Origin of the sequence: Nocardioides sp. (genome assembly GCF_030019515.1) — a bacterium.
GTDB lineage: Bacteria > Actinomycetota > Actinomycetes > Propionibacteriales > Nocardioidaceae > Nocardioides.
In genome coordinates this window covers 115344-206056 of sequence record NZ_JASEEQ010000009.1, presented here as the reverse complement: position 1 = coordinate 206056, position 90713 = coordinate 115344, and the positions used below count along the sequence as shown (strand labels likewise).

Here is a 90713-nt window from a genome sequence, read left to right as displayed (position 1 = left end):
CGCCGCGCGGGCCGCGCGGGAGACCGCGCACGCCGCGCACGCCGTCACCGCGATCCGGGCCGGGGACCGCGCCGAGTCGAGCCGGCCGGGCACGCCGGCGCCGGTGCTCACCCCGAGCGGCTCGATGGCCGCGCTGCGGGAGGCGGCCGAGGCGGGTGACACCGTGCTGATCGGCTACCTGGACAACCAGGGCACCCGCTCGGAGCGCCTGGTCGACCCGGCCCGGGTCGAGGGCGGGTCGCTGACGGCGTACGACCACCGCTCCGACGACGTGCGAACCTTTGCCGTGCATCGGATCACGACGGTCCGTCCGGTGACCCCCGATCCGTAGACTCGAGGCATGGACTTCATCCGGTACGCCGAGGCCTCCGCGGCCCTCCTGAACGCCGACATGGCCGATGTCGACGACCTGGCGGCGTACCTCGCGGGCCGGGACCGGCTGCCCGAGAGCGCCACCGACCGCGACTGCATGCTGCTGCGCAAGTTCCAGCGCGAGCTGCGGCCGGTCTTCGAGGCCGGCTCGGCCGAGGACACCGACGGCGTCGTCGAGCGGCTCAACGACCTGATGGGACGCCACCCGATCACCCCGCGGATCTCCGGCCACGACGACCGCGACCTCCACCTCCACGTCGCCACCGCGAACGCCAGCGTCGCCGAGCTCCTGGTCGGCGAGTCGCTCCTGGGCCTCGCCACGCTCGTGTGCGACCTCGGCCCGGACCGGCTGGGCGTGTGCGCGGCGCCGCCGTGCACGGACGTCTTCGTCGACACCTCGCCGAACCGGTCCCGGCGCTACTGCTCCGAGCGGTGCTCCTCGCGCGCCAACGTCGCCGCCTTCCGGGCGCGGCAGAAGGCCGTCGCGACTGCATGAACGACGGCCCGCTGATCGTCCAGTCGGACAAGACCCTGCTGCTCGAGGTCGACCACGAGCGCGCCACCGACTGCCGCAAGGCGATCGCGCCGTTCGCCGAGCTGGAGCGCTCGCCCGAGCACGTGCACACCTACCGGCTCACCCCGCTCGGCCTGTGGAACGCGCGGGCCGCGGGGCATGACGCCGAGCAGGTCGTCGACACGCTGCTGGAGTACAGCCGCTACGCCGTTCCGCACGCGCTGCTGGTCGACGTGGCGGAGACGATGGCCCGCTACGGCCGGCTGCGGCTCGAGAAGCACCCGGTGCACGGGCTGGTGCTGGTCAGCACCGACCGGCCGGTGCTCGAGGAGGTGCTGCGCGCGAAGAAGATCGCGGGGATGCTCGGCGCCCGCATCGACGAGGACACCGTGGTCGTGCACGCCTCCGAGCGGGGCAACCTCAAGCAGGCGCTGCTCAAGCTCGGCTGGCCGGCGGAGGACTACGCGGGGTACGTCGACGGCGAGGCGCACCCGATCGCCCTGGACGAGACCGCGTGGCACCTGCGCGCCTACCAGCGCGAGGCGGCCGAGTCGTTCTGGCACGGCGGGTCGGGCGTCGTCGTACTCCCCTGCGGGGCCGGCAAGACCCTGGTCGGCGCCGCCGCGATGGCCGAGGCGCAGGCGACCACGCTGATCCTGGTCACCAACACCGTGTCGGCGCGGCAGTGGAAGAACGAGCTGATCCGCCGTACCTCGCTGACGGCTGACGAGATCGGCGAGTACAGCGGGTCGGTCAAGGAGATCCGGCCGGTCACCATCGCGACGTACCAGGTGATGACGACGAAGCGGAAGGGCGTCTACTCCCACCTCGAGCTGCTCGACGCCCGGGACTGGGGCCTGATCGTCTACGACGAGGTGCACCTGCTGCCGGCCCCGATCTTCCGGATGACCGCGAACCTGCAGGCCCGCCGGCGGCTCGGGCTGACCGCGACCCTGGTGCGCGAGGACGGCCGTGAGGGCGACGTGTTCTCGCTGATCGGGCCCAAGCGGTACGACGCGCCCTGGAAGGACATCGAGGCGCAGGGCTGGATCGCCCCGGCCGACTGCGTCGAGGTGCGGGTGACACTGCCCGCGGCCGAGCGGCTGGCCTACGCGACCGCGGAGCCCGAGGAGCGCTACCGGCTCGCGTCCTGCACCCACCACAAGATCGACGTCGTGGAGTCGCTGGTCGCCGCCCACCCCGGCCAGCCGACGCTGGTCATCGGCCAGTACATCGAGCAGCTCGACGAGCTCGCCGCCGCCCTGGACGCCCCGGTGGTCAAGGGCGAGACGAGGGTCGCCGAGCGACAGCGGCTCTTCGAAGCCTTCCGGCACGGCGAGATCGGGCTGCTCGTCGTCTCCAAGGTCGCGAACTTCTCCATCGACCTGCCCTCCGCCGAGGTCGCGATCCAGGTGTCCGGCGCATTCGGCTCCCGCCAGGAGGAGGCCCAGCGCCTGGGCCGGCTGCTGCGCCCCAAGACCGAGGGCCGCACGGCGCACTTCTACACGATCGTGTCCCGCGACACCGTCGACGCCGAGTTCGCCCAGAACCGGCAGCGCTTCCTCGCCGAGCAGGGCTACGCCTACCGGATCGTGGACGCGGAGGACCTGCCGGCGTAGGGCCCTCCGCCCTCGGCGGCCCCGGCGTCGGTTTCCCCGGGTACCCGGGGAAACCTGCACATGTCGGCCGAAACTTCGGCCGATAAGTGCAGGCTTTGCCCCACCAGTCGGGCGGTCGACGGCCGATCCCGCCGCCTGCCGGAGCGCCGGCACGGGCCGGTCCCTCAGCATCGGGCGCCGCCTGCCGATGGGAGCGGAGCAAGGCCCCGTCCGTCTCGAGGTAGTCCGTGCCCGACCCCGCCCGACCGGTGTTCACGTGCCGACCGTGACGAGTCGTCTCCACGCCTGGGCTGGAGTGGGCTCATTCCTCGTCGCGGCAGCCCTCACCGGGTACGCCGGGATCACGGTCGCCCAGGCCGTGTCGCTGGCCACCGCGGACGACGTCGCGGTGACGGCGGTCGCGGATCCGCCGGTCGTGGCGGCACCGACCCGGACGGCGTCGGCCGCCGACCCGGGTGGGCCGTACCCGGCGGTGGCCGCCGAAACCACGCAACCGGCCCGGTCGACGGGACAGCCGGCCGGACAGCCGACCGGACAGCCGACCGGACAGCCGACCGGGCAGTCGACCATCCCGTCAGGCGCTCCCGCCAAGGACGCCGACCGCGGCCCCAGCCGCGCGTCCGCGACCGCCCGCAAGGCCGCGCCACCCGCCGCCGAGCCGTCGACCCGGCCGACGCGCAGGGAGCGGCTGGAGGTCAAGCACGCGCTGTGGGCCGACCGCCAGCTCGCGGCGATGCTGCGCAGCACCTCGCAGACCATGCAGTGGTTCGGCGGCGCACCCTGGACGACCCCCGTCGCCGACTACCACCTGACCGCCCGCTTCGGGGCGGCCGGCCGGCTATGGTCCTCGACCCACACCGGCCTCGACTTCGCCGCGCCGACCGGCACCCCGGTGCGGGCCGCGACCGCGGGCACGGTCACGTCCGTCGCCTGGGCGGGCGCCTACGGCAACAAGGTCGAGATCACCCACCCGGACGGCACCGAGACCTGGTACGCCCACCTGTCGCGCACCGACGTCCGGGTCGGGGCCCAGGTCCGCACCGGCGCCGTGATCGGCGCCGTCGGCGCCACCGGCAACGTCACCGGGCCACACCTGCACTTCGAGGTGCGCCCCGGCGGCGGCAGCCCCGTCGACCCGGAGCGCGCCCTCGAGGAGCACGGCGTCCATCCCTGACCGGCGCTCACCCGGGTCCCGCGAGCCGATCCTCCAGGTCGGCGCCGACCCCGAGGATGTCGTTCTCCAGCCAGGGGCTGCCCGGGTCGCCTCCGACGGGCAGGCAGCGCACCACCACCCCGGTGGCGACGTCGAGGGCGACGTCGTAGTGGTCGGGGTAGTCGTAGCCGGGCGGGTGGTACGCATCGGCCGGATCGGACACCTCACACACCCGGCCAGCCTCGCTCCAGAGCAGCTCACAGCAGTTGCCGCCACAGCGCGGGTCGTAGCCCGGCAGTGCCCGCAGGTCCGCCCGCCATGCCTGCCGACCGAAGACCTCGTCGGCCCGTAGCCGGGCCACGGCCACGTGGTGGCTGAGCTCGACGGGGTTCAACGCGGCCACCCAGCGGTAGTTGACCCACATCGGGTCATCCTCGCCGTACGCCGAGACGTCGGCCCCGGGTGGCGGAGCCGGCTGCACGCCGGGGACCGCAGCGGGGTCAGGGCCGCCGGACGTGACCGCCAGCCCGATCGCCCGGCCGCCGCCCGCGCGCTCCACGACGCGGTGCTCCTGGCCATCGGGCGTCCGCACGAGCAGCCGGCCCGGCCGTCGCAGCCAGGCCTCGACGCCGTCCTCGACCAGCGTCGCCCGGTGCCGAAAGTGCAGCGTCGTCCAGCGCGAGCACGAGCTGCGCGCCAGGGCCCGGAAGGCATCGACGGTCGGGACGGTCGGGGTCACATCCGCCAGTGACGCACGCGGCGATCCGAGTGTGCAACGCCTTTCCGGGCACCTAGCCTGCAGCGGCAGCAGCGGCAGCAGCAGCGGCAGACCGGCCGGCGCCGACGCAGGGGAAGGACCAGGGAGCAGATCAGCCAGAAGCTCATCAGCTGGGCTCCGATCCTCGAGCAGGGCACCCGCGAGCAGGCGATGGCCACGGCGACGATGCCGTACATCCACCCGCACCTCGCGCTGATGCCCGACGCCCGTTCGTCGACGACTTCCCGGCGGCGTACGAGGACATCGACCGGGCGCTGGCCGACGCTGCCGACCTGGTCGAGGTGCGGCACACGCTGCGTCCGATCCTCGACGTGAAGGGCGACTGACCAACCGTCCGCGGGCCCGGTGTGGCCCGCGTCTCGGCCGCCGGAGAGCACCGGCGGGCGGGGTGCGGGATCGCTACGCTGCCGCCATGAGCGACGACCAGGTCATGTTCACACTGGACGAGTCCGAGCAGGTCACCCACTGGTACAACATCGTGGCCGACCTGCCGACGCCGCCCCCGCCGCCGCTCCACCCCGGCACCCACGAGCCGGTCGGGCCCGACGACCTGGCGCCGCTGTTCCCGATGGAGCTGATCCTGCAGGAGGTCAGCGGCGAGCGGTACGTCGAGATCCCCGGCCCGGTGCGCGACGTCTACCGCCAGTACCGGCCCAGCCCGCTCTACCGGGCGCGCCGCTGGGAGCAGAAGCTCGGGACGTCGGCCCGGATCTACTACAAGTACGAGGGGGTCTCGCCGGCCGGCTCGCACAAGACCAACACCTCGGTGCCGCAGGTCTACTACAACTCCCTGCACGGGGTGCGCCGGCTGACCACCGAGACCGGGGCCGGCCAGTGGGGCACCGCGCTGGCCTACGCCTGCTCACTGTTCGGCCTCGAGTGCGAGGTCTGGCAGGTCGGGGCGTCGTACGACTCCAAGCCGCAGCGGCGCACCCTGATCGAGGTCTTCGGCGGCACCGTGCACCGCTCGCCGAGCCGGCTCACGGAGTCCGGCAAGGCGTTCGCCGAGGGTCACCCGGGGTCGCTGGGGATCGCGATCTCCGAGGCGGTCGAGGTCGCCGCGCAGGACGAGACGACCAAGTACTCCCTCGGCTCGGTGCTCAACCACGTGCTGCTGCACCAGACCGTGATCGGCGAGGAGACGCTGCGCCAGCTGGCGAAGGCCGGCGAGTCCGGCGCCGACCTCGTCGTCGGCTGCGCCGGCGGCGGGTCGAACTTCGCGGGCCTCGCCTTCCCGTTCCTGCGGGAGAAGCTGGCCGGCACCCAGAGCCCGCGGATCCTGGCGGTCGAGCCCACGTCGTGCCCCACGCTCACCCGGGGCGAGTACCGCTACGACTTCGGCGACACCGCGGGGCTCACGCCGCTGATGAAGATGTACACGCTCGGCCACGACTTCGTGCCGTCCCCGATCCACGCGGGCGGGCTGCGCTACCACGGCATGGCGCCGCTGGTCTCGCACGCGGTGCACGAGGGCCTGATCGAGGCCACCGCGCTGCACCAGAGCGAGTGCTTCGAGGCCGGCCTGGAGTTCGCCCGCACCCAGGGCATCGTCGCCGCACCGGAGTCCTCGCACGCCCTGGCCCAGGCCCGCCGCGAGGCCCTCGCCGCGGCCGAGTCCGGGGCGGAGCCGGTGATCGTCGTCGGGCTCTCCGGGCACGGCCTGCTCGAGCTGGGCGCCTACGAGACCTTCCTCGCGGGCCGTCTCGAGGACGACCCGCTGTCCGACGCGGACCTCACCGCGGCGCTCGCCGGCATCCCGCAGGTCTAGCCGCGCCTCGCCGGATCGACTTCGGCGCCGCGCGGGGTCGCCGGATCGCTCTTGGGTCGGTCGCCACACGGGGTGGTTGCGGTCGGCGTGTCAGTCACCGGACACCGACGAGCCGGACCTGTCAGCCAAAGCCTGCACTTGTCGGGTGAAGTTTCGGCTGACAAGTGCCGGTTTCCCCGGCCGGCCGGGGAAACCGCCACCCCGACCCCTCAGGACGAGGGCCGCACCCACACGGTCCTGGTGTACCCCCGCCTGCCGACGCGGACCTTGAGCGTGAGCGACTCGCGGGACTCGGCGACGCCGTCGCGGCGCACCGGGATCGCCACCTCGATGCCGCGGACCCCGGCCCGCAGCCGCTCGAAGACCATCGGCCGGAAGGTCCACAGCGCCCGGTCCGGATCGGCGGCGGGGCCGAGGTGCTGCTCGACCCAGCGGGTGCCGACGTCGCCGACGCTCACCTGCGGCCGCGGCCCGCGCACCACCTGGCCGCTGACGAACAGCTCGTAGTCGACGCCCGTCTCCATGGAGATCCGCCACCGTGCCGACTCGCCCTCGCTGACGCTGCGGGTGACCGGCTGCACGGTCGTCCGGGGCGTCGGGTCGTCGTCGAGGACGGTCAGCCGGCCGACGTACCCGTCGGTCATCACGTTGCGCGTCGCCCACACCACGACGGTGGTGATCGCGGCCCGGTAGTCGTCGGCCCGGTCGGGCTGGTAGATGACGGGGATCTGCGCGGAGGTCTGGCCCGGCGCGAGGTCGAGCGCGAAGCGCTGGACCGAGCCGCGCGCCTGGCCGGCCGTCATGACCACGAGCCGCGCCGGCCGGGTGAGCTCACCCACCACGGCGACGGGGAGGTACGCCGTCACCGGGGCCCGGCCGTCGCCCTCGGCGATCCGCAGGCTGCCGACGTCGACGGTCGGCAGCCGCAGGTCGGGCACCGCCGCCAGCGTCGCCGGCGCGGCGGCCAGGTCGGCGACCCAGACCCGGCCCCGGTCGCTGGCGCTGACCAGGTCGACCCGCACGATCCGGGTGAGGTCGACGCCGGTGGCGCCGGAGGGGTCGACGGAGAGCGTCTGCGCCCAGTACTTCTCGATCTCGGTGCCGCCGTCGATCGCCGGCAGGGCGCCGTCGGCCGGGGCGAGCAGGGCGCTGGCGCCGTCGGCGTCGGTGATCCGCACCTGCAGGTCGGCCGGGCCGGCCTCGGGGTCGACGATGGTCCGCAGCTCCAGGCGTCCGGCGCCGAGGTCGAGCGGCTGGTCGAGCAGCAGCCCGCCGGTCTGGCCGGGCGCGGTCCACGACATCTCGAAGAACGTGCGGGTGGGGACCCGCTCGTACGCCTCGGGCCAGTGCGGCCGGATCCCGGCGTACCCGTTGCCGCTGGCGCACGAGGAGACCCGCCCGAAGGAGCTGACGCCCTGGCACAGCCGGGTGCTCGCGCCCTCGGGCAGGGCCCGGTCCACGCCGAGGCCGGGGGCGCGCTCGTCGCGGCCGCCGCCGATGGCGTGGCTGAGGACCTGGGCGTCGCCGGTCGAGGCGACCCGGGCCCGCGACCCGTCGAAGAGCGGCAGCAGGTCCTGCTCGTCGTCGGCGAACAGGTGCACCGCGCCGGCCACGTACGCCGTGCCGACCGCCTGCTGCTCCGCCGGCGAGAGCCGGTCCGGGTCGCGCCTGCCGCAGGTGCCCCTCGGGTCGCCGCCCCAGTCGTCCCACGCGGGTGCCTGCGCGAGGCCGGGCGTCCACTCGGTGTTGAAGAAGTTGTGGTTGGCGCCCATCACCAGCACCGAGCTCTTGAGCGAGGTGTCGCCCGCGACCAGGTCGCGGGCCGTGTCGGTGAACTTCTGACCCTGGAGGTCGCTCACGTCGCCGTCGCAGGAGGGCAGCAGGGTGACGGTCGGGACGTACGCCGCGGTCTGCGCGCCGAAGTCCGTCGGCGCGATCAGCACCTGGCCGACGATCCGGTACGGCGCGGTCAGCGGGATCTGGATCGAGGCGCGGTCGACGCCCTCGCCGCCGCGGCTGTGCCCGACGAGCACGACCCGGCCGAGGTCGACCTGGTGGTCGGCGGCGACGGTGGCCCAGTGGTCGAGGTGGCGCTCGACGATGTCGGCGCGGGCGTCGGCGCCGCCGTCGGCGAGCCGCCAGTCCTGGCCGTTGATCCCGTTGACCCGCACCGAGACGGTGGCGAAGCCCTGGGAGGCGAGCACCTGCTGGATGTAGTCGTAGCCCAGCTGGCTCGGGATCTCCTGGAACGGCGGCCGGCAGGGCCAGTCACCGAACGCGTTGTCGTCGGCCGGGTCGTAGCAGACGCTGTGCCGCCCGTGCAGGAACAGCACCAGCGGGCGCGGGCCCGTGGCGGCGTCGGCCGCGGGCTCCACCACGTGGCCGACCATCTCGACCGGCACCGGCATCCCGGCCAGCTTCACGGGATCGAGCTCGTAGTCGCTGGACACCACGTCGTACGGCCCCGGCGTCGCGGGGTCGACCGGCAGGGTCACCGTGCCGGGCAGGTCCAGCCCCCTGGCCGGGGTGACGGCGGCGCGGTAGCGGTCGTCGCCGCGGGCGTCGAGCCGGTCCCCGGAGAGCAGTACGTCGAAGTCGGCGGGGTCGGGCCGGGTCGGGGAGGTCACCACCGCCCGCACCGTGCGCCCGTCGGCCGCGAGCTCCGGCGTGCCGACGACCGCGTCGGCCGGGCCGGCGACGGTCGGCCGGTCGGCGCCGAGCGGGAACGCGGACGGCGAGCGCCAGGAGACGACGTACCGCCCGCGGCCGAGGTCCGCCACCCGCCAGGAGCCGACGTGGGACCCGCCCGCCCGGGCGCCGTCGGCGTCACCGGCAGCTGCGCTGCCCGGCGCGGCAGCGAGGCCCGGGGTGCTGAGCGTGGCGGTGGTGACGGCGGTGGCGGCGAGCGCCGCGAGTGCTGCGGCGGCGATCCGCCGGCGTGGTCCCATGCCGGGCAACTATGCCGGGGCCGCAGGTCGACCGTGGCGAAACGACCCGCGTCGGCTCGAGGTGTGATCGGGATGTCACCTCCCGGTGCCTGCGAGACGTCGCGGCGTCCCACCCTGCGGAGCCGGTTCGGGATCGGTCGGTCGCCGACCTAGGCTGGTGAGTCGTGAAGGTGCTGCTGCTCGAGAACATCCATCCGGCCGCCGTCGAGATCCTCGAGGGCCACGGCTTCGACGTCGAGCTGCGGACGCGCTCCCTCTCCGAGGCCGAGCTGATCAAAGAGCTGCCGGGGGTGTCGCTGCTGGGCATCCGCTCGAACACCCACCTCACTGCGCCCGCGCTCGAGGCCGCCACCGACCTGATGGCGGTCGGCTGCTTCTGCATCGGCATCAACCAGGTCGACCTGTCGGCGGCCGGCCGGCGCGGCGTCGCGGTGTTCAACGCGCCGTACTCCAACACCCGCAGCGTCGTGGAGCTCGTGATCGGCGAGATCATCGCGCTCGGCCGCCGGCTCCCGGAGAAGACCCAGCGCATGCACGAGGGCGTGTGGGACAAGTCCGCGAAGGGCAGCCACGAGGTGCGTGGGCGGACCCTGGGCATCGTCGGCTACGGCAACATCGGCACCCAGCTGTCGAACGTCGCCGAGGCGCTCGGCCTGCGGGTGATCTTCTTCGACACCGCCGACCGGCTCGCGCACGGCAACGCCCAGCGGATGCGCAGCCTCGACGAGCTGCTCGCCGAGGCGGACGTCGTCAGCATCCACGTCGACGGCCGGCCCGGCAACGCCGGACTGTTCGGCGCCGAGGAGTTCGCGAAGATGAAGCCGCGCAGCCTGTTCATCAACGCCTCGCGCGGCATGGTGGTCGACGACGTCGCGCTGCGCGAGCAGGTCCTCTCGGGGCACATCGCGGGCGCGGCCATCGACGTGTTCCCGATCGAGCCGAAGGCCCAGGGCGACCCGTTCGAGTCGGTGCTGCGGGGCCTGGACAACGTGATCCTCACCCCGCACGTCGGCGGCTCGACCCAGGAGGCGCAGGAGGAGATCGGCCACTTCGTCTCCGGCAAGCTCGCCGCCTTCACCCGACAGGGGCGCACCGAGCTGGCCGTGAACCTGCCGACGGTCCAGGCCCCCGAGCTGGAGGTCGGCCATCGGATCGGCTTCCTCCACGACAACGTCCCCGGCGTGCTCGCGAGCGTCAACGACCTGCTGGCCGACGCGAACGCCAACATCACCGGGCAGTACCTCTCGACCCGGGGCCAGCAGGGGTACGTCGTCACCGACACCCTCGACCCGCTGCCCGAGGACGCCCTGGCCAAGCTCGCCGAGGCCGACCACACGATCTGGCTGCGGACCTGGTCGGCTGCTCGTTAGCCGGGCCACCCGACACCACCGCACAGACCCGCCCGAGCACGCACCATCATCGCCGGCAGGACCGGGGGGCGACCTAGGCTCGACACATGTCGGGGATCCGTGAGCGGTTGGGCCGCGAGCTGTTCCTGCGGGTGGCGGGGCCGGACGGCGCCCGGCACGCCGAGCGCATCCACGGGCGACCGGGGCCGCGGTGGTTCGAGCCGGACAGCCCGATCGCCCGGGTGCACGGTGACGCCTCGATGTTCGTCGGCGGCATCCGTGCCCTGCTGCTCCAGACCCTGCACCCGGCGGCGATGCGCGGGGTGGCGGAGCACTCCGGCTACCGCGGCGACATGTGGGGCCGGCTGGCTCGCACCAGCCGGTTCCTGGCCGTGACCACCTTCGGCCACGCCGAGGACGCCCAGCGCGCGGTCGACACGGTCCGGGCGATCCACGAGCGCGTGGTCGGCACCCTGCCGGACGGGACGCCGTACGCCGCCTCCGACCCGCACCTGCTCGGCTGGGTCCACGTGGCGGAGGTCGACAGCTTCCTGCGGGCGCACACCGTCTACGGCAAGGAGCCGCTCGTCGGCGCCGACCGGGACCGCTACGTCGCGCAGACCGCCGAGGTCGCCCGGCGGCTCGGCGTCGTCGACCCGCCCACCACGGAGGCCGGGCTGGCGGCGGCGCTGGCGGCGTACCGCCCCGAGCTGCGTGCGACGCGCGAGGCCCGGGAGGCCGTGTCCTACGTGCTGCTGCGCCCGCCGCTGCCGCTGGCCGCGCGGGCACCGTACGGCGTGCTGGTGGCCGCCGCGGTCGCGCTGATGCCGCGCTGGACCCGGCGACCGCTGCGGCTGCCGTGGCTGCCGGTCTCCGAGCGCACCGTGGTGCGGGCGCTCGGCACGATCGCGACCGGCACCATCCGGTGGGCGATGGCACCCGGGCGCGAGCAGCGCACCCGCCGTACCGCATCTTGAGCAAACGCTGATCCTGGCTTGAGCGCTCCCGAAGCCGGCGCACCTACGATTGACGCCATGCTCGCCTCCGTCCGCAGGGCGCGTCCCGTGCTGCTGCTCGTGGTCGCGCTGCTCGCCGCGCTCGCGGTCGTGGGCACCGGCCCGGCCGCGCAGGCCAGGACCGACCAGGGCCTCGCGAACGGGAGCATCACCTGCCCGAAGCTGGGGAAGTGCCCGGCCCTCAAGCTGCTGTGGTTCGACGCCGGCTGGAACTACGTCGGCCAGCGCAAGCTGGGCAGCGCGCGCAGCTACTCGCTCACGCTCGACCCGGGGACCTACTACCTCCAGTTCGTCGACCAGCGGCCGGCGTACGACGTCACCAAGTACGCCCCCACCGACGTCCAGGTCACCGTGCGGGCGAACGATCTCTCCACGCGCAACGTCACGATGAGGGCCGGCGCGGCCATCACCGGCAAGGCCGTCAACGGCATGGGCCGACCGCTGACGGGCGCGACCATCGTGGCCGCGAACCGCGGGCAGCAGTCCTTCTCGACGATCGCGGACGACCGCGGCCAGTTCGCGGTCGGCGGACTGCCGCAGAGCCAGTACTCCGTGTTCACCTTCGACCGGGCCCGGACCTGGGTCGGCAAGAGCACCTGGGCGGGCACGGTGAAGTCCGGCCGGATCAAGAACCTCCCGGTCCGGCTCGCGACCCGCGCCGGGGAGCTGACGGTCTACCTCTTCACGCCGAACGGGCTGCTGGCCCGCAAGGCCACCCTGACCGTGATGAGCAAGCAGACCGGCCAGTGGTGGACCGACACCTCCAGCAACGGCACGTTCGTCTTCAAGGGCCTCTACCCGGGCGGCTACACCGCGAAGTTCGACGGCGCCGGGGTCTGGTTCGCCGCCGAGGGAGCGGTCAAGGACGCCACGGTGCGCTCGAGCCGGCCGACCTTCGGCAAGTTCCGGGTCACCAAGCGCGGTGGCTGGGTCACCGGCACGCTCGTCGACGGCGGCGACCCGACCTTCACCCTGGCGCCGCCGTACGAGGGCGCCAAGGGCGCCGAGGTGACCCTCTACGACGCGGACGGCGACCCGATCGCCACGGCGTTCAGCGACGCGAACGGCGACTTCAAGCTCGAGGGCCAGCTCGCGACCCAGTCCGGCCTGGTGATCGACGTGCAGCCCACCGAGCAGAGCGGGGGCTACATGATCGGCGAGCGGTGGTGCCACTTCGAGCAGGCGTCGTTCCCGGCCGAGGGCTCCTACGACCTCACCTCCGGCCAGGAGACCTTCGTCGGCGAGCTCGCGCTCCCCCGCACGAGCGAGAACTGCTAGCCGACCGTCAGGTCGTCCTCGCCCCAGTAGGCGCGCATGCTGGTGATCCGGCCGCCGTCGTCGAAGGCCATCACGTCGACCGGCGCGAGCGTGTACGTCGCGCCGTCGGCCCGCGTCACGACCTCGAAGTGGAAGGCCGCCTCGCCGCCGGCGATCCGCACGGCCAGCAGCCGGGTCCGCTGGTCCAGGCCGTCCAGGGTCGAGTAGAACTCGCGGATCGCGGCGTGCCCCACCCGGGGCTCCGACCCGACGGGATCCTCGACGACCGCGTCCTCGGCGTACAGCGCGACGATGTCCTCCGACGGGCCGGTGGCCACCAGCTCGACGTACCGGTCCACGACCTCGCGGACCCGCTCCCTGCTCGCGGCCATCGGCCCTCCAGCTCTAGAACACGTTCTCGTTGCCGGACCACCGTAGCGGGTGCCGGCGTCCACGGTCTTGAATGAGCCCCGTGGACCTGCTGCTCGCCTGGCCACTGGCCGGCGCCCGTGAGCTCGCCGCGCGACTGGTGGCGGCCTACGCCCACCCCGAGCGGCACTACCACGACACCCAGCACCTCGCCGAGGTGCTCGAGCGGGTCCACGAGCTCTCGGCGCGGGGCGAGGCCTTCGACCGGATGGCCGTGCTGCTCGCCGCCTGGTTCCACGACGGCGTGTACGACGGGCGGCCCGAGGCGGAGCGCCGCTCCGCGGCCTGGGCCGCCGAGGCCCTCCCCACCCTGGTCGCGCCGGACCTGGTCGACGAGGTGGTGCGGCTGGTGCTGCTCACCGAGCGGCACCGGCCCGCGCGCGGCGACCGCAACGGCGCCGCGCTCTGCGACGCCGACCTCGCCATCCTCGCGGCACCCGCCGAGCGGTACGCGGCGTACGTCGCCGCGGTCCGCCAGGAGTACGCCGACGTGCCCGACGACCTGTTCGCCCAGGGCCGGGCCGCCGTGCTCGGCGACCTGCTCGCCAAGCCCCACCTGTTCCACACCGCGCATGCCCGGGCGGTCTGGGAGGACGCCGCCCTCGACAACGTCGAGCGCGAGCTCGCCTCCCTCGGGCGCCTGACCGGCAGTCCCTGACGTTCCCGGGGTCGTCGCCCCGGGAGGGGCCCCGCGATCGTCAGGGGCCACCACCCTTGCGGCGGCGCAGACCGGTCGCGACCAGCCGGTGCACGAGCTCGCGGGAGGAGACCGGGGTGGCGCCGGCGGCGACCACGTCGGCGTAGCGCTCGGCCGGCACGTCGTAGTGGTCGCGGTCGAAGCCGCGCGCCGGGATGCCGAGGACGGCGGCGAAGGCGTGCAGCTCGTCGTAGGACGCGTCGCTGGCCAGGTGCGACCACAGCCGACCGTGTCCGGCCGCGTTCGGCGGGTCGATGAGGATCATCCGGCCGGGCGCGCCGCTCGCTCGTGCTCGCGGCGCGCGGTCTCGCCGGCCACGTTGTGCACCACGTCGTCGAGGAGCAGCCGCCAGGAGCGCACGTGCCCGGCCTCGACGAACGCCTTGTACGACGCCCCCGGGCGCACCTGCGCCCCGAGGTGGAACTGGCGCACCCCCGCGCGCACGAACCACGGGACGTGCTCGGCCAGCAGCCCGCCGCCCGGCATCAGCAGCCGCGCCACCGCCGGATCGCCGGAGGCCAGCGCCAACAGCTCGTCGTACCCGGCCCCGAGACCGCGCGGCGAGCCCGCCGACCGGACCCCGACCAGGCCGGGGAGCTCGAGGAGCCGGCGCCAGGAGCGGCGCAGGTCCAAGGTGTCGTCGACCGCCCGCCCGAAGGTCCACGGCACGTTCGGCAGCGCGCCCGCGAGGTGCGCGCACACCTCCCGGTCGACCTCGAGGTCGGCGTCGAGGAACCCGAACGCCACGCCGGTCGCACCGCAGCCGAGATAGTCCTCGGCGAGCCCGACCAGCCGGGTCAGCTCGCCGCCGGTCGTCGTCCAGCTCTGGTTGAGCCGCAGCAGCACGAAGACCGGCAGGTCGCTCTCGCGGCACACCGCGGAGACCAGCGCGGGCTCGGGCGAGGTGGCCACCGCGGCGTCGCGGGCGACCACGTGGAGACGGTCCGCGCCACCCTCCACCGCTCCCGGCACGTCGCGCGGGTCGAGGGTCGTGACCTCGAGGAGCGCCTGGCTCATGGGGAGATGGTAGGCCGCGGGAGCGCCCCGATCGGGACGCCGCGCGCTACCGACCGCGGGGCATGATGGGGGCCATGGACAACGCCCTGCTGTTCGACGCGCGTGCCCGGGTGCTCGCCGACCTGCAGGCTCGACACCACGCGACAGCAGCGGCGGTCTCGGCCCTCGAGGATGCCGTCGCCCAGCGCAAGTGGTGGGCGGAGCAGTGGCCGGAGGGCGAGCAGTACGTCGCCGGGCTGGTCGCCCAGGACGTGCAGGACGCGCTGTTCGAGAGCGTCGGCCGGTGGCCGGTGTGCCTGGACTGCGGCGCGGGCGCACCCGTGCACGCGCTCTACATCCAGCCCGACCTCGGCGGCCCCGACCCGGTGTGGGTCTGCGAGGAGAGCGGCGACGTCGTCGCGCCGCTGGGCGGACTGTGACTGCTGCGCGACCGGGTCTCGACACGTCGGTCGCGGCCGGGTTGCCCGCGTGTCGGTTTCCCCGGTTGACCGGGGAAACCGGTACTTATCGGCTGAAGTTTCGGCCAACAAGTGACAGTTTCCCCGGCTGGCCGGGGAAACCTGCACGGCGGCGCTATGACTCCGAGCCCACCTGGATCCACATCGTGAACCGGTCGGCCCGATAGACGGTGCGCGAGACCTCGACGACCTTCTCCCCGCACAGCGCGCGACGCGAGTGCCGCAGCACCGGGGTGCCGGCGGTGATGTCCAGCAGACCGGCCTCCTCCTCGGTGGCCACGTCGGAGTTGATCGAGTCCTCGGCCCAGTTCGGCCGCAGGGCGCGCGACTCGAGCGCGTCGTACAGGCTCGTGGGCATGCCGGTCTGCAGGAAGCCGGGGAGCAGCACCTCGTTGAGGTAGGCGTCCTCCAGGCACATCGGCGCGCCGTCGGCCCGGCGGAGCCGCCGCCAGTGGATGACCGCGTCCCCCTCGGTCACGTTCAGCGCCCGCGCCACCCCCGGCCCGGCCTGCTCGCGGCGCGCGAGGAGCGTCTGCGACTCGGCCAGCAGGCCACGCCGCGCCATCTCCTCGGTGTAGCTCGTCAGTCGGCTCACGGCCCGCCGCGGGCGGGCCACGAAGGTGCCCCGCCCGGGAATCCGCTCGAGAAGGCCCTCGACCACGAGGGCATCCATGGCTTGTCTCACCGTCATGCGGGCGACCCCGAACCGATGCACCAGCTCACGCTCAGATGGTGCAGGTGAACCGGGTGCCGCCCCCGTGACGAGAGTGCGCACGTATTCGCGCACCTGAACGTGCTTGAGTGCACGCCCCTCAGTCACCAGCAACTCGTCCACAGAGGGAACTTTAGGCAGACAACGACCTCCGCGTCCCCAGATCGGCGGGAACGGCGTGGACTTGAGGGATCAAAACCGAGAGATCCGTCGTGGTGTCAGGGCTCACTCTGCCGCAATGGCACGCAGTACGTCGAGACGCGCGGCCCGGCGTGCGGGGAACACCGCGGCCAGGAAGCCGATGACGATCGAGAGCACCAGGAACACCACTAGCTGGACACCGGGGACGCTGATCACCTCGAGCCCCTCGTCGCGCAGGGCGTACATCAGCACCACGCCGAAGCACAGGCCGAGCAGCAGCCCGAGCACCGCCCCGAGCACCGCGATCACGACCGACTCGAGGCCGATCATCCGGCGCAGCTGACGGCGGCTGATGCCGATCGCGCGGAGCAGCCCGAGCTCGCGGGTGCGCTCGATGACCGACAGCGCGAGCGTGTTCACGATGCCGAGCACCGCGATCACCAGCGCCAGCCCGAGCAGCGCGTAGATCATCAGCACCAGCTGGTCGATCGGCTCCCGCTGCTCCGAGGCGAACTCGGCCTGGTCCTTGACCGACACGACCGGCAGGTCCGCGACCACCGCGTCGAGCCGCTCGTGGACGCCCGGGGACCCGTCGGTGTCGATGATCAGCTGGTTGTCGCTCTCGGGGTAGCCGGCCGCGGCCAGGGTCGGCAGCGTGGTCACGACGCCGGCGCCGATCAGCGGGTTCTCCTCGTACTCGCCCACGACGGGGTAGCGGTCGGTGCCCGCGGGCGTGTCCATCTCGAGCTCGTCGCCCACGGTCACGCCGTGGTCGGCGGCGTACTCCTCGGACACGAGCACGGCGCCGTCGACCAGATCGTCGCGGCTGCCCTCGGCCATCGTCAGGTCGAGCAGGCCCGCGAGGTCGCGCCGGTCGACGGCGGCCACGTAGGTGTCGTCGCCCTCGACCTCCACCGGCGCGTAGCGCTGCCGCACCACCGTCTGGACACCGTCGACCTGGGCCATCTGGTCGCCGATCGCGGGCGAGAACCCCTGGCCGACGACGTTGCCCACGACGTAGTCGCCGACGAAGTTGTCCTCGATGATCCGGTCGACGCTGGCCTTCGCCGACGAGCCCAGGATCGCCATCGTGGTGGCGAGCGCGAGGCCGATCATCAGCGCCGACGCGGTCGCGGTGGTACGCCGGGGGTTCCGGCGCGCGTTCTGTCCCGCCAGGTTGCCGACCGGCCCGAACACCCGGCTGTACAGCACGCCGAACAGGTGCAGGACCGGGCGCGCGAGCACCGGGCTGGCCGCGGTCACCCCGAGGAAGATCATCAGCACGCCGCCGCCGACGAGCCACCCGGCCCGCGGGACGTCCAGGAACAGCCCCGCGGTGAGCGCGGCCGCACCCACGACCAGCAGCACGATGCCGGCGACCAGGCGGCGGTGGATCGAGGACTCCGGGAGCGCCACGTCGTCGCGGAGCGCCTGCACGGGGGCGATCCGCGCCGTACGGCGGGCCGGCAGCCAGGCAGCCGCCATCGTGATCAGCACGCCCACGGTGTAGCCGGCGATCACCGTGCGCGGGGCGAAGATGATCCCCTGGCCGGAGAGGTCCAGGCCGACCTGCGCGAACATCGCCCGGATCGCCAGCGCGAGCAGGATGCCGAGCCCCAGGCCGAGCGTGGACCCGAGCGCGCCGACGACGGCCGCCTCCGCCAGCACCGAGCGGGTGACCTGCCGCTGGGAGGCGCCCAGGGCGCGCAGCAGCGCCAGCTCGCGGCTGCGCTGCGCGACCAGGATCGAGAACGTGTTGGCGATGAGGAACGCACCGACCACCAGCGCGATGCCGGCGAAGATCAGCAGGAACGTGGTGATGAACGAGACCGCCTCGAGCAGCATGTTGCCGCTCTCGTCGGCGGCGTCGTCGCCGGTGATCGCCTCCAGGTCGCCCGGCAGCTCCTCGCGGACCCGGTCGCGCAGCTCGGCCTGGGAGGTGCCGCCCTCGGCGGTGACCCACACGTCGGTGTATGCGTCCTGGCCGCCGAGGAAGATCCGCTGCGCCGAGTCGGTGTCGAAGACCGTGAGGGTCGCCCCGTTGAGCGAGCCGCCGTCGGCGAAGTCGACCAGACCGACCAGCTCCGGCTGGAGCACCGGCGTGTCGGTCGAGGTGATCACGCGGATCGTGTCGCCGACGTCGTACCCGGCCTTCTCCGCGGCCGAGACGTCCAGGGCGACCTCGCCGTCGCCCTCGGGCGCCCGGCCCTCGACGACGGAGAGTCCCTCGAGGCCGTGGCCGGCCGGCGCGTCGCTCCAGCTCACCGCGATGCCGGGGGCGCCGTTGCCGCCGATCAGCTTGTTCTCGCGGCTGACGACGAAGACGCCGACCGCGCTGACGTTGCCGTCGACCCGGGCGGCGCCCGGGACCGACTCGAGCCGCGGGATCAGGTCGGAGGGGACCGTGAGCGTCGACGGGGTGCCGTCGACGGACGCGCCCCCCTCGGGTCGCACGATCACGTCGCCCACGCTCGAGGCGAAGATCGCGGTGAAGCTGCGGTTGAGCATGTCGGAGAAGATCAGCGAGCCGGCGACGAACGCGACGCCGAGCACGATCGCGAACGTGCTCATCAGCAGGCGCATCTTGCGCCCGAGCAGGCTCCTGAGGGCGGCCTTGATCATGCGGGGCCCCCGCCGTCCCGGGCGGTGCTCATGCGTGCTTCTCGGCCAGTCGGTTCATCACCTCGAGCACCCGCTCCCGCGTGGGCTCGCGCAGCTCGTCGACGACCCGGCCGTCACCGAGGAACACGACCCGGTCGGTGTACGCCGCGGCCACCGGGTCGTGGGTCACCATCACGACCGTCTGGCCGTGGTCGTCGACGCTGCGGCGCAGCAGCTCGAGGACCTCGGCGCCCGAGCGGGAGTCGAGGTTGCCGGTGGGCTCGTCGGCGAAGACGATCCGGGGCCGGCTGACCAGGGCGCGGGCGACCGCGACCCGCTGCTGCTGTCCACCGGACAGCTCGTTGGGCTTGTGGTCGAGCCGGTCCGCCAGGCTCACCGTGTCGATGACCACGTCGTACCAGTCGCGGTCGGGCTTGCGGCCCGCGATCGCCATCGGCAGGGCGATGTTCTCGGCCGCGGAGAGGGTCGGCACCAGGTTGAAGGACTGGAAGACGAAGCCGATCTCGTCGCGGCGCAGCCTGGTGAGGGCCTTGTCCTTGAGCGAGGTGAGGTCCTGGTCGCCGATGAACACCGAGCCGGAGTCCGCGGTGTCGAGCGCCGCGCAGCAGTGCATCAGCGTCGACTTCCCGGACCCGCTGGGGCCCATCACCGCGGTGAACTCACCGGCCGCGAGGTCGAGGCTGACGTCGTCGAGCGCGACGACCATCGCCGGCCCGGAGCCGTAGGTCTTGGTCAGGTTGCGCACGCGCGCTGCCGCAGGGACGGGGGTCGCCTGGAGGGTGGCCTCGGTCATGGGGTCAGCCTCTCGCGCGGGAGGGCGGCGCCGCCACGGGAATTGGTCCCCTCCGACCCTGGGCTCCCCCTGAGAAATCGGGGCCTGAGGAATCGGGGCCTGAGACATTTGACTCGAACAGACGTTCGATCTCGGCGTATGCTCGGGTGATGGACTTCCAGGGAACGCTGTTCGGACCCGCACCGACGACCGCCCCGGCCTTCGAGGGGCTCGAGCGCCGGGTCCTCACCCGCGGTGCGTGGGTGGACGTGTGCCGGACCTGGCTGCCCGAGGCCGACGAGGTCTTCGAGACACTGCTCCTCGACGTCCCGTGGCGGGCCGAGCGTCGCCAGATGTACGACCGGGAGGTCGACGTACCCCGCCTCCTGCACACCTACGGCGTCGGCGAGCCGCTCCCCCACCCGGCCCTGGGCCGGGCCCGCGGCGCGCTCTCGGCCCACTACCGGCCCGAGCTCGGCGAGCCGTTCGTCACCGCCGGCTGCTGCTACTACCGCGACGGCCGCGACAGCGTCGCCTGGCACGGCGACACGATCGGGCGGGGGCGGACGCAGGACACCATGGTCGCGATCGTCTCGCTCGGCGACCCGCGGCGGCTGATGCTCCGTCCGCGCCTCGGCGGTGCCGCCATCCCGCTCGAGATGGGCCACGGGGACCTGCTGGTGATGGGCGGCTCGTGCCAGCGCACCTGGGAGCACGCCGTCCCCAAGGTCGCCCACGCCGGGCCCCGGATCTCGGTCCAGTTCCGCCCGATCCACGTCGGGTGAGCAGGCGTGACGGCCCGCCGCAGCGGGTACCACCGCGCCATGACCACGATCAGCCACGCTCCGGAGACGATGGGGTTCGGCCCGCTCCGGATCACCTTCGACGGCCGGGTGCTGCGCCCCCGGCCCTGGACCGCGGCCCAGTCGGAGTGGGCCGCCGAGATCCTCGCGGACGCGCCGGCCGGCCCGGTCCTTGAGCTGTGCGCAGGCGCCGGCCAGATCGGCCTGCTGGCCGTGGCCGGTACCGACCGAGGGCTGGTGTGCGTGGACGTGAACCCGGTGGCGTGCGAGTACGCCCGGGCCAACGCCCGGGCCGCCGGCCTGGCCGACCGGGTCGAGGTCCGTGAGGGCCCGATGGACGAGGTGCTCGACGACAGCGAGCGGTTCGCCCTGGTCATCGCGGACCCGCCGTGGGTACGCCGAGCCGAGATCGACCGGTTCCCCGAGGACCCGGTGCTCGCGATCGACGGCGGGGCCGACGGCATGGCGCTGGCCCGGCTCTGCATCGACACCGCCCGCCCGCACCTGCTGCGCGGCGCCGTCGTCCTGCTCCAGCTGGGCACCGTCGAGCAGGTCGACCTGCTGCGTGATCGGCTCCGGGAGACCGACGACGAGCTGGCCATCAGCGAGGTCCGCTGGTGCGACCGCGGGGTGCTGGTCCGGCTCGACGCGGGCTGATCCTCGCCGGGCCGCGCTCAGGTCGGCCGCAGGCGCTCGGGGAGCAGCTTGTGCGTGCCGTCGCACCACGGGAGCGACGACGACTTGTGGCACCGGCAGACGGCGGTGACCGGCCGGGTGGTCTCGTGCGCCACCCCGGCCGGGTCCTCGACCGTGTGCTGACCGCGCAGCAGCATCGGCCCGCCGGGACAGAGCACCACGTCCGGGTGCTCGAAGGATCCGCTCACGCCACCTCCTCCTTCCGGTCCTCGCCGACCCCCCACCGCTGGAGGATGGTGCGGGCGAACCGGTCCTCCAGGTCCAGGCAGGTGAACGCGCCGAACCACAGGTCCTCCTCGAGCCCGGGCTCCTCGGCGAGCAGGCCGCCGCAGATGGTGCGCACGGCCAGCTGCTCGTGGACCGCGTCGGCCTCCACGTGCTCGGCGTAGTAGGCCACCATCTCGTCCGGGAAGCCGAGCCGCTCGAGGCCCTGCACCATCCGCCGCGACGGCATCGAGCTGGTCGCCTCGAACGCCGCGAGGTGGCCCAGGGCCGCGCCGCGCAGGCGGCGGTGCAGGCCGAAGTGCGACATCGCGTTGTTCTGCTCGAGCACCTCCAGCGGCACCTCGTCGATGTGGGCGCCGTACGACGCCGCCAGGCCGCTGGCCCGCAGGCCCTGCGCGAACAGGTGGTGGTGCAGCCGGTTCGGGTCGCCCCCGCCGTACTCGTCGTACAGGAGCTCCATCAGCGCGGCCTTGGCCCGGACGCCCAGGCGAGGGACGACCCACGCGGTCGGGTCGGACTCCTTGAGGTGGTAGATGGAGCGCGACCGGAGCAGCTCGAGCACCTGCTCGCGGTCGGCGTCGCGCTGCACGTGCGCGGCGACCGAGGCGCCGTCCTGCTCGGCGACCCAGTCGAAGAAGTCCTCGACGAAGGAGAGGCCGACGGGCGGCGTGAAGCGCTCGCGCAGCCGCTGCTCGAGGTCGCGCTCGAGCGCTCCGCGCAGCCGCACCAGCTGCGGGTCCCACTCCAGGTCGTCACGCACCTCGTCGAACCCGCGGTAGTGCAGCTCGTGGAGCACCCACAGCGCCAGCGCGGCGTCCTCGCCGTCGGTGGCGCCGGCGGCGAGGACGGGGTAGAAGTCGTCGGACCCCGCCCGGAGCGTGCCGAAGAGCTCGTCCGTGAGCGGGCCACGGGGCTGAGGGATCTGCATGCGGGGTGAGTACCCGCCCGGATTTGCCCGCATGCCCCCCGACCGGGCGAGCCTCGCGACCTCCGTCGTGGCCCTAGAAGCTCACCTGCGGCGCCTGCTCCTGGCCGTCCGGGGCGTCGTAGAACTCGCGCTTGTGGACGTTCGCCACGCCGGTGAAGAACATCCACGGGATGGTCTGGGTCAGCTTGTTCAGGGTCGCGACCGCGTCGTTGTAGAACTGCCGGGCGAACGAGATCTGGTTCTCGGTCTCGGCGAGCTGGCGCTGCAGGTCGAGGAAGTTCTGGTTGGCCTTGAGGTCGGGGTAGGCCTCGGCCACGGCGTTCAGGTTGACCAGGGCGCCCTGGAGCCGGGCGTCCGCGGCGGCCTTCGCGGCGACGTCGTCGCCCTTGGCCGCGGCCTGCACGCCCGCCCGGGCCGCGGTCACCTCCTCGAACACGCCCTTCTCGTGCGCGGCGTACCCCTTGACGGTCTCGACCAGGTTCGGGATCAGGTCGGCGCGCCGGGTGAGCTGGACGTCGATGCCGCCGAGCGCCTCCTGGGCTCCGATGTCGGTGGTGCGGAGCTTGTTGAAGCCGATGATGCCGAAGGCCACCAGGGCGACGAGCACCACGACGATGACGATGATGGCGATGAGCATGAGATCTCCTCAGAACACGGGTGGATGGGGGATGGTCAGTCGGTCACCAGGAGCCGCCACCACCGCCGCCGCCCCCGCCGCCGCCCGAGAACCCGCCGCCGCCACCCGAGGACGACGACTTCTGGGTGGCCTCGTAGGAGGAGATCGCGGAGCTGACGGTGGAGTGGAAGTCGTCGACCATCGACGAGACCACCGAGCCGGTGTAGGCGCCCACGTAAGCGGGGCCGAGGTACGACGGGACCGGCGGCTCGGCGCCCATCTCGGTGCGGTACTTGCCCGCCCACTCCTCGGCGCACCCGAACGCGACCGCCCACGGCACGTAGGCGGTGTAGAGCTCCTCGCGCCCGGAGAAGTCGAACCGGTCCTTCGCCGACGGCGTCGCGAGGATCCGGCGGAACCCGCCGGCCCGCGACCACAGGTCACGGCCGGCCTTGGTGCGCCGGGTGCCGGCGGCGGGGACCGCGAGGTAGGCGCCGAAGATCCCGAACGCACCCGGGATCAGCCCGACGACCGACATGTTGAGCGGGTTCCAGATCGCGATGGCGACGACGGCGACCAGGCACAGGCCGATGACCACGCTGCCGCTGCCGCCCAGACCGCTCTTGACCATCAGGCCGGAGGTCGAGGCCCAGGTCCGGGTGCTCTCCTCGAACGACTCGATCTCGGTCTTGAGCCGCTGGCCGGCGGCGACGTCCTTGGGCGAGGCGACGAACGAGGTGCCGGGGCCGCCGAGCAGGTGCGCGACCCCCGTGGTCACGGGGTCGAGGCCGGCCCAGCCCGAGGCGCCGTTCTTGTCCGCGATCGTCCACGCGGCATCGGTGCGGTCGAGGGCGATGGCACCCTTCTCCGCGGCGTACATGAGGGTGGCGACGTACTGCTCGTCGTCCACCTTCTCGGTGACCAGGTACGCCGCCTGGGCGGGGCCGATGCCGTCCGGCGGCGCGTACATGACCGGGAACTGCGGGTCCCGCTCGGCCGCGCGCCGGGCCAGGTGGAAGCCGTAGCCGCCGGCGGCGACGGCCAGGGCCAGCACGAGGGCCAGCAGCGCCAGGTCGGGCCCGAGCACGGCGTCGAGCGCGGGCCCCCAGGGTCGCTCGTCGCCGGGCGGCGGCGTCGCCACGTCGAGGCCCGTCTTGAGCGTCACGGGCGTCCGCGGGTCGAGCGACTCCGCCCGGATCCGCAGGACGGGGGTGCCCTCGCCCTGGAGCCGGCAGCCCGTCTCGTCCGGGCCGACCGCGCACTGGACCCGCTCCGCGTCGGCGGGCAGGTGGACCGTGAGGTCCGCCGAGTCGATGCGCTGCGCCCAGCCGCCGGGGATCAGGTTCCAGTAGAGCTGGGTGCGGGAGCCGTTGGTGCCGGGCTCCAGGATGCCGTCGACGTCGTAGCGGATCTCGTACACGTGCTCGCCGGGCGCGACGGTCGAGTCGGGGTCGCCGATCCGGGCGACCTTGAACTGGCCACCGCCGTCGCTGGACATCTCGACCGGGACGTCGGCGCCGTCCATGGTGACCTCGATGTCACGAGGGATCCGGCGGACGGTGTCCGGGGCCGTCTGGTCGTGGGTGTCCCAGAACCGGAAGATCCCGTGCTTGCCGGGGAACGGGAAGTCCACGGTGAGGGTCTCGACGGCCGTCAGGTCGCCCTGGTCGTCCACGTCGAAGTCGGCGACGTACGACGTGATCGTCGTCTCGTCGGTCTCGGCGGGACCCTCGTCGCCGCTCACTCCGTAGAGGGCGGCGGGAATCATCAGCACCAGCAGCACGACCGCCAGGCCGATCACGGTCCCCACCAGACGCTTCATGCCCCGGAGCCTAGGGGTCGGCGGACGACTGCGTCGGAAAATCGCGTGCCGGGTGTCGGCGGCCGCTGGGAGACTTCTCGGCGATGAGCTCGCCGACCCACCCCGACCCCGCCCGCCCGACCCTCGCCTCGTTCTGGCACGACCTGCCCCGCGAGGGCCGGCTGCTGCTCTCGGTGGTGGTCTTCGAGTTCATCGGCACCGGCCTCGTGCTGCCCTTCCACGTCGTCTACCTCCACGAGGTGCGTGGCTTCGCGCTCAGCGACGTCGGGCTGCTGCTGGCGCTCCCGCCGCTGATCGGCTTCCTCGTCGTCGGGCCCGGGGGCTCGGCGATCGACCGGCTCGGCGCGCGCCGGATCCTGGTCGGTGCACTGGTCCTCCAGACCGCCTCGAACGCCGCGCTCGCGTTCTCACCGGCGGAGTGGATGGCGGCCGGGGCGCTGATGCTCTCCGGCGCCGCGTTCGGGGTCTCCTGGCCGGGGTTCCAGGCCTTCATCGCCGCCGTGGTCCCGGTCGAGCTGCGGCAGCGCTACTTCGGCGTGAACTTCACGCTGCTCAACCTCGGCATCGGGATCGGCGGCATCATCGGCGGCGCGTTCGTCGACGTGGACCGGCTGGTCACCTTCCAGGTCATCTACCTCGGCGACGCGGTCAGCTACCTGCCGGCCCTGGTCCTGCTGCTGGGTCCGCTGCGGCTGGTCGCCGGCCGCCCGGTCCACGCGGGCGGCGCTCCGCCGGCGACGCTGAGCTACCGCGAGGTGATGCGCCGGCCCGCGGTCGCCTCGCTGATGCTGCTCAGCTTCGTGTCGTCGTACGTCGGCTACTCCCAGCTCAACGCCGGGATGCCGGCGTTCGCGCGGGCCGTGGGCGAGGTGTCCACGCAGGGCCTCGGGCTGGCGTTCGCCGCGAACACGGTGGTGATCGTGGTGCTCCAGCTGGTCGTGCTCCAGCGGATCGAGGGCCGGCGCCGGACCCGGGTGATCGCGGTGATGTCGCTGGTGTGGGCGTGCTCCTGGGTGCTGCTCGGCGCCACCGGGCTGGTCTCCGGCACCTGGGGCGCGACGCTCCTGGTCGCCGGCTGCGCGTCGGTGTTCGCGTTCGGCGAGACGCTGCTGCAGCCGACCGTCCCCGCCCTGGTCAACGAGCTCGCGCCCGACCACCTGCGGGGGCGCTACAACGCGCTCAGCTCGGGGTCCTTCCAGCTCGCCGCGATCATCGCGCCCCCGGTCGCCGGCTACCTCGTCGGCCACGGCCTCGGCGGCGTCTACATCGGCTCGCTGGTCGTCGGCTGCCTGCTCTGCGGCGCGGTCGCGGTGGTCCGGGTCGAGCCGCAGCTCTCGCCCGAGGTCAACGGGGTGCGGGCCGCGTCAGCGGACCGCACGATGGTGGTCGAGCAAGCGCCCGGGGCCGCGCCGGCGGACCCGGCGGCGCGTGTCGAGACACAGCGCGCCGCGTCAGCGGACCGCACGATGGTGGTCGAGCAAGCGCCCGGGGCCGCGCCGGCGGACCCGACGGCGCGTGTCGAGACGCAGCGCGCCGCGTCAGCAGGCGTGGAGCGCGTGGACGTGGTGCTCCCCGTGCCGACGGTCAAGACGCAGGCCAGCGCGCTCGAGTAGCCGCCGCTGGAGCGCCGCCCGGGTCGTGTGCCGTGGTCAGCGGCGCCGGCCGAGCCACCGCCAGAGCACGAGCAGCACCACGAGCGCGCCGACCGCCTGCCGCCAGTAGGTCCGCGCCAGCACCGGCAGCACCGTCGCCCCCAGGTCCAGGTGGTCCTCCCCCGCCGCCGCGGCGTGCCGAGGCCCGGCCGCATCGGGTCGACGTACCTGACGCTCCTGCTCGGCCGCGGGCGATTCCGCGACAGATGGGTCAGGTGCGGCGGAGGGCGCGGAGGGCTCGGACGGCGTGGCGGACGGCTCCGGCGCGCCCATCCGCTGCTCGAGGCAGTCGACGAACTGGCCGAGCAGCTTGTCCGAGACGTCCTGCATGACGCCCCGGCCGAACTGCGCAGGCTTGCCGGTGATGGCCAGGTCGGTGACGACCTCGACGTCGGTGCTGCCGGCCTTGGCCTGCGCCATGGTCAGCGTGACGGTCGCGCCGGCCGTGCCGTTGCCGCGCTTGTCCTTGCCGTTGGCCTCGACCACGAACCGGTGCGCGCCCTCGTCCTTCTCCACGAACGTGCCCGAGCCGTTGTACACGAGCGCGATCGGACCGAGCTTGACCTTCACCGAGCCGTGGAAGGTCTCCTGCTCGACCGAGGTGACCGCCGCGCCGGGGAAGCACTCGGCGACGGAGGCGATGTCGTTGAAGTGCGCCCACGCCTCCTCGATGCCGGTGGGGACGGTGAACCGGTGGGTGAGGTCCATGGGCCTCAGCCCCCCGCGGCGGCAAGCACCGCCCGCCGGGTGATCACCGTGGCCAGGTGCCGCCGGTAGTCGGCGTCGCCGTTGAGGTCCGAGGGCGGGTTGGTGCCCTCGGTCGCGCGCGCGGCCGCCGCGCGTACGGCGTCCTCGGTCGCGGGCTGTCCGGCCAGCGCCTCCTCGACGCCGCGGGCCCGCAGCGGCGTCGAACCCATGTTGGTGAGCCCGATCCGCGCCTCGGCGATCGTGCCACCGTCGACCCGCACGGTCGCGGCGACCGCGACGATCGGCCACTGGTGGGCGACCCGGACGAACTTCTCGTAGTGCGCGCCCCAGCCGGTGTGCTTGGGGATCCGCACCTCGGTGAGGATCTCGTCCTCACCGATCGCGGTCTCGAACAGGTCGACGAAGAAGTCGTCGGCCGCGACCCGGCGGGTGCCACCCGGTCCCTGGATGACGAACTCGGCCCCCAGCGCCAGTGCCGGCGCCCCGAGATCGCCGGCGGGGTCGGCGTGCGCGAGCGCGCCGCCGAAGGTCCCGCGGTGCCGGATCTGCGCGTCCGCGAGGTGCTCCACGGCCCTGCTGATCACCGCGGCGTGCTCGGCGACCAGCGGGTCCGCGCCCACCACGGCGTGCGGGGTCATCGCGCCGATCACGATCGCGTCGCCATCGTCACGGACCCCGCGCAGGGACTCGATCCGGCCGAGGTCGATGACCATCTCCGGCGCGTTGAGCCGCATCCGGAGCACCGGCAGCAGGCTCTGCCCGCCCGCGATGATCTTCGCGTCGTCGCCGTGCTCGGCCAAGGCCGCGAGCGCGTCCTCGACCGACGTCGGCGCCAGGTAGTCGAACTGTGCGGGGATCATGCGTCCGTCCCTCCGGTCGTGCGGTCCACGGTGCCTTCCATGCCGGTCGAGGCGTCGAAGTGCGGCATCGCCGCGCCCTCGGTGGGTCCGCCGCCGGCGCCGGTGATCGCCTTCCACACCCGCTCGGGGGTGCACGGCATCTGGATGTCGTTGATGCCCAGGTGGCGTACGGCGTCCACCACCGCGTTCACCACGGCCGGGGTCGAGGCGATCGTGCCGGCCTCGCCGACGCCCTTGGTGCCGAGCGTGTTCGTGGTGCTGGGCGTGGTGGTGTGGTCGATCTCGAAGCTGATCGTGTCGGCCGCGGTCGGCAGCAGGTAGTCGACGAAGGACCCGGACACCAGCGTCCCGGACTCGTCGTACACCGCCTCCTCCCACAGCGCCTGCGCGATCCCCTGGACCAGCCCGCCGTGCACCTGCCCGGCGACGATCAGCGGGTTGATGATGTTGCCGATGTCGTCGCAGCACACGTACTTGCGCAGCTTCAGCGCGCCGGTCTCGGTGTCCACCTCGACCGCGCACAGGTGGGTGCCGTGCGGGTAGTTGAAGTTCACCGGGTCGTACGTCGCGTCCGAGTCGAGCGAGGCCTCCACGCCGTCGGGCAGGTTGTGGGCCGCGAAGGTCGCCAGCGCGATCTCCCCGATCGCCATCCCCTGGTCGGTGCCGCGCACCGAGAACCGGCCCCCGGAGAACTCCACGTCGTCGACCGAGGCCTCCAGCAGGTGCGCCGCGATCGGCTTGGCCTTCTCGATCACCTTGTCGGCGGCCCGGACCAGCGCCTCCCCACCGACCACCAGGGACCGCGACCCGTAGGTGTCCAGGCCCTTCGGGGCGACCTGGGTGTCGCCGTGGAGCACCTCGACGTCCTCGAAGGCCACCCCGAGCCGGTCGGCGACGATCTGGCTGAACGCCGTCTCGTGGCCCTGGCCGTGCGCGGAGGTGCCGGTGACGGCCTCGACCTTGCCGGTGGCCAGCATCCGCACGCTCGCGTGCTCCCAGCCGCCGGCCCCGTAGTCCAGCGAGCCGAGCACCCGCGAGGGCGCCAGGCCGCACATCTCGGTGAACGTGGAGACGCCGATGCCGAGCTGCACCGGGTCGCCGGACTCGCGGCGGCGGCGCTGCTCGGCCCGCAGCTCGTCGTACCCGAGCATCTCCTTGGCCCGCGCGGTCGCGGCCTCGTAGTTGCCGGAGTCGTACTCGAGGCCCGCGACCGTGGTGAACGGGAACTCCTCGTGCTTGATCCAGTTCTTCTCGCGGATCTCGAGGGGATCGGCGCCGACCTCGGCGGCCAGCTCGTCCATCATCCGCTCGATCGCGAAGGTCGCCTCCGGCCGGCCCGCGCCGCGGTAGGCGTCGGTCCAGGTCTTGTTGGTCAGCACGGTCTGCACCGCGAACCGGTAGGCCGGGAACTTGTAGATCGAGTTGTACATGAACGCCCCGAGCACCGGGATGCCGCCGCCGACCAGCGACACGTACGCGCCCAGGTCGGCGAGCAGGTCGACCTTGAAGCCGGTGACCGTGCCGTCCTTCTCCGCCGCGAGGGTGAGCCGCTGCCACTGGTCGCGGCCGTGGTGGCCCGCCATCAGGCTCTCGGAGCGGGTCTCGGTGTACTTGGCCGGCTTGCCGAGCCGGCGGGCCACCGCCCAGGTGATCCACTCCTCCGGCGTCGTCTGCAGCTTGCCACCGAAGCCGCCGCCCACGTCCGGGGCGATCACCCGGATCTTGGACTCCGGCACCCCGGTGGTCGCAGCGAGCGCGAACCGCAGGATGTGCGGGATCTGGGTCGCCGACCACATCGTCAGCTGCTCGCCGGTCGGGTCGACGACGGTCGACCGCGGCTCCATGAACGCCGGGATCAGCCGCTGCTGGCGGTACTCCCGCTCGATCACGATGCCGTCGGTGCGGGCCTTCGCGATGGCGTCCTCCACCGAGCCGCCGGTCCCGGCCTCGCCGGAGTCGAAGACCCAGTACGCCGACTTGTTGGTGCCCAGGTCGGGGTGGGCCAGCGCGCCCTGGTCGCCGGTCGCGGCGGCCGCCTCCTTGAGGTCGAGCGCGGCGGGGAGCACGTCGTACTCCACGTCGACCAGCTCGGCGGCGTCGCGGGCCTCGGCAGGGCTGCGCGCGATGACCACCGCGACGATCTCGCCGGCGAACGCGACCCGGTCGCTCGGCATCGGCGAGTGCGTCGGCGTGACCTGGCCGGGGGTGATCGGCCAGGCGTTGATGTTCACGCCGAGCGACTCGCCGAGGTCGGCGCCGGTGAGCACGTCGACGACGTTCGGCGACTCCTTCGCGGCGGCGGTGTCGATCGAGGTGATCCGCGCGTGGGCGAACGGGCTGCGCACCATCGCGAGGTGCACCATGCCCGGCAGCGTGATGTTGTCGGTCCAGCGGGTGCGACCGGTGATCAGCCGCTGGTCCTCCTTGCGGCGCCGATCGCGGCCGATCTCGCGCTCGACGGCGTCGGCGGGGCGCTCCTGGGTGGTGCTCATGCCGGCGCCCCCTGCCCGCTCGCCTGCTGCACGGCCCGCACGATGTTGTGGTAGCCGGTGCACCGGCACAGGTTGCCCTCGAGGCCGAGGCGGATCTCCTCCTCGGTGGGCTTCGGGTTGTTGTTGAGCAGGTCGACGCTCTGCATGATCATCCCGGGCGTGCAGAAGCCGCACTGCAGGCCGTGGCACTCCCGGAACGCCTCCTGCACCGGGTGCAGCTGCCCGTTCGTCGCGAGGCCCTCGATCGTGGTGACCTCCGCGCCGTCGGCCTGGACGGCGAGCACGTTGCAGGACTTCACGCTGGTGCCGTTGAGGTGCACCGTGCACGCGCCGCAGTTGCTGGTGTCGCAGCCGATGACGGTGCCGGTCTTGCCGAGGCGCTCGCGCAGGTACTGCACGAGCAGCAGACGGGGTTCGACGTCGTCGGAGACCCGCGCTCCGTCGACGGTGAGGCTGATCCGGGTCATGACGCTCCTGGGGGACGTGGCCGGCGGTGTGGTGCAGGTCACGCTAGGGACGTCGGGTTGGTCGAGGGTTGGTCGAGTCGGCGCAACATGCCCACGAGAACGGCTCGAGTCGGCGCGTCTTGCTCGTGCGCGCGGGCAAGACGCGCCGACTCGGCGTGGTACAGCGGGCAAGACGCGCCGACTCGGTCAGCGGGAGGCGGCGGCCAGCCGGGCCTTGAGCAGCGGGAGCGCGGGGTGCGGCCGACCGGCCAGGGTGGCCAGGCACACCTCGACCACTTCGGTGTCGTACGGCGCGAGCTCGCCGTACCGGACCACCGCGTCGGGCAGCGGGTCGGCGAGCAGGGCCTCGCGGACCGCGACCGCGACGTACTCCGCGAGCTCGGTGAGGGCCGGCGAGTTGGTGCCGGGCAGCAGGTCGCCGCCGTACGCGTCGACCGCCGCGGCGACCCGGCCCCGGCGGAGCAGGCCGAGGACCAGGTCGACGTCGGTCGTGATCGGCATCGGCAGCCGGTACGGCCGCGAGGAGAGCTGGCCGCCGAGCGCGGAGCGCAGGTGGGAGACCTCCGCCTTGAGCGTGGACAGGGTGACCGCCTGGTCGCCGTACACGAGCGCGTGCAGGTGCTCGAGCGAGAGCCCCTCGGGGTGCATGGCGAGCAGCGCGAGGACCTCGGTCTGGCGGCGGTTGAGCAGCAGCCGCTGGCCGTCGAGCCAGGTCTCGGCGGTGCCGAGCAGCCGCATCACCAGGCCCGGCTCCGCGCTCTCGTCGGCGGCCAGCGTCGGGTGGTGCGCGGAGACCGGCATCGCGGTCTCGATCAGCCGGGCCAGGACCCGCGCGGTCGCGAGCCCGATCGGATGGGTGCGGTCCCAGGTGGTGGAGAGGTCGATCACGCCGAGCTGCGCGCCGGTGGCCGGGTCGTGCACCGGAGCGGCCCAGCACACCCAGTTGTGCACGATCGGCGCGTAGTGCTCGGCGCTGAAGACCATCGCCGGGGCGGCGAGCCGGTTGGCGAGGTCGAGGGCGTTGGTGCCCACGCTCTGGTCGTCCCAGCGCCCACCGACCACGAAGTTCACGGTCTCGGCCTTGCGGCGCATCACCCGGCCGCCGTACGTCCACAGGATCCGCGTCTGGGCGTCGGTGATCGCGACGACCAGGTCGCCGTCCTCGGCGGTGCGCCGCAGCTCGGCCTCGACCCGCTCGACGGCGGCCTGGAGCGGCGAGCCGCGCCAGCGGGCCGCGGTGTCGGCCTCGTCGGCGAGCGGCGCCTCCGTGACGTCGGTGCGTACGGCGGCCTCGGAGCGGGTCCAGCTGCTGAGGATCTCGGGACGCACCAGCCGGGCCGCGTCGTCGCCGCGCTCGACGAACGAGGTCCACGCGCGCACGGCGTCGAGGCGTCGCGCCTGGAGATCCGCGTCAACCGTCATGTGTGGTCCTCGTCACTCTCGATCCGGCCACGGTAACGCGGCGCCGGTCGCCGGGGAAGCGCCGTGGGCCGGTCACCCGACCGGTCAGCCGACCTGGCACGTTCGGGCTATCGACGCCCTGGGGGGCCGGGCCTACTGTCCAGGCATCGATCCCCGGCTGGGAGGGCGGTGCCTCGTGGGCACAGCTGTCGGCTCCGTCGCCTCATCCTCGCCGCGCCGTCGCCCGGCCGTGCGGCTCGTGGCCGTCACGGTCCTGATCCTCGGCAGCCTGCTCGTGCCGGGACGCGCGTCCGCGCAGCTGGCGGTCAGCCTCAGCGCCGACCGGCAGGTGGCCGCGCCGGGCGAGACGGTCACGTTCACGGTCTCCAGCGAGGCCGGCGGGAGCCCCACGTTCGTGTGGAACGTCGACGGGCTGGACGTCCAGTCCGACAGCTCGTCACTCCAGTGGGCGTTCCAGGCCGAGGGCCAGCACACCGTCACGGTCACCGTCGACGACGGGTTCGACTCCGGCACGGCGTCGACGTCGATCGAGGTCCGGACGCCCCAGCCCAACCACCCACCGTCGGTCACCCTCGACGCCGACCACCAGCAGGCCGCCCCCGGCGAGCCGGTCACCTTCACCGCCGGCATCGACGACCCCGACCCCGGCGACTCCGTCGCGCTCGCCTGGTACGTCGACGGCGAGCCGGCACCCGAGAACGGCCGCACCCTCACCCGCTCCTTCGCCCAGGCCGGGACCCACGGGGTCCGGGTCGTCGCGACCGATCTCTCCGGGGCGTCGAGCGAGGCCTCGATCCAGGTGAACGTGGTGGGCACGGCGCCCGACGCCGCGATCGTCGTCCGCACTCCGTCGCCGAGGACCCGCAAGGTGACGGTCCTCGACGCGTCGGGCTCGGTCCCGGCGTCACCGTCGGGCTCGATCGTCTCCTACCACTGGGACCTCAACGGCAACGGCACCTTCGAGACGAGCTGCGCCGGACCGGTCGTCGGCGTGACCAGTGCCGCGGCGGGCGACCACCCGGTCTCGGTCCAGGTGACCGACGACAGCGGCGGGACGTCGACGCCGGTCACGACCGTGCTCTCCCTCACCACCTCGCGGCTCGACCAGGAGTACGCCCCCGGCTCCCTCGCCGTCACCGCCGGCGGGTGCGCGGGGCCGGCGCACGACGGTGTCGTGCCGGAGGGGTACCCCGCCGACGACCTCACCTGCTACACGACGGTCCGCACGGGCATCGCCGAGGCGATGTCGCCCTGCTTCCGCCGGCGTACGGCGCCCATCGGTGACCGACTGCTCGTCAAGGAGCTCTACGCCAGCACCAAGACCGTCCGGCTCAACGGCATCGACGTCCGGCCCAACTCCGGCGTGGCCATCGAGATCGACACCTGGACCGCCCAGGTGCGCTCGATCGGCGGCAAGGCCAAGGCGTCGGTCGACGCCGGCAGCACCCTGGGCCGGCTGTCCTTCTTCTATGGTGCGATCGACTGGGACCTCCCGGGCGGCAAGGCGTCCCGCTTCAACCTCGGCAGCCTCTCGATCACCGACGGCGCCGAGCTCCTCGGGCTCTCGGTCGAGGGCGACGCCCGGCTCGACCTGGTCTACCGCGGCGCCGAGCTGCCGGTGACCATCCACCTGCCCTCGCCCCTGGACGTGTCCGCGACCGTCACCCTCAAGACCGACAACCTCAAGGGCCTGCGCCTTGAGGAGGTCCACCTGCGGGTCAGGAACGCCACGTTCGGTGCGTTCCAGGTCAACGACCTCGACCTGCTCTACAACGCGGCCTCGTTCCAGTTCGACGGGTTCGCCGACCTGTCCCTGACCTCGGTGGGCAACCTGCAGGTCAGCATCCAGGTGGTCGGCAGGACCGTCACCATGTTCGCGGCGAACTTCACGCCGGTGCCCCCGCTCGCGCTCGGGTCGGGCGTGTTCCTGCAGCACATCGACTTCGGGTACGACGCCGGCCCGCCGCTGACCCTGAACGGCGGCGTGAAGCTCACCGCCGGCCCGCCGGTCAACGGCACCGCGGCCGCCGCCATCGAGGGGACCCTGAAGTTCGTGGCGTCCGACCCGTGGCTGCTGCGCGCCGACGGCAACGCCTCGATCGCCGGCTTCGGCGTGGCCAGCGCCTACCTGCAGTACCAGTCGAACGGGATGATCAGGCTCGGCGGAAGGATCGACGCCCGGCTCTACGACGTCGTCAGCGCCAGAGCCAACATCGACATGTGGCTCTACGCGCCCACGATGAGGTTCAACGCCCAGGCCCGCGGCGACGTCTGCGTCTGGAAGGGCTGCGGGGGTGGCGCGCTGGTCGTCTCCAGTACCGGTGTCGGCGGCTGCGTCTACACTTTCTTCGCAGACTTCGGCCTCGGGTACCGCTGGGACGGGGAGTTCAAGTACTACCTGACCGGCTGCGACATCAACCACTGGGCGTCGGCGTGGGACGGCGGCGCCCGCAGCCGGCTGGCGCCGTACGCCGCGACGGCTGCGGTCGCCTCCGAGGACATGGTCGTCGCCCGTGGCGAGCGGGCCGTGTACTTCCGGTTCGCGTCGGTCGACGACCCGCCGCAGGTCACCGTGACCGGGCCCGACGGCACCGAGATCGCGGTGCCCGCCGGCACCGAGGCCTTCGAGGCGACCGACGACCACATCGTCTTGCAGGTGCCCCCCGAGCACGCGACGTACGTGATCGTCCGCGACCCGGCACCGGGGCGCTGGCAGGTGCACACTGCGGACGGGACGCCGGACCTGGTGGCGGTCGGGCAGGCCTCGGCACTGCCGAGCCCGCGGGTCCGCGCGACCGTCGGCGGCCGTGGTCACGCCCGGACCCTGGACTACCGGGTGAACGCGGTCGAGGGACAGACCGTGCAGTTCTTCGAGCGCGCCGGGCGCACCACCCAGCGGCTGGCCACCGTCTCCGACGCCTCGGGCCGGATCCGCTTCAGCCCGGCGCCGGGCCCGGCAGGCAAGCGGTCGATCATCGCGGTCGTCCAGCACGACGGCGCGCCGCGCGAGCAGGTCACCGTCGCGAGCTACCGGGCTCCCGGGCCGCTGCGGCCGGCCGCGACCGGTCGGATCACCGTCAAGCGGACGGCAGCACGGGCCGTCGTCACCTGGGCGGACGCGCGTCGCGCGGCGAGCTGGCGGGTGGTCGCCACCGCGGACGACGGGCGCCGGTGGTCGGTGCAGCTCGACCGTCGCCTGCTGGTCCTGCCCAGCGTGTTCCGGGGCAGGACCGTGAAGGTGACGGTGCGCGGGGTCAGCGCGGACCAGGCCGCCGGGCCGGCGAAGCGGCAGGTCTCACGAGGCAGGTGAGGGCACGGGCTCCCCGTGGATCCGGCCGCGGGTGGCGGCGAGCGGCTCGCCGGAGCCGCCCCAGCGCCCGGCGATGATCTCGGCGGCGATGCTGATCGCGGTCTCCTCGGGGGTCCGGGCACCCAGGTCCAGGCCGATCGGGCTGGACAGCCGGTCGAGCTCGTCGCCGGTCAGGCCGGCCTCGCGCAGCCGGGCGAGCCGGTCGTCGTGAGTGCGTCGCGAGCCCATGGCGCCGACGTACGCGACCTCGGGCAGCCGCAGCGCGACCTCGAGGAGGGGTACGTCGAACTTCGGGTCGTGGGTCAGCACCGTGACGACGGTCCGCGCGTCGATCCGGCCGGCGTCGGCCTCCGCGGCCAGGTAGCGGTGCGGCCAGTCCACGATCACCTCGTCGGCCTCCGGGAACCGGCTGTGGGTTGCGAACACCGGGCGGGCGTCGCACACCGTCACGTGGTAGCCGAGGAAGCTGCCCACCCGGGCGACCGCCGCCGCGAAGTCGATCGCCCCGAACACCAGCATCCGCGGCTTGGGGGCGAACGCCCACACGAACACCCGCATCCCCTCGCCGCGCCGCTCGCCGTCCGGGCCGTAGGTCAGCGTCGCGTTGTGCCCGGCCGCCAGCAGCCCCAGTGCGTCGTCGTGCACGGCGGCGTCGGCGCGGGGGGAGCCCAACGTCGCGGTGGTCCCGGACGTTCGCGGGGTCGCTGCCGGCGTCTCGCCCCCGGAGTCGTCAGGGACCGTCGCGTCGGGCGGACGGACCACCAGGCGGCGGCCCAGCCAGGTCGGGTCGGGGTGCTCGATCACGGTGGCCAGCGCGACCGGGCGGCCGGCCTCGACGTCCGCGGCGATGTCGCCCAGCTCGGGGAACCGCCCCTGGTCGACCTTCTCGACCCAGACGTCCATGATCCCGCCGCAGGTCAGGCCGACCGCGAACGCGTCGTCGTCGGAGACGCCGTACCGCTGGAGGACGGGTACGCCGGACTCCACGACCGACTCGGCCAGGTCGTAGACGGCGCCCTCGACGCAGCCCCCGGACACCGACCCGACCGCGGTGCCGTCCGGGCCCACGAGCATCGAGGCGCCCGGCGGTCGCGGCGCGGACCGGAACGTCGCCACCACCGTGCCGACCCCGACCGTCGCACCCGACCGCCACCACCCCATCAGCTCCGGCAGCACATCACGCACGGGACACCACCTCCGCCAGTTCCGCGAACGTCGCCAGGGAGTGCCCGGCGACGAAGTCGTCGCAGTGCGGCAGGGCGGCGACCACACCCTGCTGCACGGGCTCGTAGCCGTCCTTGCCGCGGTGCGGGTTGACCCACACGACACGGTGGGCGACCCGGCGCAGCCGGGCCATCTGCTCGCCGAGCAGGGTCGGGTCGCCGCGCTCCCAGCCGTCGCTGAACACGACGACGACCGCGCCCCGCGCCAGGCCCCGCTGCCCCCACCGGTCCAGGAAGATGCGCAGCGTCTCGCCGAGCCGGGTGCCGCCCGACCAGTCCGGGACGGTCTCGCCGGCCGCGACCAGGGCGCGCTCCGGGTCGCGGACCCGCATCGCCCGGGTCAGGTGGGTCAGCCGGGTGCCGACGGTGAACGTCTCGACGACGCCGCCGCTCTCGCGCCCGACCTGGGTGAACCGGTGCGCGAGGCGCAGCAGCGCGTCGGCGTACCCGCTCATCGAGCCCGACACGTCGACGAGCAGCACCACGCGGCGCGGCCGCACGCCCCGGCGCCGCCACGCGATCTCGGCCGGCTCGCCCATCCGGCGCAGCGACGCGCGCAGGGTGCGGGAGGCGTCGACCTCGCCGCGGCGCCACGCGTGGTGCCGGGCGGTACGGCGCACCGGTGGTCGCGGTCTCAGGGTCGCGAACATGCCGGCGAGCCGGTGCTTCTCGGCCGCGCTGAGCGAGGCGACGTCGCGCTGGCGCAGCACCTCGGTCTCGCTCGCCAGCGCCCGCAGGACCTCCTCGTCCTGGCTCTCCCCGGTGCCGGTGGTCTCCTCCAGCGGCAGCCCGGCGAACGGCGCCGCGGGATGGGCCGGGCGCGAGCGCGGCAGCCCGTCGCGGGCGTTGAAGAACGCGTGGAACACCTGGTCGTAGCGCTCCAGGTCGTCGGGGCCGGCGCACAGGGTCGCGCGGCCGGCGAGGTACGTCGCGCGCTGGTCGCCCACGCCGAGCACGGCGGCCGCGGCCAGGAACCCCTGGGCGCGGTCGTGGGTCACGGGCACGCCGGCGGCCCGCAGCGCCCGCGCGAACGCGAGCAGGATCTCGTCCGCATGCCGCTCGCTCACCGGATCACCGCCCGGCCGGACGGCCAGACGTCGTTCATGCCCGCAACACCTGGTCGAGCGCGTGCCGGACCCGGTCGGCGTCCTCGCGGTACTTCACCAGCGCTCCGAGGGTGACCGACGCGGTGGCAAGGTCGATGTCGGCGGTGCCGAGGTGGTGCAGGGCCCGCGCCCAGTCGAGGGTCTCGGCGACGCCGGGCGGCTTCTGGAGGTCGTCGCGGCCGCGCAGCAGCTGGACCAGCTCGACGACCTGGCGGCGCAGGGTCTCGGAGACCTCGGGCGCGCGCGAGCGCAGGATCTCCACCTCGCGCTCGAGCCCGGGGTGGTCGATCCAGTGGTAGAGGCAGCGCCGCTTCAACGCGTCGTGCAGCTCGCGGGTGCGGTTGGACGTGAGCACCACGATCGGCGGCGTCGACGCGCGGACGGTGCCGAGTTCGGGGATGGAGACCTGGTAGGTCGAGAGCACCTCGAGCAGAAACGCCTCGAACTCGTCGTCGGCCCGGTCGACCTCGTCGACCAGCAGCACCGCCGGGCTCTCCTGCAGCGCTCGCAGCACCGGCCGGGCGAGCAGGAAGCGGGCGTCGTACAGGCTCTTCTCGGCCTCCTCGACGCCCTGTCCGTCCTGACCGCCGCCGGCCGCCTCGAGCGCGCGCAGGTGCAGGATCTGCCGCGGGAAGTCCCAGTCGTAGAGCGCCTGCGTCGCGTCGATGCCCTCGTAGCACTGGAGTCGCACCAGCGGCAGCTCCAGGCTCTCGGCGATCGCCTCGGCCAGCGCGGTCTTGCCGGTCCCGGGCTCGCCCTCGAGCAGCAGCGGGCGCTGCATGCGCAGCGCCAGGTAGGTCACGGTCGCGAGCGCGTCGTCGCTGAGGTAGCCCGTCGCACCTAGGCGCGCGGCGACATCGGCGGGGGACGAGAGCAGCATGTGAGCAAGGTTACGGCGCCGGGTGTTGGTCCCCGGTTGGCGATCGGCTCAGCCCGGTGGCCGGTCCAGGTCCGCGCCGGTGGCCAGGTCGCCGCACTCGACGAGCTCGACGACGTGGCGGGCGAGGTAGTCGCGGGCGCCGCGGTCCCCGGTCGCGAGGCCGCCCGCGCCGTCCCAGTGGTCCCGGCCCAGCACGACCGGGTGGCCGGCCCGGCCGGCATACGCGGCTCGCCGCAGCGTCGCCGGGGCGGGCGGCGGGTCGAGGAGCCGGCGTACGACGTCCGCGCCGACGTCGGGCAGGTCGACGAGCGTGACCACCACGGCGTCGGCGTCGGTGGCGAGGGCCGCGGCGAGGCCGGCGTGCAACGACGCGGACATCCCGTCCTCCCAGTCCGCGGCAACGACGGCAGTCGCACCGGTCCCCTCGAGCAGCGGCAGCGCCTCCTCGGCGGACGCGCCGAGGACGACGCTGACCTGGGTGCAGCCGCCGTCGGTCAGCGCCCGCACGCCGCGGACCAGCCAGGGCTCACCGTCCGGGGCGCGCACCAGCGCCTTGGGCATCCCCATCCGGGTGCCGGCACCGGCGGCCAGCAGCAGTCCGTGCACCGGCCCAGGATGGCAGGTCAGCCGCCGAACGCCTGCCCGTAGAGCGCGGCGAGGTCCGCGGACCACGGCGCGCTCAGGCCGCAGACGGTCACTCGGCCGTCGGTCGCGGACACCAGGTACCGCTCGCCCGGCTCGAAGCTCACCGCGCCGATCAGCTGCTGGAGGTCGGCGGGCGGGGCCTGCACGCGCACCAGATCGGTCGGGTCGCCGGCGTACCAGTGGGCGACGACGAGGGTGACCATGCCGTCGGCGATGGTGGAGACGCTGCCCTCGAAGGCCACGGTCTGCTGCCGGAGTAGGTCCGCGTTGGGCACCATGCACCTCGCGGCGTACGCCGCGGCGCTCGGCGCGGTCAGCTCGGTGACCGTCTTGTCGTCGGCTGCGGTGGGCGGTGCGGCGGGGTCGGTGTCGTGGTTGAGCACCCCGAACAGGCCGACGCCCGCGATGATCAGCACGGCCGCGGCGGCTACGAGCCAGGTGAGCGGCCCGCGGTCGCGGGTGCCGGTCTCACGGTTCTCCGTGGTGAGCTCGGTGCTCATGACGTCCTCCAGGAGTCGGGTCACCCCGTCGGGGTCGGCCGGCGGCAGGGAGGCGGCCGGGTCCGCGGCCCGCAGGCGGGCCCGCAGCTCGTCGGTCATGAACGTCTCCCCTCTCTCGACTCCTCATGTCCGGCAGCGGCCCTGGTCTTTCGCAGCCGGTCGGACAGCTTCTGCTTGGCCCGGGTGAGCCGGATGCTCACCGCGTTCGGGGTGATGCCGAGGACCACGGCGATCTCGGCCGGCGTCAGCTGCTCCCACGCCCACAGCCGGAGCAGCTCGGCCTCCTCGGGACGCAGCCGGGCGAGGGCCTCGTGCAGCGCCAGGTCCTCGTCCGGTGGCGGCGTCGGCTGCAGGGCCGACTGCAGGCTCGGCTGGGCGGGCGGCGGCTCGGCGGCCAGGCGCCCCGCGACCCGCTGCTGCCGGCGGGCGGCCCGCTCGGCGTTGCGCAGGCAGTTGCGGGCCACGCCGTACGCCCACGGCAGCGCGGGCTCGGGCAGGTCCTCGGCACGGCGCCAGCACACCAGCAGCGTCTCGGCGAGCACGTCCTCGGCGGTGGCCGGATCGGTGCGGCGGGCCAGGAACCGCCGCAGCGGCTCGATCAGGCCGGGCGCGACCTCCCCGAAGCGATCCCGTCGACTGTCCACGTCTCCACCCTCACACACCTGCGCGACCGGCCGGGGAGGCCGTACCCTGCCCGGGTGCCCGCCACGCCGAGCCCCACCCCCAGCCCCGCGCACGACCCTGCGCACCGCCCCGCCCACGGCCACGGCCACGGGCCGGCCACCGGCCCGGTTCGGGCGCCCGGCGCCACGCTCGGCGAGCGGATCCGCATCGGCGTCGAGGGGCTGGCGCCCGGCTACTTCGCGCTGGTCATGGCCAGCGGGATCCTCTCGGTCGGCATGGAGCTCCAGGGCTACCGCGTGCTCTCGGAGGTGCTGCTGGCCATCTGCGCGGGCGCCTTCGTGCTGCTGCTGTCACTGACGGCCTGGCGGTTCGTCGCCTACCGCACCGCGACGTCCGAGGACTTCATGGACCCGCGTCGCGGGTTCGGCTTCTTCACCTTCGTCGCCGGCACCAACGTGCTCGGCGTCCGCCTCGGCCTGGACGGCCACTACACCGCGACCGCGGTCCTGTTCGCGCTGTCCGGCACCGCCTGGCTGGTGCTGGGGTACGTCGTGCCGTGGACCGCGGTGCTCGGCCCGCAGCCGCGGCCGGTGATCGCCGCCGCCAACGGCACCTGGTTCATCTGGACGGTCGCGAGCCAGTCGGTCGCGACCGCGGCCGCCACCCTCGAGCCGCGGGCCGAGACCGGCCGGATCGCCCTGGCGCTGATCGCGGTGGTGGCCTGGTCGGTCGGGGTCTTCCTGTACGCCGCGACCGGCGTGATCGTCTCGCTGCGGCTGATGCTCTACGACTTCGGGCCCGAGGACCTCAACCCGCCGTACTGGGTGAGCATGGGCGCGCTGGCCATCACCGTCCTGGCCGGGGCCCGGATCGTCGAGATGGCCGACGCCCCGATGGTGACGGCGACCCGCGAGCTGATCGCCGGGCTGGCGGTGGTCTTCTGGGCCTTCGCCACCTGGCTGATCCCGCCCCTGGTGGCCGCCGGCTGGTGGCGCCACGGGATCCGGAAGATCCCGCTGCGCTACGACCCCACGATGTGGAGCATGATCTTCCCGCTCGGCATGTACGCCGCCGCCGGGATCTACCTCGGCCGCGCCGACGACCTGCCGCTGGTCCACCGGATCGCGAGCATCGAGCTGTGGGTCGCGTTCGCGGCCGCGGTCACGGTCTTCGTCGCGATGATCGTGCACCTGGACCGGACCATCCGGCGCAGCCCCGCCGCTCGGGGCTGACCCGTCCGGAACCGCACGTCGACCCGCCCGAGACGGTCGGGCGGGTCGACGCGGGTCGCTCGAGAGGGCTCAGCCTCAGCGCGGCGAGCGGAGGATCTGGAGGCGCCAGGCCTCGGGACCGCGCTCGAGGTACTCGACGCTGAGCACGCCCGGGTCGCGCTGCTCGAGCTGCGCGAGCAGCGGCAGCGGGTCGTGCGGGGCGACCAGCACCAGACCACTGCCGGGGCGGACACCGTCGACGGCGCCGAACACCGTGGCGTGCCGGATGGCGTGCGGGATGGTGCGCACGTCGAGCTCGGGGAGGCCGGCCGGGTCGGTCTCGCCGCAGGTGCAGCCGCCGTGCCCGTGGTCGTGCCCGTGGTCGTGCCCGTGGTCATGGCCGTGGTCATGCCCGTGGTCGTGCCCGTGGTCATGGCCGTGGTCGTGGCCCTGGTGCTCCTCGAGCGCCTCGTGCATGCCGTCGAGGAGCGCGGCGAGCGAGACCGTCCCGGCGGTCGCGAGCAGCGGCACGATCAGCTCGTTCTCCTTGGCCAGGTGGGTCTCGAAGACGGTGCGCAGCGAGCCGGCGGTGATCGCGGCGGAGACGACGTCCTGCGCCTTGCCGAGCTGGTCGACCAGCCCGAGGAGGAGCTGGTGCTCGGAGAGCATCGCGGTGACGAGCAGCGACGCCGTGGGCTGATCCCCGGCGGCCGGGTAGAGGGCGGCCTCCTCGGCGAGGGCGTGCGGCACCAGGTCGGTGCGGCACCAGGCGAGCAGCTCGGCCCGGACGCGCTCGGCCTCGGCGGCGTTGCCCGAGCGGGCGGCCGACGCGAGCTGGGTCACGTGGGTGGTCAGCGTCCCCGCCATCGCCGCGTGGTGGGCGACCATCGCCTCGGCTGCGCGCGCGTCCGCCTCGGACGAGGCGACCAACAGGTCGTTCATTCGGTGTGCTCCTCAGGGGTGTGGGTGGGCTCGGGTGCGGTCGCGCCGGGTTCGGGCCGCGTCGGGGCCGACCCGGGGGGTGACCGTGCGAGACATGTTTACTACAGTATGGACCGTGAAAAACAATCAGCTGGGTCCCCGTCCCGGCCGGCGGCCGCGACCGTTGACCCCGGGCCGGGCCGCGGTCCTCCAGCTGCTGCTCGACCAGCCGGAGGCGCCCCGGCTCGCGGCACTGGCCCAGGCCAGCGGACTGCACCCCAACACCGTGCGCGAGCATCTCGAGGCGCTGGTCGCCGACGGCTGGGTACGCCGGATCCGCAGCGAGCCGCAGGGCCGCGGCCGGCCCGCCTGGCGCTACGAGTCCGTCGAGGAGCGCGGCCGCGACGAGTACGCCGGCCTGGCCACCGCACTGGCAGCCTCGATCGCCGGCACCAGCCCCGCGCCGACCGAGACCGCACGGTTCGCCGGCGAGCACTGGGGCAGCTCCCTGGCCGGCGAGCGCGACCGCCGGCCGGAGACCGCCGAGGACGCCCGGGCGGAGGTCGTCACGATGCTCGACGAGCTCGGCTTCGAACCCGAGGTGGACGCCGCGCGCGACGACCTGGTGCGGCTGACCCGGTGCCCCCTGCTCGAGGCCGCGCACCGCTACCCCGAGGTCGTGTGCGAGGTCCACCGCGGCCTGGTCAGCGGCGCGCTCGCGGCGTACGGCGCAGACCCGGCGGGCACCGACCTGGTCCCGTTCGCCGAGCCGGGCGCCTGCCTGCTCGTGGTCCCGCCGTCCGGCGGCTGACGGGTCGTGTGCCTGAGGACGCGCCATGGCGCGTCGTGGGGCACACGACCCGACGCCGGCGGGAACGACGACCCGAAATGACACCGACCCGCCGGAGGCTTGCTCCGGCGGGTCGGTGTCGTGGTGCTGGTGTCTCTGCTGAGGGACTGGGTTCGAGACGCGTCGCCGTTCCTCGCTTAGCTCGGTCCGGCCGACGCTCCTCGACCTGGCACCTGGCCTGATCCGCGCTAGCGAGCCAGCGCGGATCAGGGGTGCTCAGAAGTCCATGCCGCCCATGCCGCCGGACGGGTCGCCCATCGGGGCGGCCTTCTCCGGCTTGTCGGCCACGACGGCCTCGGTGGTGAGGAAGAGCGCCGCGATGGAGGCGGCGTTCTGCAGCGCGCTGCGGGTCACCTTGGCGGGGTCGATGATGCCCGAGGCGATCATGTCGACGTACTCGCCGGTGGCCGCGTTGAGACCGTGACCGGCCGTGAGGCCGCGCACCTTCTCCGCCACGACGCCGCCCTCGAGGCCGGCGTTGATCGCGATCTGCTTGAGCGGGGCATCGGTCGCGAAGCGCACGATCTGCGCACCCACGGCCTCGTCACCGGTGAGGTCGAGCTTGTCGAACGCGGCGTTGGCAGCCTGGACGAGCGCCACGCCACCGCCGGCGACGATGCCCTCCTCGACGGCCGCCTTCGCGTTGCGGACGGCGTCCTCGATGCGGTGCTTGCGCTCCTTGAGCTCGACCTCGGTGGCCGCGCCGACCTTGATGACGGCCACGCCGCCGGCCAGCTTGGCGAGGCGCTCCTGGAGCTTCTCGCGGTCGTAGTCGGAGTCCGACTTCTCGATCTCGGCACGGATCTGGTTGACCCGGCCGGCGATCTGGTCGGCGTCGCCGGCACCCTCGACGATCGTGGTCTCGTCCTTGGTGATGACGACCTTGCGGGCCTGGCCGAGCAGCTCGATGCCGGTCGACTCCAGCTTGAGGCCGACCTCCTCGCTGATGACCTGGCCGCCGGTGAGGATCGCGATGTCCTGGAGCATGGCCTTGCGGCGGTCACCGAAGCCGGGGGCCTTGACGGCCACGGACTTGAAGGTGCCGCGGATCTTGTTCACGACCAGCGTGGACAGCGCCTCGCCGTCGACGTCCTCGGCCAGGATCAGCAGGGGCTTGCCCGACTGCATGACCTTCTCCAGCAGCGGGAGCAGGTCCTTGACCGACGAGACCTTCTGGTTCGCGATCAGGACGTAGGGGTCCTCGAGGACCGTCTCCATCCGCTCGGGGTCGGTGACGAAGTACGCCGAGATGTAGCCCTTGTCGAAGCGCATGCCCTCGGTGAGCTCGAGGTCGAGCCCGAAGGTGTTCGACTCCTCGACGGTGATGACGCCTTCCTTGCCGACCTTGTCCATCGCCTCGGCGATGATCTCGCCGACGGTGGTGTCAGCGGCGGAGATGCTCGCGGTGGACGCGATCTGCTCCTTGGTCTCGACGTCCTTGGCCATGCTCAGGAGCTGGGCGGACACGGCCTCGACGGCCGCCTCGATGCCGCGCTTGAGGCCCATCGGGTTCGCACCCGCGGCCACGTTGCGCAGGCCCTCGCGGACCATCGCCTGAGCGAGGACGGTGGCGGTGGTGGTGCCGTCGCCGGCGACGTCGTCAGTCTTCTTGGCGACCTCCTTGACGAGCTCGGCACCGATCTTCTCGTAGGGGTCCTCGAGCTCGATCTCCTTGGCGATGGACACACCATCATTGGTGATCGTGGGGGCGCCCCACTTCTTCTCGAGGACGACGTTGCGACCCTTGGGCCCGAGCGTGACCTTGACAGCGTCCGCGAGCGTGTTCATGCCACGCTCGAGACCGCGCCGGGCCTCCTCGTTGAAAGCAATCAGCTTCGGCATAACTCCTGCGATCCTTCGCAATGAAGAGAGTTCATGGATCCGGGTCGACGGGTTGCCCGCGACGGACGGCCACCCTGGCTCCGGCGAACCCTTTCTCGCCGGTCAGGAGGACCTCAACGTCGCCGATCCGGTGTTGTCACTCTCCTAGGGAGAGTGCCAGCGTCATGTTTAGCACTCGACCCCTGAGAGTGCAAGGCGCCCGGGTCCCGGGAGGGAGGGACGGGCACCCTGACGGGCGGGTCGGGCGAGCGCACGCCCGAGCTCGCGTGGGGGGCCGCGCGTCGAGACGACGTACGCCGTACCCGGATGCCGGTCACCAGGTCCGCGGCAGCGCCCGGGCGGCGATGGCCTCGGCGAGCGGCAGCGCGTTGAGCGGGAGCACGTCGAGGTAGAGCCCCGGCTCGGTCAGCTCGATCTCGCTGACGACCAGCCGGCCCTCGTGGCGCATCATGTCGACCCGGCCGTAGACGACCTCGTCGCCGAGCAGGTCCACGACCGTGGCGACCGCCTGGGCGGCCAGCAGCGCGGCCTCCCGGGTGAGCTCGACCGACCGCATGGTCCCGCCGAACTGCTCGTGCACCCGGATGTCGGTGGTGCTGGGCAGCTTCTGCACCTGGCTGACCGGGTGCCCGGCGATCATGAACACCGAGGTCTCCCCGTCGTGGTGGATCGACTCGACCAGCGGCTGGACCACCCACGGTCCGGGGTGGCCGTCCGGGCTCGGCAGCCAGACCCGGCCGTCGGAGACGACCTCGAGGCCGCGGCCGCCCGCGCCGACCCGGGGCTTGACGACCGCGACGCCGTACCGGTCGGCGGCGGCGCGCACGTCGAAGACCGTGTCCGCGGCGAGCGTGGGCACCATCGGCAGGCCGGAGCCCTGGAGGTCGACCAGATAGTGCTTGTCGGTGTTCCACCGGAACACGTCGACGCCGTTGAGCAGCGCGGGCCCGACCCCGGACGCCCAGCCGAGGAACTCGCCGAGCCGGTGGTCGTAGTCCCAGGTGGAGCGCACCGCGACCACGTCGGCCGCGCCCCAGTCGACGCCGAGGTCGTCCCACTGCACCCAGCGGGCGGTCAGGCCCTGCGCCTCGAGCGCGACGTCGAGGGCGCCGTGCCCGGGCTCGCCCTCGGGCCACTCGGCACAGGTCACGAGCAGCACCAGCGGGGTCGTCGGGGGCTGGTCCACGGAGGAACACTAGGACAAGCCGGGCCCCCGCGTGGGGCGGGTGCAGACCGGCTGCCGAGGAGGGTCAGCTGCTCTGCCGCACCACGAGCCGGGTCGGCAGCATCCGGCCGGGCGGGGTGGGGTCGGAACCGGCCATCGTCTCGAGCAGCAGGGCGACCATCTCGCCGCCCATCGCCCACGGCGACTGGTGCACCGTCGTCAGCGGCGGCACCGTCGACCGGGCGATCGGCGCGTCCTCGAAGCCCACGACCGACACGTCGTCGGGGACCCGGCGGCCGTGCTCGCGCAGCGCCTGAAGTGCGCCGACCGCCATCAGGTCGTTGGCGCAGAAGACCCCGTCCACGGCCGGCTCCCGGTCCAGCAGCGCCCGCATCCCGCGCGCGCCGCTCTCCTGGCTGAAGTCACCGCGCGCCACGAGGCGCTCGTCGATGGGCCGGTCGGCCGCGGTCAGGCCCGCGACGTACCCCTCGAAGCGGGAGCTGCCGGCGACCATGTCCGCCGGCCCGGCGATCGTGGCGATCCGGGTGCGGCCGCGGTCGACCAGGTGGGCGACCGCCAGCCCGGCCCCCTGCACGTTGTCGACGTCGACGAAGCCGGTCTGGACGTCGGGCCGCGGTCGACCGCCGACGACCACCGGCAGCCCGTGGCCGCGGATCCGGTCGGGCAGCGTGTCGTCGCCGTGCAGCGAGAGCAGCAGCACCCCGTCCACGTGCTGCCGGGTGAGGTAGTGCTCGAGGCTGCCGCGGCGGCGGGCGTCCGCCAGGATCAGCACCAGCTGGCGTTCGGCGGTCGCCAGCGCCGCCCCGATGCCGCGCACGATGCCGGCGAAGAACGGCTCGCCGAAGACCCGCTCCTCGGACTCGGCGATGACCAGCGCGACCGCATCCGTGCGGCGCGTGACCAGGGCGCGGGCGGCGGCGTTCGGCACGTAGCCGAGCTCGGCGATCGCGTTCTCGACCGCCTGGCGCGCGCGGTCGGAGACCTTCGCGCCGCCGTTGATCACGCGCGAGGCGGTGCCGCGGCCGACGCCCGCGAGCGCAGCGACCTCCTCCAGGGTGGGACGGGTGCGGGGGCGTCGGGCCATGGCGTCAGTATGACGGCGCGACGGCGCGGCAGAGGGCGGCTGCGCGACCACGCTCACCGGCAGCGCGAACGGCGGGGCGGACGGCAGCGCGGACGGCGGGGCGCGCCGGCAGCGCGGACGGCGGGGCGAACGGCGGGCCCGGGACGTCGAGGTCTCCCGGGCCCGCCGCACGGTGGGGTCGCCTGCCGACCGCCGTCGGCCGCGAGCGCTCCCGTCCGCCCGGGCCGGGCCACAGCCGGTCCACCCCAGACCCGGGACACCAGAATTGGGAGCGTTCCCACGCCTAATGTGGCCCGCCCGGGGCCCGGTGTCAAGCAGTCGACCCGGGTGCGGCGCGCCGACCCGCCCCGCCGCTTGTAACGCGGCGTTACGGGATCTGGTGACCCTGTTGCACGGGGGTGCCCAGATCCTCCGACCCCGCGCTACAAGCGAGGCGGCGCCACGGGTCAGCAGCCGCCGGCGACGGCGGGGATCACCGAGATCTGGGAGCCGTCGGGCGTGGGGGTGGCCAGGTTGTCGAGGAACCGGACGTCGTCGTTGCCGACGTAGACGTTGACGAAGCGGCGCAGCCCGCCGGCCTCGTCGAGGATCCGGGCCTTGATCCCGCTGTACCTGCCGTCGAGGTCGTCGAGGACGTCGGCGAGCGTCGCCCCGGCGGCGCTCACCTCGGACTCGCCGCCCGTGTAGGTGCGCAGGATGGTGGGGATCCGGACGGACACGCTCATGGTCAGCTCCTCGGGGGCAGGGAGATCAGGCCAGGCCGGTGGCGGCGAAGGCGGAGTACGACGGCTCGATGGTCGCAGCCGGCGCGACCGCGCCGGAGACCGCGTCCAGGGTCTTCAGGCCGTGGCCGGTGTTGATCACCACGGTCTCCAGGGAGGTGTCGAGCTGGCCGGTCTCGACGAGCTTCCTCAGCACCGCGACCGTGGTGCCGCCGGCGGTCTCGGTGAAGATTCCCTCGGTGCGCGCCAGCAGCACGATCCCGGCGCGGACCTCGTCGTCGGTGACGTCCTCGACCGCCCCACCGGTCTCGCGGCAGATGTCGAGCACGTAGATCCCGTCGGCGGGGTTGCCGATCGCGAGGCTCTTGGCGATCGTGTCCGGCTTGACCGGCCGGATCGCGTCGACGCCGGCCTTGTAGGCGACCGAGACCGGCGAGCAGCCCTCGGCCTGCGCGCCGTACACGCGGTAGGGCCGGTCCTCGACCAGGCCGAGCGCGATCAGCTCCTGGAACGCCTTGTGCACCTTGGTCAGCTGCGAGCCGCTCGCGACCGGGATCACGATCTGGTCGGGCAGCCGCCAGCCGAGCTGCTCGGCGATCTCGTAGCCCAGGGTCTTGGAGCCCTCGGCGTAGTAGGGCCGGACGTTGACGTTCACGAACGCCCAGCCTTCCTCCTCGCCCGCGATCTCGGAGGCGAGCCGGTTGACGTCGTCGTAGCTGCCGTTGACGGCGACCAGGGAGTCGGTGAAGACCGCGGAGTTGACCTGCTTGGGCTGCTCGAGGTCGCTCGGGATGAACACCACGGTCTTGATGCCGGCCCGGGCGCCCGCGGCGGCGACCGCGTTCGCGAGGTTGCCGGTGCTGGGGCAGGCGAAGACCTTGCTGCCGAACTCGCGTGCCGCGCTCAGCGCGCAGGCGACCACCCGGTCCTTGAAGGAGTTGGTGGGGTTCGTGGAGTCGTCCTTGACCCACAGGTTGTCGATGCCGAGCTCGGCGGCGAGGTTGGTCGCGCGCAGCAGGCGGGTGAAGCCCGGCTCGGTGTTCGGGCTCTGCTCGATGTCGGTGGGGACCGGCAGCAGCGCCTTGTAGCGCCAGATGTTGGGCGGCCCGGCCTCGATCTGCTCACGGGTGACCTGCGGGAAGTCGTAGGCGATCTCCAGCGGGCCGAAGCACTCCGGACACGCATAGTGCGGTCCGAGCTCGACGCGGTGGCCGCACTCGCGACAGGAGAGGGCGGTGGCATTGCCGAACGCGCCCTCGCGCAGGCCCGGGGTGGCCGGGGTGCTGGTCTTCTCGATGACGACGGCGCTCATGAGTCCTCCTTCTCATCTTCCCCGGGCGCGACGGTCGCCCCGGGCGGAATTGGCACCGTTTCCACGAACCGCTTCCTGGCTGGGTGCCGGGCGGCGGAGGATCGTGGCGGTTGCCGGGACTTCACAGGGCCGTATCCCTCAGTCCCTCTGGATGAGCTGGGTGAGACCCTACGCGGGCCGTCTCACGATGTGCACACGTCATCCACATGCTGGACGGGCTGCCCCTCCGTCGAGTGACGCGTACTGGCTGCTTTCAGGTACAGAACCCAGCCAGTTCACGTCACTCGACGGGAGATGAGTCGCCGCAGCCCCGGGTCCCGGCCTCGGCGGGTCCCCCGAAGACGATCAGGCCCGGGCGGCGCGGGCGTCGGCGGTGAGCCGGCGGAGCAGGTCGAGGACGCCGTCCGGGCCGTGCACGACGACGTCGGAGAGCTCGACCAGCGCGCTCTGCTCGTACGACGCCGAGCAGACCAGCAGCGTGGGGAGGCCGTTCTTGGCGAGCGTGCCGACGGCGTCGAAGGCCTCCAGGTCGCCGAGGTCGTCCCCGGCGAAGAGGAACGCGCCGGCGCCGACCTCCTCGACCAGCCGCTCGACCGCCTTGCCCTTGTCCATGCCGGGCGCGCGGACCTCGATGACCTGGCGCCCCGGCTCGAGGACCAGCCCGTGGCGGCCGGCCAGCTCGCGCAGCGGCGGCAGCAGCCGCTCGAACGCGGAGTCGGGATCGGGCAGCCGGCGGGTGTGCACGGCGTACGCGAGGCCCTTCTCCTCGACGTAGGCGTCGGGCACCCCGGCCGTGCGCAGCGTGCGCGGCAGGTCGCGCAGGAACGTGACGAGCCCGGCCGGAGGGCGCGGGGAGACGATCCGGCGCCGGGTGGCGCTCCACCGCTCGTTGCCGTACTGGCCGAAGACGAAGAGGTCCTTGCCGGCCTCGGCGACGGCGTCGCCGACCGCCTCCAGGCCACCTAGGTCGAGGGCCTGGCGGGCGGGCCGGCCGGTGATCACCGCGATCGCGGCGACCTCCGCGGCGAGGTCGACCAGCACCTCGCGCGCCTCGGGGTGGATCCGCGCCCGCTCGGGGTCGTCCACGATCGGCGACAGGGTCCCGTCGAAGTCGAGCCCGACCACGGCGCGGCTCGCGGCGCGCACGAGCGCGGCGTACCTCTGCTCCGCCTCGGGCGAGGTGAACTCCATGCCTCCACCCTGCCATCCCCGGTCGACCGGCTCCGCCGACCCGTCCGGGGCGCTGCGGGACGTCGTACGGACGGTGCTACCGCTGCCACCGTCCGGATGGCGTCCCGATACGGCAGCAGCGCCGGTCACCCGAGGGCCGGGGCGCGGGTCGAGCCTCAGCCCAGCGGGCCGGTGAGGATCAGGGTGAGCCGGTCGAGCCGCATCGGGTCGACGGCGGGGGCGGTACGCCGGATGCCGAGGTCGAGCGCGAGCGTCTTGGCGGCCTGCTTGAGCTTCGGCGGGTAGTAGACGGTCGAGGCGGGGATGGTGCCGTACCAGTTGTCGGAGCCCACGACCTGCCAGCCGATGCCGCTCGCGTGCTCGGCGACCCGGCCGGCGAGCCCGGTGATGCCGGAGTTGTTGTAGACCTCGACGTAGACCTTGCCGCGCTGGACCGTCGGCTTGGGCTTCGGCTCCTTGGTCTCCTTGGTCGGCGCCGGCACGGCCGAGGGCGACGTACTGGGTCCGGCCTCTCGCGCCACCGTGGCGACCTCACGCTCGGCCGGCTCGCCGCCGCGGGTCGCGACGAACGCGATGCCGGCCATCGCCACCGCGATCACGCTCAGCATCACCACCGGCGACGGGGTGACCACGCCGCGTTGGTTGCGGGTGCGCACCGCTCAGACCTCGAAGCCGAGCCGGCGGGCCGAGCGCTGCCGCTGGCGCGCCGAGCGCAGCCGCCGCAGTCGACGGACCAGCAGCGGGTCGGCCTCGAGCGCCTCGGGCCGGTCGATCAGCGCGTTGAGGACCTGGTAGTACCGGGTCGAGGACATGTCGAACTTCTCCCGGACCGCGGTCTCCTTGGCGCCGGCGTACTTCCACCACTGGCGCTCGAAGTCGAGGATCTCCCGGTCGCGGTCGCTGAGGGTCGGCGTGACCTCGGCGGCGCCACCGAAGGCGTTCGCGGCATCCATGAGATCTCCTGGGGACAGTGGGTCCGACTCGTGGGCTCACTCTAGGCGACGAACCACAACGATGTCATTCGACCTGCCGAGAGTCCCGGCGCGAGTCGCCACGGATAGCCTCCGGGCATGGAGACCATCGGCTGGGGCATCCTGGCCACCGGCAAGATCGCCCACACCTTCGCCCGCGACCTGGCCCTGGTGCCGGGCGCCCGGCTGGCCGCCGTCGGGTCCCGGCGGGCCGAGAGCGCCCAGGCGTTCGCGCAGGAGTACGGCGCCGCCGCGGCGCACGGCTCCTACGAGGAGCTGGTGTCGGACCCGGCGGTGGACGTCGTCTACATCGCCACCCCCCACGCCCTCCACCTCGACAACGCGCGGCTGGCCTTCGAGGCCGGCAAGCACGTGCTGTGCGAGAAGCCGCTCACCCTCGACGTCGCCGCCGCCGAGGAGATGGTCCGGCTGGCCCACCGCCACGACCGGTTCCTCATGGAGGCGATGTGGACCGCCTGCCACCCCGTCATCCGGGCGCTGCAAAAGCGGATCCGGTCCGGTGAGTTCGGCACCCCGAGGCACCTGCACGCCGAGCTCGGCTTCCGCGTCGACGCGCCGCCGGAGGGCCGGATGTTCAACCCGGAGCTGGGCGCCTCAGCACTGCTGGACATGGGCATCTACCCGCTGATCGTCGCCCACCTGCTGCTCGGGCCCGCGGAGCGGCTGACCGCCACCGGCGACCTGTCCGAGCGCGGGATCGACCTCGACATCGCGATCACCGGCCGCTACCCGGGCGGCGCGCTCGCGACGATGACCGCGTCGATGACGTCGTACTCCTCCCGCGCCTGCGAGATCGCCACCGACCGCGGCCGGATCCGCTTCGACGACTTCCACCACCCGGACCGGGCGGTGTTCACGCCGTACCGCCCCGGCCGGGGCAGCTGGGCCGTCGAGCCCGGCGAGCCGGTCGTGGTCGACGGCGGCGAGCCGGTGCTCGGCCGGGGCTACGGCAACGAGATCGCCGAGGTCGGCCGCTGCCTGCGCGAGGGACTCCGGGAGAGCCCGCTGGTCCCCCACGAGCAGACCCTCGCGCTGCTGCGGCAGATGGACGACCTGCGGGCCCAGGTGGGGGTCTCGTTCCCGGTCTGACGGCTGCGGGGTCCGGCTGTCAGCAGCCGGCACCGACGCGACGACCTCGTGGCCGGCCTCGACGAGCAGCAGGCTCAGGCCCTCGCGCAGCAGCAGCGACCAGCGCATCGCCGCTGTCGAGCAGCACCCGTCGTACGCCGCGGGGTTGCCGCGGGGTCGCGAGGGGGTACGTCGTGCTCATGGTCAGGTCCGTCATGGGAGAAACGCCAGGAGCCGACGGGCTCGCGCACGACCCTGCCAGCCCGACAGTCGTTGTCGGGCCAGGCCGACAGCGGCGTCGGCCTGTGGAGGCTCAACTAGGGTGAAGGACGTGGCTCCCTCTGGCTCGGCTGACCTGGTCATCGTCGCGAACCGGCTGCCCGTCGACCGGGTGGTGCTCGCCGACGGGACCGCCGAGTGGCGGCGCTCGCCGGGCGGGCTGGTCACGGCGATCGAGCCGGTGATGCGCGCCAACGACGGCAGCTGGATCGGCTGGCCGGGGGGCACCGAGAGCGACCTGGAGCCGTTCGAGGACGAGGGTCTCGACCTGGTCCCGATCACGCTGACCGAGCAGGAGGTCAAGGAGTTCTACGAGGGCTTCGCCAACGGAACCCTGTGGCCGCTCTACCACGACGTCGCCGCGAAGCCGGAGTTCCACCGCGAGTGGTGGGACGCGTACGTGGTGGTGAACCGGCGGTTCGCCGAGCAGGCGGCCCAGGTCGCCTCCGAGGGCGCGACCGTGTGGGTGCACGACTACCAGCTCCAGCTGGTGCCGCAGATGCTGCGCGAGCTGCGACCGGACCTGCGGATCGGGTTCTATCTGCACATCCCGTTCCCTCCCGCCGAGCTGTTCCAGCAGCTCCCCTGGCGGCGCCAGCTGCTCGAGGGGCTGCTCGGCGCCGACCTGGTCGGCTTCCAGCTGCCCGGGGCGGCGCAGAACTTCGTCCGTCTGGTCCGCCAGCGGGTCGGGCACAAGACGCACCGCGACCTGGTCTACCTCCCCGACGGCCGCACCGTGCGGGCGGCGGCGTTCCCGATCTCCATCGACGCCCAGGGCTTCGAGGAGCTGGCCCGCTCCGAGGAGGTCGAGAAGCGGGCCGCCGAGATCCGCGACGCCCTGGGCAACCCGGGCCGCATCTTCCTCGGCGTGGACCGGCTCGACTACACCAAGGGCATCTACGCCCGGATCCGCGCCTACAGCGAGTTGCTCGCCTCGGGCGAGCTCGACGTCGAGGACGTGGTCTTCGTCCAGGTGGCGACGCCTTCGCGCGAGCAGGTCGAGCAGTACCGCATCCTCCGCGACGACATCGACCGTCTGGTGGGCCGGATCAACGGCGACCTGGGGCGGATCGGCCGCCCGGCGATCAGCTACATGCACGCGTCGTACCCGCGCGAGGAGATGGCGGCGCTCTACCGAGCCGCCGACATCATGGTGGTGACGCCGTACCGCGACGGCATGAACCTGGTCGCGAAGGAGTACGTCGCCTGCCGCTTCGACAACGTCGGGGCGCTGGTGCTCTCGGAGTTCGCGGGCGCGGCCGAGGAGCTGCGGCAGGCCTGGCTGGTCAACCCCTACGACATCAACGGGATGAAGTCCGCGCTGCTCGAGGCCTACCGGGCCGACGAGAAGGAGGTCACCCGGCGGATGAAGGCGATGCGCAAGACCGTGAGCCAGAACGACGTCGCCGCGTGGGCCGACAGCTTCCTCGCCGAGCTCACCGCGGTGCGGCCCTCGCACGGCAAGACGGTGCGGCCGGCCCGACGGTCCTGAGCCCGCGCCCGATCCGGTGCGACCGGCTTCCCGGCCTCCCCTGGACCCCGCTCGTGACCTCTTGGCGAGGGAGTAGTTTTCCGGGCATGGACCTCGTGCCGAAGCCCGATCAGGTGGCGTCCGCTGCGGGCAACGTCGCGCACCTGGTGCTGTACGGCGGCCTCGCGGACCTGCGGCCGATGCCACGCACCCTGATCGACGACGGCACGCTGCGCGAGGTCTACCACTACCGACCGATGGCCGGCATCCGCGACCAGGGCGACCCGGTGCTGCTGGTGACGCCGCTGGCCGCCCCCGCGATCTGCTTCGACCTGCGCCGCGGCTGCTCGCTGGTCGAGCACTTCGTGAGCGGCGGGCGCCCGACGTACCTCGTGGAGTACGGCAACGTCTCGTTCCGCGATCGCAACCTCGGCCTGGAGCACTGGGTCGAGGAGGTCGTGCCGGCCGCCGTGCGGGAGGTGTCGGCGCACGCCGGGGGCCGGCCCGTGCACGTGATCGGCTGGAGCCTCGGCGGGATCTTCGCGATGCTCGCGGCCGCCGACTCCCCCGACCTGCCGATCGCCTCGCTGTCGGTGGTCGGCTCACCGGTCGACGTGACGCGGGTGCCGCTGGTCGCGCCGCTGCGCCCGCTGCTCGACCTGACCGGCGGGCACGGTCTGGTCACGCGGGCCTACCGGGCCGCCGGCGGTGCGCCGACGCCGCTGGTGCGGTGGGCGTTCCAGCTCTCGTCGTTCCAGAAGCTGGTCACCAAGCCGCTCGCGATCGCGACCCACCTCGACGACACCGACTTCCTCGCCCAGATCGAGGCGGTGGACCGGTTCACGTCCAAGATGACGGCGTACCCGGGCCGCAGCTTCGGTCAGCTCTACCACCGGTTCGCCAAGGGCAACGCGATGTCGACCGGCACCCTCGAGATCGGCGACCACGAAGTCTCGCTCGCCGCGATCTCGGCTCCGGTCCTGGTGTTCGCCGGCGCGACCGACGGCATCGCCCCGGTCGAGGCGGTGCGCGCGGTGCTGCCGCTGCTGTCGGGGTCGCGCGAGGTCCGCTTCGAGATCGTCCCCGGCGGCCACCTCGGGATGCTGACCGGGCGCGCCGCCCGCGGCAGCACCTGGCAGGTGCTCGACGAGTGGGTCGAGCAGTGGTCGGGCAGCGAGCCGGCCGCACCGGCGAGGAAGACTCCGGCGAGGAGGACTTCCGCCAAGAAGGTGCCGGCCAAGAAGGCTCCGGCCAAGAAGACTGCTGCCCAGAAGACCCCCGCCACCCAGGCCCCGGCGAAGAAGGCCCCGGCGAAGAAGGCCCCGGCCAAGAAGGCCCCGGCCAAGAAGGCCCCGGCCAAGAAGGCTCCGGCGAGGAAGGCCGCTGCGTCCGCGGAGACCATCGGCTCCAACCCGCGCCGCCGCTACCGATCCGGCGACTCGCGGACCCTCTCCCGCTGACCTGTGGGGCAGAGCCTCCACTTGTCGGGCGAAGTTTCCCCCGACAAGAACCGGTTTCCCCGGCCGGCCGGGGAAACCGACCGCTAGCCTCCGGGCATGCCAGCCACCGACACCCTGCCCCGCGGAGTACGGGTCGGGTACGGGTCGGGGAGCGTGGCCACGGGTGCGTTCGGGACGGTGCCGGGGCTGATGCTGCTGCCCTACCTCACCGACAGCCTGGGGATCAGCGCGATCATCGCCGGGTTCATCGTGTTCCTGCCCAAGGCGTGGGACGTGATCCTCAACCCGATCGCCGGACGGATCAGCGACCGCACCGTCGATGCGCGCGGCCCGCGCCGGCCCTGGCTGCTGCGCGCGGGGATCGGCCTGGCGGTCGGGTTCGCGCTGCTGTTCGCCGCCCCGGAGATGGGCCGGGTCGCCGAGGCGGCCTGGGTGCTGGTGCTGTTCCTGGCGTGCGCGACGGCGTACGCGTTCTTCCAGGTGCCGTACGTGGCGATGCCGGCCGAGATGACCGCGTCGTACGACGAGCGCACCCGGATCATGACCTGGCGGGTGGCGATCCTGGCGTTCACGATCCTGCTCGCGGGCGCGAGCGCCCCGGCGATCCGGGACGCGGTCGGCGGCCGGGACGGCTACCGGGTGATGGGCGTCGCGATGGCGCTGATCATCCTGGTCGGCGTCGTCAGCGCGTACGCCGGCACCCGCCGGGCACCGGTGGCGGCACCGCAGCCGGGCGCGGGGAGCCTGCGCGACCAGCTCCGGATCGTGGCGACGGCCCGGGACTTCCGCTGGCTGCTGACCTGCTTCGTCATCCAGGCGCTCGCGACCGGCTGCATGCTCGCCGGCGTGGACTACCTGGCCTCCGACGTGCTCGGCAAGGACGGCGCGGCCACCGTGCTGTTCATCTGCTTCGTCGGACCGGCGCTGCTGCTCACCCCGGTGTGGTCGGCGATCGGCACCCGGATCGGCAAGAAGCGCGGCTACCTCGCCGCATCGGTCTTCCTCGGCGCCGGCGCCCTGCTCACCGTGACGGCCCGCAGCGCGCCGCCGGCGCTCGTCTACCTGGCCGTCGCCCTGGTCGGGGTCGGGTACGCCGGGTGCCAGGTCTTCCCGATGGCGATGCTGCCGGACGCCGCCGCGGTCGACGCGGTGCGGACCGGCTCCAACCGGGTCGGCGTCTACACCGGGGTGTGGACCGCGGGCGAGACCCTCGGCCTCGCGCTCGGCCCGGGCATCTACGCGCTGGTGCTGGCGATCGGCGGCTACCGGTCCTCCACCGACGGCGACGTCGCCCAGCCGGACTCCGCGCTGACCGCGATCGTGCTCGGGTTCTCCGTGCTGCCGGCCGTGCTGACGGCGCTCAGCCTGCTGTGGCTGCGGCGCTACTCGCTGGACGCGGCCCAGGTCGAGGCGGCGGTGGCGGCATGATCGGCGCACCGCACGACGACGCGCTCGCCCGGCTCCGGGCGATGCAGGCCGCCGACCTGCCGGTGCACGGCGGGCGCACCCTGGCCTACGTCTACGACTCGGGCCTGCCCGACATCGACCGGATCGGCCGCGAGGCGGTCGCGGCGTACGCCGGCTCCAACGGCCTGGACCCGACCGCGTTCCCGAGCCTGCTGCAGATGGAGAACGACCTGGTCGGCTTCGCCGCCGACCTGCTCGACGCGCCCGACACCTGCGTCGGCACGGTCACCTCGGGCGGCACCGAGTCGGTGCTGCTCGCCGTGCAGGGCGCGCGCGACAGCCGGCCGGACCTCGCGCGGCCGCGGATGGTGCTGCCCACCACCGCGCACGCGGCGTTCCACAAGGCCGCGCACTACTTCGGCGTCGAGGCCGTGCTGGTCCCGGTCGGACCGGACTTCCGCGCCGACCCGGCCGCGATGGCCGCCGCGATCGACGAGGACCCCGACCGCACGGTGCTCGTGGCGGCGTCGGCGCCGTCGTACGCCCACGGCGTCGTGGACCCGGTCACGCAGGTCGCGGCGGTGGCCGCGGCCCGCGGCATCCGGTGCCACGTGGACGCGTGCATCGGCGGCTGGGTGCTGCCCTACGCGGCCCGTCTGGGCCGGTCGGTGCCGGCGTGGACGTTCGCGGTCGAGGGCGTCACCTCGATCTCGGTGGACCTGCACAAGTACGGCTACGCGCCCAAGGGCACGTCCGTGCTGCTGCACCGCACGGCCGGGCTGCGGCGCCCGCAGTACTTCGCGTCCGCGGCGTGGCCGGGCTACACGATGCTGAACTCCACCCTGCAGTCGACCAAGTCGGGCGGACCCCTGGCCGGGGCCTGGGCGGTCGTGCAGTCGCTGGGTGACACGGGGTACGAGCTCCTCTCCCGAGAGACCTTCGAAGCCGTCGACGCGATCGTCGCAGGGCTCGCCGACATCCCGGCGCTCTCGCTCGCGGCCGCCCCCGACTCGACGCTGGTCGCGATCGCGACCGACGCCGGCTGCGACGCGTTCACGGTCTGCGACGAGATGGCGGCGCGCGGGTGGTACGTCCAGCCGCAGATGTCGTACGCCGGTCAGCCGCCGACCATCCACCTCTCGGTGAGCGCCGCGACCAACGCGCACGTCGACGACTTCCTCACCGCCCTGGCCGACTCGGTGGCGGCCGCGCAGGAGTCCGGGCCGGTGTCGGTGGATCCGGGCATCGCGGAGTTCATCGGCGCCCTCGACCCGGCCACGCTCTCCGACGAGGACTTCGACGGCCTGCTGGCCGCCGCGGGCCTGGTGGGCGGCGACGCCGCCGGGCTCGACCTTCCCGAGCGGATGGCCGAGGTCAACGCGATGCTCGACCTGGCCTCCCCCGCGATGCGCGAGGCGCTGCTGGTGGCATTCCTGGACCGGCTGGCCCGGCCGGTGCGTCAGCGCACTCCCGAGCGGGTGGCGCTCGATGCCGCGAAGGCCACCACGGAGTCCAGCGAGTAGTCGCCGGCGTCGGTGCCGAGGCCCTGGGCGACCTGGGCGGCGGTGGCGCACCCGAGCTCGGCGGCGCCCCGCAGGTCGCGGCCGAGCGAGAGGCCGCGCAGGAAGCCGGCGGAGAACGCGTCGCCGCAGCCGGTGGTGTCGACCACCTCGACGGCGTACGCCGGCACCTCGATCACCTCGTCCGCGGTCACGACCAGCGCGCCGCGGCTGCCCTGGGTCACCGCCACGCACCCGGCGCCCGCGGCGACGAGCGCCCGGGCGCCGTCCGCGAGCGAGGCGGCCCCGGTGAACCCCAGCACCTGCTCGTCGTTGGGGAGCAGGTAGTCGGTGTGCGGCAGCGCGTCGGCCACCCAGGCGAGCAGGTCGGGGTCGCCGGGAGCCAGGAGGTCCAGCGAGGTCGTCGCCCCCAGCGAGCGGGCCTGGGCGAGCAGCCGGCCGGCCGCCTCCCCGCCGAGGAACTCCGGGCCGCCCAGGTGCACGTGGGTGCACCCCTCCAGGGCGCCGAGGTCCAGGTCGTCGAGGGTGAACGCGCCGTTCGCACCGATGCAGTGCCAGGCGGGCCGGTCGCCGTTGGCACGCACCGGCAGCACCGAGGCCGAGGTCTGCTGGTCGGCCCTGCGGACCAGGCCCGTCACGTCGACGCCCTCGCGCTCGAGCAGCGCCAGCAGGGTGCTGCCGAGCGGGTCGGCGCCGACCGCGCCGAAGCTCAGCACCTGCGCGCCGAGCCGGCTGAGCACGACCGCCGTACCGCCCGCGGTGCCCGCGGGGGACGTCCGGATCGTCTCCACCAGCTGGCCGTCGGAGCGCTCGGGGATCGACTCGATGCCGACCACGTGGATGTCGAGGACGTGCACGCCGACGGTGGCGATCCTCATGGGGTCTCCTCGGTGGTTAGGTCGGGCCCGGGGGCGGCGTAGCGCTCGAGGTAGGCGGTGACCATCGCGATGCCCTCCTCGACCAGCTCCTGGTCGCCGTCCAGGGACTCCTCGAACGCGAGCTGGAAGACGCGGTCGCCGACCTCGACGGCCAGGACGGCGGCCGAGCGGGGCAGGTCGTCGCGGGCCAGGCCGGCCTCGATCGCGAAGGCCCGCAGCGTCTCGGCGATCCGGGCGTTGTGCTCGCGGCCGAAGCGGTGCACGGCGAGGTTGGTGCGGCCGCGCAGGTAGATCTCCACGAACGCCGGACGCCGGTGGTAGACGCTCACGAACGCCCGCATCGTGGTCCGCACGAGGACGGCGACCGAGTGCACGTCGACGGCGGCGAGGTCCTCCGCGACCTGCGCGTCCATCTCCGCCATGTCGCGCTGGGCCAGCGCGAGCATGACGTCCTCCTTGTCGGAGAAGTACTGGTAGAGCGAGGCGACCGGCACCCCCGCCGCCACGGCGATGTCACGGGTGGTGAGGGCCTCGACGCCGTGGTCGACGACCAGCCGCGCCGCCGCGTCGAGCAGGTCCTCGACGCGGCGGCGGCTGCGCTCCTGGCGCGGAACCCGTCGCTTCGGGGGGGTGGTCGGGGTCGCAGCCGCGGCAGGCACGGTTGCGAGTGTAGGGTACGAACACGAATCTGACACATGTTCAGGTATGGCCGTCCCAGGAGCCGCCGTGACCCAGCCCCTGCACCCCGCCCCGACTCCCGCCCGGAGCCCCGCGCCGCCGCACCCGGCGCTGTCCCGCCGGCTGCTGCTCGGCGGCGCCGCCGCCAGCGGGCTGGCGCTCGGCACCGGCGCCCTGCACGACGCGGTCGCCGCGGGCTCGCGCCAGGGCTCGCTGCCGAGGCGGGTCGACGCCGTCGTGGTCGGCGGCGGCCTCTCCGGGCTGGTCGCGGCCCGCGACCTGGCCCGCGCCGGGCACGACGTACTGCTCCTCGAGGCGCGCGGCCGGGTCGGCGGCCGGGTGCTCAACCACCACCTCACCGCGCCCGGCAGCCGCGGCGCCACGATCGAGGCCGGCGGCGCGTTCATCGGCCCCACCCAGGGCCACATCGCCCGGCTCGCGCGGGAGCTGAAGGTGCCGACGTTCCTGGAGTACAACGAGGGCAACAGCGTCTACGTGTCCTCGCTGACCGGGCGGCAGGAGTACTCCGGCACCGTCCCGCCGGACCCCACGATCCTCCCCGACGCGGCCGTCCTGCTGACCCGCATCGACAACATGGCCGCCGAGATCGCCGTCGACGCGCCGTGGACCCACCCGCGCGCCGCCGAGTGGGACGCGATGACGCTCGGCGAGTGGATCCGGGCCAACGCGGTCAACGGCGACGGCGTCGAGAACCTCATCGAGTGCTGGACCCAGCCGGGGTTCGGGGCCGACCCCAACGAGCTGTCCCTGCTCTACGTGCTCTGGTACGTCGCCTGCTCGGGCAACGAGCGCAACGTCGGGACGTTCTCGCGCAACTCCGACACCGCGAACGGCGCCCAGGAGCGCCGCTTCGTCGGCGGCTCGCAGCTGATCCCGCTCCGGCTGGCGCGCCGGCTGGGCGACGTCGTGGCGCTGCGAGCGCCGGTGCGCCGCATCGAGCAGCACGACGGTCACGTGCTCGTGCACAGCGCGCGCGGCACCGTCCGGGCCCGCCGGGTCGTCGTGGCGGCGCCGCCGCCGCTGGTGCTCGACATCGACTGGTTCCCGCGCCTCCCCGCGCAGCGACTGCAGCTGCTGCGCCACCTGGACATGGGCCAGCTGATGAAGTGCGACGCGGTCTACCGGACCCCGTTCTGGCGGGCGGCCGGGCTCAACGGCTTCGGCCTCAACGACGCCGGCGCCGCCCGCGCGGTGTTCGACAACTCGCCGGCCGAGGGCGAGCCGGGAGTGCTCCTGGCCTTCGTCGGCGGCTCCACCTGGCGCCAGTACGGCGTGCTCCCGCGGGCCGAGCGGAAGCGGGCGGTGCTGGAGGGGTTCGCGGCGCTGTTCGGCGAGCAGGCGCTGCACCCGATCGAGTACGCCGAGCAGGACTGGACCAAGGAGCGGTGGACCACCGGTGGGCCGGTCGCCAACTACGCGCCCGGCACGATGGTGCAGTTCGGGTCCGCGATCCGGCAGCCGTTCGGCCGCGTGCACTGGGCCGGCACCGAGACCTCGACGTACTGGACCGGCTACATGGACGGCGCGGTGCGGGCCGGCGAGCGGGCGGCGATCGAGGTCGGGGAGCGGCTGTGAGGCGGCTGCTGGCGGTGCTCACGGTCGCCGCGCTCGCGGCCACCGCCTGGGCGCCCGCCCCGGCGCAGGCCCGCGCGTCCACCCGCGAGCCCGGCGACACCCGGGTCCTCTCGTTGGTGCCCGCGCCCGGGTTCCCGGCGTACGTCCACGCCCACACCAACGGCCGGGTCTACGCCGGCAGCTACGTCGACTCGGGCAGCACCGCGCCCTCGCGGGTCTTCGAGTGGGCCGCCGACGGCACCCTGCTGCGGTCGTGGTCGGTGCCGGGCCAGCGCCTCGACGCGGACCACGGGGTCCAGGTCGCCAACCAGACCCGCGACGGCCGGCTGGTGCTGCTGGAGACCTCGACGGCCTCGGTGCTCACCCTCGACGTCCGGACCGGCCGGTTCCGCCGGGTCGTGCGGTTCCCCGACGGCGCGGTGCCGAACTACGCGACGTGGGGTCCCGGCGGCGCCCTGTTCGTCACCGACTACGCCGACGGCGTGATCTGGAAGGTCCCGCACGGCTCGCGGACGCCCCGCCGGTGGTTCACCTCGCCGGCGCTCGACGGCGCGGTCGAGTTCGGGACCGCCGGCATCCGCTACCGGCCGGGTCGCGGCGACCTCCTGATCACCCAGCAGACCGTCAGCGACGGCAGCGACCTGCCCACGAACGGCGCGCTCTACCGGCTGCCGGTCACGGCCTCCGGCCGGCCCGGCACGGTCGAGACGCTCTGGACCTCCCAGCCCGGCGACCTGCCCGACGGGTTCGGCATCGGCCGGTCGGGGCACGTGTACGTCGCCCTCGCGGGCCTGGCGAACCAGCTCGTCGAGCTCACCCCGGCCGGCGAGGAGGTCCGGCGCTTCGGCACCCCGCTCACCGGCGACAACGGCTCGCCGATCCCCTTCGACACCCCGTGCAGCGCGACCTTCCTCGGCCGCAGCGTGCTGGTCGCCAACCAGTCCGCCGTGGCCGCCGACGCCAGCCACCAGGCGATCCTCGACGTCCATGTCGGCGAGCGCGGTCGCCCGCCGTACCTGCCGCGGCGTGCTGGCTTCTGATCCGGGCGCGAGTTTCATCGGCCGGCCGACAGACCTCGTGCCTGGACGATGCACCGTCCAGGGTCGGGTTCCATCGGCCGGCCGATGAACCTGGACGGTGCGGGCCGGGCGGCTAGCCTGCGGTGCGTGAGCGCGCTGGCGGGGTTGGTCGACCAGGGGCTGATGGCGCCGGACTGGGCAGAGGCATTGGCGCCGGTGGACGAGCGGGTCGCGGCGATGGGGCGGTTCCTGCGCGAGGAGCTCGCCGCGGGGCGGCCCTACCTGCCGGCCGGCGAGCACGTCTTCCGGGCGTTCCAGCGGCCGCTGGCCGAGGTCCGGGTGCTGATCGTCGGGCAGGACCCCTACCCCACGCCCGGGCACCCGATCGGGCTCTCGTTCGCGGTCGACGCGCACGTGCGGCCGATCCCGCGCAGCCTGGCGAACATCTACCAGGAGCTGCGCTTCGACCTCGGCATCGAGACCCCGGCCCACGGCGACCTGACCGCCTGGGCGGACCAGGGGGTGATGCTGCTCAACCGGGCGCTCACCGTGCGACCCGGCGCCTCGGCCTCGCATCGCGGCCGCGGCTGGGAGGAGGTCACCGAGCGGGCGATCCACGCGCTGGCCGCCCGCGGCGGTCCCTGCGTGGCGATCCTCTGGGGCAACGACGCGCGCAACCTCAGGCCGATGCTCGGCGCGATCCCGTCCGTCGAGTCGCCGCACCCCTCCCCGCTGTCGGCGAGCCGGGGCTTCTTCGGCTCGCGCCCCTTCAGCCGGGTGAACGGGTTGCTGGTCGAGCAGGGCGGCCGACCCGTCGACTGGACCCTCCCGATGGAATAAAGTTGAAGATCCAACCAGTTGGAGCGAGCATGAACGACGTACGCATGCCGGCCCTCTACATCGGTCACGGCGCCCCGCCGCTGCTGGACGACCCGGTGTGGTCCGGGCAGCTCGCGGCCTGGGCCGCCGACCTCCCGAGGCCGAAGGCGATCCTGATCATCAGCGCGCACTGGGAGTCCGCCCCGGTCAGCCTCAGCGCCAGCGGGGCGCCGCTGGTCTACGACTTCGGCGGCTTCGACGCCCGCTACTACCGGATGACCTACGAGACCCCGGACGCGACGGCGCTCGCCCAGCGGATCGCCGCGATGATGCCGGCGAGCGAGCCGGTCCACCAGCACGCCAGCCGCGGCCTCGACCACGGCGCCTGGGTGCCGCTGAAGATCATGTACCCGCACGGCGACGTCCCCGTGCTCCAGATGTCGCTGCCGACCCACGACCCGGTCCGCCTGATGCGTCTCGGCGAGCGGCTGCGCCCGCTGCGCGACGAGGGCGTGCTGATCATCGGCTCCGGATTCCTCACCCACGGCCTGCCGTTCCTCACCGAGTGGCGCATCGACGCGGCCGCCCCCGGCTGGTCCTCGGACTTCGACGCGTGGGCCGGCGAGGCGCTGGCCCGCGGCGACGTCGACACGCTCGCCAACTACCGCACGCAGGCGCCGGGCATGCCCTACGCCCACCCGACCGTCGAGCACTACACGCCGCTGTTCGTCACCCTCGGTGCGGCCACCGACCCCGAGGCCCCCGGCCTCCAGGTCATCGACGGCTTCTGGATGGGGCTCTCGAAGCGCTCGCTGCAGGTGGCCTGAGCCGGGACGGTTTCCCCGGCCGACCGGGGAAACCGGAACTGTTGGGCCGAAACTTCCCCCAGGAAGTGGCAGTTTCCCCGGCCCACCGGGGAAACTGCCCGAGCGCCCGAGCGCCCGAGCGCCCGACCGCCCGAACCACTAGCGGATGCCGGTCCTGCGCATCATCCGCAGGCCGCCGAGCATCCCCTTGACGTACTTGTCGTAGTCCTGGCCGGGCCGCGCGCCCATCACCTGCTTCTTGAGGACGGCGAGGTTCTGCACGTCGGTGTACTTCAGCAGGCCCTGGTCGCCGTGCCGGGCGCCGACGCCGGACTGCTTGACGCCGCCCGACGGCGTGCCCTTGGACGCGTACGCGGTCGCGAGGATGTCGTTGACGTTGACGTTGCCCGACTCGATCCGCCTGCCGACCTGGCAGGCGGTGGCGAGGTCGCCGCCCCACACCGAGGCGTTCAGCCCGTAGTCGGTGTCGTTGGCGAGCGCGACCGCCTCGTCCACGGTGCGGTAGGAGTGCAGCGCCACGACCGGCCCGAAGGTCTCGGTGACGCCGCAGAGCATGTCCTGGGTGACGCCCTCGAGGATGGTCGGCTCGAAGAAGGCCGGCCCGAGGTCGGGCCGCGCCCGGCCGCCGGTGAGCACGGTGGCGCCCTTGGCCACGGCGTCGTCGACGTGCGCCTTGACCCGCTCCATGTGGTCGGGCGAGACCAGCGAGCCCATGTCGGGGCCGAAGTCGTACGCCGCCCCGATGGTCAGCGCCTCGGTCGCCGCGACGAACCGCGAGCGGAACTCGTCGTACCGCGAGGCCGGCAGGTACATCCGCTCGATGTGCATGCAGATCTGCCCGGTGTTGCCGAACGCGCCGAAGATCGCGCCCTGCACGACCTCGTCGAGCTCGGCGTCCTCGAGGACGACCATCGGGTTCTTGCCACCGAGCTCGAGGCAGCAGCCGATCAGGTTGCGTCCGGCGCGCTCGCCGATCACCCGGCCGGTCGCGGTCGAGCCCGTGAACATCACGTAGTTGGCGTGGTCGATCAGGGTCGGGCCGACGTCCGGGCCCTCGCCGCAGACCACCTGGAAGAGCCCCTTCGGCAGGCCGGCCTCCTCCAGCATCTGCACGCCGTACAACGGCGAGAGCGCCGTCTTGTTGTCCGGCTTGAGGACGATCGCGTTGCCGGCCATCAGGGCCGGGATCGAGTCGGAGATGCCGGTGGCGAACGGGAAGTTCCAGGGCGCGATGATGCCGACCACGCCCTTGGGCTGGCGGATCTCGGTCGAGGTGGACAGGAACGGCACCGGGCCGCCGCGCTTGACCGGCTTGAGCAGGTGCGGCGCCCGCTTGAGGTAGTGGCTCATCACCATCACCGGGTCGCAGGTCTCCTCGATCGCCATCCGCCGGTTCTTGCCGCTCTCGACCTGGATCAGGTCGGTCGTGGTGTGCGCGTTGTCGAGGAACAGCGCGTGCGCGCGCTTGAAGACCTCGAGCCGCTCCTTGAGCGGCCGGGCGGCCCACTCGCGCTGAGCGGCTCGAGCGGTCGCGAACGCCGCCTCGATGTCGGCCGGGGTCGACTGGGGCAGCTCCACGAGCACGTCGCCGGTGTAGACCTCGGTGAGCTTCCAGGTGCCGCCGCTGGTCGAGGGGACCCGGGCGACGAGCCGGTCCAGGAACGCGTCGGTGATCGACGCCGGTCGCTGCAGGGTCATGTCTCACGGCCTCCCGGGCACGGTGCCGAGAACAAGGTCGGCGCCGCGCTCACCGATCATGATCGCGGGCGCGTTGGTGTTGCCGCCGGTGATCGACGGCATGATCGAGGCGTCGCAGACCCGGAGGCCCTCGACGCCGCGGACCTTGAGGTCCGGGGTCACGACCGACAGCTCGTCGGTGCCCATCCGGCAGGTGCCGACGCCGTGGTAGACCGAGGTCGCCCGGTTGAGGATCGCGTCGCGCAGCTCCTGGCCCTTGAGGCCGGCCCCGGGGTGGATCTCCTCCTTGACGGCGCCGCCGAACGCCGCGCCACCCATGATCTCGCGGACCATCTCGGAGCCCTCGGCGAGCACCTCCAGGTCGCCGGGGTCGGCGAGGTACTGGAAGTCGATGAGCGGCGTCGCGGTCGGGTCGCCGGACGCCAGCCGCAGCGTGCCCCTGCTGCGTGGGTAGATCAGCGTGGAGAGCAGCGTGATCGACGTACGCGGGTCGACCTCGTGGCGGATCGGCTCGTCCTGGTTCGGTGAGACGTAGGACCAGGGCAGCAGGTGCAGCTGCAGGTCGGGCACGTCGGTCGCCTGCGACGTACGCAGGAACGCGACCGCCTCGAAGACCGAGTTGGCCATGAACGTCTTCCCCGGGCGGAGCGCCTCCTTGAGCACGCCCTTGCCGAAGAAGAAGGCGTTGCCGCGCATCTTCGAGGAGGTCACGTGGAAGGTGAGCGCGTGGAACATGTGGTCGTGCAGGTTGTCGCCCACCGGCAGGTCCGCGACCACCTCGATGCCGTGGTCGCGCAGGTGCTGGGCGTGGCCGATGCCGGAGAGCATCAGGATCTGCGCGGAGCCGACGAAGCCGGCCGAGAGGATGACCTCCTTGCCGGCCCGCACGGTACGCCGGGTGCCGCCGCCCTTGCCCAGGTCGGTCACCTCGACGGCCGTGGCGCGGCCGTTCTCGATGACGATCTTGGTGACCAGGACCTCGGTCTGCAGCTGCAGGGTCGGGACATCGAGGTGGTGGAGGTAGCCGCGCGAGGCGCTGTAGCGCAGACCGCCGGCAGCGTTCTGCTGCATCCGGCTGACGCCCTCCTGCGACTCGGCGTTGTAGTCGTCGAGGACCTTCACGCCCACCACGTCCGAGGTCGCCTGGATGAACTGCAGGGAGCCCTCCTGCGGGGCCGCGTTGCGAGTGACCTTGATCGGCCCGCCGGCACCGCGGTAGTCGTTGGCGCCGTCCTCGAAGTCCTCCATGCGCCGGTACGCCGCGTTCACCTCGTCGGCCGACCAGCCGGTGCAGCCCCCCGCGGCCCAGGAGTCGTAGTTGGCGCGGTTGCCGCGCACGTAGACCATGCCGTTGATCGAGCTCGAGCCGCCGACCACCTTGCCGCGCGGGACCGGCATCCTGCGGTCCAGGAGGTGCTTCTGCGGCGTGGAGTAGTAGCCCCAGTCGACCCGCTTCTTGATCTCGGGGACCGAGTGCATCGGGCCGATCATCCCGGGCTTCCTCACCAGGTACTGGTCGTCACTCTTGCCGGCCTCGAGCACGATCACGCTCGCGCCGGACTGGGCCAGCCGGCCGGCGATCGCCGCGCCCGAGCTGCCGGAGCCGACCACGACGTAGTCGGCCTCTCCTCTGTACGGCGTCTTGGCCATGTGCTTTACCTCGCTGGGCAGGGCGGCATACCGCGGGAATGTGTGCGCGACCACACTGTAACGCGTTCTAGTTTTCCGAGCCAGGGGCTGCCGTCTTTTGCGAGCGAGCTCGCAAGAGACCGCAGACCCTGTGTCTGCGAGGAGGTCGAGGAGCCGCGCGACCGACGGAGGAGGTCGCGACCGGCGTCTCGAGACCGGAGCAGTCGCGGAGCGGAGGCAGCCAGCCGGTCGGTGGCCCGCCGGCGACCGTCCACCTGGTCCCACACACCAGCCGGCAGCTCACGCCGTACGAGAGACTGCACAGGTGCAGATCCTGTCCATCCAGTCCTCGGTGGCCTACGGCCACGTCGGCAACTCGGCGGCGGTGTTCCCGCTGCAGCGGCTGGGCCACGAGGTCTGGCCGGTGCTCACCGTGCACTTCTCCAACCACACGGGGTACGGCGCGTGGCGCGGGCCGATGCTCGACCCCGAGGACGTCCGCGACGTGATCGCGGGCATCGACGAGCGCGGCGCGCTGGCGGGCGTCGACGCGGTGCTGTCCGGCTACCAGGGCGACCCGGCGGTCGGCGCCGTGATCCTGGACGCGGTCGCCCGGGTCAAGGAGCTGAACCCGGCCGCGGTGTACTGCTGCGACCCGGTGATGGGCGACGTCGGACGCGGGATGTTCGTGCGGCCGGGGATCCCGGAGTTCCTGCGCGACACCGTGGTGCCGCACGCGGACATCCTCACGCCCAACCACTTCGAGCTGGACTTCCTGACCGGCCGGGAGACGCGGACCCTGGCCGAGATCGTGGCGGCCGTCGACGAGCTGCGCGCTCGTGGCCCGCGCGACGTGCTGGTGACCAGCGTCGTGCACGGCGAGGTGCCCGAGGGCAGCATCGACGTGGTCGCGGTGTCCGACCAGGGCGCCTGGGCGGTCCAGACCCCACTGCTGCCGATCCTCCCCAACGGGTGCGGCGACGTGACCGCCGCGCTGTACCTCGCGCACCTGCACAGCACCGGGTCGGCGCCGACCGCGCTGGTCCGGACCACCACGTCGGTGTTCGCGATCCTCGAGGCGACCCTCGCCGCCGGCACCCGGGAGATCCAGCTGGTCGCCGCCCAGGAGGCGATCGCGCACCCGCCGGACCGGTTCGAGGTACGCCGGCTCCGGTGAGGTCGTGCGCCCCCGATCGACCGGCGCAGTCCGCTCACACCGCCTGCCGGGTGACCGCCCGCCACAGCCGGCGGTCGGCGAGGCCGTCGACGAAGCCGCGGAGCTCGGGGGACAGGGTGCGCTCGCGACCGGCCACGCTGTCGACGTACTCGCGATGCGTCGTCTCGAACGCCGCCGCGACGGAGGGCTCGTGGGCGAGGCCCAGGAAGTCCAGGACGGCGTGCAGGCCGGCGGCCTCCGGGTCGCCGAAGAACCGGGCGTACTCGACGACGACGGCGCGGTCGGGGTGCTGGCGCACCGCCCGGCGGATCCGCTTGAGCGCGAGGTTCCAGCGCTCCACGGACGCCTGTGCGTCGGCGCGCTCGGGCCAGCCGACGTCGGCGGCGTCGCGGGCGCGCCGCTCCCAGGAGTGCGCGACCTGGTCGATGTCGCGCACGATGAACACGAAGCGGGCGTCCGGGTGCATCTCGTGCAGCCGGTCGAAGCGGATCGTGGTCATCTTGTCGCCGACGTACGTCGCATCCGCCCACTTGGCCCGCAGGGCGGCGTAGTCGACGCCCCACCGGGCCGCCTCCTGCGGGTCCTGGTTGGTCAGCCCGTCGGAGAAGTCGAAGAAGCGATCGGCCTCGAACAGGTCGGCGGTGAGCCGGTCGACGCCACTGCTCCAGAGCCGCTTGTAGCGCTCCATGCCGACCGCGACCTCGGGGTGCGCGTTCATCACCTGCAGCAGCGCCGTCGTGCCCGAGCGCGCGAGTCCGGCGAGGAAGAGCAGGTTCCGGGCCATGTCGGCGATGCTAGTGGCGGGGGTCGGCGGTCCCCCGGGTCGGGACCTTCGCCCCGGGTTACCGAGCGGTATCGGACCTAGCGTCGGAGCATGGCGGCCCGTCGACACCGTGCCCTGCGCGGAGCTGTGTGCGTGCTCGTGGCCCTCGCGGGCCTCACCCTGGCCGGGTGCGGCAGCAAGACCGGGCCTGCGGCACGCGACGCGACCGAGCCGGCGCACAACGGGGCGGACGTGGCGTTCGCCGCCGAGATGGTGCCCCACCACCAGCAGGGCCTGCGCATGGTCGCCATGGCCACCGCGCACGCGCTCCCACCGGCGTTCGCCGAGCTCACCGACCGGATCACCGTGGCGCAGAGCGCCGAGGTCGACCGGATGCAGGGGTGGCTGACCTCGTGGGACGAGGAGGCGTCGTACGGGCCGGACCGGATGATGGACGACGGCACCATGATGCGGCGATCGACGGCCGGCACGATGCGCGGCCTGATGCGCACCCGGATGGGACCGTGGGCGCTCGGCGACAGCGATCTCGACCGGCTGGCCGGCAGCTGGCCCGGCGACTTCGAGCAGCACTGGCTGCGGCTGATAATCACCCACCACCAGGGCGCCATCTCGATGGCCCGGCACGAGATCGTCGAGGGCGAGTACCCACCCGCGGTCGCGCTCGCGGAGGACATCGTCACCACCCAGCAGGCCGAGGTGGAGCAGATGCGGGAGATGCTGCGCGACTGACGCGGCGCGTTTGTGGAGCCGGTGACAGGAGTCGAACCCGCGACATCCTCATTACAAGTGAGGCGCTCTACCAACTGAGCTACACCGGCGCGGCGACACATCGTACGGGGCGGGCGCCTGGCGACGCGCCCTGGCGCGTCCTCAGGGGCCCGACCCGACGGCGGCCACTCAGCTCATCCCGCCGTCGAAGGCCATGATCTCGCCGGTGATCATCCGGGCCTGCGGCGAGGCGAGGTAGACGATCGCGGAGCCGATCTCGTCGGGCCGGATCGCGCCGCCGGGCAGCATCATCATCAGCCGGTCGGCGACCCGGGTGTCGAGGTCGTCGGTGAGCTTGTGGAACACCTGCTCGACGATCGGGGTGTCCACGGTGCCGGGGCAGATCGCGTTGACCCGGATCCCCTCGGGCGCCAGCTCGAGGGCCAGCGCCCGGGTGAGCTGGGTGAGTCCGCCCTTGGCGGCGGCGTACGCCGTGGCGTAGGGCTGGGCCTTGTGGCCCGCGACCGACGAGACGTTGACGACGTTGCCGCCGCACGCGCGCAGGTGCGGGAGCGCGGCCTGGATCAGCAGGAACGGGCCCTTGAGGTCGACCGCGTGGACCCGGTCCCACTCCTCCTCGGTGACGGTCTCGATCCGGCCGAACTGCACGATCCCGGCGACGTTGGCCAGCACGTCGATCCGGCCGGCGGCGGCACAGGTCTCGACGGCGGCGAGCACCGAGGCGCGGTCGCCGACGTTGCACTCGACGTAGGCGACGCCGTCGGGCACGGTCGGCCGGATGTCCAGCCCGTAGACCGTGTCGCCGAGGTCGCGGAACAGCGCCGCCGTGGCGTGCCCGATGCCGGACGCGGCACCGGTGACGACGACGACACGACTGCCGGGCTGGTTCATGGAGGGCCTTTCGATGCAGGGTCAACGGGGGTCAGCGGGGGGTCAGCGGGGGTCAGAGCGCGATCGTGAGGTGGTGCTCCAGGACGCCCGAGCGCCCGACGCCGAACCGGCGCTCGGCGAACCGCCAGCCACCGGACCCGTCCGGGGCGAAGGTGTCGACGTACGTGCCCGTGATGATCGGCTGCAGCGGCACCGCGGCGACCGCCTGGAAGACCAGGTACGTCGAGGTCGCGACCACGGAGCCGTCCGCGGTCGCGACCTCGACGAAGGCGGTGTTGGCGACGACGTGCTGGGTCCCCGGCGTGCCGTCCTCGTGCAGCCGCACCAGTCCGGCGTAGAGCCGCTCGACCTCGGCCGCCCCGGTGGCGAGCGCCGTGCCGTCCTCGGCGCGCAGCACGGCGTCGGTCATCAGCGCACCCACGCCGGCGAAGTCGGCGGCGTCGACGAGCCGGCAGTAGCTCGCGAGCAGGCCGCGGATCCGGTCGCCGTCGGTGAGCTGCACGGCGCGGACGCTATCACCATACTTAGAACACGTTCTACCTCCGTCGGGACGGATAATGCGGGCATGGCGCTCCGCATCGTCGCGAACCGGCCGGTCCCCGCCCTGCTCCGGCTGCCGTGGGCGACCCCGCTCGAGGACTGGGTCGAGCACGTGGTGCCGCTCCCCCGCGGCCTGTCGCGGCACGTCGTGCGGATCGTGCGGGTGGAGGAGAGCACCTACGCGGTCAAGGAGACCGTGGAGGAGATCGCGTTCCGGGAGTACCGGCTGCTGCGCGACCTGCAGCGTCTCGGGCTGCCCGCGGTGACGCCCCAGGGCGTCGTGACCGGGCGCGTCGACGACGACGGCGAGGAGCTGCCGGCCGCGCTGCTCACCGAGCACCTGCAGTTCTCGCTGCCCTACCGCAGCCTGTTCTCCCACGGCCTCACCGCGGCCAACCTCCCCGAGCTGATCGACGCGATGGTGGTGCTCCTCGTCCGGCTGCACCTGGCGGACTTCTACTGGGGCGACGTGTCGCTGTCGAACGTGCTCTTCCGGCGCGACGCGGGCGGATTCGCGGCGTACCTCGTCGACGCCGAGACCGGGGAGCTCAAGCCCTCGCTGTCGGACAACCTCCGGGAGTACGACGTCACCGTGGCCGTGGAGAACGTGTTCGCGGAGCTGCTCGACCTGCAGGCCAGCAAGTCACTCGACCACGAGGTCCAGGCGCACGCGATCGTGGAGCTGCTGGCCGAGCGCTACCACGCGCTGTGGGACGAGCTGACCCGTCCCGAGGAGTTCTCGACCGGGGAGCTGTGGCGCATCGAGCGGCGGGTGGAGCGGCTCAACGACCTCGGCTTCGACGTCGACGAGCTCGACATCGTGACCGACTGGCACGGCGAGCGGATCCGGATCCAGCCGAAGGTCGTCGAGCTCGGGCACCACACCCGCGAGCTCCAGGCCCTCACCGGCCTCGACGTCGAGGACGCCCAGGCCCGGCGAATGCTCAACGACATCGCCTCGTTCACCGCGCACTTCGACCTGGGCCGCGAGGACCGCAGCCTGGTCGCGAACAAGTGGCTGACCCAGGTCTACGAGCCGATCATGGCCATGGTGCCGGCCACGGCACGCGGCAAGCTCGAGCCGGCCGAGATCTTCCACGAGATGCTCGTGCACCGGTGGTACCTCTCGGAGAACGCCGGCCACGCCATCGACATCTTCGAGAGCGCGCGCCACTACATCGACAACTACCTGCTCGCAAAGCCCGAGGAGAAGGTCGCCGCCGAGGACTGAGTCGGCGCATCTTGCCCACCCAGGGACGCCGAGTCGGCGCGTCCTGCCCACCCAGGGACGCCGAGTCGGCGCGTCCTGCCCACGCACGACCCCCGAGTCGGCGCGTCTTGCCCACGCACGACCCCCGAGTCGGCGCGTCTTGCCCACGCGCAGCCCTCGAGTCGGCGCGTCCTGCCCCCGCCATCGCCCACCGCTGTGGATGAGGCGGGCAAGATGCGCCGAGTCGGCACTCCCAGGCGGGCAAGATGCGCCGAGTCGGCACTCCCAGGCGGGCAAGATGCGCCGAGTCGGCACTCCCAGGCGGGCAAGATGCGCCGAGTCGGCACTCCCAGGCGGGCAAGATGCGCCGAGTCGGCGCGGGACGGTCAGGGGTGGCAGACCCGGCAGGGGGTCAGGTGCCCGTTGCCGGCCCCGACCGGGTGCAGGTCGGAGCGGTGCGCGATCAGCGCGCAGTCCCGACGGTGCACGGTGGTGCCGTCGCCGGCGGTCACCGGCAGCGCGGAGACGTCCACCCCGTCGTCGCGCTGGTTCGCCGAGCGCGAGGTCACGTCGGCGAGGACGAGCAGGGTGTCGGCGAGCCGCCGGGAGGACTCCTTGCCGTCCGCCGCGATCCGCGCCAGCCAGGCGCCGAAGTAGAGGAACCCGCCGGTGAACGTCAGGCCGAGGCCGAGCAGGCCGCCGGACACGACGTAGGAGAGCTGGTCGTACTGGTACGGCGTGTGCGCGGCGCCGTACCAGCCGAGGACGATCACCACCAGGCCGAGCGGCAGCAGGATCGCGCCCGCCCAGAACAGGATCAGCTGGAGCAGCTGGTAGTGGTTGTCCTTGAGCGGCGCGGCGCCGGAGCCGGTGCGGCCGCCGGCGCGCGGCAGGCCGATCGAGAGGCGCTGCGCGGGCGCAGCGGGCGCGGACCGCTCCGGGGCCGTGGTGCCGGGGTTCATGCCGGGGTTCATGCCGGGGTTCATGCCGGGGTTCATCCCAGGGTTGATCGTCGTCATGGGTCAGGCCTTTCGGAGGTCGGGCAGGCCGCTGTCGAGGCCGTGCGTGCAGGAGCCGGCGCCGCCGAGCGCGATCGCGCCGATCTTGCGGAGCCAGGTGCCGCCGACGGCGGCCAGGGCGATGCTCGCGACGAGGATGGCGCCGGGGATCGAGTAGAGCGGCGGCAGCCCCGAGCCGGCGAGCTCGGCGTCCCCGAGGTCACCGGCCGCGGACGGAGAACCGCCGGCCGGGCCGGGCTCGACCGCCGACGGGGCGCCCCCGGCGGCCGCGGGGCCACCGGCCGCGCTGGGGCCGCTGGCGTCCCCGGACCCGGCCGGGTCGTTGTCGGGGAGGTCGCCGCCCGGCAGGTCGATGCCCTGCACGGTGTCGACCTCGGTGGCCGCGTTGCCGAGCGTCACCACGATCCGCGGCGACAGGCCGACCAGCGTCTGCAGGGCCTTCTTCAGGTCGGGCGGGTCGTTGGGGAAGGCGTTGACGAGGTCGTCGATCGGAAGCGCGTCGAGCTGCCCGCGCAGCTTGGCGGTGTCGATCTCGACCACCAGTCCGGCCATGGTGCTGCTGGCCTGGTCGCCCTGCTTCTCCAGGCCGGGCTTCGGCAGCGTGAGCTTGATGCCGAGCTGGTCGAGCGCCGCGGTGGCCTGGTCGGGCAGCGCGGGGACGTCGGTGTGCTGGCCGGCCCCCTCGGCCCCGCCGGGCCCGAAGGAGAACTCCTGGCCGGCGATCGTGATGCCGCCCAGCGACGCCTTGCCGCCGGAGCTGCCCTTCGCGCCGTCGCTCGAGCTGGTGCTGGTGACCACGACGCCGTTGAGCTGGACGGTGCCGCCGAGCAGGTAGACGTCACCCAGCGCCGAGCGGGACGTGGTCACGACCTTCGACTCGGTCACGACGTTCTTGCTGGTCGAGGCGTAGCCCTCGAAGTCCACGAGCGCGGCCACCTGCGGCGGCAGACCGGGCGCGCCGGAGCCGCTGGGCGGATCGCCCTGCGGGTCGTCGGCGGGGTCGCCGGCCGCGGTGGTGAGCCCGGTCGACCCGGTGATCGCCTGGCCGAACTGCTGGAGGAGGTCGCCGCCGCCGGAGCCCGGCAGGCCCGGGATCGGTGGCAGGCCGGGGATGCCGGGCAGGCCGGGCGCACCGCCGCCGTCGCCACCATCGTCCTCGGACCCGTCGCGGACCTCGTTGTCGGGCGAGAACCCGACCTGCGCGATCGTGGTCCGCTCGCCGGCGCTGGTGCGCATCACCGTGCCGGGGAACGGCTCGTCGGAGGCCTTGGCCTCACCGGAGGGCTGCGAGGCGTTCACCTGGACCGGATAGCCCTGGGCGGCCAGCGGGCCCGAGAGCTGCTCGGGCAGACCGAGGTTCTCGATGACGGTCTTCGCGCCCTCGCCGATCGAGTCACCGGGCCACAGCCAGCTGGCCCGACCGAGCGAGCTGCCGGAGTCGGCCTCCACCTTGGAGTAGCCCATCTCGAACTCGAGCTGCGGGTCGGCGGGGATGGGGATCGTCGGCTCGTAGATCTCGATCCGCACCGGCGCGGCCCAGGCCGACGAGCTGTAGCCGCTGAACGCCGGCTTGGCGGTGTCGTCCTGGCCGGCCGCGGGAGCACTCGCCGACATCGGCAGAACGACACCGGCGAGTGCTGCGGCCGAGATCGGGACGACGAGGCGCTTCCAGGAGCGACTGGTCGGGTTCATGCGGCACCTCCGAGGATGACGTCGGACATGGTGGCGAGGACCTCGGCGGGCTCGCCGGTGGCCACGATCCGGCCGCCGGTCATCACCGCCGCGTAGTCGGAGACCCGCAGGGCGGTGCGGGCGAACTGCTCGATGCAGAGGATGGAGACGCCGCTGGCCGAGATCTGGGCCACGGTGTCGTAGAGCTCGTCGACGATCAGCGGCGCCAGGCCCATCGAGAGCTCGTCGAGCAGCAGCAGCGCCGGGTCGGAGGCCAGCGCCCGCGACATCGCGAGCATCTGCTGCTCGCCGCCCGACATGGTGCCCGCGAGCTGGTGGCGGCGCTGGTGCAGCCGGGGGAAGTAGGTGTACGCCGTGTCGAGGACCGCGTCGGCGGACACCCCGGCGTACGACATCAGGGTGAGGTTCTCCTCGACGCTCAGGTTGGGGAACACCGAGCGGCCCTCGGGGACGGTGCACAGCCCGAGCCGGGCCAGCTCCTCCGGTGCGGCGCCGGACACGTGCACGCCGCCGAGGTGGATGTCGCCGGACGTGGCCGACTTCAGCCCGCTGATCACCTTGACCAGGGTGCTCTTGCCGCCGCCGTTGGGGCCCAGCAGCGCCATCACGGCGCCCTTGGGGACCCGCAGGTCGACGCCGCGCAGCACCTCGATCCGGCCGTACGCCGCGTGGAGGTCGACGACCTCGAGGATCGGCACGCTCATGTCCTGGCTCCTTCCAGACGGATCTCCTGGGTCAGCTCGACAGCCGGGAGGTCGACCTGGGTGTGGTCCTCGGCCGACCCGTCGGAGTAGCCGAGGTAGGCCTGCTGGACGGCGGGGTCGGCGCGGACCTCGGCGGGCGGCCCGGAGGCGATCACCCGGCCGAAGTCGAGCACGTGGATGTCGTCGCAGACCGACATCACCAGGTCCATGTCGTGCTCGACCATGAGGACGGCGCGGCCCTCGTGCGCGAGCTCGGCGAGGAGCTCCCCGAACGCGTCGGTCTCGGACTCGTCGAGCCCCGACGAGGGCTCGTCGAGCAGCAGCAGCTTGGGGTCGGCGGCCAGGCAGCGCGCGAGCTCCAGGAGGCGGGCGACGCCCGTGGGGATGGAGTCGGCGCGCTCGCCGGCGTACGCCGCGATGCCGACCCGCTCGAGGAGGTGGTCGACGTCGGCTGACGCCGGCCGGACCAGCCCGGTGATCCCGCGCTGGATGTCGCGGGCGACCCGGACGTTGTCGCGCACGGTGAGCGACCCGAACGCCTCCAGTCGCTGGAACGTGCGGCCCATCCCGCGCCGCGATCGCCGGTGGACCGGCAGCCGGGTGATCGAGCGGCCGTCGAAGCGCACCGAGCCCTGGTTGGGCCGCTGCAGGCCGGTGATCACGTTGAAGCACGTGGTCTTGCCCGCGCCGTTGGGGCCGATCAGGCCGGTGATCCGGCCGCTGTGGGCGGCGAAGCCGGCGTGGTCGACGGCCGTCACGCCGCCGAACTGGACGACGACGTCCTCGACCTCCAGGAGTGGCCTCTCAGCGGACATGGGCGGGCACCTCCTTGGTGCTCGTGGCGGCTGCGCGGTGGCCAGGGGGTTGGTCGGGTGGTTGGTCGGGCCCCGACTCGGCCGTATCGGGGTCGGGGCTCTCGCCCTCGGGCACGATCAGCATCGAGCCGGCGAGGGGTACGGCGGTCGCGCTGTCTTCCTCGATCCGCGAGCCGGGCAGCGGCAGCAGGGGCACCACGGAGCGAACCCGGTCGCCGAACCGGCTCTCCAGGCGCCGCCCGAGCCCGAAGACCAGGTTGGCGAGGCCGTTCGGGTCGCGACCGAGCGCGACCGCGCCGAAGCCGAGGATGGCGAACACCAGGCCCGCCAGCTCGGGCCGCGAGCTCTGCAGCACCGGCAGCAGCATCAGGCCGACGCCGCCGAGCGCGGCACCGGTCACCGAGGTGACGCCGCAGACGACGGCGAGCAGCAGCAGCGGCAGGCTGTTGAACAGCTGGAAGTCTGCGGCCCCGATGGTGCCGCGCAGCCCCGCGAAGAGCCCGCCGGCCAGGCCCGCCATCCCGGCGGACAGGCCGAACAGCGCGACCCGGAACCACCGCATGTCGAGGCCGAGCGTGCCGCACGCGGCCGGGCTGTCGCGCATCGCGATCAGCAGCCGGCCGAGCACGCCGCCGCGCAGCAGCAGCAGCGCGAGCGCCATCAGCACGAAGAACACCGTCATCACCAGGACGTAGCCCCCGGTGGAGGAGAACTCCCGGCCGAGCACGGAGAGCCGCCCGGCCTTCAGGGTGCCGTTGTAGCCGAAGGCGAAGTCCGCCTGGAAGACCATCTTGTCCATCAGCACGCCGAACGCCAGCGTCGAGAGCGCGAGGTAGAGGCCGGTCAGCCGCAGCACCGGCAGCGCGACCAGGGCACCCACCCCGGCCGCGATGGCGGCCGCGGCGAACAGCCCGAACAGGTTGGGCTCGTCGAGCTTGGCGTAGGCCAGCGCACCGACGCCGGCGAACGTGAACTGCGCCAGCGAGACGTGCCCGCCGTACCCGGTGAGCAGGACCAGCGAGAGCATCACCATCGCGTACGTCGCGGCGGTGCCGACCAGCAGCAGGTCGGCGTCGCCCATGGTGACCGTGAGCAGCGCGACCAGGACCAGCAGCACCGCGCCCCAGCTCAGCGACTTGGTGAACGTCGGCAGCGGCGCGGACACGATGCCCTTGACCTGACCGATCCGCAGCTGGGCCTGGGGCATCGCGACGATGACCACGAACAGGAACAGCGCCGGCACGACCGCGCGCAGCCCGGCCAGGCTGCCCTCGGAGGGCAGGTACGCGACCGCGAAGGACTGCAGGATCCCGAGGCCCATCGCCCCGACGAACGTGAGCGGCAGGCTCTTGAGCCGGCCCAGCATGGCCGCGGCGTACGCGTTGATCACCAACAGCGTCAGGTCGTAGTAGGACAGCCCGATGACCGGGGTGAGCAGGATGCCGGCGAGCGCGGCGAGGGAGATCCCGATCGCCCAGGACAGCGACGCGACCAGGTCCGGTTTGCCGCCGAAGAGCTGCAGCAGCGTGGGGTTGTCGACGGAGGCGCGCATCGCGGTGCCGATGCGGGTCCGGTTGAGCAGCACGTAGAGCGCGGCCGCGACCAGCACCGACAGCGCGATCGTGATGATCTGGTGGGCGGTGACGTAGGTGCTGCCGATCTGGAGGCCCTCGTCGGGCAGGAACGGTGACACCGTGCGCGGGGCCGGCGGCCAGATGTACTGCGCCACCCCGATCAGGCCCACGAACAGCCCGACCGTGACCACGAGCGAGACGCTCACCGGACCCTCGCCGAGGCCGCGGGTCACGAAGCGCTGCACGAACCACCCGATGCCCGGGGCGACCACGCCGAGCACGAGGGTCAGCGCGAGCCAGGTCGGCATGCCCTGGCGCTGGCTGAAGTCCCAGAACGTGAAGGCCAGGACCATGCCGAACGCGCCGTGGGCGATGTTGAAGACCCGCGTGGTCGTGTAGGTCAGCACCAGGCCGCTCGCCGCGATCGCGTACGCCGCGCCGGTGAACAGGCCGAGGATCGTGAAGGACAGGATCGAGGACATGTCTAGTTCCCTGTTCCGCTGTCGATGAGCGGCGCGCACATGTAGTGACCGGGCGAGATATTGCGCCACGTGCCGTCGTTGAGCTGGAGGATGGACTGGCAGTTGGCCGTCGTCTTGGAGCCGACCTGCTGGGGCGCGTGCAGGCCGTTGCCGGTCCAGTCCTTGACCCGGCTCACCGACTGGACCAGTGACGCGCGGGTGAGCTTGCCGCCGAGGGCGACGGCCTGCTCGACGAACAGGCGGGCCGCCGACCAGGCGTACAGGCCGTAGAAGTTCGGCACCGCGCCGGGCTTCACCTGGTCGAGCCAGGAGCGGTAGAGCTGCATCTCCTGGATGCTGACGTCGTCGAACATCCCGGTGGTGGAGTACGCGAAGACGCCGTTGCCGTTGTCGCCGGCCTCCTCGACGAACCGCTGGTCGTAGATCGTGGAGTCCTGGAGGTACACGTCCGGGTCCATGCTCTGCTGCTTCATCGCGTCCAGCAGCTTCTCGGTGTTCTGGTACGGGCCGACGTACACGACCAGCCGGATGCCCTTGTCCTTCATCTGCTGGACGTAGGGCGAGTAGTTGAACTCCGAGACGTCGATGCCCTGGAAGTAGTCGACCTTCCAGCCGGCCTTGTCCCAGGCGGCCCGGAACGCCCCGGCGTTGACCGGCGCGGCGCCGGCGTTGATGTAGAGCAGGGCGGCGTGCTGGGTGGCGTCGCGGTAGTGGGAGAGGAAGTAGCGCGGCATCGCGCTCGGGACGAGCCCGGGGTCGACCGCCTGGGCGGCGAAGCAGGTCGAGCAGTCGCGGCGGTCGGGGGTCACGGTCGTCGAGCGGATGTCGGGGAGCCCGCAGGACTGGGCGGCCGAGGCGCCACCGGAGTCGAAGGCCGACATCGACCCGACCGCGGCGAAGGCCTCGTCGCACGCCCTCGTGTAGGCCTGCTGGTCGGCGCCCGCGTCGGCGCGGCTGTCGAGGAGCTCGACCTGGAGCTTGCGCCCGCAGATGTCGTTGCTCGAGTTGAAGTACGCCGCGTACGCGCGGGTGGCCTGCTGGGCCGACTCGAAGATGCCGGGCACCGGCCCGGAGATGTCCGACGCGTTCGCGATCGTGATCGTGTCGTCGGTGATGCCCGTCTGGTTCTTGAACCCCTGGCAGCTGCCCGCCTCGGCGCTGCCGGTGGCCGAGTTGTCGCCGGTCCCCTGCTGGCTGCTGCCGCCCCCGGCGGTGTCGGTGGTGCCGCCGGTCGTCGAGCCGGAGTCGCTCCCGGTGCCGCCGTCGCCGGTGACCGACCCGGGGGCGTCGCCCGCGCCGGTGGTCCCGTCGTCGACGGTGCCGGCGACCCCTCCGGCGGTCGTGCCGTTCACCTGCGCGACCGTGTCCGGGTCGAGCTGGGAGCCACAGGCCGCGAGGGCGACGCAGAGGGCCCCGACGGCGAGCAGCGTCAGCGGGCTACGCATCGTTTCCCTCCCAGGAACCAGAGCACGGCGGACAGATCAACGACCCAGCCGGCGCGAGGTGACGTGCGACACACCGGCTCGTTGGACATGTCAGCTGCTGGTCGTGCCGCTGCACTGGTAGCGGGTGCCGCCGATCGGCACCCACTTGCCCTTCTGCAGCTGGATGAAGCGCCAGCACTCGCCGGTGTGGCGGGGGCCGACGTGCTGGGGTGAGTGCAGGCCGTTGGCGGTCCAGTTGTCGACCTTGGCGATGCTGTCGAGCAGCGACGGGCGGCTGAGCTTGCCGCCGAGGGCGGTCGCCTGCTCGACGAAGAGCCTGGCCGCGGACCAGGAGAACAGCCCGAAGAAGCTCGGCTCGGCGCCGGGCTTCACCTGCTGGAGCCAGCTCAGGTACAGCTGGAGCTCCTTGTTGCTGGCGGCCTCCTCGAACGGCGTGAAGTTGATGAACAGCGTGGTGCCCTCGACCGCGTCACCACCGTTCTGCACGAACTCCGAGGTGTACGCAGTCGGGTCGAGCATGAACACCTCGGGCTTGAAGCCCTGCTGCTGCATGGCGTCGGCCAGCCGCACGAACTGCGAGGACGCGCCGATCATCTGGACGTACTCGATGCCCTTGTCCTTCATCTGCTGGACGTAGGGCGCGTAGTTGAACTCCGAGATGTCGATGCCCTGGACGTAGTCGAAGTTCATGCCGCGCTTGTCCATCGCGGCGGCCTGGGTCTTGGCGTTCTCGGAGGCGGCGCCGGCGTTGATGTAGAGCATCGCGGCGTGCGCGGCGGCGTCCGGGTGGTTCTTCTTGACGAAGTCGGGGACCGCGTTCTGGAACTCGGTCGCGACCGTGGACTGCGCGCCGTAGCAGGTGGTGCAGTCCTGGCGGTCGAAGGTGACCGACGCCGACCGGAGGTCCGGGAGCCCGCAGGACTGCGCGGTCGCGGCGCCGCCGGAGTCGAACGCCGACATCGAGCCGACCATCGCGAAGACCTCGTCGCACGCCTTGGTGTAGGCCTGCTGGTCCGCCGACGCGTCGGTGCGGCTGTCGTAGGTCTTGAGCTGGAGCTTGTGGTCGCACAGGGAGCTGGTCGCGTTGTAGTAGGCGACGTAGGCCCGCACCGCGTCCTGGCTCGCCTCGAACAGCCCGGGCACCGGACCCGAGACGTCGGAAGAGTTGCCGATGGTGATGGTGTCGTTCGTGATCCCGGTCTGGTTCTTGAAGCCCTCGCAGCTGCCGGCCTTCGTGTCACCGGTCGCGGCGTTGTCACCGGTGCCCTTCGCGGCGTCGCCTCCCCCGGAGCCGGTCGTGGTCGTCGACCCGGAGCCGGTCGTGGTCGAGCCGCCGGTGTCGCCGGAGGCTTCCGGCACCGACCCGCCGGGACCGGCAACGGTGCCGTCGCCGGTCACCACCTGGCCGTTCGCCCCGACGGCCGTCCCGTTGACCTGGGCCACGGTGTCGGGGTCGAGCTGGGAGCCGCAGGCCGCGAGCGCCAGCGCGAGGAGCACGCCGACGGCAGGCACGGCTGCGCGGGGATACGAAAGCACAGGCCCTCCACCATTTCTAGAACACGTATCAGTTCGTCAACGACACATGTCCCCGGAGGTGACGCAGGCCACGTCAGGTTCTCTGCGGTGGTCTCGACCGCGGGCCGATCAGCGGGCCGCGCGGCTCGGCTGCTCGGTCTCCTCGACCACCTCCGGCGGGTCCTCGGGCAGGTGCAGCGGCACGTAGTTGCCGGTCTCGTAGCTGCCGTCGGTCTGCAGCGTCACCCACTGGATGCCGACCGGGCGGCCGCCGTGGTAGGTGATCAGGCTGATGTCGGCCGCGCGCCGGGGCTTGCTGCCGAGCGCGAAGGCGTACGCCGCGCCCCCGGCCGTCCCGGTCGTGTAGCTGTAGCCAACCTCGCCGTTGCTGCCGATGATCCGATCGGGCCCCTGGCGCACGTGCAGGTGGCCGCCGATCACCAGGTCGGCGCAGCCGCGGGCCAGCGCCTCGTCGCCGAGGTTGGCGTCGTGGACCAGGATCGTGTCGACCCGCTCCTCGGCGTCGCACGCGGCGTCGGCGAGCCGCTGCTCGACCTCGTCGAAGGTCAGGCCGGTCTCGTCGCGCCAGTTGCCCAGGCCGCTCGAGCGAGGATCGGCCACGCCGAGGATCGTCGTACCGCCCGGGCCTTCGACGACCTCGCCGTCGAGCATGGTCCAGCCGTGGTCGGCGAGGTAGGTCTGCACGAAGTCGCCGTGGTCGTGGTTGCCGGCCACGCCCCACTTGTCCATCCCGTCGAAGGCCTCGGTCACCGAGTCGAGGGAGAACGCCTCCCAGCTGTTGCCCGAGGAGGTGTCGTCGCCCCCGTCCAGGACGCCGGTGGCGCCGGCCGCGTCGGCGACCGCCCGGGCCACCGGGTCCATCCCGATGTTGTCGTGCCGGTCGGAGACGAACGCGACCACCGTGTCCCCCTCACCGGGGTTGCGCAGCCCGAGGCTCGCGGCGTCCTCGGCGGCCTGCGCGTAGAACGACTTGCTGGTGTTGTAGGTGTCGACCGCGCTCTCGATGAGCCGACGGGTCTGCTTGGTGGTGACGTCGCCGCTCACCTCCACGCCGTCCGCCTCGTCGGGCAGGGGTACGCCGGGTCCGAGGAACTCGGCCAGCGGGATCCAGTCGCGGTGCACGTCCTCGATGTCGTCGTCACCGAGCCACGGCTGCCACAGCGCCAGGCCGACCAGCACGACGCCGACGCCCAGCAGCACCAGGTGTGGCAGGTGCATGCGGGTGGCGAGCTCGTGGCGGCGGGCGGCACCGACCAGCACCCAGCCCACGACCGGCGGCAGCCCCAGCACCCCGCCGCGGAGCGCGGCGCTGAGCGCCATGTCGCGCACCGCGTGGGTCACCTTCGCGACCTGGCCCTCGGGCTGGCCGGCGATCGCGGCGTAGCGCTGGAGCAGCTCGTCGGTGGAGGTGGCGTCGGTCTTGCCGAGCCGGATGTCGACGCCGAGGACGCCGGGGGCGTCGACCCGGACGTCGGGGATCACCGGGCCGGTGCGCAGCACCACGTGGCCGGAGAACGTGGGGCGCAGCACGGCGTCGTGGCTGGCCAGCACGATGGACCGACTGCTGGTGAGGAACAGGAGCAGCGCGATCACGGCAGCGCAGCCGAACCAGGCCCCGGCGTACGCCAGGGCCCGCGGGATCCGCCCGACGCTCAGCGACGCGACTCCGAGATGGCGTAGAGCGCCACCGAGGCGGCGACGCCGGCGTTGAGGGACTCCAGCTGGTTGGCCATCGGGATCGACACGAGCTGGTCGCAGGTCTCGCTGACCAGGCGCGAGAGGCCGCTGCCCTCCGAGCCGACCACGACCACCAGCGGCCCGTCGGCGAGGTCGAGGTCGGGCAGGCTGACGTCGCCGTCGGCGGCCAGGCCGACGACCATGCAGCCGGCCTCCTGGTAGGCCTTGAGCTGGCGGACCAGGTTCACGGTCCGAGCGACCGGGAGCCGCGCGGCCGCGCCCGCACTGGTCTTCCACGCCGACGCGGTCATCCCGGCCGAGCGGCGCTCGGGGATCAGCACCCCGTGCGCGCCGAAGCCCGCGGCGCTGCGCACGACGGCGCCCAGGTTGCGCGGGTCGGTGACCGAGTCGAGCGCCACGATGAGCGGCGGCGCGCCGCTCTCCGCGGCGGCCTCGAGCAGGTCGTCGGGGTGGGCGTACTCGTACGGCGGGATCCGCGCCGCCAGTCCCTGGTGGACCGCGCCGCCGGTCATCCGGTCCAGCTCGCCGCGGCCGACCTCCTGGATGTTCAGGCCCCGCTCGGCGGCGGTCGCGAACGCCTCGCGCAGCCGGCCGTCGCGCTCGGCGCCCTCGGCGACGTACACCCCGGTCACCGGCACTCCGGCGCGCAGCGCCTCGACGACGGAGTTGCGCCCGGCGACCCACTCGGCCTCGCCGCCGGTCCGGCGCTGGGGCCGGCGCGCCGCGGACTTCTCGGCGCGCTTGGCGGTCTTGTACGCCTGGTGGTAGGGCCGGTCCTTGGCCTTCGGCGTGGGGCCCTTGCCCTCCAGGCCGCGGCGGACCCGGCCGCCGGACCCGGCGGTGGGGTTGCCCTTGCCGGTCTTCTTGATCGCGCCCTTGCGCTGCGAGTTTCCAGCCATGACTAGGAGAGGCTCCACTTCGGTCCGTCGGGAGTGTCTTCGAGCTGGACGCCCGCCGCGTGCAGTCGGTCGCGCAGGGCGTCGGCCCGCGCGAAGTCCTTGGCGGCACGGGCCTCCGAGCGCTCCGCGAGCACCCCGGCGACCAGCGCGTCCACGGTCGCCAGGAGCTTCTCCTCCTGGCCGCCGGTCCCGGTGCGCCAGGCGGGGTCGGCCGGGTTCAGGCCGAGCACGTCGAGCATCGCGACGACCGACGCCGCGTTGCCGCGCAGCGCGGGCGAGTCCCCCGAGCCGAGGAGCTTGTTGCCCTCGCGCACCACCTCGTGGATGGCCGCGACCGCGGCGGGGGTGCCGAGGTCGTCGTCCATCGCGTTGACGAAGTCGGCGCAGGCGATGCCGTGGGCGCCGATCCCACCGAGCACGTCGGCGGCGCGGTCGAGGAAGTTCTCGATCCGGCGGAAGCCCGCGGCCGCCTCGTCGAGCGCCTCGAAGCTGAACTCGACGTGGCTGCGGTAGTGCGCGGCCACCAGGTAGTAGCGCAGCTCGATGCCGCGGTACTTCTGCAGCACCGCCGGGATGGTCAGCGAGTTGCCGAGCGACTTGCTCATCTTCTCGCCCGCGGTGGTGATCCACGCGTTGTGCATCCAGTACGTCGCGAACGGCCGGCCCGCCGCCCGGGACTGGGCGAGCTCGTTCTCGTGGTGGGGGAAGCGCAGGTCGACCCCGCCGCCGTGGATGTCGAACGCCGGCCCGAGGTACTTGCCGGCCATCGCGGAGCACTCGATGTGCCAGCCGGGCCGGCCCTTGCCCCACGGGCTGGGCCAGGCCGCGGTGTCCGGCTCGGACCCCACCTTCTGCCCCTTCCAGAGCGCGAAGTCGCGGGGGTCGCGCTTGCCGCGCGGGTCGGCGTCCTCGGCCGCCTCCATGTCGTCGATCCGCTGGCGGGTGAGCTCGCCGTACTGCGGCCAGGACCGCACGTCGAAGTACACGTCGCCCGAGCCGTCCTCGGCGGCGTACGCGTGCCCCTTCGCGATCAGCTCCTCGATCAGCACGATCATCTCGGGCACGTGGCCGGTGGCGGCCGGCTCGTAGGTCGGCGGCGCCACGTTGAGGTCGTCGTACGCCTGGTCGAGCTCGCGCTTCATCCGGTAGGCGAGCTGGTACCAGGCCAGGCCCTGGTCGGCCGACTTGATGAGGATCTTGTCGTCGATGTCGGTGACGTTGCGGATGAACGTCACGTCGTAGCCGAGGTGGCGCAGCCAGCGCTGCAGCACGTCGAAGTTCACGGCCGAGCGGACGTGCCCGACGTGCGGCTCGGACTGCACGGTGAGACCGCAGACGTAGAGACCCGCCTTCCCCTCCTCGAGGGGAACGAAGTCACGGACTTCGCGGGTCGCGGTGTCGTACAGCCGGAAGGTCACCCGTCGAGTCTAGGGTGGTTCGGTGAGGCGACTGACATCCGCGGCGGCGCTGCTGGCGTGCCTGGCACCCCTGCTCGTGACCGCCCCCGCGGAGGCCGCGCCCGCGCGCCGGATCGACTACGCCGCCTGGGACGCGCCGGCGCAGCTGCGCTCCGGCACCCTCGACGCCGTGCGGGTCGGCGCCGGCCGGCTGCGGCTCGAGACCGGGGCCGACCTGGGCCGGTGGACCTCGCCGTGGACGCGGCCCGGGTTCGCGGCGACCCGGCTGATCGCGTCCTGGTCGGCCCGCACGCCGGGTGACAGCCGGATCCGGGTCGAGGTCCGCGGTCGGTCCGGCACCACGAGGTCGAGCTGGGACACGCTCGCGTCGTGGGCGGCGGGCGACCGGTTCACCCGGCGGACGACGTACTCCGGCCAGGCCGACGACCTGGGCTCGGTCAACGTCGACACGTGGGTGGCGCCGGGCGGGGTGACGGCGTACCGGCTGCGGGTCACGCTGGTGCGCGCCGCGGGGCAGGCGAGGTCGCCGTCGGTCGACTCGATCGGCGCGATGACCTCGCTGCTGCCCGACACCTCCGACGTGACGACCTCGCGGCCCGGGGTGGCCCGCGGCGTCGTGCTCGACGTGCCGCGCTACTCGCAGATGGTGCACCGCGGCCACTACCCGCGGTACGGCGGTGGCGGCGAGGCCTGGTGCTCGCCGACGTCGACGTCGATGGTGCTCGGCTACTACGACGCGCTGCCCCCCGCCTCGGCGTACTCCTGGGTGCCGGAGGGTCACGTCGACCCGTGGGTGGACCACGCCGCCCGGATGACCTTCGACTACGACTACGACGGCGCCGGCAACTGGCCGTTCAACACCGCGTACGCCGCGTCCCTGGCCGGCCAGGCGTTCGTGACGCGGCTCCGCTCGCTGCGCGAGGCCGAGCGGTTCGTCGCCGCCGGCATCCCGCTGGTCGCGTCGATCGCGTTCGGCCCCGGCGAGCTGAGCGGTGCCCCGATCAGCTCCACCGCCGGCCACCTGCTGGTGATCGTCGGCTTCACGGACGCCGGCGACGTGGTCGTCAACGACCCCGCCGCCGCCACCCGCGCCGGCGTGCGGCGCACCTACGACCGCGGTGAGTTCGAGGACGCCTGGATCCCCGCCTCCGGCGGCACCGTCTACGTGATCCGGGACGACGCCCACCCGCTGCCGGCGAACAGCCCCGGGAACTGGTAGCGGAGACGCGCCAGCGGATCCGCTGCTGGTGATGGTGATGGTGATCGAGCGAGCCGCGCGGCTGAGGGACGAAGCCGCGACCGGCGTGTCGAGACCGGAGACGCGCCAGCGGCTCCGCTGATGGTTCTCGGTCGGGCTGGGAGTTTCATCGGCCGGCCGATGAAACTCTCGCTTGGACGACAAAGCTTCATCGTCCAGGCACGAGTTCTGTCGGCCAGCCGATGAAACTGGCGCGTCGGCCGCTGGCCAGTCAGCCGTCCTCCTGCTGGGGCTCGCGGGCGGTGAGGCCGATCGTGTGCCAGCCGGTGGCACCGTCGGGCAGCACGTCCTGCTCGACGCCCGTCTGCAGCAGGCCCTCGGCGTCGGTGGCGCGCACCGTCAGCGTGTGGTCGCCGGGGGGTACGTCGAGGTCCGCCATCCACTGCACCCAGGTGTCGTTGCTCGGCACCCGTGCCAGCCGGGCCGGGGTCCACGAGCCGCCGTCGACCGAGACCTCGACCCGCGCGATGCCGGTATGCTGCGCCCAGGCGACCCCGGCGACCCGGGCCCCGCCGGAGTCGATCTCGCCGCCGTCACCGGGGACGTCGATGCGCGAGGCGATCTTGACCGGCCCGAGCTCGGACCAGCCCTTCCCGGTCCAGTACGCCTCGATGTCGGCGAACCGGGTCACCTTCAGGTCCACGACCCACTTGCACGCGGACACGTAGCCGTACAGCCCGGGCACGATCGTGCGCACCGGGAACCCGTGGTCGATCGGCAGCGGCCGGCCGTTCATCGCCACCGCGAGCATCGCGTTCCGGTCGTCGGTGAGCACCTCGAGCGGGGTGCCGCACGTCCAGCCGTCCTCGGAGGTCTGCAGGACCGCGTCGGCGCCCGGGTGCACGCCCGCCACGCTCAGCAGCCCGGCGATCCGCACGCCGCTCCACCAGGCGTTCCCGATCAGGTCGCCGCCGACCTCGTTGGAGACGCAGTTGAGCGTCACCCACGCCTCGGTCAGCCGCCGGTCGATCAGGTCCTGGTAGGTGAGCACGATCTCCCGGTCGACCATCCCGTGGATCCGCAGCAGCCAGTCGGAGGGCTCGATCGTGGGCACCACCAGCGCGGTGTCGATCCGGTAGAAGTCGTCGTTCGGCGTCACCCACGGCGTCATGTCGGGGACCTCGACCCGGGTGCCCTTCGGAGCCACCGGCTGGGTCACACCCGGCAGCCGCAGCAGCCGGCGGGTCTCCTCGACGTGCCGGCGCCCGCGCCCGATCGCCCGCCCCGTCGCGCCGAGCACCAGGCCGGCGGCGGTCATCGCGCCGACCCGGAGCAGGAAGGTCCGGCGGGTGTGGTCCGGGTGCGCCGGGTCGGTGACGGCCACCGGCGCCGCGGCGAGGGCCAGGGCGTGGCGCCGCAGCGGCTCGGTCAGCAGCGAGAGGCAGACCACCCAGGTCGCGAAGCCCGCGGCGACCGGCAGCGCGTCGAGCGCGGTGGCGCCGCGCTGCAGCCACACCGCGACGCCACCGAGCACGGCGAGCACGACGAACACCAGCGTGGAGCGCCACCACGCGTGCCGCGCCAGCCGGCCGGCCCAGGCGAACACGGCCGCGCTGATCAGCAGCATCACGACCAGCAGCACGGTCTTGTCCTGGTGGCCGAGGAACCGGATCGCGCGCTCCTCGACCGGCCCGGGGGTCAGCCGCACGACGAGGTCGGCGACGGCGACCAGCGGCGAGTCCCGGATCGTCATCACCATCGCGAGGCTGTAGCTCACGGCGAGACCGACGAACCCGGCGACCAGGCCGGCGACCGACCACGCGCGGGAGGTGCTCACCCCGGCGATTGTTGCGCACTCTCCGGCATGATCGTCTTGTGGATCTCCTCCCGAGAGTCGGTATCGGCACCGACGTGCACCGGCTCATCGACGGCGTCCCCCTCCACCTCGCCGGCCTGCACTGGCCCGACGAGCCCCAGGGTCTCGAGGGGCACTCCGACGCCGACGTCGCCGCGCACGCCGCGTGCGACGCGCTGCTGTCCGCGGCCGGCCTCGGCGACCTGGGCTCCAACTTCGGTACGGCGGACCCCGCCTGGGCCGGCGCCTCCGGGGTGGCCCTGCTCGAGGAGACCGCACGGCGGGTCCGCGCCGCGGGCTTCGCGGTCGGCAACGTCGCCGTCCAGGTGATCGGCAACCGGCCGCGGCTGGGCAGCCGGCGGGCGGAGGCGGAGGCCGCCCTCAGCGCAGCCGTCGGCGCGCCGGTGAGCGTCTCGGCCACGACCACGGACGGGCTCGGGCTGACCGGGCGCGGCGAGGGCGTCGCCGCGATCGCCACCGCCCTGGTCAGCCCCGGGTGACCACCTCCGTGCGGTGCCCCACGAGCACCGTGCCGCCGGCCACTCGCACCGCAGCAGCGTCCTAGACTCCGGGCGTGCCCGCCGCCGTCGTGATCCTCGCCGCCGGCTCCGGCTCCCGCGTGGGCGCGGCGACCAACAAGGTGCTGCTGCCGCTGGGCGACCGGCCGGTGCTCGCCTGGTCGGTGCGCGACGCGCTCGGCCTCGAGGACGTACGGCGGGTGCTGGTGGTGGTCCGCCCGGGCGAGCGCGAGGCGGTCGCCGCGGCCCTCGCGCCGCACCTGGGCGA

80 protein-coding genes, 1 tRNA gene, 2 pseudogenes and 1 riboswitch (1 of these 84 only partly in view) are annotated in these 90713 nt (G+C 73.1%); of the genes and pseudogenes, 31 read left to right on the top strand and 52 right to left on the bottom strand.

What is annotated here, in order from left to right:
* The 4 genes from QMC84_RS14515 to QMC84_RS14500 form a co-directional block, all read left to right on the top strand.
* The coding region (locus QMC84_RS14515; protein ID WP_300375730.1) for a WYL domain-containing protein at positions 1-331 on the top strand (331 nt) is incomplete at its 5' end.
* Positions 332-340: 9 nt separating this feature from the next.
* Complete coding sequence (locus QMC84_RS14510; RefSeq protein WP_300375728.1) at positions 341-868, top strand: CGNR zinc finger domain-containing protein; 528 nt, start codon at positions 341-343, stop codon at positions 866-868.
* Positions 865-2505 carry a DNA repair helicase XPB gene (locus tag QMC84_RS14505; RefSeq protein WP_300375726.1) on the top strand — a complete coding sequence of 547 codons (1641 nt, stop codon included), beginning with the start codon at positions 865-867 and terminating at the stop codon, positions 2503-2505. The genes QMC84_RS14510 and QMC84_RS14505 overlap by 4 nt, the downstream gene beginning before the upstream one ends.
* A gap of 265 nt (positions 2506-2770) precedes the next feature.
* Positions 2771-3679 (top strand): peptidoglycan DD-metalloendopeptidase family protein, encoded by a 909-nt coding sequence (locus tag QMC84_RS14500; RefSeq protein ID WP_300375724.1) that lies wholly within the window; start codon positions 2771-2773, stop codon positions 3677-3679.
* 7 nt (positions 3680-3686) lie between these two features.
* Here QMC84_RS14500 and QMC84_RS14495 read toward each other — a convergent pair whose 3' ends face one another.
* Positions 3687-4397, bottom strand: coding sequence for a hypothetical protein (locus tag QMC84_RS14495; protein WP_300375722.1), 711 nt, complete (start codon positions 4395-4397; stop codon positions 3687-3689).
* Between the two features lie 451 nt (positions 4398-4848).
* Here QMC84_RS14495 and QMC84_RS14490 point away from each other — a divergent pair, with 451 nt between their 5' ends.
* Complete coding sequence (locus QMC84_RS14490; RefSeq protein ID WP_300375720.1) at positions 4849-6204, top strand: TrpB-like pyridoxal phosphate-dependent enzyme; 1356 nt, start codon at positions 4849-4851, stop codon at positions 6202-6204.
* Positions 6205-6413: 209 nt separating this feature from the next.
* Here QMC84_RS14490 and QMC84_RS14485 read toward each other — a convergent pair whose 3' ends face one another.
* Entirely contained in the window at positions 6414-9152 is a 2739-nt protein-coding gene (locus tag QMC84_RS14485) for a hypothetical protein (protein ID WP_300375718.1), read from the bottom strand.
* A 164-nt stretch (positions 9153-9316) separates the two neighbouring features.
* On the opposite strand from QMC84_RS14485, the gene serA reads away from it, so the two are divergent.
* The 3 genes from serA to QMC84_RS14470 all read left to right on the top strand — a co-directional run bounded on the left by serA (position 9317) and on the right by QMC84_RS14470 (position 12795).
* Positions 9317-10522: a phosphoglycerate dehydrogenase gene (gene serA, locus QMC84_RS14480; RefSeq protein ID WP_300375716.1), complete on the top strand. Its 1206-nt coding sequence runs from the start codon at positions 9317-9319 to the stop codon at positions 10520-10522.
* An 86-nt stretch (positions 10523-10608) separates the two neighbouring features.
* Positions 10609-11478 carry an oxygenase MpaB family protein gene (locus QMC84_RS14475; protein WP_300375714.1) on the top strand — a complete coding sequence of 290 codons (870 nt, stop codon included), beginning with the start codon at positions 10609-10611 and terminating at the stop codon, positions 11476-11478.
* A gap of 57 nt (positions 11479-11535) precedes the next feature.
* Entirely contained in the window at positions 11536-12795 is a 1260-nt protein-coding gene (locus tag QMC84_RS14470; protein WP_300375712.1) for a hypothetical protein, read from the top strand.
* Here QMC84_RS14470 and QMC84_RS14465 read toward each other — a convergent pair.
* A complete protein-coding gene (locus QMC84_RS14465) occupies positions 12792-13166 on the bottom strand; it encodes a nuclear transport factor 2 family protein (RefSeq protein WP_300375710.1) in 375 nt (124 codons plus the stop codon). The two genes, QMC84_RS14470 and QMC84_RS14465, sit on opposite strands and share 4 nt — an antisense overlap.
* A 71-nt stretch (positions 13167-13237) precedes the next feature.
* Between QMC84_RS14465 and QMC84_RS14460 the strand changes: the two genes are divergently transcribed.
* Entirely contained in the window at positions 13238-13861 is a 624-nt protein-coding gene (locus QMC84_RS14460) for a hypothetical protein (protein ID WP_300375708.1), read from the top strand.
* A gap of 40 nt (positions 13862-13901) precedes the next feature.
* Here the strand turns inward: QMC84_RS14460 and QMC84_RS14455 are convergent, their stop codons facing one another.
* Both QMC84_RS14455 and QMC84_RS14450 read right to left on the bottom strand, forming a co-directional pair.
* Positions 13902-14165 (bottom strand): DUF4031 domain-containing protein, encoded by a 264-nt coding sequence (locus QMC84_RS14455; protein ID WP_300375706.1) that lies wholly within the window; start codon positions 14163-14165, stop codon positions 13902-13904.
* A complete protein-coding gene (locus QMC84_RS14450) occupies positions 14162-14917 on the bottom strand; it encodes a copper homeostasis protein CutC (protein WP_300375704.1) in 756 nt (251 codons plus the stop codon). Before QMC84_RS14450 ends, QMC84_RS14455 begins: the two co-directional genes overlap by 4 nt.
* A gap of 74 nt (positions 14918-14991) precedes the next feature.
* Here QMC84_RS14450 and QMC84_RS14445 point away from each other — a divergent pair, with 74 nt between their 5' ends.
* Positions 14992-15336 (top strand): hypothetical protein, encoded by a 345-nt coding sequence (locus tag QMC84_RS14445; RefSeq protein WP_300375702.1) that lies wholly within the window; start codon positions 14992-14994, stop codon positions 15334-15336.
* A gap of 154 nt (positions 15337-15490) precedes the next feature.
* On the opposite strand, the gene QMC84_RS14440 is transcribed toward QMC84_RS14445, so the two are convergent.
* The 3 genes from QMC84_RS14440 to QMC84_RS14430 all read right to left on the bottom strand — a co-directional run bounded on the left by QMC84_RS14440 (position 15491) and on the right by QMC84_RS14430 (position 19643).
* Complete coding sequence (locus QMC84_RS14440) at positions 15491-16150, bottom strand: GntR family transcriptional regulator (RefSeq protein WP_300375744.1); 660 nt, start codon at positions 16148-16150, stop codon at positions 15491-15493.
* A 162-nt stretch (positions 16151-16312) separates the two neighbouring features.
* Positions 16313-18850 (bottom strand): FtsX family ABC transporter permease, encoded by a 2538-nt coding sequence (locus QMC84_RS14435; RefSeq protein WP_300375700.1) that lies wholly within the window; start codon positions 18848-18850, stop codon positions 16313-16315.
* A 28-nt stretch (positions 18851-18878) separates the two neighbouring features.
* Complete coding sequence (locus QMC84_RS14430) at positions 18879-19643, bottom strand: ABC transporter ATP-binding protein (protein ID WP_300375698.1); 765 nt, start codon at positions 19641-19643, stop codon at positions 18879-18881.
* 149 nt (positions 19644-19792) lie between these two features.
* Between QMC84_RS14430 and QMC84_RS14425 the strand changes: the two genes are divergently transcribed.
* Positions 19793-20407 (top strand): alpha-ketoglutarate-dependent dioxygenase AlkB, encoded by a 615-nt coding sequence (locus QMC84_RS14425; protein ID WP_300375696.1) that lies wholly within the window; start codon positions 19793-19795, stop codon positions 20405-20407.
* Between the two features lie 39 nt (positions 20408-20446).
* A complete protein-coding gene (locus QMC84_RS14420) occupies positions 20447-21082 on the top strand; it encodes a class I SAM-dependent methyltransferase (RefSeq protein ID WP_300375694.1) in 636 nt (211 codons plus the stop codon).
* A gap of 17 nt (positions 21083-21099) precedes the next feature.
* Here the strand turns inward: QMC84_RS14420 and QMC84_RS14415 are convergent, their stop codons facing one another.
* From QMC84_RS14415 to QMC84_RS14400, 4 genes are all read right to left on the bottom strand, one after another.
* Positions 21100-21309: a CDGSH iron-sulfur domain-containing protein gene (locus QMC84_RS14415; RefSeq protein ID WP_300375692.1), complete on the bottom strand. Its 210-nt coding sequence runs from the start codon at positions 21307-21309 to the stop codon at positions 21100-21102.
* A complete protein-coding gene (locus QMC84_RS14410; RefSeq protein ID WP_300375690.1) occupies positions 21306-22274 on the bottom strand; it encodes an iron-containing redox enzyme family protein in 969 nt (322 codons plus the stop codon). Before QMC84_RS14410 ends, QMC84_RS14415 begins: the two co-directional genes overlap by 4 nt.
* Before the next feature lie 73 nt (positions 22275-22347).
* On the bottom strand, positions 22348-22911 hold the full coding sequence (locus tag QMC84_RS14405; protein ID WP_300375688.1) for a LemA family protein: 564 nt from the start codon (positions 22909-22911) through the stop codon (positions 22348-22350).
* Between the two features lie 43 nt (positions 22912-22954).
* Entirely contained in the window at positions 22955-24712 is a 1758-nt protein-coding gene (locus QMC84_RS14400; RefSeq protein ID WP_300375686.1) for a DUF2207 domain-containing protein, read from the bottom strand.
* An 83-nt stretch (positions 24713-24795) separates the two neighbouring features.
* On the opposite strand from QMC84_RS14400, the gene QMC84_RS14395 reads away from it, so the two are divergent.
* The gene (locus tag QMC84_RS14395; RefSeq protein ID WP_300375684.1) at positions 24796-26325 is read left to right on the top strand and encodes an MFS transporter; all 1530 of its coding nucleotides are present in this window, start codon (positions 24796-24798) and stop codon (positions 26323-26325) included.
* 36 nt (positions 26326-26361) lie between these two features.
* Here the strand turns inward: QMC84_RS14395 and QMC84_RS14390 are convergent, their stop codons facing one another.
* The 5 genes from QMC84_RS14390 to QMC84_RS14370 all read right to left on the bottom strand — a co-directional run bounded on the left by QMC84_RS14390 (position 26362) and on the right by QMC84_RS14370 (position 32313).
* Positions 26362-27072, bottom strand: a complete 711-nt coding sequence (locus QMC84_RS14390) for an SRPBCC family protein (RefSeq protein WP_300375682.1) — start codon at positions 27070-27072, stop codon at positions 26362-26364.
* Between the two features lie 5 nt (positions 27073-27077).
* Positions 27078-27932 carry a xanthine dehydrogenase family protein subunit M gene (locus tag QMC84_RS14385; RefSeq protein ID WP_300375680.1) on the bottom strand — a complete coding sequence of 285 codons (855 nt, stop codon included), beginning with the start codon at positions 27930-27932 and terminating at the stop codon, positions 27078-27080.
* A complete protein-coding gene (locus QMC84_RS14380; protein WP_300375678.1) occupies positions 27929-30424 on the bottom strand; it encodes a xanthine dehydrogenase family protein molybdopterin-binding subunit in 2496 nt (831 codons plus the stop codon). Before QMC84_RS14380 ends, QMC84_RS14385 begins: the two co-directional genes overlap by 4 nt.
* Positions 30421-30891: a (2Fe-2S)-binding protein gene (locus QMC84_RS14375; protein ID WP_300375676.1), complete on the bottom strand. Its 471-nt coding sequence runs from the start codon at positions 30889-30891 to the stop codon at positions 30421-30423. The genes QMC84_RS14380 and QMC84_RS14375 overlap by 4 nt, the downstream gene beginning before the upstream one ends.
* Positions 30892-31077: 186 nt before the next feature.
* The gene (locus QMC84_RS14370) at positions 31078-32313 is read right to left on the bottom strand and encodes a transcriptional regulator (protein WP_300375674.1); all 1236 of its coding nucleotides are present in this window, start codon (positions 32311-32313) and stop codon (positions 31078-31080) included.
* Between the two features lie 175 nt (positions 32314-32488).
* Here QMC84_RS14370 and QMC84_RS14365 point away from each other — a divergent pair, with 175 nt between their 5' ends.
* On the top strand, positions 32489-35623 hold the full coding sequence (locus tag QMC84_RS14365; protein ID WP_300375672.1) for a PKD domain-containing protein: 3135 nt from the start codon (positions 32489-32491) through the stop codon (positions 35621-35623).
* Here QMC84_RS14365 and QMC84_RS14360 read toward each other — a convergent pair.
* The 6 genes from QMC84_RS14360 to QMC84_RS14335 are packed head-to-tail and all read right to left on the bottom strand — an operon-like array spanning position 35609 to position 40621.
* The gene (locus QMC84_RS14360) at positions 35609-36808 is read right to left on the bottom strand and encodes an XdhC/CoxI family protein (protein ID WP_300375670.1); all 1200 of its coding nucleotides are present in this window, start codon (positions 36806-36808) and stop codon (positions 35609-35611) included. The genes QMC84_RS14365 and QMC84_RS14360 overlap by 15 nt on opposite strands.
* Complete coding sequence (locus QMC84_RS14355) at positions 36801-37913, bottom strand: VWA domain-containing protein (protein ID WP_300375668.1); 1113 nt, start codon at positions 37911-37913, stop codon at positions 36801-36803. The genes QMC84_RS14360 and QMC84_RS14355 overlap by 8 nt, the downstream gene beginning before the upstream one ends.
* 34 nt (positions 37914-37947) lie before the next feature.
* Positions 37948-38832 (bottom strand): MoxR family ATPase, encoded by an 885-nt coding sequence (locus tag QMC84_RS14350; protein WP_300375666.1) that lies wholly within the window; start codon positions 38830-38832, stop codon positions 37948-37950.
* Positions 38833-38880: 48 nt separating this feature from the next.
* The gene (locus QMC84_RS14345; RefSeq protein WP_300375664.1) at positions 38881-39438 is read right to left on the bottom strand and encodes an NTP transferase domain-containing protein; all 558 of its coding nucleotides are present in this window, start codon (positions 39436-39438) and stop codon (positions 38881-38883) included.
* A gap of 17 nt (positions 39439-39455) precedes the next feature.
* Positions 39456-40076, bottom strand: coding sequence for a hypothetical protein (locus QMC84_RS14340; RefSeq protein WP_300375662.1), 621 nt, complete (start codon positions 40074-40076; stop codon positions 39456-39458).
* The gene (locus QMC84_RS14335; RefSeq protein WP_300375660.1) at positions 40073-40621 is read right to left on the bottom strand and encodes a sigma-70 family RNA polymerase sigma factor; all 549 of its coding nucleotides are present in this window, start codon (positions 40619-40621) and stop codon (positions 40073-40075) included. The genes QMC84_RS14340 and QMC84_RS14335 overlap by 4 nt, the downstream gene beginning before the upstream one ends.
* Before the next feature lie 54 nt (positions 40622-40675).
* Between QMC84_RS14335 and QMC84_RS14330 the strand changes: the two genes are divergently transcribed.
* Positions 40676-41833 (top strand): tellurite resistance/C4-dicarboxylate transporter family protein, encoded by a 1158-nt coding sequence (locus tag QMC84_RS14330; protein WP_300375658.1) that lies wholly within the window; start codon positions 40676-40678, stop codon positions 41831-41833.
* Positions 41834-41908: 75 nt separating this feature from the next.
* Here the strand turns inward: QMC84_RS14330 and QMC84_RS22420 are convergent.
* Positions 41909-42166 (bottom strand): annotated as a pseudogene (locus tag QMC84_RS22420) (DUF2249 domain-containing protein); the annotation flags it as partial.
* Positions 42167-42343: 177 nt separating this feature from the next.
* A pseudogene (locus QMC84_RS22415) lies at positions 42344-42700 on the bottom strand (hemerythrin domain-containing protein); the annotation flags it as partial.
* A gap of 169 nt (positions 42701-42869) precedes the next feature.
* On the opposite strand from QMC84_RS22415, the gene QMC84_RS14320 reads away from it, so the two are divergent.
* Complete coding sequence (locus tag QMC84_RS14320; protein ID WP_300375654.1) at positions 42870-43544, top strand: helix-turn-helix domain-containing protein; 675 nt, start codon at positions 42870-42872, stop codon at positions 43542-43544.
* A gap of 255 nt (positions 43545-43799) precedes the next feature.
* Here QMC84_RS14320 and groL read toward each other — a convergent pair whose 3' ends face one another.
* The 8 genes from groL to QMC84_RS14280 all read right to left on the bottom strand — a co-directional run bounded on the left by groL (position 43800) and on the right by QMC84_RS14280 (position 51873).
* Positions 43800-45425, bottom strand: coding sequence for a chaperonin GroEL (gene groL, locus QMC84_RS14315; protein ID WP_300375652.1), 1626 nt, complete (start codon positions 45423-45425; stop codon positions 43800-43802).
* Between the two features lie 313 nt (positions 45426-45738).
* The gene (locus tag QMC84_RS14310) at positions 45739-46611 is read right to left on the bottom strand and encodes a hypothetical protein (RefSeq protein WP_300375650.1); all 873 of its coding nucleotides are present in this window, start codon (positions 46609-46611) and stop codon (positions 45739-45741) included.
* A gap of 64 nt (positions 46612-46675) precedes the next feature.
* Positions 46676-47695, bottom strand: coding sequence for a LacI family DNA-binding transcriptional regulator (locus QMC84_RS14305; protein WP_300375647.1), 1020 nt, complete (start codon positions 47693-47695; stop codon positions 46676-46678).
* A gap of 446 nt (positions 47696-48141) precedes the next feature.
* Positions 48142-48420: a MoaD/ThiS family protein gene (locus QMC84_RS14300; protein ID WP_300375645.1), complete on the bottom strand. Its 279-nt coding sequence runs from the start codon at positions 48418-48420 to the stop codon at positions 48142-48144.
* Between the two features lie 25 nt (positions 48421-48445).
* On the bottom strand, positions 48446-49729 hold the full coding sequence (gene thrC / locus QMC84_RS14295; protein ID WP_300375643.1) for a threonine synthase: 1284 nt from the start codon (positions 49727-49729) through the stop codon (positions 48446-48448).
* 9 nt (positions 49730-49738) lie between these two features.
* Positions 49739-49887, bottom strand: a riboswitch (SAM riboswitch).
* 187 nt (positions 49888-50074) lie between these two features.
* On the bottom strand, positions 50075-50920 hold the full coding sequence (gene otsB / locus QMC84_RS14290) for a trehalose-phosphatase (protein WP_300375641.1): 846 nt from the start codon (positions 50918-50920) through the stop codon (positions 50075-50077).
* Positions 50921-51075: 155 nt separating this feature from the next.
* Positions 51076-51576, bottom strand: a complete 501-nt coding sequence (locus tag QMC84_RS14285; RefSeq protein WP_300375639.1) for a LytR C-terminal domain-containing protein — start codon at positions 51574-51576, stop codon at positions 51076-51078.
* A gap of 3 nt (positions 51577-51579) precedes the next feature.
* Entirely contained in the window at positions 51580-51873 is a 294-nt protein-coding gene (locus QMC84_RS14280) for a DUF3263 domain-containing protein (protein ID WP_011757418.1), read from the bottom strand.
* Positions 51874-51990: 117 nt separating this feature from the next.
* On the opposite strand from QMC84_RS14280, the gene QMC84_RS14275 reads away from it, so the two are divergent.
* The 5 genes from QMC84_RS14275 to QMC84_RS14255 all read left to right on the top strand — a co-directional run bounded on the left by QMC84_RS14275 (position 51991) and on the right by QMC84_RS14255 (position 59120).
* On the top strand, positions 51991-53001 hold the full coding sequence (locus QMC84_RS14275; protein WP_300375637.1) for a Gfo/Idh/MocA family oxidoreductase: 1011 nt from the start codon (positions 51991-51993) through the stop codon (positions 52999-53001).
* 301 nt (positions 53002-53302) lie between these two features.
* Entirely contained in the window at positions 53303-54751 is a 1449-nt protein-coding gene (locus QMC84_RS14270; RefSeq protein ID WP_300375635.1) for a trehalose-6-phosphate synthase, read from the top strand.
* A gap of 86 nt (positions 54752-54837) precedes the next feature.
* Complete coding sequence (locus tag QMC84_RS14265; RefSeq protein ID WP_300375633.1) at positions 54838-56190, top strand: alpha/beta fold hydrolase; 1353 nt, start codon at positions 54838-54840, stop codon at positions 56188-56190.
* A 96-nt stretch (positions 56191-56286) separates the two neighbouring features.
* Entirely contained in the window at positions 56287-57618 is a 1332-nt protein-coding gene (locus QMC84_RS14260) for an MFS transporter (protein WP_300375631.1), read from the top strand.
* Entirely contained in the window at positions 57615-59120 is a 1506-nt protein-coding gene (locus tag QMC84_RS14255) for an aminotransferase class V-fold PLP-dependent enzyme (protein ID WP_300375629.1), read from the top strand. Before QMC84_RS14260 ends, QMC84_RS14255 begins: the two co-directional genes overlap by 4 nt.
* On the opposite strand, the gene QMC84_RS14250 is transcribed toward QMC84_RS14255, so the two are convergent.
* Both QMC84_RS14250 and QMC84_RS14245 read right to left on the bottom strand, forming a co-directional pair.
* Positions 59057-59995 (bottom strand): carbohydrate kinase family protein, encoded by a 939-nt coding sequence (locus QMC84_RS14250; protein WP_300375627.1) that lies wholly within the window; start codon positions 59993-59995, stop codon positions 59057-59059. The genes QMC84_RS14255 and QMC84_RS14250 overlap by 64 nt on opposite strands.
* Entirely contained in the window at positions 59992-60654 is a 663-nt protein-coding gene (locus tag QMC84_RS14245; RefSeq protein ID WP_300375625.1) for a TetR/AcrR family transcriptional regulator, read from the bottom strand. The genes QMC84_RS14250 and QMC84_RS14245 overlap by 4 nt, the downstream gene beginning before the upstream one ends.
* Before the next feature lie 67 nt (positions 60655-60721).
* On the opposite strand from QMC84_RS14245, the gene QMC84_RS14240 reads away from it, so the two are divergent.
* The 4 genes from QMC84_RS14240 (at position 60722) to QMC84_RS14225 (ending at position 64934) form a co-directional block, all read left to right on the top strand.
* Positions 60722-62269, top strand: coding sequence for an FAD-dependent oxidoreductase (locus QMC84_RS14240; RefSeq protein ID WP_300375623.1), 1548 nt, complete (start codon positions 60722-60724; stop codon positions 62267-62269).
* Positions 62266-63309, top strand: a complete 1044-nt coding sequence (locus tag QMC84_RS14235; protein WP_300375621.1) for a hypothetical protein — start codon at positions 62266-62268, stop codon at positions 63307-63309. Before QMC84_RS14240 ends, QMC84_RS14235 begins: the two co-directional genes overlap by 4 nt.
* A 126-nt stretch (positions 63310-63435) precedes the next feature.
* Positions 63436-64128, top strand: coding sequence for a uracil-DNA glycosylase (locus tag QMC84_RS14230; RefSeq protein ID WP_300375619.1), 693 nt, complete (start codon positions 63436-63438; stop codon positions 64126-64128).
* Between the two features lie 29 nt (positions 64129-64157).
* A complete protein-coding gene (locus QMC84_RS14225) occupies positions 64158-64934 on the top strand; it encodes a class III extradiol ring-cleavage dioxygenase (protein WP_300375617.1) in 777 nt (258 codons plus the stop codon).
* A gap of 138 nt (positions 64935-65072) precedes the next feature.
* Here the strand turns inward: QMC84_RS14225 and QMC84_RS14220 are convergent, their stop codons facing one another.
* Positions 65073-66632: a succinic semialdehyde dehydrogenase gene (locus QMC84_RS14220; RefSeq protein WP_300375615.1), complete on the bottom strand. Its 1560-nt coding sequence runs from the start codon at positions 66630-66632 to the stop codon at positions 65073-65075.
* A 3-nt stretch (positions 66633-66635) separates the two neighbouring features.
* Positions 66636-68282: a GMC family oxidoreductase N-terminal domain-containing protein gene (locus QMC84_RS14215; protein WP_300375613.1), complete on the bottom strand. Its 1647-nt coding sequence runs from the start codon at positions 68280-68282 to the stop codon at positions 66636-66638.
* A 304-nt stretch (positions 68283-68586) separates the two neighbouring features.
* Between QMC84_RS14215 and pdxY the strand changes: the two genes are divergently transcribed.
* Positions 68587-69438: a pyridoxal kinase PdxY gene (pdxY, locus tag QMC84_RS14210; protein WP_300375611.1), complete on the top strand. Its 852-nt coding sequence runs from the start codon at positions 68587-68589 to the stop codon at positions 69436-69438.
* Between the two features lie 34 nt (positions 69439-69472).
* On the opposite strand, the gene QMC84_RS14205 is transcribed toward pdxY, so the two are convergent.
* Positions 69473-70222 (bottom strand): sulfotransferase, encoded by a 750-nt coding sequence (locus QMC84_RS14205; protein WP_300375609.1) that lies wholly within the window; start codon positions 70220-70222, stop codon positions 69473-69475.
* A 90-nt stretch (positions 70223-70312) separates the two neighbouring features.
* On the opposite strand from QMC84_RS14205, the gene QMC84_RS14200 reads away from it, so the two are divergent.
* Entirely contained in the window at positions 70313-70951 is a 639-nt protein-coding gene (locus QMC84_RS14200; protein ID WP_300375607.1) for a DUF305 domain-containing protein, read from the top strand.
* 13 nt (positions 70952-70964) lie between these two features.
* Here QMC84_RS14200 and QMC84_RS14195 read toward each other — a convergent pair.
* The 3 genes from QMC84_RS14195 to QMC84_RS14185 form a co-directional block, all read right to left on the bottom strand.
* Positions 70965-71040 (bottom strand) — tRNA-Thr (locus QMC84_RS14195).
* A gap of 79 nt (positions 71041-71119) precedes the next feature.
* Positions 71120-71842: an SDR family oxidoreductase gene (locus QMC84_RS14190; protein WP_300375605.1), complete on the bottom strand. Its 723-nt coding sequence runs from the start codon at positions 71840-71842 to the stop codon at positions 71120-71122.
* Between the two features lie 52 nt (positions 71843-71894).
* Positions 71895-72344 (bottom strand): nuclear transport factor 2 family protein, encoded by a 450-nt coding sequence (locus QMC84_RS14185; protein WP_300375603.1) that lies wholly within the window; start codon positions 72342-72344, stop codon positions 71895-71897.
* A 63-nt stretch (positions 72345-72407) separates the two neighbouring features.
* Between QMC84_RS14185 and QMC84_RS14180 the strand changes: the two genes are divergently transcribed.
* Positions 72408-73613, top strand: a complete 1206-nt coding sequence (locus QMC84_RS14180) for a DUF4032 domain-containing protein (protein WP_300375601.1) — start codon at positions 72408-72410, stop codon at positions 73611-73613.
* A gap of 365 nt (positions 73614-73978) precedes the next feature.
* Here QMC84_RS14180 and QMC84_RS14175 read toward each other — a convergent pair whose 3' ends face one another.
* From QMC84_RS14175 to cysS, 10 genes are all read right to left on the bottom strand, one after another.
* Entirely contained in the window at positions 73979-74611 is a 633-nt protein-coding gene (locus QMC84_RS14175) for a hypothetical protein (RefSeq protein WP_300375599.1), read from the bottom strand.
* Between the two features lie 3 nt (positions 74612-74614).
* On the bottom strand, positions 74615-76303 hold the full coding sequence (locus QMC84_RS14170; RefSeq protein ID WP_300375597.1) for a hypothetical protein: 1689 nt from the start codon (positions 76301-76303) through the stop codon (positions 74615-74617).
* Complete coding sequence (locus tag QMC84_RS14165; RefSeq protein WP_300375595.1) at positions 76300-77007, bottom strand: ABC transporter ATP-binding protein; 708 nt, start codon at positions 77005-77007, stop codon at positions 76300-76302. The genes QMC84_RS14170 and QMC84_RS14165 overlap by 4 nt, the downstream gene beginning before the upstream one ends.
* Positions 77004-77822: an ABC transporter ATP-binding protein gene (locus tag QMC84_RS14160; protein ID WP_300375593.1), complete on the bottom strand. Its 819-nt coding sequence runs from the start codon at positions 77820-77822 to the stop codon at positions 77004-77006. Before QMC84_RS14160 ends, QMC84_RS14165 begins: the two co-directional genes overlap by 4 nt.
* Positions 77812-79878: an ABC transporter permease gene (locus QMC84_RS14155; RefSeq protein ID WP_300375591.1), complete on the bottom strand. Its 2067-nt coding sequence runs from the start codon at positions 79876-79878 to the stop codon at positions 77812-77814. Before QMC84_RS14155 ends, QMC84_RS14160 begins: the two co-directional genes overlap by 11 nt.
* A 2-nt stretch (positions 79879-79880) precedes the next feature.
* Complete coding sequence (locus tag QMC84_RS14150) at positions 79881-81323, bottom strand: ABC transporter substrate-binding protein (protein WP_300375589.1); 1443 nt, start codon at positions 81321-81323, stop codon at positions 79881-79883.
* Positions 81324-81413: 90 nt separating this feature from the next.
* Positions 81414-82835, bottom strand: a complete 1422-nt coding sequence (locus QMC84_RS14145; protein ID WP_300375587.1) for an ABC transporter substrate-binding protein — start codon at positions 82833-82835, stop codon at positions 81414-81416.
* A 132-nt stretch (positions 82836-82967) separates the two neighbouring features.
* Positions 82968-84452: a metallophosphoesterase gene (locus QMC84_RS14140; RefSeq protein WP_300375585.1), complete on the bottom strand. Its 1485-nt coding sequence runs from the start codon at positions 84450-84452 to the stop codon at positions 82968-82970.
* Positions 84453-84511: 59 nt separating this feature from the next.
* Positions 84512-85456, bottom strand: coding sequence for a 23S rRNA (guanosine(2251)-2'-O)-methyltransferase RlmB (gene rlmB, locus QMC84_RS14135; protein WP_300375584.1), 945 nt, complete (start codon positions 85454-85456; stop codon positions 84512-84514).
* Between the two features lie 2 nt (positions 85457-85458).
* Complete coding sequence (gene cysS, locus QMC84_RS14130; RefSeq protein WP_300375583.1) at positions 85459-86874, bottom strand: cysteine--tRNA ligase; 1416 nt, start codon at positions 86872-86874, stop codon at positions 85459-85461.
* Positions 86875-86896: 22 nt separating this feature from the next.
* Here cysS and QMC84_RS14125 point away from each other — a divergent pair, with 22 nt between their 5' ends.
* Positions 86897-88093 carry a C39 family peptidase gene (locus QMC84_RS14125; RefSeq protein WP_300375582.1) on the top strand — a complete coding sequence of 399 codons (1197 nt, stop codon included), beginning with the start codon at positions 86897-86899 and terminating at the stop codon, positions 88091-88093.
* 250 nt (positions 88094-88343) lie between these two features.
* Here QMC84_RS14125 and QMC84_RS14120 read toward each other — a convergent pair whose 3' ends face one another.
* Entirely contained in the window at positions 88344-89909 is a 1566-nt protein-coding gene (locus QMC84_RS14120; RefSeq protein WP_300375580.1) for a molybdopterin-dependent oxidoreductase, read from the bottom strand.
* A gap of 38 nt (positions 89910-89947) precedes the next feature.
* Here QMC84_RS14120 and ispF point away from each other — a divergent pair, with 38 nt between their 5' ends.
* Entirely contained in the window at positions 89948-90427 is a 480-nt protein-coding gene (gene ispF / locus QMC84_RS14115) for a 2-C-methyl-D-erythritol 2,4-cyclodiphosphate synthase (RefSeq protein ID WP_300375578.1), read from the top strand.
* Between the two features lie 74 nt (positions 90428-90501).
* On the top strand, positions 90502-90713 hold the 5' portion of the coding sequence (locus QMC84_RS14110) for a 2-C-methyl-D-erythritol 4-phosphate cytidylyltransferase (RefSeq protein WP_300375576.1). 457 nt of this gene lie beyond the right edge of the window; only the first 212 of its 669 coding nucleotides appear in the window; its start codon is at positions 90502-90504; the stop codon falls past the right edge of the window.

Coding starts and splice junctions, on each gene's coding strand:
- QMC84_RS14450 (WP_300375704.1), bottom strand. CDS start 14,917: ATGAGCCAGGCGCTCCTCGAGGTCACGACCCTCGACCCGCGCGACGTG.
- rlmB (WP_300375584.1), bottom strand. CDS start 85,456: ATGGCTGGAAACTCGCAGCGCAAGGGCGCGATCAAGAAGACCGGCAAG.
- QMC84_RS14435 (WP_300375700.1), bottom strand. CDS start 18,850: ATGATCAAGGCCGCCCTCAGGAGCCTGCTCGGGCGCAAGATGCGCCTG.
- QMC84_RS14225 (WP_300375617.1), top strand. CDS start 64,158: ATGAACGACGTACGCATGCCGGCCCTCTACATCGGTCACGGCGCCCCG.
- QMC84_RS14420 (WP_300375694.1), top strand. CDS start 20,447: ATGACCACGATCAGCCACGCTCCGGAGACGATGGGGTTCGGCCCGCTC.
- QMC84_RS14485 (WP_300375718.1), bottom strand. CDS start 9,152: ATGGGACCACGCCGGCGGATCGCCGCCGCAGCACTCGCGGCGCTCGCC.
- QMC84_RS14385 (WP_300375680.1), bottom strand. CDS start 27,932: ATGATCCCCGCACAGTTCGACTACCTGGCGCCGACGTCGGTCGAGGAC.
- QMC84_RS14395 (WP_300375684.1), top strand. CDS start 24,796: ATGAGCTCGCCGACCCACCCCGACCCCGCCCGCCCGACCCTCGCCTCG.
- QMC84_RS14180 (WP_300375601.1), top strand. CDS start 72,408: ATGGCGCTCCGCATCGTCGCGAACCGGCCGGTCCCCGCCCTGCTCCGG.
- QMC84_RS14275 (WP_300375637.1), top strand. CDS start 51,991: ATGGAGACCATCGGCTGGGGCATCCTGGCCACCGGCAAGATCGCCCAC.
- QMC84_RS14490 (WP_300375720.1), top strand. CDS start 4,849: ATGAGCGACGACCAGGTCATGTTCACACTGGACGAGTCCGAGCAGGTC.
- QMC84_RS14165 (WP_300375595.1), bottom strand. CDS start 77,007: ATGAGCGTGCCGATCCTCGAGGTCGTCGACCTCCACGCGGCGTACGGC.
- otsB (WP_300375641.1), bottom strand. CDS start 50,920: ATGGAGTTCACCTCGCCCGAGGCGGAGCAGAGGTACGCCGCGCTCGTG.
- QMC84_RS14170 (WP_300375597.1), bottom strand. CDS start 76,303: ATGAACCCGACCAGTCGCTCCTGGAAGCGCCTCGTCGTCCCGATCTCG.
- QMC84_RS14200 (WP_300375607.1), top strand. CDS start 70,313: ATGGCGGCCCGTCGACACCGTGCCCTGCGCGGAGCTGTGTGCGTGCTC.
- QMC84_RS14265 (WP_300375633.1), top strand. CDS start 54,838: ATGGACCTCGTGCCGAAGCCCGATCAGGTGGCGTCCGCTGCGGGCAAC.
- QMC84_RS14380 (WP_300375678.1), bottom strand. CDS start 30,424: ATGAGCACCACCCAGGAGCGCCCCGCCGACGCCGTCGAGCGCGAGATC.
- QMC84_RS14370 (WP_300375674.1), bottom strand. CDS start 32,313: ATGACGGTTGACGCGGATCTCCAGGCGCGACGCCTCGACGCCGTGCGC.
- QMC84_RS14215 (WP_300375613.1), bottom strand. CDS start 68,282: ATGGCCAAGACGCCGTACAGAGGAGAGGCCGACTACGTCGTGGTCGGC.
- QMC84_RS14190 (WP_300375605.1), bottom strand. CDS start 71,842: ATGAACCAGCCCGGCAGTCGTGTCGTCGTCGTCACCGGTGCCGCGTCC.
- QMC84_RS14280 (WP_011757418.1), bottom strand. CDS start 51,873: ATGGATGCCGCGAACGCCTTCGGTGGCGCCGCCGAGGTCACGCCGACC.
- QMC84_RS14160 (WP_300375593.1), bottom strand. CDS start 77,822: ATGTCCGCTGAGAGGCCACTCCTGGAGGTCGAGGACGTCGTCGTCCAG.
- QMC84_RS14150 (WP_300375589.1), bottom strand. CDS start 81,323: ATGCGTAGCCCGCTGACGCTGCTCGCCGTCGGGGCCCTCTGCGTCGCC.
- QMC84_RS14300 (WP_300375645.1), bottom strand. CDS start 48,420: ATGAGCGTGTCCGTCCGGATCCCCACCATCCTGCGCACCTACACGGGC.
- QMC84_RS14260 (WP_300375631.1), top strand. CDS start 56,287: ATGCCAGCCACCGACACCCTGCCCCGCGGAGTACGGGTCGGGTACGGG.
- QMC84_RS14445 (WP_300375702.1), top strand. CDS start 14,992: ATGGACAACGCCCTGCTGTTCGACGCGCGTGCCCGGGTGCTCGCCGAC.
- QMC84_RS14155 (WP_300375591.1), bottom strand. CDS start 79,878: ATGTCCTCGATCCTGTCCTTCACGATCCTCGGCCTGTTCACCGGCGCG.
- QMC84_RS14375 (WP_300375676.1), bottom strand. CDS start 30,891: ATGACCCGGATCAGCCTCACCGTCGACGGAGCGCGGGTCTCCGACGAC.
- QMC84_RS14475 (WP_300375714.1), top strand. CDS start 10,609: ATGTCGGGGATCCGTGAGCGGTTGGGCCGCGAGCTGTTCCTGCGGGTG.
- QMC84_RS14455 (WP_300375706.1), bottom strand. CDS start 14,165: ATGATCCTCATCGACCCGCCGAACGCGGCCGGACACGGTCGGCTGTGG.
- QMC84_RS14255 (WP_300375629.1), top strand. CDS start 57,615: ATGATCGGCGCACCGCACGACGACGCGCTCGCCCGGCTCCGGGCGATG.
- QMC84_RS14430 (WP_300375698.1), bottom strand. CDS start 19,643: ATGACCGAGGCCACCCTCCAGGCGACCCCCGTCCCTGCGGCAGCGCGC.
- QMC84_RS14410 (WP_300375690.1), bottom strand. CDS start 22,274: ATGCAGATCCCTCAGCCCCGTGGCCCGCTCACGGACGAGCTCTTCGGC.
- QMC84_RS14400 (WP_300375686.1), bottom strand. CDS start 24,712: ATGAAGCGTCTGGTGGGGACCGTGATCGGCCTGGCGGTCGTGCTGCTG.
- QMC84_RS14460 (WP_300375708.1), top strand. CDS start 13,238: ATGAGCCCCGTGGACCTGCTGCTCGCCTGGCCACTGGCCGGCGCCCGT.
- QMC84_RS14250 (WP_300375627.1), bottom strand. CDS start 59,995: ATGAGGATCGCCACCGTCGGCGTGCACGTCCTCGACATCCACGTGGTC.
- QMC84_RS14465 (WP_300375710.1), bottom strand. CDS start 13,166: ATGGCCGCGAGCAGGGAGCGGGTCCGCGAGGTCGTGGACCGGTACGTC.
- QMC84_RS14205 (WP_300375609.1), bottom strand. CDS start 70,222: ATGGCCCGGAACCTGCTCTTCCTCGCCGGACTCGCGCGCTCGGGCACG.
- QMC84_RS14220 (WP_300375615.1), bottom strand. CDS start 66,632: ATGACCCTGCAGCGACCGGCGTCGATCACCGACGCGTTCCTGGACCGG.
- QMC84_RS14175 (WP_300375599.1), bottom strand. CDS start 74,611: ATGACGACGATCAACCCTGGGATGAACCCCGGCATGAACCCCGGCATG.
- QMC84_RS14340 (WP_300375662.1), bottom strand. CDS start 40,076: ATGACCGACGAGCTGCGGGCCCGCCTGCGGGCCGCGGACCCGGCCGCC.
- QMC84_RS14390 (WP_300375682.1), bottom strand. CDS start 27,072: ATGGACCTCACCCACCGGTTCACCGTCCCCACCGGCATCGAGGAGGCG.
- QMC84_RS14470 (WP_300375712.1), top strand. CDS start 11,536: ATGCTCGCCTCCGTCCGCAGGGCGCGTCCCGTGCTGCTGCTCGTGGTC.
- groL (WP_300375652.1), bottom strand. CDS start 45,425: ATGCCGAAGCTGATTGCTTTCAACGAGGAGGCCCGGCGCGGTCTCGAG.
- QMC84_RS14425 (WP_300375696.1), top strand. CDS start 19,793: ATGGACTTCCAGGGAACGCTGTTCGGACCCGCACCGACGACCGCCCCG.
- QMC84_RS14505 (WP_300375726.1), top strand. CDS start 865: ATGAACGACGGCCCGCTGATCGTCCAGTCGGACAAGACCCTGCTGCTC.
- thrC (WP_300375643.1), bottom strand. CDS start 49,729: ATGAGCGCCGTCGTCATCGAGAAGACCAGCACCCCGGCCACCCCGGGC.
- QMC84_RS14405 (WP_300375688.1), bottom strand. CDS start 22,911: ATGCTCATCGCCATCATCGTCATCGTCGTGGTGCTCGTCGCCCTGGTG.
- QMC84_RS14350 (WP_300375666.1), bottom strand. CDS start 38,832: ATGCTGCTCTCGTCCCCCGCCGATGTCGCCGCGCGCCTAGGTGCGACG.
- QMC84_RS14510 (WP_300375728.1), top strand. CDS start 341: ATGGACTTCATCCGGTACGCCGAGGCCTCCGCGGCCCTCCTGAACGCC.
- QMC84_RS14305 (WP_300375647.1), bottom strand. CDS start 47,695: ATGGCCCGACGCCCCCGCACCCGTCCCACCCTGGAGGAGGTCGCTGCG.